98 protein-coding genes, 3 pseudogenes and 2 riboswitches (2 of these 103 only partly in view) are annotated in these 115,343 nt (G+C 61.4%); of the genes and pseudogenes, 51 read left to right on the forward strand and 50 right to left on the reverse strand.

What is annotated here, in order from left to right:
- The 3 genes from ELH03_RS10725 to ELH03_RS10735 all read left to right on the forward strand — a co-directional run.
- A protein-coding gene (locus tag ELH03_RS10725) for an NADP-dependent isocitrate dehydrogenase (RefSeq protein WP_018242215.1) crosses the window boundary here: on the forward strand, window positions 1–1,099 show its 3' portion. It extends 113 nt beyond the left edge of the window; 1,099 of the gene's 1,212 nt are visible here — the last part of the coding sequence; the start codon falls outside the window, past its left edge; the stop codon is at window positions 1,097–1,099.
- A gap of 71 nt (window positions 1,100–1,170) precedes the next feature.
- Window positions 1,171–1,617 carry a GNAT family N-acetyltransferase gene (locus tag ELH03_RS10730; protein WP_128402636.1) on the forward strand — a complete coding sequence of 149 codons (447 nt, stop codon included), beginning with the start codon at window positions 1,171–1,173 and terminating at the stop codon, window positions 1,615–1,617.
- Window positions 1,618–1,705: 88 nt separating this feature from the next.
- Window positions 1,706–2,332, forward strand: a complete 627-nt coding sequence (locus ELH03_RS10735; RefSeq protein WP_128412805.1) for a glutathione S-transferase family protein — start codon at window positions 1,706–1,708, stop codon at window positions 2,330–2,332.
- A gap of 47 nt (window positions 2,333–2,379) precedes the next feature.
- Here the strand turns inward: ELH03_RS10735 and ELH03_RS10740 are convergent, their stop codons facing one another.
- Window positions 2,380–3,231 (reverse strand): AraC family transcriptional regulator, encoded by an 852-nt coding sequence (locus tag ELH03_RS10740; RefSeq protein WP_128402638.1) that lies wholly within the window; start codon window positions 3,229–3,231, stop codon window positions 2,380–2,382.
- A gap of 128 nt (window positions 3,232–3,359) precedes the next feature.
- On the opposite strand from ELH03_RS10740, the gene ELH03_RS10745 reads away from it, so the two are divergent.
- Window positions 3,360–3,992, forward strand: a complete 633-nt coding sequence (locus ELH03_RS10745; protein ID WP_128402639.1) for a LysE family translocator — start codon at window positions 3,360–3,362, stop codon at window positions 3,990–3,992.
- Between the two features lie 94 nt (window positions 3,993–4,086).
- On the opposite strand, the gene alaS is transcribed toward ELH03_RS10745, so the two are convergent.
- Together alaS and recA are read right to left on the reverse strand one after the other, a co-directional pair.
- On the reverse strand, window positions 4,087–6,741 hold the full coding sequence (gene alaS / locus ELH03_RS10750; protein ID WP_128402640.1) for an alanine--tRNA ligase: 2,655 nt from the start codon (window positions 6,739–6,741) through the stop codon (window positions 4,087–4,089).
- Window positions 6,742–6,895: 154 nt separating this feature from the next.
- The gene (recA, locus tag ELH03_RS10755; RefSeq protein ID WP_003540131.1) at window positions 6,896–7,990 is read right to left on the reverse strand and encodes a recombinase RecA; all 1,095 of its coding nucleotides are present in this window, start codon (window positions 7,988–7,990) and stop codon (window positions 6,896–6,898) included.
- 229 nt (window positions 7,991–8,219) lie between these two features.
- On the opposite strand from recA, the gene ELH03_RS10760 reads away from it, so the two are divergent.
- A complete protein-coding gene (locus tag ELH03_RS10760; RefSeq protein ID WP_128402641.1) occupies window positions 8,220–9,164 on the forward strand; it encodes a carbohydrate kinase family protein in 945 nt (314 codons plus the stop codon).
- A gap of 88 nt (window positions 9,165–9,252) precedes the next feature.
- A complete protein-coding gene (locus ELH03_RS10765; protein ID WP_012757660.1) occupies window positions 9,253–10,179 on the forward strand; it encodes a pseudouridine-5'-phosphate glycosidase in 927 nt (308 codons plus the stop codon).
- 238 nt (window positions 10,180–10,417) lie between these two features.
- Here the strand turns inward: ELH03_RS10765 and cckA are convergent, their stop codons facing one another.
- Window positions 10,418–13,021, reverse strand: a complete 2,604-nt coding sequence (cckA, locus tag ELH03_RS10770; RefSeq protein WP_128402642.1) for a cell cycle histidine kinase CckA — start codon at window positions 13,019–13,021, stop codon at window positions 10,418–10,420.
- A 299-nt stretch (window positions 13,022–13,320) separates the two neighbouring features.
- Here cckA and ELH03_RS10775 point away from each other — a divergent pair, with 299 nt between their 5' ends.
- Together ELH03_RS10775 and ELH03_RS10780 are read left to right on the forward strand one after the other, a co-directional pair.
- Window positions 13,321–14,358 carry a flagellar biosynthetic protein FliO gene (locus tag ELH03_RS10775; RefSeq protein ID WP_128402643.1) on the forward strand — a complete coding sequence of 346 codons (1,038 nt, stop codon included), beginning with the start codon at window positions 13,321–13,323 and terminating at the stop codon, window positions 14,356–14,358.
- 412 nt (window positions 14,359–14,770) lie between these two features.
- A complete protein-coding gene (locus tag ELH03_RS10780; protein WP_128402644.1) occupies window positions 14,771–15,406 on the forward strand; it encodes a DUF1062 domain-containing protein in 636 nt (211 codons plus the stop codon).
- Window positions 15,407–15,546: 140 nt separating this feature from the next.
- Here ELH03_RS10780 and dksA read toward each other — a convergent pair whose 3' ends face one another.
- Window positions 15,547–15,966 carry an RNA polymerase-binding protein DksA gene (gene dksA / locus ELH03_RS10785; protein ID WP_017964517.1) on the reverse strand — a complete coding sequence of 140 codons (420 nt, stop codon included), beginning with the start codon at window positions 15,964–15,966 and terminating at the stop codon, window positions 15,547–15,549.
- Between the two features lie 276 nt (window positions 15,967–16,242).
- Here dksA and ELH03_RS10790 point away from each other — a divergent pair, with 276 nt between their 5' ends.
- The 3 genes from ELH03_RS10790 (at window position 16,243) to ELH03_RS10800 (ending at window position 19,365) form a co-directional block, all read left to right on the forward strand.
- A complete protein-coding gene (locus tag ELH03_RS10790; RefSeq protein WP_128402645.1) occupies window positions 16,243–16,737 on the forward strand; it encodes a SixA phosphatase family protein in 495 nt (164 codons plus the stop codon).
- A 76-nt stretch (window positions 16,738–16,813) separates the two neighbouring features.
- Entirely contained in the window at window positions 16,814–18,289 is a 1,476-nt protein-coding gene (locus ELH03_RS10795; RefSeq protein ID WP_128402646.1) for a YcjX family GTP-binding protein, read from the forward strand.
- Window positions 18,286–19,365, forward strand: a complete 1,080-nt coding sequence (locus tag ELH03_RS10800; protein ID WP_128412788.1) for a YcjF family protein — start codon at window positions 18,286–18,288, stop codon at window positions 19,363–19,365. The genes ELH03_RS10795 and ELH03_RS10800 overlap by 4 nt, the downstream gene beginning before the upstream one ends.
- Window positions 19,366–19,428: 63 nt before the next feature.
- On the opposite strand, the gene ELH03_RS37370 is transcribed toward ELH03_RS10800, so the two are convergent.
- Window positions 19,429–19,566 (reverse strand): hypothetical protein, encoded by a 138-nt coding sequence (locus ELH03_RS37370; protein ID WP_164902094.1) that lies wholly within the window; start codon window positions 19,564–19,566, stop codon window positions 19,429–19,431.
- A 9-nt stretch (window positions 19,567–19,575) separates the two neighbouring features.
- Between ELH03_RS37370 and ELH03_RS10805 the strand changes: the two genes are divergently transcribed.
- Window positions 19,576–20,127 carry a hypothetical protein gene (locus ELH03_RS10805; protein ID WP_128402648.1) on the forward strand — a complete coding sequence of 184 codons (552 nt, stop codon included), beginning with the start codon at window positions 19,576–19,578 and terminating at the stop codon, window positions 20,125–20,127.
- Window positions 20,128–20,195: 68 nt separating this feature from the next.
- Here the strand turns inward: ELH03_RS10805 and folK are convergent, their stop codons facing one another.
- Genes folK through folP form a run of 3 tightly spaced genes read right to left on the reverse strand, consistent with a single transcriptional unit; the run spans window position 20,196 to window position 21,938 of the window.
- Entirely contained in the window at window positions 20,196–20,714 is a 519-nt protein-coding gene (folK, locus tag ELH03_RS10810) for a 2-amino-4-hydroxy-6-hydroxymethyldihydropteridine diphosphokinase (RefSeq protein WP_128402716.1), read from the reverse strand.
- Complete coding sequence (gene folB / locus ELH03_RS10815; RefSeq protein WP_003540148.1) at window positions 20,707–21,072, reverse strand: dihydroneopterin aldolase; 366 nt, start codon at window positions 21,070–21,072, stop codon at window positions 20,707–20,709. Before folB ends, folK begins: the two co-directional genes overlap by 8 nt.
- Entirely contained in the window at window positions 21,069–21,938 is an 870-nt protein-coding gene (gene folP / locus ELH03_RS10820) for a dihydropteroate synthase (RefSeq protein WP_128402649.1), read from the reverse strand. Before folP ends, folB begins: the two co-directional genes overlap by 4 nt.
- 101 nt (window positions 21,939–22,039) lie before the next feature.
- On the opposite strand from folP, the gene ELH03_RS10825 reads away from it, so the two are divergent.
- On the forward strand, window positions 22,040–22,666 hold the full coding sequence (locus ELH03_RS10825) for a DUF922 domain-containing Zn-dependent protease (RefSeq protein ID WP_128402650.1): 627 nt from the start codon (window positions 22,040–22,042) through the stop codon (window positions 22,664–22,666).
- A 317-nt stretch (window positions 22,667–22,983) separates the two neighbouring features.
- Here the strand turns inward: ELH03_RS10825 and ELH03_RS10830 are convergent, their stop codons facing one another.
- Both ELH03_RS10830 and ELH03_RS10835 read right to left on the reverse strand, forming a co-directional pair.
- Complete coding sequence (locus ELH03_RS10830) at window positions 22,984–23,304, reverse strand: 2Fe-2S iron-sulfur cluster-binding protein (RefSeq protein ID WP_003540151.1); 321 nt, start codon at window positions 23,302–23,304, stop codon at window positions 22,984–22,986.
- A 262-nt stretch (window positions 23,305–23,566) separates the two neighbouring features.
- The gene (locus ELH03_RS10835) at window positions 23,567–23,950 is read right to left on the reverse strand and encodes an Hpt domain-containing protein (RefSeq protein ID WP_017964526.1); all 384 of its coding nucleotides are present in this window, start codon (window positions 23,948–23,950) and stop codon (window positions 23,567–23,569) included.
- Between the two features lie 461 nt (window positions 23,951–24,411).
- On the opposite strand from ELH03_RS10835, the gene ELH03_RS10840 reads away from it, so the two are divergent.
- Together ELH03_RS10840 and ELH03_RS10845 are read left to right on the forward strand one after the other, a co-directional pair.
- Entirely contained in the window at window positions 24,412–31,341 is a 6,930-nt protein-coding gene (locus ELH03_RS10840; RefSeq protein ID WP_128402651.1) for an apolipoprotein A-IV repeat region-like domain-containing protein, read from the forward strand.
- A gap of 91 nt (window positions 31,342–31,432) precedes the next feature.
- Complete coding sequence (locus tag ELH03_RS10845) at window positions 31,433–31,993, forward strand: cysteine hydrolase family protein (RefSeq protein ID WP_128402652.1); 561 nt, start codon at window positions 31,433–31,435, stop codon at window positions 31,991–31,993.
- Window positions 31,994–32,043: 50 nt separating this feature from the next.
- Here the strand turns inward: ELH03_RS10845 and ELH03_RS10850 are convergent.
- Window positions 32,044–32,794, reverse strand: a pseudogene (locus ELH03_RS10850) (aminoacyl--tRNA ligase-related protein).
- Between the two features lie 371 nt (window positions 32,795–33,165).
- Between ELH03_RS10850 and ELH03_RS10855 the strand changes: the two are divergent.
- Window positions 33,166–34,041, forward strand: a complete 876-nt coding sequence (locus ELH03_RS10855; protein ID WP_128402653.1) for a D-alanyl-D-alanine carboxypeptidase family protein — start codon at window positions 33,166–33,168, stop codon at window positions 34,039–34,041.
- A gap of 145 nt (window positions 34,042–34,186) precedes the next feature.
- Here the strand turns inward: ELH03_RS10855 and ELH03_RS10860 are convergent, their stop codons facing one another.
- The 5 genes from ELH03_RS10860 to ELH03_RS10880 all read right to left on the reverse strand — a co-directional run bounded on the left by ELH03_RS10860 (window position 34,187) and on the right by ELH03_RS10880 (window position 39,620).
- Window positions 34,187–35,440: a sensor domain-containing diguanylate cyclase gene (locus ELH03_RS10860; RefSeq protein ID WP_130766288.1), complete on the reverse strand. Its 1,254-nt coding sequence runs from the start codon at window positions 35,438–35,440 to the stop codon at window positions 34,187–34,189.
- Between the two features lie 147 nt (window positions 35,441–35,587).
- Window positions 35,588–36,199, reverse strand: coding sequence for an ABC-type transport auxiliary lipoprotein family protein (locus ELH03_RS10865; RefSeq protein WP_018072307.1), 612 nt, complete (start codon window positions 36,197–36,199; stop codon window positions 35,588–35,590).
- Between the two features lie 24 nt (window positions 36,200–36,223).
- The gene (locus ELH03_RS10870; protein WP_128402655.1) at window positions 36,224–37,594 is read right to left on the reverse strand and encodes an MlaD family protein; all 1,371 of its coding nucleotides are present in this window, start codon (window positions 37,592–37,594) and stop codon (window positions 36,224–36,226) included.
- A 9-nt stretch (window positions 37,595–37,603) separates the two neighbouring features.
- Complete coding sequence (locus ELH03_RS10875) at window positions 37,604–38,449, reverse strand: ABC transporter ATP-binding protein (RefSeq protein ID WP_018445167.1); 846 nt, start codon at window positions 38,447–38,449, stop codon at window positions 37,604–37,606.
- A 1-nt stretch (window position 38,450) separates the two neighbouring features.
- Entirely contained in the window at window positions 38,451–39,620 is a 1,170-nt protein-coding gene (locus tag ELH03_RS10880; RefSeq protein WP_196764708.1) for an MlaE family lipid ABC transporter permease subunit, read from the reverse strand.
- Between the two features lie 102 nt (window positions 39,621–39,722).
- Here ELH03_RS10880 and dgcA point away from each other — a divergent pair, with 102 nt between their 5' ends.
- Window positions 39,723–40,706, forward strand: coding sequence for an N-acetyl-D-Glu racemase DgcA (dgcA, locus tag ELH03_RS10885; protein WP_130766289.1), 984 nt, complete (start codon window positions 39,723–39,725; stop codon window positions 40,704–40,706).
- Here the strand turns inward: dgcA and ELH03_RS10890 are convergent.
- Window positions 40,658–41,878, reverse strand: a complete 1,221-nt coding sequence (locus ELH03_RS10890) for an MFS transporter (RefSeq protein ID WP_130766290.1) — start codon at window positions 41,876–41,878, stop codon at window positions 40,658–40,660. The two genes, dgcA and ELH03_RS10890, sit on opposite strands and share 49 nt — an antisense overlap.
- Window positions 41,879–42,043: 165 nt before the next feature.
- On the reverse strand, window positions 42,044–42,883 hold the full coding sequence (locus ELH03_RS10895; protein WP_130766291.1) for a UDP-2,3-diacylglucosamine diphosphatase: 840 nt from the start codon (window positions 42,881–42,883) through the stop codon (window positions 42,044–42,046).
- Window positions 42,884–43,071: 188 nt separating this feature from the next.
- On the opposite strand from ELH03_RS10895, the gene ELH03_RS10900 reads away from it, so the two are divergent.
- Complete coding sequence (locus ELH03_RS10900) at window positions 43,072–43,821, forward strand: histidine phosphatase family protein (RefSeq protein WP_075225828.1); 750 nt, start codon at window positions 43,072–43,074, stop codon at window positions 43,819–43,821.
- 58 nt (window positions 43,822–43,879) lie between these two features.
- Here ELH03_RS10900 and ELH03_RS10905 read toward each other — a convergent pair whose 3' ends face one another.
- Complete coding sequence (locus ELH03_RS10905) at window positions 43,880–47,032, reverse strand: multidrug efflux RND transporter permease subunit (RefSeq protein ID WP_018072315.1); 3,153 nt, start codon at window positions 47,030–47,032, stop codon at window positions 43,880–43,882.
- Window positions 47,033–47,037: 5 nt separating this feature from the next.
- On the reverse strand, window positions 47,038–48,210 hold the full coding sequence (locus ELH03_RS10910; RefSeq protein ID WP_128402662.1) for an efflux RND transporter periplasmic adaptor subunit: 1,173 nt from the start codon (window positions 48,208–48,210) through the stop codon (window positions 47,038–47,040).
- Between the two features lie 238 nt (window positions 48,211–48,448).
- Between ELH03_RS10910 and ELH03_RS10915 the strand changes: the two genes are divergently transcribed.
- Complete coding sequence (locus ELH03_RS10915) at window positions 48,449–49,009, forward strand: TetR/AcrR family transcriptional regulator (protein ID WP_018072316.1); 561 nt, start codon at window positions 48,449–48,451, stop codon at window positions 49,007–49,009.
- 60 nt (window positions 49,010–49,069) lie between these two features.
- Here ELH03_RS10915 and ELH03_RS10920 read toward each other — a convergent pair whose 3' ends face one another.
- Window positions 49,070–50,509 (reverse strand): FAD-binding oxidoreductase, encoded by a 1,440-nt coding sequence (locus ELH03_RS10920; RefSeq protein ID WP_128412167.1) that lies wholly within the window; start codon window positions 50,507–50,509, stop codon window positions 49,070–49,072.
- A gap of 186 nt (window positions 50,510–50,695) precedes the next feature.
- Window positions 50,696–51,583, reverse strand: coding sequence for a LysR family transcriptional regulator (locus ELH03_RS10925; RefSeq protein ID WP_130766292.1), 888 nt, complete (start codon window positions 51,581–51,583; stop codon window positions 50,696–50,698).
- Between the two features lie 103 nt (window positions 51,584–51,686).
- Here ELH03_RS10925 and ELH03_RS10930 point away from each other — a divergent pair, with 103 nt between their 5' ends.
- Both ELH03_RS10930 and ELH03_RS10935 read left to right on the forward strand, forming a co-directional pair.
- Window positions 51,687–52,307 carry an NADPH-dependent F420 reductase gene (locus ELH03_RS10930; RefSeq protein WP_130675201.1) on the forward strand — a complete coding sequence of 207 codons (621 nt, stop codon included), beginning with the start codon at window positions 51,687–51,689 and terminating at the stop codon, window positions 52,305–52,307.
- A gap of 154 nt (window positions 52,308–52,461) precedes the next feature.
- Window positions 52,462–54,774, forward strand: a complete 2,313-nt coding sequence (locus ELH03_RS10935; RefSeq protein ID WP_130766293.1) for an NADP-dependent malic enzyme — start codon at window positions 52,462–52,464, stop codon at window positions 54,772–54,774.
- Between the two features lie 144 nt (window positions 54,775–54,918).
- Here the strand turns inward: ELH03_RS10935 and ELH03_RS10940 are convergent, their stop codons facing one another.
- Window positions 54,919–55,452, reverse strand: a complete 534-nt coding sequence (locus tag ELH03_RS10940) for a ribonuclease H family protein (RefSeq protein WP_128402666.1) — start codon at window positions 55,450–55,452, stop codon at window positions 54,919–54,921.
- 494 nt (window positions 55,453–55,946) lie between these two features.
- Between ELH03_RS10940 and ELH03_RS10945 the strand changes: the two genes are divergently transcribed.
- On the forward strand, window positions 55,947–57,047 hold the full coding sequence (locus tag ELH03_RS10945; protein ID WP_128402667.1) for a DUF2865 domain-containing protein: 1,101 nt from the start codon (window positions 55,947–55,949) through the stop codon (window positions 57,045–57,047).
- A gap of 117 nt (window positions 57,048–57,164) precedes the next feature.
- On the opposite strand, the gene ELH03_RS10950 is transcribed toward ELH03_RS10945, so the two are convergent.
- The 3 genes from ELH03_RS10950 to bluB form a co-directional block, all read right to left on the reverse strand.
- Window positions 57,165–57,911, reverse strand: coding sequence for an SDR family NAD(P)-dependent oxidoreductase (locus ELH03_RS10950; protein WP_128402668.1), 747 nt, complete (start codon window positions 57,909–57,911; stop codon window positions 57,165–57,167).
- A gap of 240 nt (window positions 57,912–58,151) precedes the next feature.
- Entirely contained in the window at window positions 58,152–59,945 is a 1,794-nt protein-coding gene (locus ELH03_RS10955) for an adenylate/guanylate cyclase domain-containing protein (protein WP_128402669.1), read from the reverse strand.
- 391 nt (window positions 59,946–60,336) lie between these two features.
- Window positions 60,337–61,023, reverse strand: coding sequence for a 5,6-dimethylbenzimidazole synthase (bluB, locus tag ELH03_RS10960; protein ID WP_128402670.1), 687 nt, complete (start codon window positions 61,021–61,023; stop codon window positions 60,337–60,339).
- Between the two features lie 42 nt (window positions 61,024–61,065).
- Window positions 61,066–61,253: riboswitch (cobalamin riboswitch) on the reverse strand.
- A gap of 174 nt (window positions 61,254–61,427) precedes the next feature.
- Here bluB and ELH03_RS10965 point away from each other — a divergent pair.
- The 3 genes from ELH03_RS10965 to ELH03_RS10975 all read left to right on the forward strand — a co-directional run bounded on the left by ELH03_RS10965 (window position 61,428) and on the right by ELH03_RS10975 (window position 65,617).
- Complete coding sequence (locus ELH03_RS10965; RefSeq protein ID WP_128412162.1) at window positions 61,428–62,831, forward strand: MFS transporter; 1,404 nt, start codon at window positions 61,428–61,430, stop codon at window positions 62,829–62,831.
- A gap of 270 nt (window positions 62,832–63,101) precedes the next feature.
- Window positions 63,102–64,976: a methyl-accepting chemotaxis protein gene (locus ELH03_RS10970; RefSeq protein ID WP_128402672.1), complete on the forward strand. Its 1,875-nt coding sequence runs from the start codon at window positions 63,102–63,104 to the stop codon at window positions 64,974–64,976.
- Between the two features lie 59 nt (window positions 64,977–65,035).
- Window positions 65,036–65,617 (forward strand): hypothetical protein, encoded by a 582-nt coding sequence (locus ELH03_RS10975; protein WP_128402673.1) that lies wholly within the window; start codon window positions 65,036–65,038, stop codon window positions 65,615–65,617.
- Window positions 65,618–65,757: 140 nt separating this feature from the next.
- On the opposite strand, the gene ELH03_RS10980 is transcribed toward ELH03_RS10975, so the two are convergent.
- Window positions 65,758–66,069, reverse strand: a complete 312-nt coding sequence (locus ELH03_RS10980; protein ID WP_128402674.1) for a putative quinol monooxygenase — start codon at window positions 66,067–66,069, stop codon at window positions 65,758–65,760.
- 330 nt (window positions 66,070–66,399) lie between these two features.
- Between ELH03_RS10980 and ELH03_RS10985 the strand changes: the two genes are divergently transcribed.
- Window positions 66,400–67,461 (forward strand): 3-deoxy-7-phosphoheptulonate synthase, encoded by a 1,062-nt coding sequence (locus tag ELH03_RS10985; RefSeq protein WP_128402675.1) that lies wholly within the window; start codon window positions 66,400–66,402, stop codon window positions 67,459–67,461.
- Here the strand turns inward: ELH03_RS10985 and ELH03_RS10990 are convergent.
- Complete coding sequence (locus ELH03_RS10990; RefSeq protein WP_130658925.1) at window positions 67,458–68,285, reverse strand: TolB family protein; 828 nt, start codon at window positions 68,283–68,285, stop codon at window positions 67,458–67,460. The two genes, ELH03_RS10985 and ELH03_RS10990, sit on opposite strands and share 4 nt — an antisense overlap.
- A gap of 97 nt (window positions 68,286–68,382) precedes the next feature.
- Window positions 68,383–70,062 carry an NAD+ synthase gene (locus ELH03_RS10995; protein ID WP_130658926.1) on the reverse strand — a complete coding sequence of 560 codons (1,680 nt, stop codon included), beginning with the start codon at window positions 70,060–70,062 and terminating at the stop codon, window positions 68,383–68,385.
- Window positions 70,063–70,253: 191 nt separating this feature from the next.
- Here ELH03_RS10995 and ELH03_RS11000 point away from each other — a divergent pair, with 191 nt between their 5' ends.
- Window positions 70,254–70,784: a DUF1003 domain-containing protein gene (locus tag ELH03_RS11000; RefSeq protein ID WP_130658927.1), complete on the forward strand. Its 531-nt coding sequence runs from the start codon at window positions 70,254–70,256 to the stop codon at window positions 70,782–70,784.
- A 92-nt stretch (window positions 70,785–70,876) separates the two neighbouring features.
- Here the strand turns inward: ELH03_RS11000 and ELH03_RS11005 are convergent, their stop codons facing one another.
- Complete coding sequence (locus ELH03_RS11005) at window positions 70,877–71,275, reverse strand: GFA family protein (protein WP_130658928.1); 399 nt, start codon at window positions 71,273–71,275, stop codon at window positions 70,877–70,879.
- A gap of 366 nt (window positions 71,276–71,641) precedes the next feature.
- Between ELH03_RS11005 and ELH03_RS11010 the strand changes: the two genes are divergently transcribed.
- The 3 genes from ELH03_RS11010 to ELH03_RS11025 all read left to right on the forward strand — a co-directional run bounded on the left by ELH03_RS11010 (window position 71,642) and on the right by ELH03_RS11025 (window position 75,897).
- The gene (locus ELH03_RS11010; protein WP_128402680.1) at window positions 71,642–72,064 is read left to right on the forward strand and encodes a TadE/TadG family type IV pilus assembly protein; all 423 of its coding nucleotides are present in this window, start codon (window positions 71,642–71,644) and stop codon (window positions 72,062–72,064) included.
- Between the two features lies 1 nt (window position 72,065).
- Entirely contained in the window at window positions 72,066–73,802 is a 1,737-nt protein-coding gene (locus ELH03_RS11015; protein WP_130766294.1) for a pilus assembly protein TadG-related protein, read from the forward strand.
- Between the two features lie 256 nt (window positions 73,803–74,058).
- Complete coding sequence (locus tag ELH03_RS11025; protein ID WP_130806675.1) at window positions 74,059–75,897, forward strand: ABC transporter ATP-binding protein; 1,839 nt, start codon at window positions 74,059–74,061, stop codon at window positions 75,895–75,897.
- A 175-nt stretch (window positions 75,898–76,072) separates the two neighbouring features.
- Here ELH03_RS11025 and ELH03_RS11030 read toward each other — a convergent pair whose 3' ends face one another.
- Window positions 76,073–77,446: a class II 3-deoxy-7-phosphoheptulonate synthase gene (locus ELH03_RS11030; protein WP_003540243.1), complete on the reverse strand. Its 1,374-nt coding sequence runs from the start codon at window positions 77,444–77,446 to the stop codon at window positions 76,073–76,075.
- Between the two features lie 216 nt (window positions 77,447–77,662).
- Here ELH03_RS11030 and ELH03_RS11035 point away from each other — a divergent pair, with 216 nt between their 5' ends.
- Entirely contained in the window at window positions 77,663–78,946 is a 1,284-nt protein-coding gene (locus ELH03_RS11035) for a pilus assembly protein TadG-related protein (protein WP_130658932.1), read from the forward strand.
- 176 nt (window positions 78,947–79,122) lie between these two features.
- A pseudogene (locus tag ELH03_RS11040) lies at window positions 79,123–79,886 on the forward strand (IS5 family transposase).
- 93 nt (window positions 79,887–79,979) lie between these two features.
- Here ELH03_RS11040 and gor read toward each other — a convergent pair.
- Window positions 79,980–81,365 carry a glutathione-disulfide reductase gene (gor, locus tag ELH03_RS11045; RefSeq protein WP_128402685.1) on the reverse strand — a complete coding sequence of 462 codons (1,386 nt, stop codon included), beginning with the start codon at window positions 81,363–81,365 and terminating at the stop codon, window positions 79,980–79,982.
- Between the two features lie 188 nt (window positions 81,366–81,553).
- On the opposite strand from gor, the gene ELH03_RS11050 reads away from it, so the two are divergent.
- Window positions 81,554–81,766 carry a hypothetical protein gene (locus ELH03_RS11050; protein WP_026236957.1) on the forward strand — a complete coding sequence of 71 codons (213 nt, stop codon included), beginning with the start codon at window positions 81,554–81,556 and terminating at the stop codon, window positions 81,764–81,766.
- Between the two features lie 57 nt (window positions 81,767–81,823).
- Here the strand turns inward: ELH03_RS11050 and ELH03_RS11055 are convergent, their stop codons facing one another.
- The 3 genes from ELH03_RS11055 to rpiA form a co-directional block, all read right to left on the reverse strand.
- On the reverse strand, window positions 81,824–82,108 hold the full coding sequence (locus ELH03_RS11055) for an acylphosphatase (protein ID WP_128402686.1): 285 nt from the start codon (window positions 82,106–82,108) through the stop codon (window positions 81,824–81,826).
- Between the two features lie 94 nt (window positions 82,109–82,202).
- A complete protein-coding gene (locus tag ELH03_RS11060; RefSeq protein WP_128402687.1) occupies window positions 82,203–82,766 on the reverse strand; it encodes a DUF2059 domain-containing protein in 564 nt (187 codons plus the stop codon).
- A 15-nt stretch (window positions 82,767–82,781) separates the two neighbouring features.
- A complete protein-coding gene (rpiA, locus tag ELH03_RS11065; protein ID WP_027684459.1) occupies window positions 82,782–83,480 on the reverse strand; it encodes a ribose-5-phosphate isomerase RpiA in 699 nt (232 codons plus the stop codon).
- A 204-nt stretch (window positions 83,481–83,684) separates the two neighbouring features.
- Between rpiA and ELH03_RS11070 the strand changes: the two genes are divergently transcribed.
- Complete coding sequence (locus ELH03_RS11070; RefSeq protein WP_197729991.1) at window positions 83,685–84,401, forward strand: HAD family hydrolase; 717 nt, start codon at window positions 83,685–83,687, stop codon at window positions 84,399–84,401.
- 121 nt (window positions 84,402–84,522) lie between these two features.
- On the opposite strand, the gene ELH03_RS11075 is transcribed toward ELH03_RS11070, so the two are convergent.
- Both ELH03_RS11075 and ELH03_RS11080 read right to left on the reverse strand, forming a co-directional pair.
- Entirely contained in the window at window positions 84,523–86,436 is a 1,914-nt protein-coding gene (locus tag ELH03_RS11075) for a L,D-transpeptidase family protein (protein ID WP_130658934.1), read from the reverse strand.
- Window positions 86,437–86,530: 94 nt separating this feature from the next.
- Window positions 86,531–86,767 carry a hypothetical protein gene (locus ELH03_RS11080; RefSeq protein WP_130658935.1) on the reverse strand — a complete coding sequence of 79 codons (237 nt, stop codon included), beginning with the start codon at window positions 86,765–86,767 and terminating at the stop codon, window positions 86,531–86,533.
- A gap of 91 nt (window positions 86,768–86,858) precedes the next feature.
- Between ELH03_RS11080 and fumC the strand changes: the two genes are divergently transcribed.
- Window positions 86,859–88,250, forward strand: a complete 1,392-nt coding sequence (gene fumC / locus ELH03_RS11085; RefSeq protein ID WP_130658936.1) for a class II fumarate hydratase — start codon at window positions 86,859–86,861, stop codon at window positions 88,248–88,250.
- Window positions 88,251–88,378: 128 nt separating this feature from the next.
- Here fumC and ELH03_RS11090 read toward each other — a convergent pair whose 3' ends face one another.
- The gene (locus tag ELH03_RS11090) at window positions 88,379–89,212 is read right to left on the reverse strand and encodes a VCBS domain-containing protein (RefSeq protein ID WP_018480695.1); all 834 of its coding nucleotides are present in this window, start codon (window positions 89,210–89,212) and stop codon (window positions 88,379–88,381) included.
- Window positions 89,213–89,405: 193 nt separating this feature from the next.
- Here ELH03_RS11090 and ELH03_RS11095 point away from each other — a divergent pair, with 193 nt between their 5' ends.
- Window positions 89,406–91,013 (forward strand): fumarate hydratase, encoded by a 1,608-nt coding sequence (locus ELH03_RS11095; RefSeq protein WP_130766299.1) that lies wholly within the window; start codon window positions 89,406–89,408, stop codon window positions 91,011–91,013.
- Between the two features lie 26 nt (window positions 91,014–91,039).
- Here the strand turns inward: ELH03_RS11095 and ELH03_RS11100 are convergent, their stop codons facing one another.
- Window positions 91,040–91,246, reverse strand: a complete 207-nt coding sequence (locus tag ELH03_RS11100; protein WP_130659581.1) for a hypothetical protein — start codon at window positions 91,244–91,246, stop codon at window positions 91,040–91,042.
- A 347-nt stretch (window positions 91,247–91,593) separates the two neighbouring features.
- Between ELH03_RS11100 and ELH03_RS11105 the strand changes: the two genes are divergently transcribed.
- On the forward strand, window positions 91,594–92,661 hold the full coding sequence (locus ELH03_RS11105) for a GGDEF domain-containing protein (protein WP_018242281.1): 1,068 nt from the start codon (window positions 91,594–91,596) through the stop codon (window positions 92,659–92,661).
- A gap of 153 nt (window positions 92,662–92,814) precedes the next feature.
- Here ELH03_RS11105 and ELH03_RS11110 read toward each other — a convergent pair whose 3' ends face one another.
- Window positions 92,815–93,426, reverse strand: coding sequence for a pyridoxamine 5'-phosphate oxidase family protein (locus ELH03_RS11110; RefSeq protein ID WP_130658939.1), 612 nt, complete (start codon window positions 93,424–93,426; stop codon window positions 92,815–92,817).
- A gap of 37 nt (window positions 93,427–93,463) precedes the next feature.
- Entirely contained in the window at window positions 93,464–94,444 is a 981-nt protein-coding gene (locus ELH03_RS11115) for an alpha/beta hydrolase (RefSeq protein WP_130658940.1), read from the reverse strand.
- Between the two features lie 47 nt (window positions 94,445–94,491).
- Here ELH03_RS11115 and ELH03_RS11120 point away from each other — a divergent pair, with 47 nt between their 5' ends.
- Window positions 94,492–94,959, forward strand: a complete 468-nt coding sequence (locus ELH03_RS11120; protein ID WP_130658941.1) for a MarR family winged helix-turn-helix transcriptional regulator — start codon at window positions 94,492–94,494, stop codon at window positions 94,957–94,959.
- A 3-nt stretch (window positions 94,960–94,962) separates the two neighbouring features.
- Here ELH03_RS11120 and ELH03_RS11125 read toward each other — a convergent pair whose 3' ends face one another.
- Complete coding sequence (locus ELH03_RS11125; RefSeq protein WP_130658942.1) at window positions 94,963–96,153, reverse strand: low temperature requirement protein A; 1,191 nt, start codon at window positions 96,151–96,153, stop codon at window positions 94,963–94,965.
- Window positions 96,154–96,215: 62 nt separating this feature from the next.
- Window positions 96,216–96,590, reverse strand: coding sequence for a gamma-butyrobetaine hydroxylase family protein (locus tag ELH03_RS11130; RefSeq protein WP_032980674.1), 375 nt, complete (start codon window positions 96,588–96,590; stop codon window positions 96,216–96,218).
- 136 nt (window positions 96,591–96,726) lie between these two features.
- Here ELH03_RS11130 and moaA point away from each other — a divergent pair, with 136 nt between their 5' ends.
- On the forward strand, window positions 96,727–97,773 hold the full coding sequence (moaA, locus tag ELH03_RS11135; protein WP_130658943.1) for a GTP 3',8-cyclase MoaA: 1,047 nt from the start codon (window positions 96,727–96,729) through the stop codon (window positions 97,771–97,773).
- Window positions 97,774–98,055: 282 nt separating this feature from the next.
- Here moaA and ELH03_RS11140 read toward each other — a convergent pair whose 3' ends face one another.
- Entirely contained in the window at window positions 98,056–98,841 is a 786-nt protein-coding gene (locus ELH03_RS11140; protein WP_130766300.1) for a class I SAM-dependent methyltransferase, read from the reverse strand.
- Between the two features lie 115 nt (window positions 98,842–98,956).
- Between ELH03_RS11140 and ELH03_RS11145 the strand changes: the two genes are divergently transcribed.
- The 3 genes and pseudogenes from ELH03_RS11145 (at window position 98,957) to ELH03_RS11155 (ending at window position 101,915) form a co-directional block, all read left to right on the forward strand.
- Window positions 98,957–100,093, forward strand: coding sequence for an ABC transporter substrate-binding protein (locus ELH03_RS11145; protein WP_130766301.1), 1,137 nt, complete (start codon window positions 98,957–98,959; stop codon window positions 100,091–100,093).
- A gap of 6 nt (window positions 100,094–100,099) precedes the next feature.
- Window positions 100,100–101,169, forward strand: a pseudogene (locus ELH03_RS11150) (FecCD family ABC transporter permease).
- Window positions 101,163–101,915 (forward strand): ABC transporter ATP-binding protein, encoded by a 753-nt coding sequence (locus ELH03_RS11155; RefSeq protein WP_130766302.1) that lies wholly within the window; start codon window positions 101,163–101,165, stop codon window positions 101,913–101,915. The pseudogene ELH03_RS11150 and the gene ELH03_RS11155 overlap by 7 nt, the downstream one beginning before the upstream one ends.
- 24 nt (window positions 101,916–101,939) lie before the next feature.
- Here ELH03_RS11155 and ELH03_RS11160 read toward each other — a convergent pair whose 3' ends face one another.
- The 4 genes from ELH03_RS11160 to ELH03_RS11175 form a co-directional block, all read right to left on the reverse strand.
- Window positions 101,940–102,890, reverse strand: coding sequence for a sugar-binding transcriptional regulator (locus ELH03_RS11160; protein WP_130766303.1), 951 nt, complete (start codon window positions 102,888–102,890; stop codon window positions 101,940–101,942).
- A gap of 21 nt (window positions 102,891–102,911) precedes the next feature.
- Window positions 102,912–104,378, reverse strand: coding sequence for an FGGY family carbohydrate kinase (locus ELH03_RS11165; protein ID WP_130766304.1), 1,467 nt, complete (start codon window positions 104,376–104,378; stop codon window positions 102,912–102,914).
- Between the two features lie 68 nt (window positions 104,379–104,446).
- On the reverse strand, window positions 104,447–105,403 hold the full coding sequence (locus ELH03_RS11170; protein ID WP_130766305.1) for a transketolase family protein: 957 nt from the start codon (window positions 105,401–105,403) through the stop codon (window positions 104,447–104,449).
- On the reverse strand, window positions 105,403–106,212 hold the full coding sequence (locus ELH03_RS11175) for a transketolase (protein ID WP_128410730.1): 810 nt from the start codon (window positions 106,210–106,212) through the stop codon (window positions 105,403–105,405). The genes ELH03_RS11170 and ELH03_RS11175 overlap by 1 nt, the downstream gene beginning before the upstream one ends.
- 206 nt (window positions 106,213–106,418) lie before the next feature.
- Here ELH03_RS11175 and ELH03_RS11180 point away from each other — a divergent pair, with 206 nt between their 5' ends.
- The 7 genes from ELH03_RS11180 (at window position 106,419) to ribB (ending at window position 112,979) form a co-directional block, all read left to right on the forward strand.
- Window positions 106,419–107,399, forward strand: coding sequence for an ABC transporter permease (locus ELH03_RS11180; RefSeq protein ID WP_128402706.1), 981 nt, complete (start codon window positions 106,419–106,421; stop codon window positions 107,397–107,399).
- A gap of 117 nt (window positions 107,400–107,516) precedes the next feature.
- Window positions 107,517–108,446, forward strand: coding sequence for a sugar ABC transporter substrate-binding protein (locus ELH03_RS11185; protein ID WP_003569108.1), 930 nt, complete (start codon window positions 107,517–107,519; stop codon window positions 108,444–108,446).
- Window positions 108,447–108,474: 28 nt separating this feature from the next.
- Window positions 108,475–109,953, forward strand: coding sequence for a sugar ABC transporter ATP-binding protein (locus ELH03_RS11190; RefSeq protein WP_128402707.1), 1,479 nt, complete (start codon window positions 108,475–108,477; stop codon window positions 109,951–109,953).
- A gap of 22 nt (window positions 109,954–109,975) precedes the next feature.
- Window positions 109,976–110,764: an SDR family oxidoreductase gene (locus ELH03_RS11195; RefSeq protein ID WP_128402708.1), complete on the forward strand. Its 789-nt coding sequence runs from the start codon at window positions 109,976–109,978 to the stop codon at window positions 110,762–110,764.
- A gap of 33 nt (window positions 110,765–110,797) precedes the next feature.
- On the forward strand, window positions 110,798–110,989 hold the full coding sequence (locus tag ELH03_RS11200; protein ID WP_130766306.1) for a hypothetical protein: 192 nt from the start codon (window positions 110,798–110,800) through the stop codon (window positions 110,987–110,989).
- A 57-nt stretch (window positions 110,990–111,046) separates the two neighbouring features.
- The gene (locus ELH03_RS11205) at window positions 111,047–111,829 is read left to right on the forward strand and encodes a glucose 1-dehydrogenase (protein WP_128402710.1); all 783 of its coding nucleotides are present in this window, start codon (window positions 111,047–111,049) and stop codon (window positions 111,827–111,829) included.
- A gap of 189 nt (window positions 111,830–112,018) precedes the next feature.
- Window positions 112,019–112,217, forward strand: a riboswitch (FMN riboswitch).
- 126 nt (window positions 112,218–112,343) lie between these two features.
- Window positions 112,344–112,979: a 3,4-dihydroxy-2-butanone-4-phosphate synthase gene (gene ribB / locus ELH03_RS11210; RefSeq protein ID WP_130766307.1), complete on the forward strand. Its 636-nt coding sequence runs from the start codon at window positions 112,344–112,346 to the stop codon at window positions 112,977–112,979.
- Window positions 112,980–113,065: 86 nt separating this feature from the next.
- On the opposite strand, the gene ELH03_RS11215 is transcribed toward ribB, so the two are convergent.
- Complete coding sequence (locus tag ELH03_RS11215) at window positions 113,066–113,833, reverse strand: SDR family oxidoreductase (RefSeq protein WP_130766308.1); 768 nt, start codon at window positions 113,831–113,833, stop codon at window positions 113,066–113,068.
- 328 nt (window positions 113,834–114,161) lie between these two features.
- On the opposite strand from ELH03_RS11215, the gene ELH03_RS11220 reads away from it, so the two are divergent.
- Together ELH03_RS11220 and mobA are read left to right on the forward strand one after the other, a co-directional pair.
- A complete protein-coding gene (locus ELH03_RS11220) occupies window positions 114,162–115,070 on the forward strand; it encodes a DMT family transporter (protein ID WP_130760766.1) in 909 nt (302 codons plus the stop codon).
- Between the two features lie 9 nt (window positions 115,071–115,079).
- On the forward strand, window positions 115,080–115,343 hold the start of the coding sequence (gene mobA, locus ELH03_RS11225; RefSeq protein WP_128410749.1) for a molybdenum cofactor guanylyltransferase MobA. It continues 366 nt past the right edge of the window; only the first 264 of its 630 coding nucleotides appear in the window; the start codon lies at window positions 115,080–115,082; its stop codon lies off the right edge, out of view.

The raw sequence follows: 115,343 nt of genomic DNA on the forward strand, positions 1-115,343 counted from the left end.
CATCGACTATTTCGACCTCTCCGTCGAAAACCGCGACGCCACCAACGACCAGGTCACCGTCGATGCCGCCAACGCCATTAAGAAGTACGGCGTCGGCATCAAGTGCGCGACGATCACGCCGGATGAAGCCCGCGTCAAGGAATTCAACCTCAAGGAAATGTGGAAGAGCCCGAACGGTACGATCCGCAACATTCTCGGCGGCGTCATCTTCCGCGAGCCGATCATCTGCAAGAACGTGCCGCGCCTGGTTCCCGGCTGGACCAAGCCGATCGTCGTCGGCCGCCACGCCTTCGGCGACCAGTACCGCGCCACCGATTTCAAGTTCCCCGGCAAGGGCAAGCTGACGATCAAGTTCGTCGGCGAGGACGGCACCGTCATCGAGAAGGAAGTCTTCAACGCACCGGGCGCCGGCGTCGCCATGGCCATGTACAACCTCGACGAATCGATCCGCGAATTCGCTCGCGCCTCGATGATGTACGGCCTGATGCGCAAGTGGCCGGTCTATCTGTCGACCAAGAACACCATCCTCAAGGCCTATGACGGCCGCTTCAAGGACATCTTCGAGGAAGTCTACGAGACCGAATTCAAGGATCAGTTCAAGGAAGCCGGCATCACCTACGAACACCGCCTGATCGACGACATGGTCGCTTCGGCGCTCAAGTGGTCCGGCGGTTACGTCTGGGCCTGCAAGAACTATGACGGCGACGTCCAGTCCGACACGGTCGCCCAAGGCTTCGGCTCGCTCGGCCTGATGACCTCGGTTCTGCTGACGCCCGACGGCAAGACGGTCGAAGCCGAAGCCGCTCACGGCACGGTCACCCGTCACTACCGCCAGCATCAGAAGGGCCAGGAAACCTCGACGAACTCGATCGCCTCGATCTTCGCCTGGACCCGCGGCCTGGCGCACCGCGCCAAGCTCGACGACAATGCCGAGCTCGCCCGCTTCGCCTCGACGCTCGAAAAGGTCTGCGTCGACACTGTCGAATCCGGTTTCATGACCAAGGACCTGGCGCTGCTGATCGGCCCCGACCAGCCGTGGCTCTCGACCACCGCCTTCCTCGACAAGATCGATCAGAACCTGCAGAAGGCCATGGCGTAAGCTGGCCTTTCCAAGATAACATCGAAGCGGCGGGGATTTCCCCGCCGTTTTCATTTTGGGAGAATGAACCGATGACGGCCATCCTGCGACCGCTTGAATCCTCGGACCGCGCCGCTTGGGAACCCCTATGGGAGGCCTATCAGCGCTTCTACGAAGTGGTCATCCCGCCCGAAACCACGGATCTCACCTGGGCTCGCTTCCACGATCCTGACGAACCGATGCACGCGCTCGGCGCCTTTGACGAAGATGGCCGTCTCGTCGGCATCGTCCATGCCATTTTTCACCGTTCCTGCTGGCTGCCGCAATGGACCTGCTATCTGCAGGATCTCTATGTCGACAACAGCCAACGCGGGTTCGGCACCGGTGCCGCTTTGATCGAGGCCGTCGCTGACCTCGCCCGCGCCAACGGCGCAGGCAGGCTCTATTGGATGACACACGAAGCGAATGCAACGGCGCGGCGGCTCTACGACAGGATCGCCGAGCGCTCGGGTTTCATCCAATACCGCAAGGCGCTTTGAGGGCCTGGGGTTGCACAAAGGCCCCGCCGCACTATTGATTCCGGGGAACAGCAAGGCAGCAGAAAAACGGGAACACGAGGAGGATCTCATGACTGAAGAACTGGTATTCTATACGAACCCTATGTCGCGCGGCCGTATCGCGCGCTGGATGCTGGAGGAGATCGGCCAGCCCTATCGCACCGAAGTCCTGACCTTCGGCGAAACCATGAAAGCCCCCGAATATCTCTCGATCAATCCGATGGGCAAGGTGCCGGCAATCCGCCACGGCGATACCATCGTCACAGAATGCGCGGCGATCTGCGCCTATCTTGCCGAGACCTTCCCCGAAAAGGCGCTGGCCCCGAGGCCGGAGGAGCGTTCCCGCTATTACCGCTGGATGTTCTTTGCCGCCGGCCCCCTCGAATCGGCGGTGACGATGAAGGCGCTCGGCTTCGAAATTCCGAAGGAACGCCTGCGCATGGCCGGTTGCGGCGGTTTCGGCGACGTCATGAACACCCTCGAAATGGCGGTCTCCGGCTCCACCTACGTCACTGGCGAGCGCTTCACCGCCGCCGACGTCTATGTCGGCTCGCATATCGGCTGGGGCCTCGGTTTCGGCAGCATAGAGAAGCGCCAGGCCTTCGTCGATTATTTCGGCCGCATCAGCGAGCGTGAGGCCTACAAGCGCGCGAATGCGCTGGACAACGAGGCCGGCAAAACGATGCAGGCCGCCTGACCGTCAATCCCGGCGCGGCCAGACCGACGCGCCGGGAATATCAGCCGTCAGGCGAGCGGCATGTGAATGTTCGTCAGAAGCTCGGTCGGCGGCACCTCGCGCGGATTATTGAGATATTCCTCGAACATGACCCTGTCCTTCAACTGCCGACCGGATTTCGGCAGCCATTCGGCAAAGAGCCACTGATAGGATTTGGGCATATTGGCATAGGGGCCCTTGTGGCGCAGCACCGCATAATCACCGCCCTCGATCGTGCGCCGCTCGAACGGCGCATCGGCCGGCACGTCGGCAGCGCCGGTGACGCAGGCGATCGAGCGCAGCTTTTCGAGCGGCACAAGATCGGGATCGTCCAGATAGACGCCGATCATCCGCATGTCGGGCTTGGCGAGGCCGCGGGCGTAAAGCGTGCCGAACAGCGTCTCGAAGGCCTTGTCGATCTGCATGTAGGAACCGGTATGGGCAACGCCGATCAGCTCGATCGGCGCGATCTCGCGTATGGTAACGTCTAACATGACTTTGGTCTTTCCGTCAGGTGAGGGCTCATAGGCTGTGTGGCTTCCCTCTTTCCGGTAGCGGGCCGGCGGCATGCCGTAGACCGACTTGAAAATACGATTGAAGGATTGGAGATTGGGATAGCCTGATCGCTTCGCAATTTCACTGACGGCAAGTTCCGTGCGGACGATCTCGCCCGCCGCGTGATGCAGCCTGAGCCGCTTGACGGTTGCCGCCAGCGTCTCGCCGTAAATCGCCCGGTAGATCCTGTGCCAGTGATAGCTCGACATGCAGGCGATCTCGGCAAGGCGCTCCATATCCAGCTCCTCGTCCAGGTGGTCGTGAATATAGGCCGAAACCCGTCTCAGACGGTTTTCATAAAGTGCCCATGCCGTTTCGCCATTCATGTCGGAACCTCGTGCAAATCGATCGGCTTGAGAGAACCATAACCGGATTTGACAAATCCTGCGGACTTGAACCTTCGGCGAATCCTGCGTAGACCGGAATTCCGGCTCGAACCCAAAAGGAATGATAGATGCCGGATTTTTCAACATTAATGCTCTTTGCCGCCGCAGCGCTGGTGCTGACGGCCACGCCCGGCCCCGACATGCTGCTGATCGCCTCCCGCAGTGTCAGCCAGGGACGCGCTGCCGGTTTCCTGACCTATGCCGGAATCGCGCTCGGCACCTATTGCCACGCCCTTGCCGCAGCATTTGGGCTGTCACAGCTCTTCATGACCGTGCCTGCCGCCTATGAAACAGTGCGCTGGGCCGGCTGTTGCTATCTTCTCTGTCTCGCATACAAGACGGTCCGCTCGGAAGGCGCCGCCTTTCAGCCGGCATCGACGCTGAAGCGGCTGTCGGGCCGGCGTATCTTCTTTGCGGGCCTTGCCACCAATCTGCTCAATCCGAAGATGGCGCTCTTCGTCATTGCGCTCTTTCCGCAATTCGTGAATGCGTCAGCCGGATCGCTGACGATGCAGATGCTGATACTTGCAAGCGTCCTGAACAGTATCGGTCTCGTCGTGAATGGCGCCGTGATTTTCCTCGGAAGCACGATCCATTCGAGACTTCAATCGGCGAGCCGTTTCCCGAAGTTGCCGCAATATATCCTGGCAACGGTCTTCACCGGGCTCGGCTGCCGCCTTGCGTTGCAGCCGCGAAACTGAACATCGAGTGACCACCGTCGTTGAAAACAAAACCGGCTGCGAAATCCATGATCTCGCAGCCGGTTTGAATTTCAAACTGTTGTCGGGCGGCAGTTCAGCCGGCAAGTGCCACGGCAACCGCCTCGATCGCTTCATCGGCCTTCGATCCATCGGGGCCGCCGGCCTGCGCCATGTCGGGGCGGCCGCCGCCACCCTTGCCGCCGAGGGCGGCAGATGCGATGCGGACGAGATCGACGGCACTGTAGCGCTGCACGAGATCCGGTGTCACCGCCACGACAGCACTTGCCTTGCCGTCGTCAGACACGCCGACGAGGGCAACGACGCCGGAACCGATGCTGGTCTTGCCGTCATCGGCAAGCCCCTTCAAATCCTTGGGATCGACGCCCGAAATCGCCTTGCCGAGGAACTTGACGCCGGCAACTTCGCGCACGGCATCGACCGAGCCGCCCTGCCCGCCGCCCATGGCGAGTTTGCGCTTGGCGTCGGCCAATTCCTTTTCAAGCTTGCGGCGCTCGTCCATCAGCGCTTCGACACGCGACAGCACTTCGCCCGGCTGCACCTTCAGCGAGGCGGCAAGCGTCTTCACGCGTTCGTCCTGTTCGGCCAGATATTCGCGCGCCGATTCGCCGGTGACGGCCTCGATACGGCGAACGCCGGCGCCGACGGCGCTTTCGCCGAGAACGCGGATCAGTCCGATCTGGCCAGTGGCCCCGACATGCGTGCCGCCACAGAGTTCGATGGAATAAGGCTTGCCTGCCTTGGCGCCGCGCACGCCCTCGCCCATCGCCACGACGCGGACTTCATCGCCATATTTCTCGCCGAACAGCGCCATTGCGCCTTCAGCGATTGCATCGTCGACGCTCATCAGCCTCGTGGTAACCGGCGAATTCTGCAGCACGATCTCGTTCGCCATATCCTCGACGATCTTCAGCTCCTCGGCCGACATCGGCTTCGGATGCGAGACGTCGAAACGCAGGCGCTCGGGCGCGACCAGCGAACCCTTCTGCGCTACATGGGTGCCGAGCACTTCGCGCAGCGCCTCATGCAGCAGATGCGTTGCCGAGTGGTTGGCGCGCAGCCGCGAACGGCGGGCATGATCGACTGTCAGCACGACCGCATCGCCGTCCTTGATCACACCGTCGATGACAGTGCCCTGATGCACGAAGAGGCCCTCGCCCCTCTTCTGCGTATCTGAAATCTCGATCTTGCCGTGGTCGGACGAGATCACGCCGGTATCGCCCACCTGGCCGCCGGATTCGCCGTAGAACGGCGTCTGGCTGACGACGATCTGCACCTTGTCGCCGGCCTTGGCCTCGGCAGCGACAGCGCCGTCCTTGACGATCGCCTGCACCACGCCTTCAGCCGTTTCGGTGTCGTAGCCGAGGAATTCGGTGGCACCGTGTTTTTCCTTAAGCTCGAACCAGACGGTTTCCGTCGCCTTCTCGCCGGAACCGGCCCAGTGCGAGCGGGCTTCGGCCTTCTGGCGCTGCATCGCATCGGTGAAACCGGAGATGTCGACACCGATCTCACGGGCACGCAGTGCATCCTGCGTCAGATCGAGCGGGAAGCCATAGGTGTCGTAGAGCTTGAAGGCGGTCTCGCCATCCAGCATATCGCCCTTGGAAAGATCCGTCGTCGCGTCCGACAGAAGTGACAGGCCGCGTTCCAGCGTCTTGCGGAAGCGGTTTTCCTCCAGCTTCAGCGTTTCCGAGATCAGCGCCTCGGCGCGCACCAGTTCCGGATAGGCGCGGCCCATCTGCTGTACCAGTGTCGGCAACAGCTTGTAGACCAACGGTTCCCTAGCGCCGAGCAGCTGCGCATGGCGCATGGCGCGGCGCATGATGCGGCGCAGCACATAACCGCGACCCTCATTCGACGGAAGCACGCCGTCGGCGATCAGGAAGGCCGAGGAGCGCAGGTGGTCGGCGATGACGCGGTGGCTGGCGCTACCTTCCGCCTTGACGCCCATCGTGTCCTCGATGGTGCCGATCAGCTTGCGGAAGAGATCGGTGTCGAACACGCTCTGAACGCCCTGCAGAATGCAGGCCATGCGCTCCAGCCCCATGCCGGTATCGATCGATGGGCGGGGCAGCGGGTTGCGAACGCCAGGTTCGGTCTGCTCGAACTGCATGAAGACGAGGTTCCAGAATTCCAGGAACCGGTCGCCATCCTCCTCCGGTGAGCCCGGAGGGCCGCCCCAAACATTCTCACCCTGGTCGATGAAGATTTCCGAGCACGGGCCGCAGGGGCCGGTATCGCCCATCTGCCAGAAATTGTCAGAAGTCGGGATGCGGATGATCTTGTCGTCGGAAAAGCCGGCGATCTTCTTCCACAGCGTCGCAGCTTCTTCGTCCTCGGAATAGACGGTCACCAGCAGGCGGTTCTTCGGAAGGTCGAAGCCTTCGGTGACGAGCTTCCAGGCAAGCTCGATCGCATTCTCCTTGAAATAGTCGCCGAAGGAGAAGTTGCCGAGCATCTCGAAGAAGGTCAGATGGCGTGCAGTATAGCCGACATTGTCGAGGTCGTTGTGCTTGCCGCCGGCTCGCACGCATTTCTGCGAAGTCGTCGCCGTCGAATAGGGACGCTTTTCGAGGCCGGTGAAGACGTTCTTGAACTGCACCATGCCGGCATTGGTGAACATCAGCGTCGGGTCGTTGCGCGGCACGAGCGGGCTCGACGGAACGATCTCATGGCCGTTCTTCTTGAAATAGTCGAGGAAGGTCGACCGGATATCGTTCACACCGCTCATGCTATGCCCTTCAATGCTGCCGGAGGCAGGTAAATTTAAATTCATCGGCTTTTAACGTTCACCCCCGCCACTGTCCAGCAGACAAACAAAACCGGCCGCATTCTCATCAGGAATGCGGCCGGTTGGAACTGTCCGATGAGTTTAAGCGCGAAAATTACATTTCCGCAGTGGCATCGCCATCGCCGTCATCGGGGTCCGGTCCGCCGTTCTGCAGGAAGCGGTCGGCGATCAGGCCGGCATTCTGGCGCAGCGACAGTTCGATCTCGCGGGCGAGATCCGGATTGTCGCGCAGGAAAGTCTTGGCGTTTTCACGGCCCTGGCCGAGACGCTGGCTGTTATAGGAGAACCAGGCGCCCGACTTTTCGACGATGCCGGCCTTGACGCCGAGATCGACCAGTTCGCCGGTCTTGGAAACACCCTCGCCATACATGATGTCGAACTCGACCTGCTTGAAGGGCGGCGCCATCTTGTTTTTGACGACCTTGACGCGGGTCTGGTTGCCGATCACCTCTTCGCGCTCCTTGACCGCGCCGATGCGGCGGATGTCGAGGCGCACGGAGGCATAGAATTTCAGCGCATTGCCGCCCGTCGTCGTTTCCGGCGAACCGAACATAACGCCGATCTTCATGCGGATCTGGTTGATGAAGATTACCATGGTGTTCGACTTGGAAATCGAAGCGGTGAGCTTGCGCAGCGCCTGGCTCATCAGTCGTGCCTGCAGGCCGGGAAGGCTGTCGCCCATCTCGCCTTCGATTTCGGCGCGCGGCGTCAGTGCGGCGACCGAGTCGACGACCAGAACGTCGACGGCGCCGGAGCGCACCAGCGTATCGGTGATTTCGAGCGCCTGCTCACCGGTATCGGGCTGCGAGATCAGAAGGTTCTGCAGGTCGACGCCGAGCTTGCGGGCATAGACGGGATCGAGCGCATGTTCGGCATCGACGAAGGCGCAGATGCCGCCCTTCTTCTGTGCTTCGGCAATCGTCTGCAGTGCAAGCGTCGTCTTACCAGAGCTTTCCGGCCCGTAGATCTCGATGATGCGGCCCCTCGGCAGGCCACCAACGCCGAGTGCAATATCGAGGCCAAGCGAGCCGGTCGAGATCGTCTCGATCTCGACAACATTCTCGTTGGAGCCGAGTTTCATGATCGAGCCCTTGCCGAACGACCGCTCTATCTGTGAGAGTGCCGCTTCAAGCGCCTTGCTTTTGTCCACCGATTTGTCCTCTACCAGCCGCAATGAATTCTGAGACATCCGATCCACCTTTAGGTTATTGAAGCCGCTCAAGCAATGTCGAGTTTGTACCCTATTTGTTCCATTTTCGCAATAGGCGATCAAATAATTGAAAGAAAAAGGTAAAACGGCCCGTGTTCTGTATTTGTTTTATCGATGAAAAGCAACGGCTTAGGTCTGAAGTGCTGGCGCGAGCGGTGCAATGCGCATCGCATCGATTCGCACTCCGGGCGTCGGGAGAGCGGCTCAGATGACAAAAAGAATTCTCGTTCTCGGCGGTGCCCATATCGACCGGCGTGGCCGCATCTCGGGCGAGACGGCGCCTGGCGCCAGCAATCCCGGCACTTGGTTCGAGGAGCCGGGCGGCGGTGGCTTCAATGCGGCGCGCAACCTCGCAAGGCTTGGTTTTCAGGTGACGATGATCTCGCCGCGCGGCGGCGATCCGATGGGCGAGATGGTCGGAGAAGCTGCCGATTTCGCCGGCATTGACGACCGGCCTTTCGTCTTCCTCGACCGCAAGACGCCGAGCTATACGGCAATCATCGAGAAGGACGGCAATCTGGTGATCGCCCTTGCCGACATGGATCTCTACCGCTTCTTCGTGCCGCGGCGTCTCTCCATCCGCTGGGTGCGGGAGGCCTTCGCCGCCCATGATTTCATCCTCTTCGACGCCAACCTGCCGGAAGAGACGATCGCGGCGATCGTCGCGAAGGCTCGTTCACTCGCCAAGCCCGTTGCGGCAATCGCCATCTCGCCGGCCAAGGTCGTCAGGCTGAAACCCTGCATCGGGGAAATCGACTACCTGTTTCTGAATGAGGCTGAAGCCGCCGCCCTTGCCGGTGAGCGGTCGGAAGAGGCTGCCGGCTGGCCGCCATTGCTGAATGAGATCGGCATCAGGAACGCCGTCGTCACCCGCGGCCGGCGCGAGCTCGTCGCGCTTTGCGATGGCCGCGCCGTGACGTTGCAGCCGCCGATCGCCGACACCGTCGCCGATGTTACGGGTGCAGGCGATTCTCTTGCGGCCGGTACACTCGCCGCATTGATATCAGGCCTGCCGCTCGAAGAAGCCGTCCGCCACGGCACTGCGGCCGCCATACTGACCGTGCAGTCGCGGCACGCCGTCAACGAAAATCTGACGCCCGATCTGCTGAATGAGGCGCTTGCCCTTGTTCCCCAGGTCAGAATTCTGCATTGAAGCGGCTAATTAAATAGTTGAGCATGATGTCGTCCGAAAACCGCTCACACTTTTCGGCATCATGCTCTGTCGATCACAGGACAAGACCATGACCAAGCCCATCTCCCCTCTTCTGCCGATCGCCTATTCGAAGGAAGTCGCCAGCGCCAAGCAGCGCGGCGCGCCGCTGGTGGCGCTGGAATCGACCATCATCACCCACGGCATGCCCTATCCCGGCAATATCGAAATGGCCCGCAGCGTCGAGGCGATCATCCGCGAACAGGGTGCTGTGCCGGCAACGATCGCCGTCATTCACGGCACGCTGCATATCGGTCTTGAAGCCGCGGAACTGGAGCAACTCGCCAAGGCGACCGAAGTGATGAAGGTGTCGCGCGCCGATCTCGCCTTCGCCATCGCCGAGCGCCGCACCGGTGCCACCACCGTCGCGGCGACGATGATCGCGGCGGCGCGCGCTGGCATCCGTGTCTTTGCCACAGGCGGCATCGGCGGCGTGCATCGCGGCGCCGAGGAAAGCTTCGACATATCAGCCGATCTCGAGGAACTGGCGCGCACCGGCGTCATCGTCGTCTGCGCCGGCGCCAAGGCGATCCTCGACATTCCAAAGACGCTGGAAGTGCTGGAAACCCGCGGCGTGCCTGTCGTCACCTATGAGAGCGAGGAATTTCCCGCCTTCTGGTCGCGCTCCTCGGGCATCCGCAGCCCGCTGTCGTTGAACAGCCCGGCCGCCATCGCCAATTTCCAGACGGTGCGCGAGCAGCTCGGCGTCGACGGCGGCATGCTCGTCGCCAATCCGGTACCGGAGGCCGACGAGATCGCGCGCGAGGAGATGGAAATCTATATCGAGCGGGCGCTCGACAGCGCCGAGCGCGACGAAGTCACCGGCAAGGCGGTTACGCCCTATCTTCTGTCGACCATCTTCGACCTGACGGACGGCCAGAGCCTCAAGACCAATATCGCGCTCGTCGAAAACAACGCACGGCTTGCTGCTGAGATCGCGGTGGCGCTGGGGGAATGAGGACTACCGGCTGTCGACGATGCCCGGCAAGCCCCCTCTGCCCTGCCGGGCATCTCCCCCACGGGTGGGGAGATTAGCTGGAAGCACCGGCTTTCTGAACAAATGTCCTTTTCAACTCGGTGAAGCATTGATGTGATGGCAAGCGTTCGCCCCTTGTGATCTCCCACCTGTAGGGGAGATGCCCGGCAGGGCAGAGGGGGCCTGCACGGCACAGCGTCCCCGACGACCATCCCTTCCCTCAGCCGTCCAGCGTCTCCTTGACGACGACGGCGAGCTGCTTCAGCGAGAAGGGCTTCGGCAGGAAGCCGAATTTCGACTCCGGCGGCAGATTTCGGGCAAAGGCATCTTCGGCATAACCGGAGACGAAGATGAATTTCATGTCGGGATAGGTCTTGCGCAGCTCACGCAGCAGCGTCGGACCGTCCATTTCGGGCATCACGACGTCGGAGACGACGATGTCGACCTTGCCGTCGAGCTCTTCCATGATGCTGAGCGCCTCGACGCCTGAGCCAGCCTCGTGCACGGTATAGCCGCGCGTTTCCAGCATGCGCTTGCCGCCGCGGCGCACCGCCTCCTCATCTTCAACGAGAAGGATGACGGCCGATCCCGTCAGGTCCTCCGGCTGCTGCGGCGATACCGGCAGCGGCACCACTTCGGCCCCGGCGATGGCGCCGTCGATCGAGCCTGCTTCGGCGGCCACCGCCGGCTCCGGGATGTGGCGCGGCAGGAAGACGCGGAAGGTCGTGCCTTTGCCGACTTCGGATTCCGGCTGAATGTAGCCGCCCGACTGTTTGACGATGCCGTAGACCATGGCGAGACCGAGGCCGGTGCCCTTGCCGACATCCTTCGTGGTGAAGAACGGTTCGAAGATCTTGTCCATGATCTCGGGCGCGATACCGGTGCCGTTATCCGCGACTTCGATCAACACCATGTCCTCGGCCGGCATGTAGGTGTAGTTGAAGGCGGAGACCTCGGCGGCGGTCAGATTGCGGGTGCGCAGCGTCAGCGTGCCACCCTCGGGCATCGCGTCGCGGGCATTGACGCAGAGGTTGATCAGCACCTGCTCGAACTGCGAAAGGTCTGTTTTGACAGGCCAGAGGTCGCGGCCATATTGCACGTCGAGCCTGACATTGGTGCCGGAAAGCAGCCGGTCGACCAGCATGCGCAGGTCGCCGACGACATCGGTCAGGTTCAGCACCGAGGGCCGCATCGTCTGCTTGCGCGAGAAGGCGAGCAGCTGGCGCACCAGCACGGCGGCGCGGTTGGCGTTGCGCTTGATCTCTATCAGGTCGGCGAAGCTGGCATCGGCCGGCCGCGCCTGCAGCAGCAGATGGTCGGAGGAAAGCAGAATCGCCGTCAGCACGTTGTTGAAATCATGCGCGATGCCGCCGGCGAGTGTTCCCACAGCATTCATCTTTTGCGTCTGCGCCATCTGCGCTTCCAGCGCCTTCTGCTCGGTCACCTCGACGGCGTAGACGATCGCGGCCTCCTCGGGCGCCTCGTCGCTCTGGTCGATGACGGCATTGACATAGAAGCGGAAATAGCGCGCCTCGTCGGTCGGTGTGCGGGTGTCGAGCGGCGCAATGTCGCCCTGCCGGTCCTTGGCCGCCGCCAGCGCCGCGGCGAGATGCGGCCGATCGCTCTCCTGCACGATGGTTTCGAGGCGCGGTGCCTTTTCGAGGTCATCGCGCGAGACGACACCGGAGAACATCTTCAGGAATGGTGCATTGGTGCGCAGGATGCGCCCGTCGCCGTCAACCGAGGCGATGGCCATCGGCGTGTTGTTGAAGAAGCGAGTGAAGCGCATTGCGGCGGCCGAAGCGGACTGGCCGCCGGCATCGCTCTTTTCACGCGCCAGCACGATCGTCCGGCTTTCGCCGGGTGCGCCGTCGCGCATCGAGGTGACACTGTGGATGATCTGCACCGGCAGGCTCTGGCCATTGCTCTTGCGCAGGTCGAGATCGAGCGTCACGGTCTTCTTCAGGCCGGGTTCGGCCTGCACCGACTGAATCAGTGCCAGCCCCTCGCCCGCCACGACGTCGCCGATCGTCATCGAGCCCGGCACGAACTTGGTCAGGTCGAGACCCAGCCACTCGGCAAGCGTCGCATTCAGGTAGAAGATCTCGCCCTTCCTGCCGGCGGAAAAGAAGCCGGCCGGCGCATGGTCGAGATAGTCGATCGCGTTCTGCAATTCCTTAAAGAAGCGCTCCTGGTCGTCGCGCTCAGTGGTGATGTCGGTAATCTGCCAGATTTGCAGCGGCTTGCCGCCATTCTCCTCTGGCTGCAGCAGTCGTGCCTTCAGCCGGTACCAATGGGCGCCGGAACTGTTGCTGCCAGGCCCGACGGCACGCAGCAGCCGGAATTCCTCGCGGCCTTCCTTGCCCTCGCGCAAACCGTTGACCAGCCTGTAGAGCGCCTCGTTGGATTCGCGATGGCGCGACAGTAGCGTTTCCAGCGTCTGCACCTCGGTCGCCTTGCGTGCGCCGGTCAGCGCACCATAGGCGGCATTGGCATAGATGATCCGGCCCTTTTCGTCGGTGATCAGCGTTCCGTCGGGATGGCTGTTGAGGAAGGCGCGCGCCAGGCTGTCGGACTGGCGCTGCGGCATCACCTCGATGAAGCCGATGACCGAGGATACCAGGAAGAAGATGCCGACCATGGCGAGCACGCCGAGACCGCCAAGCACGACCTCGTTGTCGAGCGACTTTTTGAAGAAGACGAAGGCGCCGGCGGCAGCGATCAGCACGAGCGCCAGCAGAAGAATGCGCAAGACCGTGCCAGAACGCCCCCCACGATCCACAAGCGGTGCGTTATAGTCGTCGGCCTGACGCGGTTTCGTCATATATTCCTCACATAAGCCCTCCTGCTTCGTAGCACGAACACGAAGCAGGAATCAGGCACTCTTTCCTTCTTAGCAATTTGCCGCGTCGGCAAAAACACCGCTGGCCGGCAAGACTGCTTGAATTCACAGGCAACAGCGCCATCTGCCCCAGAAGCCCAACGCTGCTGCCCGTGCGCAAGGTCGCCGAGCGCCTGGCAGCGGAACACGAAATCGCGTTCTCCCGTGACTGGACAGCATCGGCGGCCCTTGCCTAAGGAACGGAAAAGTCGTCAATATGTGCCGAATGCGAAATGGAGTGAGTGACTATGTTGGATGATGTTGTCGGAGAGTATGGCAGCCGTTTCCTGCTTGCCGCCGGTGGCGTCGGTCTGGCGCTTCTCCTGCTCATCATCGTGCTCTGGGTGATCCGCAGCCGGGCGCCCTCGCCCTTCGTGCGCGGCGGCCGCAACCGGCAGCCCCGGCTGCAGGTGCTGGATGCCGCAGCCGTCGATGCCCGTCGCCGGCTGGTGCTGGTGCGCCGCGACGACGTCGAGCACCTGATCATGATCGGCGGCCCGAGCGATATCGTCATCGAAAGCCGTATCCTGCCCGTAGCGGCCGAACAGCCGGAAAGCGCCGACCGCCCGCAGCCCGTCGAGCAGCGTCCGATATCTGTCGTGCGGCCGGAAACACCGCCGGTCTCGCCACCGCGCCCACCGGTCGCAGCCCGTGTCGAGCCGGCCGCAGAGCCCACTTTCTCTGCGCCGGTTTCGCCAGAGCCGCGCCCGCGCCCAGAACCGTCGGCCGTGGCACCGCCGGTGGTCACGAGCCCTCTTCCGGCAGAGCCCGTAACAGCTCCGCTGTCGGCCGAACGCGACAATCCTCTGCGCGCCGTCCCGCCCCAGCCACGCCCGCAGGAGCGCCCCGCCGCTCCCCCAGCCGCGCAGCCCGCACCGTTTCACGATGCCTCAAGCGCCGCCGAGATCCTCGATGCCGCCCGCCAGCGCGTGCTGCCGCAACAGCGAATCGAACCTGAGGTTTCCGCCCCGTCCGTCCAGAACATGCCGGCGGCCGCGCGCGTCGCACCTGGAACGGCCGAAGACGATGCGGCTGCGCAGTCGGCAGCGGCGACCCGTCATGATTTCCAGCGGGTGCTGGAAGAGGAAATGTCAAACAATCTGACGGCCGAACGCATCGTGCCGGCGCCGGCAAACCAGGCGCCTCGCCAAGCCGTGCCGCAGCCGGCCAACCTGCCACGCCGTGATCCCGAGCTTGCCCCGATCACCGGCGCCGATACCGAACTGCAGAAGGAAGTCGCCCGCATCTTCGGCGAAATGAGTGTCAATCGCGACAAGTGACGGCGCCTGCCTGACATCGGATTGCGAGAGCGCGCCCTCCTTCATCATCACGTTGCACAAAAGCCGCATTGCCCTGGTTTTCATCACCCGAACGGCTTGGGGGCTCCCTTTCATGCCGATCATTTGTTATCCCTAGGGTTGAAGAGCGTTGGCGCATTCGAGGTTGCACTTTGCCTAAGTAAATACCGGTCTCACTCCAGTTTCACCCGTACTGCCGCAGAGCGACACGCTGGCGGCATGCGAACGTGTTCATCGGGTGGTGGCGAGAGACCGGTTTGGCATTGTTACAATGTGCCATGTGCAGCTCCGCTGTCTCAGCTCTTCAGCCGCCCACAACATCGCCAAACCGCGCCCGCAAGGGGTTTTCTCATGCACCATCTTGTTGGACTTCCGAACGGAAGACCAAGACGGTATGTGCAATACGCTTCAGGTCCGATGGACCATTATTCCCAAGACAGCTCCCCAGCCTTGGATTGCATGCGGTGGATGCGGGGGCCCGAGAGCTTTCCAATCCAGCGGCAGGATCCGGCTCAACGCCAACGGTCGCAAACTTGACGCTTGGCTTATCTACAAATGCCTGACCTGTGAAAGGACGTGGAACCGGCCAATCATCGAGCGCCGCAATGTTCGCGACATCGACCCTGCAATCCTTGACGCGTTACAATCCAACGATCCGGACTGGATCCGGGCGGAAACCTTCAACCTGGATGCTCTCCGGCACAAGTCGCAGCGTGTGGACGAATTTGCTGAATTTGAAATCGCAAAAGAAATCCAGCGCGAAACTGCAAATTGGACGAAATTGGCAATCGAACTGATGGTCCCGTTTCCAACGAGCATACGGCTTGACCGCTTGCTGGCGTCCGAGCTGAAGGTTTCACGCTCGCGGCTGCAGGCTCTTCATGAAGAAGGCATGGTTCGGACAGATCCTGACCGATCAGACGTCATGCGGCGGCGAATCAGGAACGGCACCCTGATTGTGATTGACCTCACCATACAGACCGATCGAGAGCAATCGTGGAAACCTCTGGCATCAGGAGATCGGCTGTAATCACGGAAATCCGCGGCCACAACAGCTCGATCCCTGGCCTTTGTGGCTTGTTCCCCAACACACCGGGACAATCGATAAACAAAAAAACGCCGCGATCGGATCGCGGCGCTTATTCTGCTCTCATGCCTGCATGAAAACTCTCATTCGTCGCGATAGACCTTTTCGCGGCGTTCGTGACGCTCCTGCGCCTCAATAGACAGCGTCGCAATCGGGCGGGCGTCGAGGCGCTTGAGGCCGATCGGTTCGCCGGTTTCCTCGCAATATCCGTAGGTGCCGTCTTCGATGCGCTGCAGTGCCGCGTCGATCTTCGAAATCAGCTTTCTCTGTCTGTCACGGGCGCGAAGTTCGATCGCCCGGTCTGTTTCCGACGACGCCCGGTCGGCGAGGTCGGGATGGTTTGCGCTTTCCTCGGCCAGATGGTCGAGTGTCTCGCGCGCTTCTCTAAGGATATCATTTCTCCATGCAACCAGCTTCGCCCTGAAGTAGGCACGCTGGTTTACGTTCATGAATTCTTCCTCTTCCGAGGGAACGTAATTGCTAAGATCGATCTTCTCACTCAACGCGATTCTCCTGAAGAACATCTCATCTGGCCGGGTGTATATCCCAAGCGCTAGTCGCGATTCAAGCCAAATACGACAGGTAAACAGATTTTTAAATCTGTCACAGTTTTCGGCTAACAGACTATTTTCTCATCATTATTCCGGCTTGCGTTTTTTGCTTCGCCTTCAAAACGCCGTGTTGTCAGCCGCGTTTTGGGCAGCTGGAGCATCGCTGACGGTTGACGCCGGCCGATTGCAACCGCTACTGAAAAGGCCCGCTGGATCCTGGATTTGCCCATGACCGTACCCCTGCCTCCGCCCAACCGCATCTATCTCCTGCGCCATGCCGAGGCCGCCTGGGCCGAACCCGGACAGCGCGATTTCGACCGGCCGCTGAACGAAAAGGGCTTTGGCGATGCCGAAATCATCGCCGACAAGGCCGCCGACAAGGGCTACCGTCCCGATCTTCTGATCAGTTCTACGGCGCTGCGCTGCCGCGATACCGCCGATGCGGTGTACCGGGCGATGGGCCTCACGCTCGAGGTTCGTTATGTTGACGCGCTCTATAATGCCACGGTCGACACCTATCTCGAGATCATCGATGCGCAGGACGAATCTGCCGTCATGCTGGTCGGCCACAATCCAACCATGGAGCAGGCGCTGGAGGCGCTGATCGGTCACGAGGCGATGGTAAGCGCCCTTCCCGGCGGCTTCCCGACAGCAGGCCTTGCCGTGCTCGATTTCGATGCTTCGGCCACCGCCTGGCGCCTCACCGATTTCGTGGTCGTCTGAAGACTTTCGCGCCGCTTCTTTTGCGGGCGGCGCGCCCTCCCTATATTGCGGGGCAGTCACCAACCGGAATCGCGCCTTGCCGCCACGCCTGACATCTTTTGCCGATGACGCCCGCATCGCCTTCGACAATCTCGCCGATCGGGCGAGCGGCCTCGTCAATCCGACCGTGCGGCTCGGCGTCACTGGCCTCTCCCGCTCCGGCAAGACGGTCTTCATCTCCTCGCTGGTCCACAATCTGTTGAATGGCGGCCGCCTGCCGCTGTTCGAGCCGGTCCAATCCGGCCGCGTCTCGGCGGTGCGGCTGGAGCCGCAGCCCGACGATGCCGTGCCGCGCTTTCAATACGAGGACCATATCCGCGCACTGGTGAAGGACCGTATCTGGCCGGATTCGACCCGCGCCATATCCGAACTGCGCATCACGCTGGATTATCAGAGCGCCAGCGGCTGGAACCGGCTGTTTTCGCCCGGCCGTCTGTCGATCGATATCGTCGATTATCCCGGCGAATGGCTGCTCGACCTGCCGCTGCTCGGCAAGGATTATCGTACTTTCAGCGAGGAGACGATCGCACTCGCCGAAACCGGCGTCCGCTCCGAGCTGTCACGGGAATGGCTGGCGCTGACGCGCACCGCCGATATCCATGCCGGCGCCGACGAGATGGCCGCCCGCGATCTCGCCACCGCCTTTGCCGATTATCTCAAGGCCTGCAAAGCCGACGAACGCTCGCTCTCCACCCTGCCGCCCGGCCGCCTGCTTCTGCCCGGCGATCTCGACGGGTCGCCGGCATTGACCTTCGCGCCGCTGGCGCTGCCGCCGGACGGACGACCCGGCCGCGGCTCGCTCTGGACGATGATGGAGCGGCGCTACGAGGCCTACAAATCGGTCGTCGTCAAACCTTTCTTCCGCGAGCATTTCGCCCGGCTCGACCGCCAGATCGTCCTGGTCGATGCGCTGCAGGCGATGAACCGCGGCCCCGAAGCCGTGCAGGATCTGGAACGCGCGCTGACCGATGTGCTCGCCTGTTTCCGCCCCGGCACCAATTCGCTGCTCTCCTCCCTGCTCGGGCGCCGCATCGACCGCGTGCTGGTCGCCGCCACCAAGGCCGATCATCTCCACCATGAAAGCCACGACCGGCTCGATGCACTGACCCGCCGCCTGGTGGATCGCGCCATCGACCGCATCGGCATTGCAGGCGCCGGCATCGACGTCATGGCGCTTGCCTCCGTGCGCGCCACCCGCGAGGCGACCGTCAAACGTGATGGCCATGAACTGCCGGTCATCGTCGGCACGCCGATGGAGGGCGAAACCATCGCCGGCGAGCGCTTCGACGGCCAGAGAAAGACTGCAATTTTCCCCGGCGACCTGCCGGAGGATCCGGAAAGCCTGTTCGATCGCCTCGCCGCGGGCGATACCGACCTGCAATTGCCCGATGTCAACGTCGTCAGGTTCCGCCCGCCGCAACTCGAGGAAACCGGCGGCGGCATCAAGCTGTCGGTGCCGCATATCCGCCTCGACCGCGCTATGCAGTTCCTGTTCGGAGACCGTCTCGCATGAGCAAGCCCCCATCCGATCCGCCGCGCCGCGCACCCGCCGCCTTCACCTATGAGGACGAGGCTGCCGAGCTGCGCGACAAAGGCCGGCAAGGAGAGCAGCGGCGCAAGCCGGAAAGCTTTTCCGAAAATATCTTCGTGACACCTGATGAGGACGACCCCTTCCTCAATCCCGAGAAGGATCTGAGCGCGGTCCCCGTCGCAACCCCGCTGAGACGTCGGACCTCCTTCGGCAAGATCGCCGCCGGCGCCTTCGGCATCCTGCTGTCGCTCGCCATCGGCCTCTGGACCGATAGCCTGATCCGCGATCTCTTCACCCGCGCCGACTGGCTGGGTTATGCAGCCCTTGCCGTGCTAGCAATCGGCATCCTTGCCGTGCTGGCCCTCGTCATCCGCGAAACCGTCGGCATGATGCACCTTGCCGCCGTCCAGAAGATCAAGGCCGAAGCCGAGGCGGCGATACTCGAGACTCGGCCAGCCAAGGCCCGCGCCGTCGTCGCCCAGCTGACCGCGCTGCTGTCGGCAAATCCTGAGACATCGAAGGGCCGCGCGACGCTGAAGGCGACCGAAGGCGAGGTCATCGATCCCCCGCATCTGATTGCACTAGCCGAACGCGAGCTGCTCGCTCCCCTCGATCGCAAGGCCAGGGCGCTCATCGTCAACGCCTCCAAGCGTGTCTCGATCGTCACCGCCGTCAGCCCACGCGCCGTCGTCGATCTGCTCTATGTGCTCTACGAGGCGGTACGCCTCATCCGCGCTATGGCCGAGCTGTACGGCGGCCGTCCCGGCACGCTCGGCATGTTCCGCCTGCTGCGCGACGTGCTGGCGCATCTGGCCGTCACCGGCTCGATCGCCGTTGGTGACAGCCTGGTCCAGCAGGTGCTCGGCCATGGGCTGGCCTCGAAGCTCTCGGCCCGACTCGGCGAAGGTGTCATCAACGGCCTGATGACCGCTCGCATCGGAATCGCGGCGATGGATCTCTGCCGCCCGCTTGCCTTCCACGCCCTGAAGCGGCCGGGAATCGGTGATTTCATCGGCGATCTCACCCCCTCCATGTCGCCGCGCGGCAACAATCTTTGAACGGCGAGCGCTTTGCGGGACTTTCGCCTTCCCCAGCGTAAGGCAAGGAAAATATAAGCCGATTCAACGCAATAGTGGCGGAATCTTGAAATCAATGCCGCGCAAAAACCCTGCATTGCCCTGCATTTCGGCACAATCGAAAGGAAGGATTAACCATTCTTCGGCAAAACTTGCAGCCAGTTCGTGAGTGGTGTTTGCCAAGGAAAATCCATGTATTCGCGCAAGTTTCTCATCGTATGCGGCTTGGCCGCCGCGGCATTGTCTCCCGTTGCAGATGTCGCTCCGGCAGCCACCGCTGCAACCCGTGACAAGGCCTTCTTCGATTCCGTCGCCGGCTCCTGGAAGGGCCCCGGCGAAATCGTCGCCGGCAAGTACAAGGGCACGAAATTCACCTGCAACCTGATCGGTGAGCCCACCGGCGACAGCAGCGCCGGCATCAAGCTCGACGGCACCTGCCGCGTCGGCGTCTTCAAGCAGCCGATGACCGCCGTCATCTCACAGTCGGGCGCTAGCTATAAGGGCAAGTTCCTCGACGGCGCCGCCGGCAAGGGCCTTGACGTCGTCTCCGGCGCCGTCAGCGAGGATACCGTCGTTGTCGGCATCAACCGCGCCAAGCTGAATGGTGCGATGATCGCCCGCGTGCGCGACGACAAGACGATGAACGTCACCGTTTCGGTCAAGGTCGAAAGCCAGATGATCCCGGTGATCGGCCTGACGCTGACCCGCCAGGTCGACGAGATGGCCGTCGGTTCTATTCAGTAGACAAACCGCACAGCGGATTTTCCTGAAGCGGCGGGTTTCCCGCCGTTTTCCGTTTCAGCTTCCCTGCTTCAGGCGCTCCGCCACCAATCGCGACTGTCGTCGGCAACCTCGATGCCGGCCACCTCGGCATCCGACAGCCAGTCACTCACCGCCCTGCCCCTGACGAGAAGATCCGGCGCGATATCGGCAAGCGGCATCAGCACGAAACCGCGATCGGTCATCCGCGGATGCGGCAGTTCCAGCCGCGGCGCGTCCTGGATCACGTCGCCATAGGTCAGCACATCAATATCCAGCGTGCGTGGCCCCCAGCGCTCGATGCGTTCGCGTTTCATCTCACGTTCGATCGACAGGCAGACATCGAGCAACGCCTCCGGATGGAGCCGGGTCTTAACGGCGGCGCAAGCGTTGAAGAAGAAGGATTGGTCGGTTTTTCCCCAGGGTGGCGTGCGATAGAGCCGCGACACCGCCGTAACACGGCAGTCGTCCCGTCCATCCAGCCTCTGCAGTGCGGCCGCCATCGCCTTCACGGGATCGCCGATATTGCCGCCGAGACCGAGTGTGGCGGATTGCAATGCGGCCTCAGGCAAAGTGCTCAACGCTCACCTGCACGAAATCGAGCACGCCGGGCACCGGCGCGTTCGGTTTGCGCACCGTGATCTTCGCCCGCCGGATCTGCGGGAATGTCTCGCAAAGCCCCTTGGCGATATCGAGCGCCAGGGACTCGATCAGGTAGCGCCGCTTGCCGGTGACAATCTGCTCGATCACAGTGAACGCGATGCCGTAATTGACGGTATCGTTGATCGAATCGCTCTCTAGTGCCTCGCCGGCGACGACATCGAGCTCGGCATCGACGAAGAAGCGCTGGCCGAGGAATTCTTCCTCGTCATGCACGCCGTGGCGCGCGAAGAAGGCGCAGTTCTGCAGCGTGATCGTGTAGGTGGTCATGTCGGCCGCTTCCTCTCGAATTCCTGGCGCGCATTGAGCATAGCATCGGCGATATCGAGCGCATCCCTGTTGATTGCGACATTGTGCACCCGGAAAACTGCAGCCCCTTGAAGTCTGAGCAACGCACTGGTCACAGCCGTCGCCGCATCTCTGTCCTGTGCCTCACGCCCCGTCACTGCGCCGAGGAAGCGTTTGCGCGACGTGCCGGCGAGCAGCGGCAGGCCGAAGCGGGAAAGTTCGGAAAACCGCGCCATCAGCTCCAGGTTCTCCTCCGCCGTCTCCTTGGCGAAGCCGAAGCCCGGATCGAGTACGATGCGGTCGCGGTTGACGCCTGATGCAGCGGCGATCGCAAGCGATCGTTCGAGAAAATGCACCTGATCGGCAATCACATCGACGAGTTTTACCCTGTCGCGGCCGGTGTGCATGATGCAGAGCCCGGCTCCGGTCACCGCAGCAATATCGGCGATATCGGGCTCCTTCTGCAGCCCGAAGACGTCGTTGACGATATGGGCGCCGGCGCCGATCGCAAGCCGCGCCGTCTCGGCGCGATAGGTGTCGATCGAGATCAGCGCCTGGGTGCGCCCGCGCAGTGCTTCGATGACGGGCAGCACGCGCGCCTGTTCCTCGGAAGGGCTGACGGTTGCTGCGTTCGGCCGGGTCGATTCGCCGCCGATATCGACAATGCCGGCACCCTCGTTCACCGCCCGCAGCGCCTGTTCGACCGCCGCGTCGACGGTCTCAAAGCGTCCGCCGTCCGAAAAGGAGTCCGGCGTCACGTTGATGATCGCCATGATCGTCGAACGATGGCCGAGTTCGATCTCCCGGCCATGGCCGACACGCCAGATACTGCCTTCGAGCCCTGTCACCAGACTTATCCCATTGATGACGAAAAAAGCGCCATCCGATATTGCGCTTGCGGTGGCTATGCCCCAAGCTCCTGTCGATTTCAACACGGGTTGCGTTCAGAATGCCGCTTGCAGTGCGTTATATGGTCCTTCCTATCGCCTTTTCCATTGCTCTTTGCCTTTGCAGCCCCGTGGCAGCCGAAGTGATCGCATCGAAAAGCTATTCCTATTTCGACATTCGCGGCAAAACCGCGGATGAGCTCGATCGCGAACTCAGCCGGCGCGGCCCGACGGCGAGCGGTTCCTCGGCGCGCCATCCCGGCGCCACGAAGATCCGCTTCGGCGGCGAGGCAACCTATATCCAGGATAACGGGCGTTGCCGCGTCGGCAACGTCAAGGTCACGGTCCACACCCAGATCATCCTGCCGCGCTGGAGCAGCCGCAAGGGCGCCAGCAAGGAGCTGTCGATGATCTGGGACGCGCTGTCGAGCGATATCAAGCGCCACGAGGAACGCCATGCCGAGATCGCCCGAGATCAGGCCCGCGCCATGGAGCGTGCCATTCGGGCGCTGCGGCAGCAGCGCAGCTGCGAAGCCATGCAGGAACTCGTCTCCGACGAATCAGCTCGCGGTATAGAGGAGCACGACCGGCAGCAGGCGCGATTCGACCGGGTCGAGGCGGTCAATTTTCAGAAGCGAATGTTGAGGTTGCTGAATAATCGAATCAACGGTCGAGCCGGCGAAAAATAAGGCTTTTTCAATCTGCTTGCGAGCGGAAAACCTTAGCTGCACAACGAAACTTGTGCGAAACTTGCACCCTCCCCAGCGATTGAATGGTCATTTTTCATCCTGGCAGACTCAACCGGAACGCGTTAATATGAACACATTCGAAAGTTCAGGTACGGCATCTGCACTTTCATCGCTGGGTTCTCCTGGCGCGTTCCGAAGCCGCGGATGTTCCTCCCTCATCCGTAGGTAATGCGCCCGCCTCGCCTCGCTCGCTCAAGCGCGCGAGGCGTCTTTTTTTGATATCGAAATTTTCGGCGACGTTTGAAGCGTTGCGTGCTTCAGGCCTGGCGTTCCGGCACGTGGACCACGAGCCCGTCATAGACAGCCTTCATCCGGATCTGACAGGACAGCCGGGAAGTCGGGCGTACATCGAAGGCGAAGTCGAGCATGTCCTCTTCCATCGCTTCCGGCTGGCCGACCTTTTCCGTCCACTCCTCGTCGACATAGACATGACAGGTCGCGCAGGCGCAGGCGCCGCCGCATTCGGCCTCGATGCCGGGCACCGAATTGCGCACGGCATTCTCCATCACGGTGGAGCCTTGGTCGACGTCGAGGTCGAAGCGCGTGCCGTCGAAGGCGACGATGGTAAGTTTGGGCATCAGGACTATTTCCGGTCTTCAGGTGGGTGGGCGGATTTTCTTCCGACAATTTGACGCGTCAGTCAATATTGGCGAAATCCGCCATAGCCTCGCAGATCGGGCCTTCGCCCGCCGTCTTCAAAGCGTCATACGGGACGTCGCAAAAAGACCCGCGGTTCCGCAATGGAACAACGGGCCTCGTTAAAACAGTATCTCATGCATGTCGCCCAAAAATGTGCGGCGGTTTTGGAACAATGACATACGTTAAATAAAGACTTAGAGATCAGCCGCGGCAGAGCTTCAGGATGAAATTCTCGGCGTCGATGACGGCGGCGCCCAGCGCTGCCGTCGCGCCGGCATCGCCGCCGGTTTCCTCGACGGCTTCCGCCGTCTGCGACACGCGGAACGCGCCGACCGAGCTTGCCGCACCCTTCAGCCGATGCGCGGCTGCGCCAATACGGATGGTTTCACCGCTCGCGATATCCTGGAGACATGCGCGAGCCTGGCGCGCAAACATCTGAAGGACTTCGATTTCCAGCGTCTTGTCGCCCATCGTCTGCTTTGCAAGATGGACCAGATCGATCGGCCGAACCTTCGAGGGACACGGTCCCTTTGCATTATCCGGCGCCTCGAATACGATGTTCAATGCTGCCATCTGGGCTGCCATTGCCAATTCTCCCGTCTCTGTCGTCCGCAGTTGCAACAGTTCTGCGTCAGGAGGGTGGCCATCACGTTAAATTCCGGCACATTCAGGGCGGAAATCTCGCCATATGGTTAACGTCCGTTAAACATCCCTAAATTATTGGTTTTTAAGCGGTGTCTAGGATTCAAAGATGTTAACAACGGGTTAACGGGCCGTGAATCTCAAGCCTTCATTAATTGTGTGAAGAGCCCAGATGTGTCACTACGATACTAGTGGAGCGGGTTTATGGTACGCGCCTTTGCCGAGCGAGTGGATAATGGTAGTGTTTTGATACCTTCCGTTTGAAAAAGCGGCTATCTACTCTGAAATGACATGCTTATCCGTCCTTCGTTGGACGGGAGGCTGGAACGGCAAAGTTGTTCCCCGGTGAGGCGGAAGCCCGGGATGCGCGGTTGGGCCGGCTGACAGTAACGAGGCATACCCGAATGGCGAACAACAAATATAACGAGTCGATTGAGGATAAGGCGTTCAAGGCATTGGACGAGGCGCTCCAGATCGACTTCAGCAAGGATAACGTACCGTCTCGCCGCGGCGACGCGCCCCAGGCCCCGGAGGCTAATGTGTCTGATCCAGTAAATGCGCGTAATCAGCAGGCCCAGGAAGAAGCGCAGCGCCGCAGCCGCCGCGGTGCCGGCGGCGAGCAGACTTCCAGGGGTCCGACCTTCGCGCCCGCCAACGATGCCAGCCGCAATACGCCCGCCTCGATCCTGAAATCCTTTGACGGCGCCTCCAGCCGCTCGGCGGTGCGCACCGCCACCCTGTTTTCCGTGCTTTGGGTCATGGCCGGCCTCGGTCTGATGTCGCTGCTATACTCTCCACAGATCTGGCAGATCCGTTCGCTCGCCGATCTCGTCGCCCTGCCCGGCGTCATCGCCGGCCTCGTCGGCATCATCATTCCCGTGATGATGTTCTATGCCTTCGCCATTATGATCTCCCGCGCCCAGGACATGCGCAACGCCGCCCGCTCCATGGCAGAGGTGGCATTGCGCCTGGCAGAGCCGGAAACCATCGCCTCCGAGCGCATCATGACGGTCGGCCAGGCCGTGCGCCGTGAGGTCTCGGCCATGAATGAGGGCATCGAGCGCACCATCGCCCGTGCCTCCGAGCTGGAAACGCTCGTCCATTCCGAAGTCAATGCCCTTGAACGTTCCTATGCCGACAACGAGTTGCGCGTGCGCGGCCTCGTCCACGAACTCGGTTCCGAGCGCGAGGCGATCGTCAACCATGCCGATCGTATCCGCACCTCGATCGGCAGCGTGCACGACCAGTTGAAGGAAGAGCTGTCGCTTGCGACCGAAGAGATCGCGGTGCGGCTTGCCACATCGGGCGAAGCCTTCGCCTCGCTGATCGATACACGCGCCGCGACGATCCTGGAAAAGTCAGACAGCGCCCTGCAGTCGATGGGCAGCCTGCTCGCAGCCAAGACCGATACCCTGTTGCAGACACTGAACGCATCGGGTTTTGCGCTGGCCACCGAATTCGACAACCGCCTCGAAGCCCTCTCCGTCAATCTCAACGACCATGGCGAAAGGCTGCTCAGCCAGTTCGAGACGCGCGCCTCGACCATGGACAGCAGCACGGAAAAGCTGAACGCGGCGCTGAACGAGCGTACGCACCAGCTCAACGAGATCCTGATCGCTCGCACCCGCGAGATCAACGAGAGCCTGACCTCAGGCGAACGCACGATCGGCGGCACACTTGACGACGTGCTGTCGAAGCTGAACAGCGCGCTCGACGAAAAAGGTGCAAGCTTCCGCCAGAGCCTGCAGACCACGGCCGACGACGCCGTCATGGATCTCGACGTGCGCTCCGGCTTCTTCGAGGAGCGGCTGCAGACGACCGTCGCCCACCTGTCGACCGCCTTCGACGAACGCGTCGCCGAATTCACCAGCGCCTTCGATAAACGCACAGGCTCGCTCGACACCAAGCTGATGGAGAGCCTCGCCCGTATCAACGAGACGCTGACCGGCGGCTCGGATTCGATCGACGGCATCCTGAACTCCGGCATCGACCGCCTTGGTTCGTCGATGACCGACCAGTCGCTGGCGCTCGCCACCGCGCTCGCCACCGGCCACGAAGTACTGGAAAGCACGCTCGGCAGCCGCGCCGACGAAATCACCACAGCACTCACCAGCCGCACCGGCGAACTGACCTCGGCGCTGCAGAGCGCTACGTCTGACATCGCGCTGACGCTTGCGACCGGCACCTCCGAGCTGCAGAACAACCTTCAGACACGCTCGGCCGAATTGCGCGACACGCTGCGCACCACCACCACCGATCTGACGACTGCCGTGGCCGCCGGCACCGAGCAGGTGACCGCTGCCTTCGGCGGTCGCGCCGAGGAGCTAAGCGGCGTGCTTGCCGCGCGAGCGGCCGAAATCAGCGAAGCGCTCGGCACGGCACACGGCCGTATTGACAGCGTCATGGCAGAGCGCGGTGGCGCGCTGGTCGAGGCGCTGACCACCCATCACGGCCGCTTCGAGGAAGCGCTGGCAACTCGCTCCGACGCCATCATCAATGCCGTCTCCGGTACCCATGACCGTCTTGCCGAGACGCTCGACGAAAAAGCGATGGCGCTGGCCATCTCTCTGAACGAGGGCCAGGCCCGCATCGAGGACACGCTCGAGACCCGCTCCGAAGCGCTGCTGAATGCGGTATCAAGCACGCATGACCGCCTCTCCGAAACGCTCGACGAGAAGGCGATGGCTCTCGCCATTTCGCTCAACGAAAACCAGGCCCGCATTGAGGATACGCTCGAGACCCGCTCGGAGGCCTTCCTCAACGCCGTGTCCGGCACTCATGATCGCCTGTCAGCAACGCTAGACAGCAAGGCGGCCGCCCTTACGACCTCGCTCGACGAGCGCCATTCCCGCATCGAGGATGCGCTTGGAACGCGCGCCGAGGCGCTGCTGAACACCGTGTCCGGCACGCGCGATCGCCTTGCCGAGACGCTCGACGAGAAGGCCATGGCGCTGGCCATTTCCTTGAACGAGAGCCAGGCCCGCATTGAGGATACGCTCGAAACCCGTTCCGCGGCCCTGCTGAACGCCGTCTCCGGCACCCATGATCGCCTCTCCGAGACGCTGGACGGCAAGGCGGCAGCGTTTGCCACCTCGCTGAGCGAAGGCCAGGCCCGTATCGAGAATACGCTCGAAACCCGCTCTGCAGCTCTGCTGAACGCCGTCTCCGGCACCCATGATCGCCTCTCCGAGACGCTGGACGAAAAGGCGATGACGCTCGCCATTTCGCTCAACGAAACTCAGACGCGTATCGAGGAAACGCTCGACGAAAAAGCGACGGCGCTCGCCGCCTCCCTGAACCAGGGCCAGAGCCGCCTGCAGGACACGCTGGAGAGCCGCTCGGAATCCTTCCTCAATGCGGTCTCTGCCACCCACGACCGCCTGTCCGAGACACTCGACGATCGGGCGATGGCGCTTGCCATCTCGCTGAACGAGAGCCAGAGCCGTCTCGAGGAGACGCTGACAACAGGCGCCGAAGCGATCACCAATGCGGTCTCCGGCACGCACGAAGGCCTGAACGGTGTGCTCGACCAGAAGGCCGCCGCCCTTGCCGCCTCGCTGAACGAAGGCCAGACCCGCCTCGAGGAAGCCTTGGGGCACCGCACCGCCGCGATCATCGGCGCCGTGACGGCAACCCACGACCGGCTCACCGATACGCTCGATGAAAAGACCATGGCGCTCGCCATTTCGCTCGACGATAACCAGAGCCGCTTCGACAGTGTGCTCGAAGCTCGCAGCAACGCCATCATGGAGGCCGTCTCCGGTGCCGAGGCCCGAGTCGCCGGCGCCTTCTCCGACAAGACCGATGCGATCCGTACCGCCTATACCGACAATCAGCAGCGGCTCGAAAATGCGCTTTCCGAACATAGCGCCGCCCTCTCGGGCGTTCTCGATGCCGGCGGCGCCCGCTTCGAGGATCTCGTCGGCGGCTTGACCGGCCGCATTGAAGGCCGTCTGACCGATGCACATACACGGCTCGGAGGCCTCGCCGACGAGGCTGCAGCGCGCATCGAGGGTGGGCTCGCCTCTGCCCATGAGCGCATCCGCACGACGCTCGAAGACCGCGCCAACGCCATCGACCTATCGCTGAACCAGGCCCATGCGCTGATCAGCGATACGCTGGCCGAACAGGCGACCAGCATCGGCACATCGGTGGCGACGAGCGTCGGCATGCTCGAATTGTCGCTGGAGCACCGTGAAGCCGCGATCCGCCAGGCGATCGATGCCGGCGCCCAGACATTGGAAGATCGCATGCATGCCGGCGCCGGCCAGATCGCCAGCCGCTTCCAGGAGGCGGCAAATGCGATTTCGAGCTCCACCCAGAATTTCTCCGCCCATCTCGATCGGTCGGTCGAAAGCCTGACGGGCCGTTTTGAAGAAACCGGATCACGTGTGGAAACCGGTCTCGCAGCGATCGAGACCCGTATCCGCGACGGCGTCGGCGGCGTTGCCGAAAAGGTCGAAGCGGCCACCGGCCAGCTGTCCGGCGTGCTTGCCGACGGCGTCTCCCGTCTCGGCGCGCTCAGCAACGATACCACTCAGCGCATCTCGGCGACGCTCGAAGGCAGTGCTGCAAACCTCACCCAGGCGATCGACAGCCGCACCGCCAATCTGGCCGAGACGCTGGACAGCCGCGCCACCAGCCTGACCGGCGCCATCGACGGCCGCACCGCGAGCCTCGGCGAAACGCTCGACCGCGGCAATGAACGCATCGAGGAACGCCTCTCCACCATGGACCGTGCGTTGACCGTCGGCCTCGAGGCCGTCAACCGCACCATCGAAGGCAAGGCCGCCGGTCTCGCCTCGACGCTGCGCAGCGCGGTTGCCGACGCGGCCCAGGGAATGGAAGGCGAAGCGACGAGAACCACCGAACTGCTTGGCAAGACCGGCCAGCAATTCGCCGAGGATCTCAATGCGAAAAGCGACGAATTCACCCGCACCATGGATGAGCGCTCGTCGCAGATCGTCACCCGTGTCGCTGAAGCTCAGAACCGGTTGGCAAGCCAGGCCGCTGCCGTCGCCCAGACCTTCTCGGAAGCAGGTAACGCCATCGTCAACAAGGTCGCCGAGGCAGAGACCATCGTCGGCACGCAGGTCAATGCCATCTCCAAGGTGCTGTCGGATGCCGGCCAGTCTCTGGAGACACGCGGCAATGCCATCCGCTCGACACTGTCGGGCGCCGGCAGCGAGATTTCCGCCACCATGGCGGATGTCGACCGGGCGCTCGAAGCCCGCAGCAGCGCCATTCGCACCAACCTCGAGGAACGTGCCCGCGAGATCGATACGACGTTCTCCGACATCGACCGGGCGCTCGAAGCACGCGGCAACTCGATCCGCTCGACGCTCGAAGAGCGCACCCGCGACCTCAACTCGATGCTATCAGGCCGTTCGGTCGAATTGACGCGCATCCTCGACGAAACGGCCCGCCCGATCATCGACCGGTACACCGATGCCGGCGAGCAGGCCGCCGCCCGCATCACCGCCGCGGCCAACCTCAGCGCCGACCGTCTGCGCGCCGAAAACGAAGCGCTCGCCAGCGCCGTTGCCGCCCGCACCGAGAATGTCGCCAATGCCGTCAGCGCCATTGAAAACAGCCTGGTCGGCAACGTCAACGGCCTCGTCCAGCGCATGTCGGAAAGCAGCGCGGCGATGGCGATGATGATGAACCGCGCCGCCGAGCAACTGGCCAGCGTCGACGGCCGTCTCGGCGATACCACCACGCGCTTTGCCGACTCCGCCACCAAGGCCGCTGAAATGGTCTCCGCCTCGACCAGGCTTCTCGAAGGCAAGGTCGACCGCCTCTCCGACATCTCGGGCCAAACGCTGGCACAGGTCGGCGGCATCATCGGCCGCTTCGACGAACACTCCAAGGTTCTGACCCAGGCTTCGCAGCTTCTCGGCGCCGCCCAGTCCAACCTCGCCTCGACGCTCGAAGAGCGCGAGAGCGCTCTGCAGACGCTCTCGGTCGGCCTCGTCTCGCGCTCCGCAGAGATCGAAAAGACCATGCAAGGCCTCGGCAGCATGATCGAGACCGTGTTCGAGCGGGCAGAGCAACGCTCCAGCCAGGTCACCGGCAATTTGCGCCAGGGCGTGCAATCCTCCTTCGCCGATATCGGCCGCATTCTCACCGAAACCGAGAAGCGCGCCCAGGAAGCGGCAGAGACGATGCGCGAGGCAATCACCCGCGCAGGCGACGAGGCCAATACGACGATCGACGGCACCTTTGCCAATGTCGAGCGCCGTTCCGGCGATCTCTCCAATCGCATTCGCGGCGGTCTCACCGCCTCGCTGTCGGACGTCGAGCGCATGCTCGGCGAAGCCGGCCGCGCCTCCGACGGCGCCGCCCAGCACATGCGCGAAGCGCTGCGCGAAGCGATCGATGATGCCGTCGGCCGTTTCTCCGGCGCCACCGAGGATATCCGCCGCTCCGCGGCCGACATCCGTAACGAGCTCGACGCCACCCGCGCCGAGCTGAAGCGTGGCGCCTTCGATCTTCCCGAGGAAGCCAAGGAAAGCGCCTCGGCCATGCGCCGGGCCGTTGCCGAGCAGATCAAGGCACTGCAGGATATCTCCCAGCTCGTCGGCCGCTCCAGCCAGCAGCTCGAGATCTCCGAGCCTGTCGCCCGCACGCTCGCTCAGGCGCAGCCTGCCCCGCGTCCCGCCCAGCCGGTCGCGGCCCAGCCGCCACAGCCGGCAGCCTCCCCGCCGATCGAAGCGACAGGTCTGCGCGGAACGATCGCACCGTCCGCGCCGGCTGCCGCCCCCCAGCGCGCCGCCCCGCAGCCTGCGCCCACTCGCCAGGAAACAGGCCGCCCGGAAACAGGTCGCCAGGAGCCGGCTCGACCGGAAAGCGGCGGCTGGATCAGCGATCTCCTGCGTGGCGCATCGCGTGAGGAGGCCGCCGACGAGGCCGCGGCCGCCCGTGTTCCCGCCCGTCCGGCGGAAACTGCCGCGCCGGCCGCGCGCAGCAACGACAGCCGCAATCCACGCCACGTCGTCGAATCGCTGAACTCGCTCTCGGTCGATATCGCCCGCGCCATCGACCATGACGCCTCGGTCGATCTCTGGCGCCGTTACCAGCGCGGCGAGCGCGACGTCTTCACCCGCCGCCTCTACACGCTGAAGGGCCAGCAGACCTTCGACGAGATCAAGCGCAAATACGACCGCGAACCGGAGTTCCGCACCGCCGTCGACCGCTACATCGGTGATTTCGAAAAGCTGCTCGCCGACGTCGCCCGCACCGACCCGAACCGGACGGTGACGCAGTCCTACCTCACCTCGGATACGGGCAAGGTCTACACCATGCTCGCCCACGCCGCAGGCAGGCTCGGCTGAGCCTGGCTGATCTGAACTGGAATTACCCGGGAAAGCCGCTTGAACATGTGTCAGGCGGCTTTCGCCATCCAGTCACGGAAACCTCGCCCGAATGACCAAGGCCCTTCTGATCATCGACGTCCAGAATGCGATCCTCTCCGGCAAAGCCTCGCCAGAGCGGCAGCCTCAAGTCGATGCCGCGCTCGACGAGACCGTCGCACGGCTGGCCGCGCTACAGGAAAAAGCTCGGCAGGCGGGCGCGCCGATCGTACTCGTTCAGCATGACGGCGACAGCAGCCATCGATTGGCTGTCGGCACGCCGGGTTGGGCGCTGCGCGACGAGATCACGCCGAGGCAGGCCGAGGTCGTTGTGCGCAAGAAAAGCGCCGACTCCTTCTTCGAGACCGATCTTGGAGAACGCTTGGGCGAACGATCGGTCACTCACCTCGTCGTCGGTGGATGCATGTCCCAATTCTGCATCGACACGACAGTCAGGCGAGCCGTGTCGCTCGGATATGATGTGACGTTGATTGCCGATGGTCACACGACCGGCGACACGGCGACCTTCACCTTCTCCGAGATCATCGCTCATCACAATGAAACGCTCGATGGTTTCGATGCGGGCAAGGCGACGGTAGAAATCCGCCCCGCCGCCGAGATCGAGTTTTCTTAAATTTTCGGGCTGCAGGAGAACCCGGACCGCCTGGCGGTCCGGTTTCCGTCTCATCGATCCGCGGCTATGCTCCAGTTATAAATGCACCGATCGAGGCCGATGGCGATCTCAAGCACCAGCACGTCGTGGTCGACGGCCGCTCCCTTCCTCGGCTGCGACCGGTAGTGCTGCGGAAAATCCGTGCGTCGCGAGATCGAGCAGACCTCCATCCACTTGTCGCCATTGTCGACCTCGATATCCATCGTCGCCTCGGAATAGGCAGGCAGCCGGTCGGAGGGTACGATCCGCGTCGGCAGATGGATCAGCGATGCAATCATGCGGCGGACCGGCTCGAGGCAGGCGGCGTGATAGTCGTTGCCGCTATCGGCCGTGAAGGCGCATTGGAATTCGAGCTGCCAGAATTCCTTCAGCCGCATGTGCTTGGTCGGCTGCTCCTGCTCACGACGATAGGATTTGCCGGCCTGCCAGACGCAGAGCGGCAGCCGTGTCTTCGAGTGATTGCCGAGAATATGCTGCATGTAGATGTAGGTCGACGGCGTGGTCTCCGGTCTCAGCACCAAGCATAGCATCGCTGGCGGAGAGCTGTTCCTGAACCCAGATATCGGCGTTCGAATAGGCGCTTGAAACCAGCGACCGCGGCATCAGCGCCGGCGCCTCGACCCTCCTGACTTCCCAGGCCGGATTGACGGATCTGAGAAAACTGCGGACCTCTTGCGAGAAGAAGCCGATCATATGATCGCGCAGATGGATCTCGCGCTCCTCCCAATGGACGAGCGAATTGACATGATAAATATTGAGCACGGCGCCTGTCTCCCTGGCAGCCTTGATTGACGTGGTGAGGGGCTTTACGTCCAGCAGCACGCCGGACGCCTGAGCGCCCTGACGTCACAGCAGGACGCGAAGACCTCGTCCGCCAAAAGCGCGCGCCATCGCGACCTGCAGGCAGGTGCTGATATGACGGGAGAAAAGCGCGCGCTTCATGCTCATGACGAGTTTTCTACGAGCCGAGCACATCATTGTCAAAACCGAAGAGGCTGAGACAAAAGGAATCAGCTGTGGATGACCCTTTTTTATTGCCCCCTGTCCTTCATTCCGTCACAAACTTTTCTGATCCGCTCACATTAGAGCGAATGGCTCACTCCACCATCCAAACGATAGAGACAGCAACATTGATGACCAAGACGACATCCCGGCTCCTTGCCACCGCGCTCTCTTCCGTTTTCCTGATGGGCGCTTTCACTCTGGCTCAGGCAGGCCAGGCAAGCTTCGTCGTTGATGTGCAGTCCGGTCAGGTCCTCGAGGGCTCCAATCAGGACGATTTGAACTATCCGGCCTCACTGACCAAAATGATGACGCTCTATCTCGCCTTCGAGGCCCTGCATGACGGACGCCTCAACTGGGATCAGAAGCTCACCATGTCGGAAAATGCCGAGAGCAAGGAGCCCTTCAAGCTCGCCGTCGGCGCCGGCCGCAAGGTGACGCTGCGCGAAGCGGTCGAAGGGATTGTCGTGCTGTCCGCCAACGATGCGGCCGTGGCGATCTCCGAGCAGCTTGGCGGCTCCGAACAGGCTTTCGCCAAGGCGATGACCGACAAGGCACGTCAGCTCGGCATGAAGGATACGGTCTTCAAGAATCCATCGGGCCTTCCCGATCCTGAGCAGGTCACCACGGCGCGCGATATGGCGACACTCGGCGTTTCGCTGATGCGCGACTTTCCAGAGGAGTTCAAGCTCTTCTCCATGCGCGGCTTCCAGTTCCGCGGCATGAAGCTGCGCGGCCATAACAACCTCATGTATCGCTATGACGGCGTCGACGGCATCAAGACCGGCTACACCGACGCATCGGGCTACAATGTCGTGACGTCGGCGCTGAAGGATGGCCGCCGCGTGGTCGGCGTCGTCATGGGCGAAAAGACCGCGAGCATACGCGACGACAAGATGGCAAGCCTGCTGGACAGCACTCTGTCGTCGTCATCGACCGCCACAGCTTCCACGACACCGGCCAGCCAGCCGGGAGCGATGATGACGGATTCGCAGCCGACCAAATAGGCCCGATGAGCAGAGACCTGCCGGCAGGATTTTGCTAGCGCATCGGCCCGAAAATCGGAAGCGATTTTCGGAAAGCACGATGTGTAGAATCAAAGAGTTAGAGCGTCCTTTGTGCGTCCCAAAGGACGCACGGCGCTCTAACGGGTTATCTAAAAGCCACTTCCAGGTGCTGCCGGTCTTGCGCGATCACCCTGCAATTCGTTTCGAATCCTTCGCCTTTGATGGCCAGAATGAATTCCGAAGGAATGCCTGATGAATTGGAGACCGAAATGCCGGCGCTCTCCGAGCCAATGGATTTGACGGTGCAGTCGATGGTCGAGCGCCGATCGTTGAACAGGATCGAACCCGCCTTCAGCACCCGCCGTCGAGCGCCAATGGCGTGATCGGCGTGGATGGAACTCCACGACACGCAACGATTCCGTCCGCCATGCTTGGCCTGATACATCGCCGCATCCGCCTGAGCCAGCAGGGTCTCGATCTCTTTGCCGACGATGGAGAGTGCCGAAGTTCCGAAGCTGGCTGTAACGGTCAGAGCGCCATGATCGCCGCGAATAGTCTCAGAGGCGATGGCGGCTCTGAGTTTCTCGGCGACTGCGACGGCACCTTCCCGATCGACATGCGGCAGGATGACGGCAAATTCCTCGCCGCCAAGACGGCCGAACAGATCACCGGCTCGAAGGGTCGCCTTGCAGGTCGATGCCACCGCCTTGAGGACCTCGTCTCCGGCGGCATGTCCATGCGTATCGTTCACCTTCTTGAAATGGTCGATATCGAAGACGATGCACGACAGGTCGTGCTTGTGCCGCAGAGCGAGCGAAATGAGCTGATCGGCCTCCTGCTTGAAGGCACGCCGAGTCATCGCCTCGGTGAGGCTGTCGATCGCGGCCGATTGCATGAGCTCGATGCGGTCCATCGCGGCCCCTGCCAGCTCCTCGAGAATGCCGAGATCTCTGTTGCCGAACGATCGTGGCCTGCGGTCAATCGCGCATACCGTTCCGATCATGTGCCCGGCTTTTGTTCTCAACGGTACACCGGCATAAAAACGAATATTGTCCTCGCCCGTCACCGAAGGATGCTGTGAAAACCGCGAGTCCTTGGTAGCGTCCTGCACGACAACAGGCCTTTCACAGTCCACGACGTAGCGGCAGAACGTGTCTTCGCGCGACACCTCGTCGGCCGAAAGGCCGGAGCAAGCCGCGTACCATTGCCGATGCGCATCGATCAGTGAGACGATGCCGATGTCGATGGAAAAGATCTCCTTTATCAGGCGTACGATCCGCTCGAAGCCCTCGTCCCTCGGCGTGTCGAGGAGATCGAGCTGCTGCAGCGCAGCCAGGCGATCATTTTCGCGTTGCATCGCCTCCAATGACGATTTCCCGAATACTCGTGCAGCCACCATGCAGCATTCCTCCTGAAAGGGATTGCATGATGCGTTCCATAAATTCATGAAGAAATTGAATACGATGACGGCCCCTATGCCATGGGGTCAAATATTTTTCAGAATTGACAACCCCCGATATTCACGGGGCGGCCTAAAAATTCCAATTCAGATTGAGCGCAGCGTCCAGCTGACGATCTCGGAGGCGACCGTGGAGAAGGCGCGGTCGAGGCCTTTGACGAAGCCGTCATTGTCGCCGCCGGACGGCGCCATGGCGCGGAACACCTTCTGGGCGCGCACCGAGCCGTTGCGGTCGTTGAGGATCTTGGCGGAGATCTCGACCACCGCCTGGTTGCCGTTCGAAGCGTCGATCTCGAAGGAGCGGATATCGGTGACGATCTGGTAGTCGATCGCCAGCCCCTGCCCCGGCATGCCGACGCCACCGAGCTTGCCCGAGTTCTCGAAGGCTTCCACCAGCTTCGACTGCACTATGCGCGGCAGCTTGTCGCCCCACTGCGCCTTGGAGAGATACTGGATTTCCGAAGGCGAAACACGGATGACGATCTGCTCGCTGTCGAGCGACCTTAGCGCCGTCGGGCTGGCGATCAGGATCTGGCGGGATTTGGCCGCGGGTCCGCTGCCGTCGACGGCGGCGGGCAGATCATAGGTGTCGTTCTTGGCCGCGGTGCCGCACCCGGAAAGGATCAGCGCCGTCAGCGGCAGCGCGATCACCGTTCCCCTGATCCAAGAACGGCGCGACAACAGATGCGATGCGACCATATTAGGCTACCCCTGATTTCCCAGTTAACGCCGCGTCCGGCCGTCATATTGCTTGACCGTGTCCCCGCCGAAGATCAGGCGTTGCGGATTGCGGTCGAAGTTGGTGATCGTATCGTTCAGATTGCTCACGGTTCCGCGCATGTCGTTGACGAGAGTCTGTACGTCGCGCAAGCCGCCACTCGAAAATTTCTGCAGATTGTCGGCGATCGGCCCGATGCGCGAATTCAGGTTGTCGGCCACCTTCTTGAAGGATTCCAGCGTATCGCGCGCTTCAGTGAACAGCGATTGCGTATTGTCGGTGCCGAGCAGCGCATCGACCTTGATGAGAATACCGTCGATGCGGGTCGAGGCCGAATTCAGCTTGTTGGAAAGCTGCGACACGTCCTGGATCGTCTGGTCGATATCTTTCTGACGCGCCGAAACCGTGTTGGCGACATCGCGGATCGAGGCGACGGCGGCGCGCGCATCCTTGGTCGCCTGCGCGATATCGTCGACGGAGCCCTTCACCTTCGCCGGATCGATCTGGGCAACGAGCGTATCGACACGGTCGAGTGTCGCCTGCGCCTGCTTGCCGAAATCATTGAAGGTGGTGGCAGTCTGGTCGAACTTCTGGATCGCGCCCTTGAGGTCGCCCGAGGCATCGGCGACATTGGCGGTAATCTTCTCGGCATTGGAAACGATGTTGTCGATCTTCTGCGCATCGACTGCCTTGACCAGCGATTCGACGGCTTGAAGCGTCGAGTCGACACGACCGGAAACCGCCTTCACCGTCTCCGAGAGCTGGCCGACGCTCTGCAGGAAGGAGTCGATATTGCCGGAATTCTTGGCAAGCGCATCCGAGAACGTCTCGGCATTCTTGAACGTCTCGGTCAACGGCCCGCGCGAATCCTCGATGAAACCTTGAAGTTCACCGACAGCGTCGTTGGCGCGATCGAGGATCTTGTCGGCCGTCGCCAGAAGATTGGTGACGCTCGACTGGTCGGCGACGATGACGGCGCGTTTGCCGTTGTCGATCGCATGCTGGAGGATGCTTTCCTCGCCCTTGCGGCCACCTGACAGTTCGATATAGGCAGCCCCGGTCAAACCCTGGATTTCCAGCGCGGCCTTGGTGGAGGGGTAGATCGGCGCATCGGTGCGCACCTGGGTGAAGGCCAGCGAATACTGCGGATCGTCGGCATCGATCGACAGCGTCTGCACCGAGCCGATCTGGATGCCGTTGAAGCGCACCGGCGAGCCGACGCTGAGGCCGTTGGCCGAGCCCGGAATACGAACGATCAGTTCCGTCATCGGACCGCCGCGGCCATACTCGGCCATCCAGTAGACGAAGCCGAAGGCAGCCGCGATCACCAGCACCGTGAAAAAACCGACAATCGTGTAATTGGCTTTGGTTTCCATCTTATCCGGTCACTTTCCGCTGCTGTCGTGCCGCGCGGCAGCATCGTTCTGCGGCACGATCGACCGTGCGCGTTTGCCCTTGAAATAGGCCTGCACCCACGGATCGTCATAGGCCAACATGTCGTCGATCGTGCCTTCCACCATTACTCGCTTCTTTCCGAGCACGGCAATACGGTCGCAGACCGAAAACAGGCTGTCGAGGTCGTGCGTGACCATATACACGGTCAATCCCAGGCTATCGCGCAGGTTGGCGATCAGTTCGTCGAATTCGGCTGCACCGATCGGGTCGAGGCCGGAGGTCGGCTCGTCCAGGAAGACGAGTTCCGGATCGAGTGACAGCGCGCGCGCAAGGGCTGCGCGCTTGATCATGCCGCCGGACAGTTCGGATGGATATTTGTCGGCGGCATCGGCCGCAAGCCCGACCATACGGATCTTCAGATGCGCCAGCTCGTCCATCAGCGAGGTCGGCAGGTCGAGATATTCGCGCATCGGCACCTGGATGTTTTCCTTGACCGTCAACGACGAGAACAGCGCCCCCTGCTGGAACAGCACGCCGAGCCGCATGTCGAGCGCGTTACGCTGCGGCTCGTCGAGTTCGTCGAAATCCTGGCCGAGGATCTTGATCGTGCCGGAGCGTCGCGGCAGCAGCCGGAGCACGGTGCGCATCAGCACCGATTTGCCGGTGCCGGACGCGCCGACGAAACCGAGGATCTCGCCGCGGTAGATATTGAGGTTCAGATTGTCGAGCACGACCTTGGAGCCGAAGCCGACGGTGACGTCGCGCGCCGACAGCACGATGTCCCGTTCGTCCTTGTCTTCCGTATCGATCGGTTTCTCGTCCACGCGGTCCGCCATCCTAGAAATCGATCGCTGCATAGAACATCGCAAAAAGCCCGTCCATCAGGATGACGACGAAAATCGCCTTCACCACCGCGGCCGTCACATGCTGGCCGAGCGATTCCGCGCTGCCACCGACCTTCAGCCCCTCGACGGCGGCGACGATGCCGATGACCAGCGCCATGAACGGCGCCTTGATCATGCCTGAGAGCACCGTCGACAACGTCACCGCTTCGTGCAGGCGCGACAGGAAGTTGGCGAAGGTGATGCCGGAATAGCCCCAGGCGACGGCGGCAGCACCCCCGAGCGAGGCGAAATTTGCGAGCACCGTCAAGAGCGGCAGCGCGATGGTCAGCGCCACCAGCCGCGGGAAGATCAGCACGCCGATCGGGTTCAGGCCCATCACCTTCAGCGCATCGATCTCTTCGCGCATCTTCATCGAGCCGATTTCGGCGGTGATCGCGCTGCCCGAGCGGCCGGCGATCATGATCGAGGTCAGAAGCACGCCGATTTCGCGCAATTGCAGGATGCCAACGAGATCGACGACGAAGACCTCAGCGCCGAAGTAACGCAGCTGGAAGGCGCCCTGCTGGGCGATGATCGCCCCGATCAGGAAAGACATCAGCAAGATGATCGGAACGGCGCGAACGCCCATATGGTCGATCTGGTTGACGATCGAGGCCGGCGAAACACCACTACCGCGGCCGAACTTCATCTGCGCGCCGCGCACCGCCGAGCCGAGAATATACATGGCGGCGGCGAAATTGTCCCAGACCTCGTAGGTCATTTTGCCGATCGGCGCGAAGATGCGCGCGGCAAGCGAGACTTTCTCCGTCTGCTCCGGCTCGGGCTTGGCCGGCTCCTCGGAAAACATCTCCAGCATTTCGTCGATATGCGGGTTGGTGCCTTCGAAGCGAACCGTCCGCCCGCCCGCCTCTTCTTGCTTTTTCAGCCGGCACAACAGCCAGATGCCGGCGGTGTCGATCTCCGAAATCTCCGAGAGATCTACCGTCAGGTCGCCAGTCTTCTTCTGCAGGAGCTTTTCGAAATCGCGCAGCACCAGATGGATATAGGCGCTGCGCCAATTTCCCTGAAGACGCACACGCTGTCCCGAGCCATCAGCCTGGTCGTCCACTTGCAGTGAGGCGGCGTTGCGATTCTCGGCGTTCAAGATACTTGTGTCTTTCAAGGCTTACAGCGACATTGCCGAATCGCGAAACGGATCCTTCGTGGCCCGGTGCGTTAATATACAGAAGCACCGTGCAATTTCCATGCTTGCAGGAAAGCAATAATGCCGCGCACCCTCGATATCCAGATGAATTCCTTTCCGATTGCCGGGACCTTCACCATCTCGCGCGGGGCAAAGACCGAAGCCGAGGTCATCACCTGCACGCTTGTCGAAGCGGGTGCGCAGGGGCTCGGCGAATGCGTGCCCTACCGCCGCTACGGCGAGACCGTGGAGAGTGTTTTCGCCCAGATCGAGGCGGCTCGACCGCTGATCGAGGCCGGCATTTCGTGCAGCGACCTGCTGTCGGCCATGCCGCCGGGTGCGGCCCGCAACGCCGTCGATTGTGCCCTCTGGGACCTCGAGGCGAAGCAGACGGGAGACAGCGTCGCCGCCCGCCTCGGCCTTTCCGCTCCGCAGCCGCTCACCACCGCCTACACCATCTCGCTCGGCGAACCGGAGGTGATGGCCGCCCAGGCGCGCGAGCATGCCGGCCGCGCCCTGCTCAAGGTCAAGGTCGGCACCGGCGACGATGAAAGCCGCATCCGCGCCGTCCGCGCAGCAGCACCCGATGCCAAAATCATCCTTGATGCCAATGAGGGCTGGCCGGAAGCAGTGCTGGAACGCCACCTCAATATCGCGGCGCAAGCGGGTGTGGCCCTCGTCGAGCAGCCGCTGCCGGCCGGCCGCGATGGGCTCCTCGCCGAAATCCGCCGCCCGCTCCTCGTCTGCGCCGACGAGAGCGTCCACCACACCGGCGATCTCGCGAGCCTTGCCGACCGCTACGACGCGATCAACATCAAGCTCGACAAGGCGGGCGGCCTGACGGAGGCGCTGTCGATGAAGGCCGAGGCCGAACGGCTTGGATTCAGCATCATGATCGGCTGCATGGTCGGCACCTCGCTTGCCATGGCGCCCGCCGTATTGCTCGCCCAGAACGCCGATTTCGTCGATCTCGACGGCCCGCTGCTGCTTGCCCGCGACCGCGAACCCGGCCTGCGTTACGCCGCTTCCCTGGTCTTTCCGCCCGAAAGCACCCTCTGGGGCTGAAGATAATAGGCGAAGATGACGATGCCGAGGCCGGAGAACGCGACCACGGCCATGACGTAGTAGCTGACGACGCCGAGCCAGGCATAGAGATAACCCGACGCCAGGGTCATCAGCGCCATCGCCATGCCGACATAGAAGAAATACGCGCCCTGCGCCGATGATTCCTGCGTTTCCTGCACGGTCGCCACGATCCGCCGCTGCACGCCGGTATGCACGAAGGCGTAGGTAAAGCCATGGAAACATTGCAGCAGGAAGAAACCGGCAAAGCCTGTATTCATCGGAAACAGGATCCAGCGGCAGACACTGATGGCGCAGCCGAAGCGGATCAGCGTCCAGGCGTCGAAGCGACGGTTGAGACGCTTCGACAGGAAGAACACCGTCACTTCCGAAGCGACGCCCGCGCTCCAGAGCAGGCCAACTTGCGTGCCGGAGAAGCCGAGTTGATGCCAGTAGATCGAGGAAAAAGCGTTGAGCACCGCATGGCTCGACTGCTGGATGGCGACGCCGATCAGAAGCAGCAGAAGGTGCGGTTCGCGCAGGCCACTGCCGGTGGCTGCCGGAATGTTGATCGGCTGGCCGCGCCGTCGCGTCGGTCCGATGCGCGGACAGAAGATCGCCATGACCACGGTCATGACAAAGCCGAAGACCATGACCGGCAGCACCATTTCGCCGCCCCACCGACTGATCAGCTGGCCGCCGACCAGCGTCGAGACGATGAAGGCGATCGAGCCCCATACGCGCATCGATCCGTAATCGAGCCCCCAGCGGCGCACGCCCGAGATGACGATCGATTCAACGACGGGCACATAGGGCGCAAAGGTGGCGCCCTGCAGCGCATAGACGATCGTCACGGGCCAGAAGGTCGTCGTCCAGAACAGCGCGATCGCCGTCAGCAGCGACAGGCAACCCGACCAGAGCAGCACGTCGGCACGCTCCTTCAATCGATCGGCGATCATGGCCACGACAGGCGCTACCAGCACCCGAACCACCATCGGTATGGCAAGGATGATGCCGATCTCATGGTCGCTGAAGCTATGGGTTGCGAGCCACACGGGAAAAAACGGCAGGACGATACCGTTGACGAGCAGCGGCGCGCAGTAGGAAAGCGCGCTGAGCAGCCGGAAGCGCGGCGGCGCTCCCTCACCCGTCGGGGAATTTTGAGCGGGAATCATTGGTGGACCTGAAGGAAACTGGACGTTGTCCTAACACACCACCCTGGAGGCGACTATTGCGAGAAATAGCCGTTCTGAAACGTTTTAGAAAATAAATAGGGCCTGTCGCCTGACGGTAACGGCTAAATTCGAGGGAGCGCAGGCGCGGATGCGCCGGCGCCAAAATCAGGCGGCCTGTGGAGCCAGTTCTGCATCTTCCCGATCGACGGTGGCAAGTGCTGTCACACTGCTGGCGAGCGCCCGCCAGGTGATCAGTTCGAACGTGCCGTCCTCATGCTCGGCGACCGCCGTGCAGCTTTCCACCCAATCACCGGTGTTGATGTAACGGATACCGTCCATATCCTGGATAATGGCATGATGGATATGTCCGCAGATCACCCCGTCGGCGCCGTTTTTGCGGGCTTCCTCGGCCACGACGCGCTCGAACTCGCCGATGAAATTGACGGCATGCTTGACCTGCAGCTTCGCCCAGGCCGAGAACGACCAGTAGGGCATGCCAAGTCGGCGCCGCACCGCCGCCAGAATGATATTGATGCGGATCGCCGTGTCATAGGCCCAGTCGCCGAGATAGGCGAGCAGTCGGGCGTTGCGGACGACGACGTCGAACTCGTCGCCGTGCAGGATCAGATATTTTCTGCCGTCGGCGCCGTCATGCATCATGCGCTCGACGACCTCAATGCCGCCGAAATGCATGCCCGGGAAGGCCCGCAGGAATTCGTCGTGATTGCCGGGAATATAGACGACGCGCGTGCCCTTGCGCGCCTTGCGCAACAGCTTCTGGACGACGTCGTTGCAGACCTGCGGCCAGTACCAGCTGCGCTTGAGACGCCAGCCGTCGACGATGTCGCCAACGAGCACGATCGTATCGGCCTCGTGGTGGCGCAGGAAATCCAGCAGGAAGTCGGCCTTCGCGGCCTTCGAGCCGAGATGGACATCGGAAATGAAGAGCGTGCGGAAATGTCTGGGTTCCATCGTGTCTTTCACGAGCTGCCGCTCATGTCCCATCTTTCATCTAGCCTTCCAAAATCAGACTCGTGTTTCAGGAAGATGACAAGGTGTGGAAAAGCGCTGCAAACCAGTTCATCTCACGCGGGCAGGATGCCCGTCGCCGCCAGGCCTGCCGGCCATGTTGCCCTGCGCATTCAGGGCGTTCATGATAGCGGCGATTCATATCCGACAATGCGGGATGGCTGATGCGTCTTTTTCTCGTTCGCCACGGCGAATCCCTCGGCAACATCAACGAACAGGCTTACCGCCAATTCGGCGATCACAACGTGCCGCTGACGCAGTGGGGCCATCGGCAGGCACTTGAGGCAGGCGGCGTGATCGCCTCCTATCTCAAGGCATTGCCGAGCGCCGGTTTCGGCAAGCTGCAGATCTGGTATTCGCCATTTTTGAGGACGCGGCAGAGCAAGGATGCGCTGCTCGAAGCCCTGCCGGAAAGCGTCGTCGGCGATATCAGGGAAGATTATCTGCTGCGCGAGCAGGATTTCGGTCTCTTCACCGAAATCTATGACCACGCCGAACAGAAGCAGAAGTTTCCCGAGGAGTTCGAAAAATGGGCGAGGCTGCGCAGCAACAGCGGCAAGTTCTACGCACGGCCGCCGGATGGCGAAAGCCGGGCGGACGTGGCCCAGCGGGTGCGCCTGTTCCTGCAGACCGTTATGCACGATGACGAAAATAGCGACCACAACGTTGTGATCGTTGGTCATGGCGTCACCAACCGGGCGGTCGAAATGAATTTTCTGCACCGCCCTGTCGAGTGGTTCGAGCGCTCCGACAATCCTGGAAACGCCGATATCACGCTGATCGAGGGGACGCGCTCGCAAGGATACGAGTCGATCCTACTGCATCAGGCCGCCGACCGGCAGCCGGGACAGGAAGGCGAACTGCGCGATGCCTATGGCGCCGACGTGACGCTTACACCGAAGCCGACTGCATAACTCCTCCGCCGCAAAGGTCTGTGGTGGGTTGCGTAAGGCAACCCGCCAACTCTTCACCTCAGCTCGGCGACGTCACCGGCGCAGCTTCCTGCCCGGCCGGAGCCTCCTCATTCACAGTCTCCGGCCGCTTCGTCCTCAAGAGACGCAGCACGAAGACGAAGAAGACGGGAACGAAGAAGATCGCCAGCACCGTCGCCGAAATCATGCCGCCAAGCACGCCCGTGCCGATCGCATTCTGGCTCGCCGCACTTGGCCCGGTGGCGATCGCCAGAGGCACCACGCCCAAGGTGAAGGCAAGCGAGGTCATGATGATCGGCCGGAAGCGCAGACGGGCGCCTTCGATCGCGGCATCCATCAGCGATTTCCCCTCGGCAAAACCGTCCTTGGCGAATTCGACGATCAGGATGGCGTTCTTCGCCGACAGCCCGATGATCGCGATCAGGCCGACCTTGAAGTAGATGTCGTTGGACATGTCGCGGCTCATCACCGCGAGCACGCAGCCAATGACGCCGAGCGGCACGACCAGCATCACCGACAACGGGATGGACCAGCTCTCGTAAAGCCCCGACAGCAGCAGGAAGACGAAGAGAATGCTGAGGCCGAACAGGAACGGCGCCTGCGATCCCGATCTGAGCTCCTCCAGCGACTGGCCGGTCCATTCGAAGCCGAAGCCGTCGGGAAGTTCCGAGGCCAACCGCTCCATTTCGACAATTGCCGCGCCCGATGAATATCCAGGCGCCGGAGCGCCCGAAATGCGCACTGAGGGGTAGCCGTTATAACCGACGATCTGCGCCGGCCCTTTCTGCCATTCGGCGACGGCAAAGGACGACAGCGGCACCATGCCACCGCTCGCATTGCGGACATTGAGCTTCATCAGGTCTTCCGCCTGAAGCCTGCTCTTGTCCTGCGCCTGCACGATGACGCGCTGCATGCGGCCCGAATTCGGGAAGTCGTTGACATAGCTCGAACCGAGATTGGCGGTGATCGTGCTGTTGATGTCGGCGAAGGCAACGCCGAAGGTATTTGCCTTTTCGCGATCGATGACCAGCACGAGCTGGGCCGAGTCAGGCATGCCCTCTGGGCGGATACCAGCGATGATGGGGTTCTGCGATGCCTTGCCGAGCAGCATTCCCGCCGCCTCGGTCAGTGCCGCCTGCCCCTTCGCCCCGCGATCCTGGAGGCGGAAGGTGAAGCCGTTGGTCGTGCCGAAACCTTCGATCGGCGGCGGCGACAGCGCGAAGGACGTTGCATCCTTCAGGCCGAACAGCTGCATATTGGCGCGGTTGGAAATCTCCTGGACCGAATTGCCGGGGCCGCGTTCGGCCCAGTCCTTGAGCGTGACGAACACCAGGGCGGCGTTCGGTCCCTGCCCGGAGAAGCTGAAGCCCTGGATCGCGACGACGTTGGCAACGGCCGGCTCCTTCTTGAAGATCGCTTCGATGCTTTCGAGCGAGGCCACCGTGCGGTTGCGGCTCGCCTCCGGCGGTCCCTGCACGTCGACGATCAGGAAGCCCTGATCCTCATCCGGCACGAAGCTGCTCGGCAGGTTGACGAAGAGATAGCCAAGGCCGACGAGCAGCGCGACATAGACGGCCATGACCCGCCAGGAGCGCTTGGTCAGTCCCCCGACGGTGCGGGCATAACGGCCGGTCAGGCGGTCGAAGTTGCGGTTGAACCAGCCGGCGATGCCCTTCCTCTCATGATGTCCTTTGATCGGCTTCAGGAAGGTGGCGCAGAGCGCCGGCGTCAGTGACAGCGCCAGGAAAGCCGAAAACAGGATTGAAACAACCATGGTCAGGCTGAACTGGCGATAGATGATGCCGGTTGAACCCGGGAAGAACGCCATCGGCACGAAAACGCAGGAGAGAACCAGCGTAATCCCGAGGATCGCGCCGGTGATCTGCCGCATCGCCTTCTTGGTCGCGTCCTTCGGTGACAGCCCTTCCACCGCCATCAGCCGCTCGACGTTTTCCACCACGACGATGGCGTCGTCGACGAGAATGCCGATGGCAAGCACCATCGCGAACATCGTCAGCACGTTGATCGAGAAGCCGGCGGCATACATGACAGCAAGCGTCCCGAGCAGCGCGACGGGAACGACGAGCGTCGGAATGATCGTGTAGCGGAAGCTCTGCAGGAAAATGAGCATGACGACGAAGACGAGCGCGACGGCTTCTGCGAGCGTATGCGCCACCTTCTCGATCGATGCCGAGACGAACGGGCTGGTATCATAGGGAACGGAATATTCGACCCCCGCCGGAAAGAAGCGTGAGAGCTCTTCCATCTTCGCCTTGACCAGGTTGGACGTATTGACGGCATTGCCTGTCGACGACAGCTGGATGGCGATGGCGGCACTCGGCTGCCCGTTCAAGCGGGTGGAGAAGCTGTAGCTCTCGCTGCCCTCTTCGATGCGCGCGACATCCCGCAGCCTGACATTCGATCCGTCGGCATTGGCGCGCAGCACGATGTCTCCGAACTCCTTGATGTCGGTCAGTTGCCCCTTCACCAGCACCGTCGCCGTCAGGTCCTGCGAGATCGGATTGGGCGCCGCGCCGATCTGGCCAGCTGCGACCTGGGCGTTCTGCGCCGATATCGCCGCGCTGATGTCGGATGCGGTGAGGTTCAGGCCGACCATCTTGTCGGGATCGATCCAGATGCGCATCGCCCGCTGCGACGCAAACAGCTGCGCGCGGCCGACGCCATCGAGACGGCGCAGCTCGCCGATGACGTTCCGGTTGAGATAGTCGCCGAGCGCCACCTCATCGGTCTTTCCGTCCGTCGAGGTCAGCGAGATGAACATCAGGAAGCCGGACGATGCCTCCTCGACCGTGATGCCCTGATCCTTGACGGATTGCGGCAGCCGCGGTTCGACGCGGCGTATCGCGTTCTGAACGTCGACGGAGGCCTGGTCTATATCGGTGCCGGCCGCAAAGGTCGCGGTGATCGTCATTGCGCCCGATGTATCCGACGTCGACTCGAAATAGGAAAGGTGCTCGACCCCGTTCAGCTCTTCTTCGATCTGGCGGGTGACGCCCTGATAGATATCCTGCGGCGATGCACCGGGATAGCTGGTGGTGATGCTGAGCTGCGGCGGCGCGACCTTGGGATATTGCGCGACCGGCAGAAACGGCAGCGCGATCAGGCCGGCGATGGAGATGAAGATCGCAAAGACCCAGGCTAGGATCGGGCGATCGATAAAGAAACGTGCCATCGACCTTACTCCGGCTTCTTGGCGTCACCGGACGCGAGCTGACCATCCCGCCACTCTTCCGGCGCGACCTTTGCGCCCGGCTGCAGCTTCTGGCCGCCGTCGACGACGAGACGCTCGCCTGCCGACAGGCCGCTTTCGATCACCCACTCATTGCCGGCGGATTGACCAAGCTCGACGTCGCGCGGTTGCGCCACATCTCCCTCCTGGACGACATAGACCTGCGCCTTGCCGTCGGCCGTGCGGATGACGGCGCGCTGCGGGATGAGGATTGCTTTCTCCCGGACGGCCTGCTCGATGCGGACGCGGACGTAAAGGCCCGGCAGCAGGTCGCCCTTCGGATTGGGGAATTCACCGCGAAGGGTGACCTGACCCGTCGTCGCATCGACGCTGGCGCTGCTGAAGAGAAGCTTACCGGCTTCGCCATAGACCGTGCCGTCGTCGAAGACGAGTTTGATGTCGGCCTTGCCTGGCTCGGTCGATGTGAGGCTGCCGTTCTCGACTGCCCGCTTCAGCGCCAGCAGGTCCCCGGAGGATTGCATGAAGTCGGCATAAACGGGGTCGATCTGCTGGATCATCGCCAGTGCATCGCCGCCATCGGCCGTCACCAGCGCGCCTTCCGTCACCAGCGCGCCGCCGATGATGCCTGATATAGGCGCACGAACTTCGGTATAGCCGAGATTGATCTTCGCTTCGTCGAGTGCGGCCTGCGCCAGCGCGACATCGGCATCGGCCTGGGCAAGGGCGACGGCTGCCGCATCGTATTCGATACCGCTTGCAACATCGCGGTCGCGCAGCGACTTCTGCCGGTCCAACTGCAGGCGGGCATTCAGCTGCGTCGCCTTGGCACGCGCGACGCTTGCCTCGGCACTTGCCACCCGGACCCGAAATAGCGCCGGATCGATCCGGTAGAGCACATCGCCTTGCTGAACGAGGCTGCCCTGCTCGAAGATCCGCTGCTGCAGGATGCCGGAAACCCTGGCCCGCACTTCCGAGACGCGCGTTGCGGCAATGCGGCCGGGCAGTTCGCTAACCACGGGAAGCGGGCGGGCACTAAGCGTCAGGACGCTGACGGCAGCGGGCGGCATCGCGCCGCCTTCCTGTGCGTGAGCCGGAAGGCCTGCGCCGAGGAAAAGTGCCAGCGTCAGCGCGTAACACAATGATTTCGTGTGAAGAAGCATGTTCAAAAGCCTTCCCGATGGTCGCACTGGGATCCAAAAAAGCACAGCCCGCCGAAATGACGTTCGGCGGGCCTCCTCAGCCGACAGATAGTCGATCTTTTTTCTCTTTGCAAGATACCTACCGGTCGGTATGATAGCATTATCATATTTGGAGTTCCCATGGCCCGGCGATCCCGGGAGTGATACTGATCCTCTCCGGCGCCTCGGCGCGAAGCTTATCTCGAACACAGGTCATGCATTGGTAGATAGCCCCCGCAACAGAAAGAAACAGCCGGATGTCGTGCGGCAAGCTCTTCTCGATTGCGCCACCAAGCTGGCGCTCGAACATGGTCTGGCCGCCGTCAGCCTGCAGGCGGTCGCCAGCGCAGCCGGCGTGACCAAGGGAGGGTTGTTTCACCACTTCCCGAACAAGCAGGCGCTTATAGAGGCCGTGTTCGACGGCATGATGGAAAGCCTCGACCGCGAGATCGACCAGGAACTGGAAAAGGATAAGGGTGGCCGCGGCACATTCACCCGCGCCTATGTCCGCACCCTGTTTGCTGACCGCGCCCTCAACAACAGCCCGTGGTCGGCGCAGACGATGACCGTGCTTGCCGACCCCTACTCCAAGTCTCTGTGGCATAGATGGATGAATGACCGGCTTGTCAGGCACGCCGAAACAGACGTGGGAATGCGGCTCGAGATCGTTCGCCTGGCGGCGGACGGAGCATGGCTTGCCCATGTTCTGAAGCCTGACGACCATGCCGGTTCGGACGACACGGCGCTGTTGCAGGAATTAATCGAACTCACCGAAGGGTGACAAGAAATTGGCGCCTCATCCCGCGCCCGAGTATATCACCCGAGCGCGGGCATGGTCGGGCTAGGCAGCTCGCACCGCCGCCATCGGTTTCACGTTCTGGTTCATGCGGAACAGATTGTTCGGATCGTAGCGCCGCTTGGCTTCGGCAAGACGAGCGTAATTGGCGCCGTAAGCTTCTTCGACGCGATCACCTTCATCATCAGGCATGAAGTTGATGTAGGCGGTGCCGACCGCATGCGGCTTGGTTGCTTCGAAAAGCTCCCGCGCCCAACCGATACAGCTTCCATCCATCCCGGCTTCCCGCCAGCGCGCATGCACATTCATGACGAAATGCGAGCTTCGTTGTGGAAATGCGGTCGCCTGGGTGGGCACGCGGCCAGCGGCACCACCGACATGGCCAATGAAGATCTCGCATTCCGGTCCGGGCAGCTTGCGCACGGCCTTGAGCAGGACCTCGATCGCCGCGTCCGAGAGGGAGGCGAAATCCTGGCTCTTCCAGTAATTGCGCGCCCCTGGCGTGAGCAGCGGGTCAAATGCCTGTTGCCAGCCGGTGAACGGCACCGGGCCGACGACGTCGGCAATCGGATTTCCGATCGCGCGCAATCTGGCCGTCGCCTTTTCTCCCGCCGCGATGTCTCCGCAATAGCACATGGCCAGCACCACGATCTCCTTGCCGTGCCATTCGGCCGGAAGGAACGGCAACGGCGGCGCCTGGCGCATCACCACCCAGCAGGTCAGTTCGTCAGGCGCCGCCTCCAGCGCCTGTCGGTATTCCTTGAGCACCTTTTCCGCATCGGCGAAGGGATGCACGACGAGCCCAGCGAGAACCTCTGTGTTGAGAGGGTTGAGCTGGAATTCGAAAGAAGTGACGACGCCGAAATTGCCGCCGCCGCCGCGCAGCGCCCAGAAGAGGTCCGGCATTTCCTTTTCGCTCGCCTTGACCAGTTCGCCGTCGGCCGTCACCACATCAACCGAAAGCAGATTATCGAGCGTCAACCCGAATTTGCGGGTCAGCCAGCCGAAACCGCCGCCGAGCGTCAGGCCGGCGATCCCGGTCGTGGAATTGATGCCGGTCGGCAGCACCAGCCCGAAGGCCAGCGTTTCCTGGTCGACATCGGCAAGCGTTGCACCCGGCTCGATCCTGGCGCGCCGCGTTTGCGGATCGACCCGCACCGATTTCACCGCTGACAGGTCGATGACGACACCGCCCTCGCAGACCGCATTGCCGGCAATACCGTGGCCGCCGCCACGCACCGAAACGAGCAAATTATTGTCGCGTGCAAACCGCACCGCCCGCACGACATCGGCAGCACCGGCGCAACGCGCGATAAGCCCGGGCCGGCGGTCGATCATCGCATTCCAGATTGTCCGCGCTTCGTTGTAATCCATGTCTTTACTGGTTAGGAGACTGCCGCGAAATCCGGCCGCAAAAGCATCGATGGCCACGTCATTGACCATCGTCTGCCCCCTTTGCAGGGTCGTGAGGTTCAAATTGTCCATGATTTCCTCCATGCGACCGGCGCCCCGCACCGTCGCGGCCGGCATTTTGCGCTTGCTGCGGTCCTCAAACAAGTTTCGAAAAGGATTAGCCCTCGGCGGCCGCGACGAAAGGAAGCGACTTCCTATTGAATTTTCATGGGAAATCGATGCCGGCGGCGGCAATCCCCGCACGCGGCGGAACAGTCCCTAATCCCGCAGCCCCCGCGCAATGGCATCAATGATCGCGCCAATCCTGCCGGGCACGAACCGGCGTGACGGATGAATGGCGTGGATCGGCAGCACCAGTTTCCGCCAGTCGGCGAGAACTTCCACGAGCCTGCCATTCGCTATGTCTTCCGCTACGAGATCCACCGGGACGTAGATGACGCCTGCCCCGGCAAGTGCTGCCGTCCGCAACGCCTCTCCATTGTCGATCTCGATGTTGCCGCGAACACCCACCGTGAAACTCTCTCTGCCCTCTGTCTCGAATGGCCATTCGTCGCGGGGAACGAGATTGAGGTTGAGGATGCAGCGGCCGAGGCGAAGATCCTCGGGCCTCTCCGGCCCGGCAAATCTATCGAGATATGCCGGAGACGCGCAGCAGACGAAATGATAGCTGCCGACGCGCCGCGCGATAAGCGACGAGGGCTTCAATTCGCCGATCCGGATCGCCAGATCATAGCCTTCGGCCACCAAGTCGACATTGCGGTCGCTGAGATTGAGCTCGACCGAAAGTGCATGATGCCGCTCCGCGAGTTCGGCCATCACGGGCGCAAGCCGCTTGATTCCCAATGTCGTCGGTGCGCTTAGACGTAGGCGTCCCGACATGGCCTCTGCATCAGGGCGAGAGATATCGTTGAGTTCCTCCAGCTCGTCGATGATTCTGTTTGCCTTGACGAGGAAGCGGGACCCGACCTCGGTCAGCCGCTGCGTGCGCGTCGTGCGTTCGATCAGCTTGACCCCATACTCCTGCTCCAGCGCCTGAATACGCCTGCCGACCATAGCAGGCGAAATGCCGAGCCGCTTCGCCGCTCCGGCAAAGCTTCCCGATGTCGCGGCGGCAATGAGGGTCTGCAAGTTCAAGAGATCGGGCATTCGATACTTTTATGCAACTCTGTTATTGGAAGCAATGCAATTAACGATGGAATGTTTCGGATGTATCCCTGTGACCATCGCATCGGAAACAGGAGACAGAACGATGAAGACTGCAATTATCGGCATCGGAAACATGGGCAAGGGCCTGGCCACACGCCTTGCCGGGAAGACTGAGCTGATCGTCGCGGCACGCAACGATCAGGCCGCGCGCGGCCTTGCCGAAAGCCTTGGCGTTGAAAGCGCCACCATCGCAGAGGCGATCGCCGCTGCGGGGATCGTCATCCTCGCCGTTCCCTATGCCAGTGCTCTTGAGATCGCCGCCTCGCCATCGCTCTCGGGCAAGATCGTCGTTGACATCAGCAATCCTCTGAAGCCCGATTTCTCCGGTCTGCTCTTCGGTCACGAGACTTCCGCCGCCGACAAAATCCAGAATGCCGCGGCCGGCGCCAAGGTGGTCAAGGCCTTCAACACCATCTTCGCCGAGCTCTTCAACGCGTCCCGCGATGCCACGGCCAACGTGCCGGTATTTGTCGCCGGAAATGACGAAGATGCGGTGGAAAAGGTTTCCAGACTGGTCGTCGACGCAGGATTTGCCGTCGAAAAGACCGGGGGCCTGGACGCTGCCAAGCTCCTGGAACCGCTGGGCATGCTCAATATCCGCCTCGGCTACGGGCTCGGCCGCGGAACCGCCATCGCCCCGGCCTGGATGAACATCGCCGCCTGAGGTCTCTCATCGACCGGCAGGACCGACATCCCGTCCGTGAGGGCGGGATGTTTTATTGCCCAGACAAAAACTCGCCAACTCCGCCATTTCCATACTGTCGCCCGTATCCGATTGATGTATGGAGGGAGCTCAAAAGACGTGCACGGAGGCGGCGATGGATCACCCGGAAAAATCGAAGACAGAAAAGAACCTGACGAGCGGCGATCTCGACGAGCAGGCGCTTTTCTTCCACCGCTATCCCCGCCCCGGCAAGCTGGAGATCCAGGCGACCAAGCCGCTCGGCAACCAGCGCGACCTGGCGCTCGCCTATTCGCCCGGCGTTGCCGCCCCTTGCCTTGCCATCCGCGACAATCCCGAAATGGCGGCCGAATATACCTCGCGCGCCAATCTCGTCGCCGTTATCTCCAACGGCACCGCCGTGCTTGGCCTCGGCAATATCGGCCCGCTTGCCTCCAAACCTGTTATGGAGGGCAAGGCGGTGCTCTTCAAGAAATTCGCCGGCATCGACGTCTTCGATATCGAGATCGACGCCGCAGCCGTCGACCAGATGGTCTCGACCATCGCCTCGCTGGAGCCGACCTTCGGCGGCATCAACCTCGAGGACATCAAGGCGCCGGAATGTTTCGAGGTCGAGCGGCGCCTGCGCGAGAAGATGAAGATCCCCGTCTTCCACGACGATCAGCACGGCACGGCGATCATCGTCGCCGCCGCGATCCTGAACGGGCTGGAACTCGCCGGTAAGAACATCGCCGACATCAAGATCGTCGCCTCCGGCGCGGGTGCCGCCGCCCTTGCCTGCCTCAACCTGCTTGTCATTCTCGGGGCAAAACGCGAAAACATCTGGGTCCACGATCTCGAAGGCCTCGTCTATGAGGGCCGCATCGAGCTGATGGACGAATGGAAGTCCATCTATGCCCAGAAGAGCGAGACGCGTACGCTCGCCGAAAATATCGGCGGCGCCGACGTCTTCCTCGGCCTTTCCGCCGCCGGCGTACTGAAGCCGGAGCTGCTGGCGCAGATGGCCGACAAGCCGTTGATCATGGCGCTTGCCAATCCGACTCCGGAGATCATGCCGGATCTCGCCCGTGCTGCCCGCCCCGATGCGATGATCTGCACCGGCCGCTCGGATTTCGCCAACCAGGTCAACAACGTCCTCTGCTTCCCTTATATCTTCCGCGGCGCGCTCGATTGCGGCGCCGAGACGATCAATGAGGAGATGAAGATGGCGGCCGTGCGCGCCATCGCAGCCCTTGCCCGCGAAGAGCCGTCGGATGTCGCCGCCCGCGCCTATTCCGGCGAGACCCCGGTCTTCGGCCCCGATTACCTGATCCCCTCGCCCTTCGATCCGCGCCTGATCCTGCGCATCGCGCCTGCGGTCGCCAAGGCCGCTGAACAGAGCGGCGTGGCGCGCCGCCCGATCCAGGATTTCGACGCCTATCTCGACCAGCTGAACCGCTTCGTCTTCCGTTCCGGCTTCGTCATGAAACCGATCTTCACCGCCGCCAAGGCCGCAGAGCGCAAGCGCGTCATCTTCTCCGAAGGCGAGGACGAGCGCGTGCTGCGCGCCGCCCAGGTGCTGCTCGAGGAAGGCCTTGCCGAACCGATCCTGATCGGCCGCCCGCAAGTCATCGAGACACGCCTGAAGCGCTACGGCCTGCGCATCCGGCCGCTGCAGGATTTCGAGGTCATCAACCCGGAAGACGATCCGCGCTTCCGCGAATATGTCGATCTCTATTTCTCCCTCGTCGGCCGCCGCGGCGTTATCCCGGAAGCCGCCCGCACGATCGTGCGCACCAACACCACCGTCATCGGCGCGCTGGCGCTGAGGCGCGGCGAGGCCGATGCGCTGATCTGCGGCCTCGAAGGCCGTTACGAGAAGCATCTGCGCGACGTCCGCCTGATCATCGGCAAGCGCAAGGATGTCCGCGACTTCTCAGCCCTCAGCCTGATGATCTCGCAGCGCGGCGCCACCTTCTTCACCGACACCTATGTCACCTTCAATCCGACCGCCGAGGAGGTCGCCGAGGCGACGGTGCTGGCGGCCGAGGAAATCCGCCGTTTCGGCCTCACCCCGCGCGCCGCCCTGGTCTCGCATTCCAATTTCGGCTCGCGTGAATCCGAAAGCGCCACGAAGATGCGCAACGCCCTGCAGCTCGTGCGCGAAGCCGCGCCCGACCTCGAGGTCGACGGTGAGATGCACGGCGAAAGCGCCATCACTGAAGCGTTGCGCAAGCGCGTCATGCCGGACACGACCCTGCACGACGAGGCGAACCTCCTGGTCTTCCCGAACCTCGATGCCGCCAACATCACGCTCGGTGTGGTGAAGTCGATGACGGACGGCCTGCATGTCGGCCCGATCCTGCTCGGCACCGCCCTGCCCGCCCACATTCTCGCCCCCTCGGTCACCTCCCGCGGCGTCGTCAACATGGCGGCACTCGCCGTCGTCGAGGCATCGCAACCGGCCTGAGCCGGCTCAGACTGCTGACAAAGTCGGCCAACTCCTCGTCATGCTCGGGCTTGTCCCGAGCATCTGCAGCCGGTTGATATGCAGCAGATATCAGGCCGGGGCCTGGGATAAAATCCTCTGGTCGGAGCGGCTCTTGATGCCGTCTCAGGCACTCCGCATTGACAGGCGTCCCCTATCCGCAAGCGCATCCGCGCGTTCGTTGCCGGCAATGCCGGAATGGCCTTTGCACCAGGCAATGGTCACCAGCGTATTCTGGGATAGTTGAAGATCGACTGCTTTCCAGAGTTCCGCATTGGCGATCGTTCGGCTTCGGGCATTCCCGTTCGGGTTGCTTTTCTTCCAGCCGTTGTTCTTCCAGATATGTCGCCGGCTGTTGCAGCCTGTGACGGCATAGATGGAATCGGACCAGATGGTCGCCGGCTCGCCACTTGCTTCGCTGTTGATCCAGATTGCCGCCTTAAGGACGGCGGTCAATTCCATCGAATTATTGGCGGAATCTTTGACGCCACCGAAGCCGGAGGCGATTTCCGCGGCATCGCGATAGGCGACAAAAGCCCAGCCCCCATGCCCGGAACCGGGTTCATAACAACCGTCCACGAAGACGTGGAGGCCGTGTTGGGCTTCGGGTAGCCCGACTGTCGCTGCAGGGGAGCGGAGTTCGTTGGAAATGCCTGACATTTTCGCCGTCCTTCTCGCCTTCGCCGCGCCCGCCGCAAGACCACAGCGGCTTGCGACCACCTGTCCCCCATATCTCGCCCCTTGATCACCTCCCGCACCGGCGTCACCATGGAAGCGCTGGCCGTCATCGAGACGTCGCAGGTGCGGTATCGTAAAGAATGCAACGTCTGTAAACCTACCCGGCGCCAAGTGGCATTGCAGCGACCGGAATTCTCCCTATCCTTCGTTGAGGGTTAGTGGCGGAGGTAGCTATGAAAGCTGGTCTGGCGAGCGAGAAGAAGAATCGAGTCCCGGAAAATTGAGAGAAGGAAGTCCCGCTTTTGGCGGCACAGCAGATTCCCCGACAGATGGGCCTCCGGCATTTGCTGGATAAGATCGCGAAAATGCGCTAGGAATTTCTCCAAGCTTATTAAGAGAAACACGTTAAGAGACAACGCGCGGCGATCGAGGCCGCAATCGACCGATCGATTCTTTGCTCATTCCGAGACGACGCCGTGAAACGCCGAAACCTGTCTCTTGCTCTTGCCCTTCTCCTTGCCTTTGCGGCGCCTGCCGCCGCGCAAAGCAGCGCCGTTTGTGAGGACCTGCGCGGCCGCCTCGCCGACCTGCCGCGATCGATCGGCAATGGCATCGGTCCAGAAGCCCGCCAATATTCCAGCGCCATGGCCGAACAGAACCTCGAGCTGCGCAAGGTTCGCAACGAGCTGCGCAGCAATGACTGCACCTCGGGCAGCATGGTCGTGATCGGCGGCGAGAATGCCGATTATTGCGCCGAACTTTCGCAGGCCGAAGCCCGCATGATCGACAATATCCGCTATCTCCAGGACCGCCGCAACGAGCTGGCCGGCCAGACTGGCGCCGATGACGACGCGCGTCGCGAACTGGTCGCGGCTCTCGACCGCAATGGCTGCAACAGCGAAAACTTCTATGCCCCGAGCGATCGCAGCGCCAATGAACCGGCTCCGAGCGTCGAAGAACAGGCGATGCGCACCGATACCTTCATTCCGCTCGGCGGCGGTGAAGAGATCGATCCGCGTTACGGCGTGCCGCGGGCAGAGATGCTCTCGCCGGTCAGCACCATGTGCGTACGTAGCTGCGACGGCGGCTTCTTCCCAATCAGCTCGAACACCACGTCGGTCGATTTCGGCCGCGACGCCCAGACCTGCGCCAAGATGTGCCCGGGCATCGAGACCGAACTGTTCTATCGTGAGGTGACGAGCACCGAAGCCTCGAACATGATCTCGGTCGCAACAGGCACGCCCTACAGCGCCATGAAAAATGCCTTTGCCTACAAGAACCGCACGCCCGGGGAAAAATCCTCCTGCGCCTGCAATCTCACAGCCTATTATGAGGAGATGCGCGGCAAGCAGGCGGTGAGCGAACCGCCGCAGCAGGGTTCGATCACCACCATCCGCACCAGTCCCCCGAAAGATGCCGCAGCCGCCGCGCCGCAACCATCCGTTCCCGAGCGTCCCTACGATCCGACGCAGAACCGCGTCCGTCAGGTCGGCCCGCAGTTTCTGGCCGGCGATCAGGGCTCGATCGACCTCGCCAATCCGGCAACACCGGGCCCGCAGCCACAACAGCAGCAGTGATTGAACAGCTTAAAGTGCGATGGCGGAGCCATAGCGGCGTTGTGCCAGGGTGCATGAGATCACGGCGATGTCACGTGAACGTGCGGCGGGATGTGAATGCGGGTCGCTTGAGCATGGTCAGTAGGTCGTACGACCGCCGCTCAGGTCGAACGTCGATGCGGTCGTGAAGGAGTTCTCCTCGGAGAGCAGCCAGACGACCATCGAAGCGATCTCATGAAGTTCAACAAAACGGTCGCGCGGAATGCGGACGCGCATATATTCGATAAACTCGGGTGTCAGCCCATCCAATATAGGTGTCTTTGCTGTGGTCGGCGTTACCGCGTTCACGGCGATTCCTGTCTTTGCGAGTTCCTTGCCAAGCGACTTGGTGAAGCCCAGCACACCAGCTTTCGCCGCGCTGTAGGCGGCGATGTTCGGATTTCCTTCCTTGCCCGCAACCGAGGAGATGTTCACAATCCGCCCGTAGTCGCGCTTTAACATGACAGGAACGACGTGCCGGCAACAATTGAAGGTTCCCGTGAGGCAGGCATCGACGACGTCTTTCCACTCACTGACATCGTATTCGATCGTGGGCTTTACCGGACCGGTAATCCCGGCGGAATTGACTAGGCCGTCGATACGGCCAAAAATCTCCTCGGTCGTCGCAGCCGCGTTTTTCACTGATACGGGATCTGCGACGTTGACGCCGAAAGCGACAGTGCCAGATCCGAGAGCGGAAGCGCTGTCCTTCGCCATGTTTTCGTTCAGGTCCCAGATGGCCACCTTGCCACCAGACTGGATGACGCGCTCTGCGATAGCGTAGCCGATGCCGCGCGCACCGCCTGTGATCACGATGATGCGTTCCTTCAAGTCGATCATGTTCATTGGGCCGTTATCCTCCGATTGAGCCGCCGATAGCCGAATATCTATTGGAAATTCCGGGATTCGCCTTCAGCGTATCGATATGAAGGCCAGGAATTTATCCCGAGCCCGCGATTATGCCGAGCCAGTTCCCCAAAGCTCGAGATTTCCGATAGTTCAGGAATGGCGAGCTCGGCATAGTTATGCAGCCTGGCGACAGTTCCATGTTCAGATCTCTCTAGGTGTTCGGCAGCCCGCACTGCTTCAGGCCGGCAACCCGGCAAGACGTAGACCAGCGCGCAGGCGCTCCACATCCCTCGGCTCGCGCAGATATGACACATCAACAAGCCAGTCGACGTATTCCGCTGGCCCTGCGGCGGGGTCACCAATCCACAGCGTGCGCACTGCCTGGACAAATACGTCCCCACATTCGTTCGCCTCTTCGATCCTGCCTAGATGACCATAGGCCGCCGCCCGCCAAGCCATGTCTCGCGGATGCCTTATCGGGGAATCGAAGGTTCGTTGCTCGAGAAGCACAGCGGCCTCACTGTAACGTCCGAGTTGGAACAGGATGCGCGAGAGATAGTAGTTATACCAACTCGGGTGACGCGGGTTGATCCTCAAGGCAATTTGAGCGGCAGCCAGCCCACGTTCCGGTCTGCCCAAGGCCCCCTGCATCCAAGCCCAGAAGATCTGGATTATCGGATCGTTCGGGTTCATGGTTCGAGCTAGATCCAGGTGACGTTCGGCTCGATCAAAATCCCGCCAGGTCAGACACATGAATCCAAGTGTGCAATGCACCTTCGGATCATTTGGATCCAGCACAAGCGCTTGCTCGGCAAAACGAAGTGCCTTTATCCTGTTCTCGTCCTTTTCCCTCGGCGCACCGATGCCGTTGTCGATCGCACGATTGAAATATGCATATGCGAGGCCTGTGTAGGCCCGCGCAAAAGTCGGGTCTATTTTGACCGCACGCTCGAGCAGGGAAAGAGCTCGTTCCTGGCTCCCAGGTGTAAAGTCGTCGGAGAGGCGGTTGGCCTGCAGGAAGAGGTCATATGCGTGCATGTCCTCGGGCCGGCGTCGCCGCGCCGACACCTCTCTATCGTCCCTGACACGCTGGGCGACCGTCGCAACGATGTTCTGCGACATCTCCTCTTGAATAGCGAATACGTCCTCCATCGCTCGGTCGTAACGCTCGGCCCACAGATGTGTCCCGCTCGTGGCCTCAATAAGCTGCACGGTGATGCGCACCCGATCTCCCAGCCGCCGAACGCTTCCTTCCACGACATACTCCGCTCCCAGCATGCGTCCGATTTGACGCAGGTCCATGCTCTGTCCGCGAAAGGCGAATGAGGAATTGCGGGCAATCACCGTGAGCTCTCTGAATCTCGAAAGCTCGGTGATGACGTCTTCAGTAATACCGTCGCTGAAATAAGCCTGATCAGGATCTGCGCTCATATTGTCAAAAGGCAGAACAGCGACCGCCGGTTTGTCGGATCGTGAGCTGGCTGGGAGCATTGGCGTCAAGCCGCCGACGTCCATGCAGTAGGTCCTCACCGGCCGTGCGATATTCTTTAGGTGCTGCTCGCCCACATACTCGAAGTGGAGATCGAGTTTTCCCGACAGTTGTTCGTGAGCTGAGCCGGATATGAGCACGGTGCCTGGCGGACATAGTTGCTCCAGGCGCGCAGCGACATTGACCCCGTCGCCAAGAAGATCATCACCGTCGATCACGACGTCTCCGAGGTTTATGCCGATCCGGAGCACGATACGGCGTTCAACTGCAACCTGTTGCTGTTGAGCGGCAAGCTTTTCTTGTACTGCCGCCGCACAGGCAACTGCTCCGACAACAGATCCGAACTCCGCGATGAGGCCGTCACCCATCAATTTTACGATCCGCCCACGGTACTCAGCTATTAACGGTCGGAACACAGCACCCCAGAGCTCTTTAATTGCCACGAGCGCCCTTTCCTCGTTAGTCTCAACGAGTCGGCAGTACCCAACGACATCGGCAACCAACACGGCCGTGGTCCTACGTTCGACCTGAGGCGTTGTCATTTCGTCCTCCGCTGACGCGAGGCAGTCATCGACAGTATTCTGGAAAGCTGCTGCGATGATACCTCATCCAAGCATCCAAGACGATCTCAATCCGCTCGGTGTCACTCGTCCACCGACGGCAATCGCTTAGTCCGCTGCGGGCGCATTCCGGCCGAGGGGCGATCGGTGGAATATGCCGAGCTTGCAATCGGGAACTATCGGAAATCGCGGGCTTTAGGGAACTGGCTCGGCATAGTCTCGGGCTCGGGATAAATTCCGTTATGCCGCGTTCGGCATAACGGAATAAAGATATCTCGGCCTCGCCCGGCGTCGGCGATACCGACATCGGTTTGCTCACCTTGACTGTCAATGGCGTGACTGTGCGATTGAGGCCATGCTCCACCGCACTGCCCTAGGTGTTCAGCCCCCATCCATCATGAAAGACGAGTTCATCGAGCGGTAGCCGCTGCCGCCAGCCTTTGACGGACAGTTCCGGCTCGTCATAGAGCCGGTCGACGAAACCGGCACAGAGCCAGGCGATCACCTCGATATGCTGGGGTATGCCGAGAATGCTCTTCAGGTCGCCCTCATGAAAGATGCTGACCCAGCCGATGCCCACCCCTTCCGCCCGCGCCGCAAGCCAGAGATTCTGGATGGCGCAGACTGTGGAATAGCTATCCATCCTGGGATTGTGCGTGCGCCCCAGTACCACGCTGCCGCTGCGAGTAGGATCGCAAGTCACGCATATGCCGAGCGGCGCCTCGACGATGCCTTCAAGCTTGAGCGAGCGGTAAGCCTGCCGCCGTTCGCCTTCGAACATCAGCGCCGCCTCCTCATTGGCCCTCGCAAAAGCATCCCGGACGCGCGCCCGCACGGTTGCGCTTTTCACCAGAATGAAATTCCACGGCTGCATGAAGCCGACGGAGGGTGCATGATGGGCAGCCGTCAGCAGCCTCTGCACAAGGTCACCCGGCAAGGGATCGGGCAGGAACTGGCTGCGAACGTCGCGCCGCGTCATGATCGCATGATAGACGGCCTCGCGTTCAGCCGCGGAAAAACCGGACGCCGCCGAAAGGGCATCCTCATCAAAAGGTCGCATCGTCAAATCCCCAACAACGCAACCGCCCCGCCGTCCGCGCGGATCGGTCTATCTTGCCAGGCCGGTCTTCTGACTCAGCGTCATCCGTCTGCCGCAGCCTTCCCGGCGAGAAGCCAGTGGCGTAATGAAGCGGCAAGCGTCGGCCTTACAGCGTTGGGCACGTTCCGGCCTTGCACCGGATTCCCGATTCTCCCGCCTAGACGGCGGGCACCTGACGGGGCATCTATTTCAGGAAAGCGCGGCGGCGGCAAGCCAGCCCTCATGCCGCCGACACGCCGCATGCGACATCGACTTCATGGACAGTGGCGCATCGCTGCCTTAGAAACAAACCGATCCTGACCGACGCCCATGGCGCCGCACTTTTTCTCTTTGCATTTTGGTTGCCCGTGCCCCGCCTCACGCCCATGATCCTTGCGGTCGCCCTGTTCATGGAACAGATGGATTCGACCGTGATCGCCACCAGCCTGCCGGCGATCGCAGCCGATATCGGCACCTCGCCGATCGCGCTGAAGCTCGCCGTCACCAGCTATCTCGTGGCGCTGGCGATCTTCATCCCGATCAGCGGCTGGATGTCCGATCGGTTCGGCGCGCGCAACATTTTCCGCATGGCGATCTTCGTTTTCATGATCGGCTCGATCGCCTGCGCCTTTTCCAACTCGATCACGGCCTTCGTCATCTCACGCCTGATCCAGGGCGCCGGCGGCTCGATGATGACGCCGGTCAGCCGCTTGCTGCTGGTCCGGGGAACGCCGCGCCACGAACTCGTCGATGCCATGGCCTGGCTTACCATTCCAGCTTTGATCGGTCCGATCATGGGGCCGCCGATCGGCGGCTTCCTCACCACCTACCTCACCTGGCACTGGATCTTCTGGATCAACGTCCCGATCGGCGTGCTCGGCATCATCCTCGTCACCCGTTTCCTGCCGGCGGTCGAGCCACGCAGCCCGCGGCCGATGGATTTCCCGGGCTTCTTCCTGTGCGGCCTCGGCTTCTCCGGCTTCGTCTTCGGCCTGTCGGTGATCAGCCTGCCGGCCGTGCCCGTTATCTACGGTTATGTCACGGTTGCGATCGGCATCCTTGCCGGCCTCCTCTACCTCCTGCATGCCCGCCGCGTGCCCTATCCGCTTCTCGATCCGAAGATGTTCCGTTACCCGATGTTCCGGGCGGCGATCCTCGGCGCCTCGAATTTCCGCATGGGGCTTGGCGCCCTGCCTTTCCTGATGCCACTGATGCTGCAGCTCGGCTTCGGCCTGACGCCGTTGCAATCGGGCTCGGTCACCTTCGTCAGTGCGCTCGGCTCCATGGGCTCGAAATTCGCCGCCTCGCGCACTTTCAATGCCTTCGGCTTCCGCACGGTGATCTCGCTCACCACCTTGCTGGCGGCGATCTTCCTCGGCATCAACGGCCTGTTCACCGCTGAAACGCCACTGTTCCTGATCATGGCCTGCCTGCTGATCGGCGGCCTGTTCCGCTCCATGGCTTTCTCCGGCGTCAACGCCATGGCCTTCGGCGATGTCGACGAGGCCGACAGCAGCCAGGCAACCGCGATCAATGCCGTTGCCCAGCGTATCTCCATGGCGATGGGTGTGGCGATCGCCGGCGGCATCCTCGAAATTTCCAGCAGCTTCCACGACGGCAGGCTGCTGGTCTCGGATTTCCACATCGCCTTCTTCAGCGTCTCGGCGATTTCGGCACTCGCCTGCATTACCTTCCTGCGCCTGCCCCACGATGCCGGCGCGGAACTGACGGCGCGCGGCCGCAAGCGCCGGCACGCCGAGCCCGAAGAGGCCGTAGCGGAAAATAGCTGATCTCCCTGGCGCCATGGAAGCCCTCCTACACCCACCGGTTCGCAAGGCTCGGCGCCGGCGGGAGCAGAGGCGAATGGCACGCGTGTGCTCAGCATTCCTTTCTACTTTATGATTTATTCACACATCAAATACACACTGCGTTTGCGCGTTTTGGGTTGCTATCAGGACATGGGCATGAGCGCTCGTGATGTGACCGTCAGCGTCGATGCCCGTATTGATATGCCGGTCGGGAACATATCCGACTGAGCCGCAATTCTAGGCCGCCGCGGAATGTTCCAATTTTTGAAAACGATGCCTCTGACAGCCAAGCTGGCGGCGATTATCGTTGCCGTAAACCTCTGCGGCATTTCCGCTTTCGCCACCTATACCTGGATGTACGAAACCCGGGCGTTGATCGATGGCGCCAAGGCGAACTGGTCCAAGGATGCGGAGCAGTTTGCCTCTCTGGCCGCGGGCGGCGTGAAATGGGGGAAGGCGAATGCCGTTCGCGAAGCTTATTCGCTCTACCGCGACGACCCCTCGCTCGATCTTGTACAGTTTTCCGCATTCAACGCGGAACCAGCCTCCGTCGATACGTGGACACGCGACGGCATCAACGGTTTGCCTGCACCCGCCGATCTGGCGAAGCGCCTGAGTGCGAAACCGGAAAAAACTACGATCGACGACGGCGGAATATCCGCTGGCGTGGTCACAATCATCGCGCCGCTTCCGCTGGATAAGGCAGGCAAGGCCACCGGCTACATCGTCACGAACTGGTCTGTCGAAAAAATCGCTGCCGAAGTCAGACAGAAGGTTCTCGTTTCGCTGCTCACGCAGTCCGCGATCACCGCTTTGGCCGTCATCGCCTTCCTTCTCGCCATGCGCAGCCTCGTTGGCCGGCCCATCAGGATCCTCAGCGAGAGAATCAGCGCGTTGCAGAAAGGCGATCTGGCATCTCCCGTCACCTACAAGGAAAATGGTGACGAGATCGGCTTTCTGGCCCGCGCGTTGGAAGTTTTCCGCCATGAAGCGATTGCGAAGGTCGAAAGAGAGCAGGCCGCTGCCGAGCAGAGCGCTTCGCTCGACGCCGAACGGGCGCGCAACGCATTGTTCACGGAGGAAGCCAGCAACACCCAGCGGCTGGTCATGACCGCTCTTGCAAATTCATTGGAAAAGCTTGCCGCAGGCGACTTCTCGATACACTTGGCCGATCTCGGTCCTGAATTCGACAAATTGCGGCAGGATTTCAACAACATGGTCGAAGCAGTCGCGGCCGCGCTGACAGAGATCAAGACCGCCTCCGTCGCGGTTGAAGGCGGGTCAAGCGAGTTGGCATCCTCCGCAGATCAGCTCGCCAGGCGGACAGAGCAACAGGCGGCAGCATTGGAACAGACCGCCGCCGCGCTGGATGAGGTGACCACCACGGTCCGAACATCGTCGCAGCGGGCCGAAAATGCCGGGAAGCTGGTCGAGGAAACCAAGCGAAGCGCCCATGTCTCGGCGACGGTGGTGCGCGATGCAATCGGGGCGATGGACCGGATTCAGACCTCGTCGAGCCAGATCGGCCGGATCATCGGCGTCATCGACGAAATCGCGTTCCAGACCAATCTGCTGGCGCTGAATGCCGGCGTCGAGGCGGCACGCGCCGGCGAAGCCGGCAAGGGTTTTGCGGTTGTCGCGCAGGAAGTGCGTGAACTTGCCCAGCGATCTGCAAATGCAGCAAAGGAAATCAAGAACCTGATCAATGTGTCCGGTCAGGAGGTTGCCGCGGGCGTCGGGCTGGTGAACGAAACCGGCGACGCCCTGCTGAAGATCGAGGAGCAGATCAACCGCATCAGCGACAGTATCGCTTCTATCGTCCAGTCCTATCGCGAACAGGCGACGGGTCTGCAGGAAATCAACGGCGCGATCAACCAGATGGATCAGGCGACACAGCAGAATGCGGCAATGGTCGAGGAAACCAACGCGGCCTGCCAGGAACTGCTGCAGCAAGGACGCCTTCTGCAGGATTCGGCCGGCAGGTTCGTCGTCGGCGCGTCTGCCGCCAGCCAGCCCAGACCAGTTCAAGTCGCCCGCCAATCTCGTCCCGAGCCCAGAGCCTTCGTGCAGCGGCATGCAGGAAATGCCGCCGTTGCCGCTGCTCCCGGTGCCTGGGAGGAGTTCTAACGTCATCCTCGTTCGATAAGCCTTATGCCGCAGCAACCCATAATCAGGAAGGAAACACTATGAAGAAAATCGTGCCCGCATTTCTTTTGGCCTGCACCGCATTTGCCATGCCCATGCGCGTATCCATGGCACAGGATGCCAAGCTTGCCCCGATCTTCGACTACGTGAAGAGCGATGTGACGCCCTGGCTCAACGACCCCGCCATCATCGAGGCCGTCAAGGCGCAGGACGCTACGAACGCCAATCTGAGCGCGGCCGATATCGACGCCCTCGACAAGAAGTGGCGTGCCGAAGTCGATGGCTCCGACCACTCGATGATCGACGGCGTGCTCAACAACGCCCTGTCGAAATTCCTTCAGGCAAAGAAGGAGGCCTCCGGCGGCAAGATCACCGAGATCTTCGTCATGGATGCAAAGGGCCTGAATGTCGGCCAAAGCGACGTCACATCGGACTACTGGCAGGGCGACGAGGGCAAGTTCCAGAAGTCCTTCGGCGCCGGCAAGGACGCCGTCTTCGTCGATGAGATCGAAAAGGACGAATCGACCCAGACGCTGCAGTCGCAGGCAAGCGTCACGATATCAGACGACAAGGGAACCCCGATCGGCGCCATCACCGTCGGCGTCAACGTCGACGCCCTGTAATCTCAGGAGCTGCGTTGGTTCATTGAAGCAATGCAAATATCGCCCGGAAGCACGCGTGATTTCGGGCGATATACGTGGACAAGGGCTGGAGCACGTCACCTGAATAGACGCGAAGAGCCCTAAACGAACCTAAGATAGCTCTAGGAATCTGCCGAGATTTCGTATTCGCGGCGGATGGCGCTGGTTGTGGCTCCCCATGCCGAAGCCTTCGTGCGGACTTGATGTGCCTCAAACGCAAGCCTGTCAGCAAAGCGTTCTTCAACACACCAGATCATAGGGTCTTCGGTTTGTGTAACCTCAAACGAAAGGCAACCTGGCTCTGACTTGGTCAGCCGAATGTGTTCAGGAAGATATTTCTGAACGATATCAACCTCGTCCAAAGATGCACAAATGAGTTGTCCCGAAAGGCGGACTTTGCCCGTCTTATCGTTCGGTCTGTTGCTCTGATTCATTGAACACCGTGCTTCTTTGACTTGCTGGCCTTTATTGCACGGCACCGAACGACGGCAAAGTCCCGCGTCACTGCCCTTATCTCCTTTGCATCTCCCACAGGAGCACCAGCTTCCAGGCAGCAAATTCTGCGTGACAACGCCTGGGCGTGACGCTACATACGCGCCATGTCGATCACATCAATCAACGCCTCGCGATTTTATTGGTACCGCTGCTCTCAGCGGATGCGGGTCTATGCGTAACTGAATTCGACGCGACGACAACCCGAACAGCCGCTAGTCTACCTGGCGGCTTTTTTGTTCCGCACGGTATGACCAAACAGGAGCCATACCGTGTCTGATACCATTGATGATCTCCGCATCGTCGAGATCACTCCGCTGACCAAACCTGCCGATATCATCGCGGAAATTCACCGCAATGCTGCTGTCACCGACACCGTGACCAGCAACCGTGATGCGATCCATAAGATCCTCCAGGGCGAAGACGATCGTCTGATCGTCGTCATCGGCCCCTGCTCCATCCATGACCCGGTTGCCGCCCGAGAGTACGCCGCGCGGCTGGAAGAGCAGCGGCGTCGCTTCGCCGGCGATCTCGAGATCGTCATGCGCGTCTACTTCGAAAAACCCCGCACGACCGTCGGCTGGAAGGGCCTGATGAACGACCCGCATCTCGACGGCAGCTACCGCATCGAAGAAGGGTTGAGGATTGCGAGACGCCTGCTGCTCGATATCAACGCGATGGGCCTTCCGGCCGGCTGCGAATTCCTCGACACGATCACCCCGCAATATATTGCCGATCTCGTCAGTTGGGGCGCGATCGGTGCGCGCACGACCGAAAGCCAGGTGCACCGTCAGCTTGCCTCCGGCCTTTCCTGCCCGATCGGCTTCAAGAACGGCACAGACGGCGGCGCACGCGTGGCGCTGGATGCCATCCTCGCCGCCTCGCAGCCGCATCACTTCCCGGCGGTGACCAAGGACGGCCAGGCTGCAATCGCCTCGACAACGGGCAATGAGGATTGTCACATCATTCTGCGCGGCGGCAAGCGGCCGAACTATGAAGCAGCCGATGTCGAAGCGGTCACCGGAGAAGCCATCAAGCTCGGCGTCGCCCCGCGCATCCTCATCGATGCCAGCCATGCCAACAGTGGCAAGGACCCGATGAACCAGCCACTCGTCGTTAAATCCGTGGCCGCGCAGATTGCCGCCGGCAACAGCGACATCAAGGGCATGATGATCGAAAGCAACCTCGTCGCCGGCCGTCAGGATCTCATTCCCGGCAAGCCACTGGTCTATGGCCAGTCCATCACCGATGGCTGTATCGACTGGGACATGTCGGTCGCGGTGCTGGAAGATCTGGCAAAATCCGCCCAGGAAGGCCGCCGGACGCGCAGTTAAGCCGCTGGGAAATAGCGGACATAGGCGAATTCTTCGCCATCAGGAGACCAGTTGGGCACGTTGATCGTGCCCTGCCCGCCGAAGAGCTCGAACAGCGTCTTCAGGTTGCCGCCGTCCATATCCATCAGCCGCAGCCGCACGTCGAGATCGCGCGGATGGTCGAAAACCGAAGGGTCGTAGGAGAGGATCAACACCTTGTCATTGTTGGGCGACGGATGGGCGAACCAGTTGCCGTAATCGTCTGATGTCACCTGTTGGAGACCCGTGCCGTCGGGATGGACGCGCCAGATCTGCATCAGCCCGGTACGGCTGGAATTGAAATAGATCCACTGGCCGTCCGCAGACCAGTCCGGCCCGTCGTTACGGCCTTCGCCATGCGTCAGCCGCGTCTCCTCGCCGCCGTCGACGGAGATGGTGTAGATATCGAAGACGTCGTCGCGGATACCGCAATAGGCAAGCTGGCGCCCATCCGGCGACCAGCCGTGCCAGTAGGACGGCAGGATCTGAGTGACAAGCCGCGGCGTGCCGCCTTCGATCGGCAGGGTATAGATCGCCGACTTGCCGAATTCGGTCTTGTCGGAGATGACAATCTTCGTCCCGTCGGGCGAAATGCCGTGATCATTGTTGCAGTTGACGGCAAAGCCGGTATCGACCTTGACCACCTCGCCGCCATCGAGCGGCAGGCGGTAGAGCAGCCCGTCGCCATTCAGCAGCAGGTAGGAACCATCAGCCGAAAAGTTCGGCGCCTCCACCAGCTTGTCCGTCTGCCAGACCTCGCGGGCCCTGCCCGTCCTGACATTGTAGATCTCAACCGAGCTACGCATGTTGCCTCCCGAAAATCCTACAGCGCCGCGCGTCATTTCAGACGCGTAAAGGACGCTGTAGCACTTTGAATTAATGACGTCAGCGATCTCGATTGCGTCAGCGATCCCTGAAACGGTTGGTGATCGGATAGCGCCGGTCGCGGCCGAAATTCTTCTTGGTGATCTTCACGCCCGGCGCCGATTGCCGGCGCTTGTATTCGGCGAGATAGAGCAAATGCTCGACCCGGTGAACGGTCACGACATCATGGCCACGCGCAACGATCTCCTCGACCGCCATCTCCTTCTCAACCAGGCATTCAAGGATATCGTCGAGCACGGGATAGGGCGGCAGCGAATCCTGGTCCTTCTGGTCGGGACGCAGCTCGGCCGACGGCGCCTTGTCGATGATATTCTGCGGGATCACCTCGCCAGAGGGTCCCAGCGCACCCGGCGGCACGTTTTCATTGCGCCAGCGGGAAAGCGCATAGACCTGCATCTTGTAAAGGTCCTTGATAGGGTTAAAGCCGCCGTTCATGTCGCCGTAGAGGGTGGCGTAGCCGACCGACATTTCCGACTTGTTGCCTGTTGTCACCACCATCGAGCCGAACTTGTTGGAGATTGCCATCAGGATGACACCGCGCGCCCGGCTTTGCAGGTTCTCTTCGGTAATGCCGCTGTCCGTGCCTTCGAAAAGACTAGACAGCGCGCTGCTGAAACCCGTCACGGGCTGTTCGATCGGCACGATATCGTAACGGCAGCCGAGTGCCTTGGCGCAATCGGCCGCGTCCTTCAGCGAATCCTCGGAGGTGTAGCGGTAAGGCAGCATGACGGTGCGCACTCGTTCTTCGCCAAGTGCATCGACGGCGATCGCCGCGCAGATCGCCGAGTCGATGCCGCCGGAAAGGCCGAGCACGACGGTCTTGAAGCCGTTCTTGTTAACGTAGTCGCGGAAGCCGAGCAGGCAGGCGCGGTAGTCAGCTTCCTCGCGCTCTGGAATATGCGCCATCGGTCCCTCGGCGCAGTGCCAGCCGCCTCCGCCGCGCTTCCATGTCGTCACCGCCAGCGCGGTTTCGAACTGGCTCATCTGGAAGGCGAGCGACTTGTCGGCATTGAAGGCGAAGCTCGCCCCGTCGAAGACGAGTTCGTCCTGGCCGCCGAGCTGGGCAGCATAGATCAGCGGCAGCCCGGTCTCAATCACCTGCTTCAGCACCACCTGCTGGCGGATATCGACCTTGCCGCGATAATAGGGCGAACCATTCGGCGACAGCAGGATTTCAGCCCCGCTTTCGGCCAGCGTCTCGCAGACGCCGAGATCGCCCCAGATATCTTCGCAGATCGGAATGCCGATGCGCACGCCGCGGAAATTCACCGGCCCGGGCATGGCGCCCTGGTCGAAGACCCGCTTCTCGTCGAACTCGCCGTAATTCGGCAGGTCGATCTTGTCGCGCACCGCAATCACCTTGCCGCCGTCGAGCACGGCGACGGAATTGTAGCGCCCGGTCTCATCCTGCCGGGGAAAGCCGATGATGACGCCCGGTCCGCCATCGGCGGTGTCGGCAGCCAGGCTCTCGACCGCCTTCCAGCAGGCGCGGATGAAGGCGGGCTTCAGCACCAGGTCCTCCGGCGGATAGCCCGAGATGAAAAGTTCGGTCAGGACGAGCAGATGCGCGCCCTCCCGGCCCGCGTCAATACGCGCCTCGCGCGCCTTGGCGAGATTACCGGCGACATCGCCGACCGTCGGGTTGAGCTGGCCGATGGCGATGCGGAAGATATCAGAAAGAGCGTTTTCCTGTGTCATGTCATTTATTTAGCCTGCACCTTTCGCCACCGCAACATGTTCGCGCCGAAAGCGGCGCCTGGCGGTGACGAAATTTTTATGAACGAATCGCTGATAGCCCACGCGGCGCCGATACGCATTGCAATTTACCTCCGGAGCGGAATACTGGCGCCGAAAGCGACCGCATCGATAACGGGTATCGGAAACAAGCCATGTCTAATCTTTCGGACTTCGTGCACCATCATTTCGACAAACCGGCCGACGAACTCGGCGACGTCGAAAAGCGCGTGCTGGCGAAAGCGCACGCACGCAAGGTCATCTCGACCGACGTCAACGCCGCCTTCTCAGCCGACGCCTCCTTCGGCGAGCGTATCGCCGACAGCATCGCCCGTATCGGTGGCTCCTGGTCCTTCATCATCGCCTTTTTTGTCTTCCTCATCGCCTGGACGGTGATCAACACCATCATTCTGGTGAGCGGCGCCTTCGACCCCTATCCCTTCGTCTTCCTGAACCTGATCCTGTCGATGCTCGCCGCCATCCAGGCACCGATCATCATGATGTCGCAGAACCGCCAGGCCGAGCGCGACCGCTTCGAGGCCGCCAAGGATTACGAGGTCAATCTCAAGGCCGAGCTCGAAGTGCTCTCCCTGCACCAGAAGATCGACATGCACGTGCTGACCGAGCTGACGGGGCTGCGCGAGGACGTGGCCCGCCTCAGTGCCGCGCTCGCCGCCAAGGGCTAATGCATGTCGCCCAAAAGTGTGCAGCGGTGGGGATAACGACATGCATCAGATAAAGACCTAAAGGGCGTCGCATGAATCCAATACGACGCCCTTTAAGTTGGATTCACTGCATATTGCGGCAAGCCGTCCGATATCTCGTAGAAATCGCCCTTGTCGGCGCAGTAGATATGATGGCCGAAGGCAAGGCCGCTCGGCGTGTCAAAGGCGCCAGCCATGACCGAAATCTCCGCCGATCCGTCCGCCTGCCAGAACAGCGCAGAGCCGCAATTCGAGCAGAAGCCGCGCTGCGCCTCCTCGCTCGACCGGTACCAGCGGACCGCCTCAGTGCCTTCTACCGAAAGTGCCGCGCGCGCCACATTGACCGCGGCGTAATAAAGCCCCGTCTGCCGGCGGCATTGCGAGCAATGGCAGCCGACGACAGGTCCCGGCTTTGCCGTACTTGAAAATTTGACGGCGCCGCAAAGGCAGCCGCCTGTATATCGCTCGGTCATATCAGTCCCCTGTTCCTGAAGGGAAGGTTGCCGCCGATCGTCTCCAGCGTCAAATCCATTTCCCTGAACGAGCCATCAGGAATCTTGAAGGCGACAGGCCCCGTGCGTTTCACAGCAAGACATCGGCGCAGTGCAGGACGCGGCAACCCCTTATTCGCGCGCCTCCCTTACAGGCACATGAATTTACCATGGGTTGTACCAGAGAAATAACCCCACGGAAAAATTACGATTTTTCGATAACATAACGAATTTCATAACATTCCAATACATCCATTACGTTTATTAGATAATTCAAAATTAATATCTTTGGATCTAGAGTCGCAACCGATGATCGATATCCAGAACGGTCAGCATGCGAGGTGAAAAATGAGAATTTTCCAACGTTTCCCTTCGAACGAACGTGGCGCCGCAGCAATCGAATTCGCCATCGTCGCGCCGCTCTTCCTTCTGGTGGTACTGACGATGATCGCCTACGGCATCTATCTGAGCGCATCCCATGCAGTGCAGCAGCTGACCGCCGATGCCGCGCGCACCGCCGTTGCTGGCATGACCAGCCAGGAGCGATCGCAACTGGTCAATGACTTTATCAGCCAGTCGACCATCGACCATCCGCTGCTCGATAAGACCAAATTGCACGTCACCGTTACCACCGACCCCGGCAATGCCAACCAGTTCACCGTAACGGCAGAATACGACGCCAACAACCTGCCGATCTGGAACCTCTACACTTTTCCTCTGCCCGACCACATGATCCGACGCTTCGCGACCATCCGGATGGGAGGGCTTTGAGATGCGTACCTTCAAGGCCCGCCTGCGGCACCTCGCCACCAATGCGTCAGGCAATATCGCCATCATGGCAGCGATCTCAGCTCCCCTCATCCTCTATTCGCTTGGTCTCGGCGTCGACTACGGCATGATGACGCTGCAGCAGCGCCGCCTGCAGCAACTGAGCGATATCGGCGCGATCGTTGCCGCCGCCGACATCAACCACGCCACCGACAACCTCGTTGCCAATTTCGACCAAAACGGCCTCAACATTGCCGTCCGCACCGACACGGGTTATGCGACGAAGAAGGGCGCGCTGCCGCTGACATCAGACCTCACGCAATTCGACGCCGTCGCCGACTTCACCCCCGGCACCTATCTCGCCGACGCCTCAGTGCCGCTCGGCAGCCGTTTTGCCTCCGGCGCCCAGCCCTACGACGCGGTGAAGGTCGGCATCTCTCAGAAGGCGGAACTGATCTTCGCCACCGCCTTTGCCGCCGCTCCCAATCTCAGGGCAGTCGGCACCGCCTCGGCTTCCAAGCTTGCTGCCTTCTCGATCGGCTCGCGGCTGGCGAGCCTCAATGGCGGCGTGCTGAACTCGCTGCTCGGCAGCCTGCTCGGCACCAGCCTCTCGCTAAAGGTGGCCGACTACGAGGCGCTCACATCAGCCGATATCAAGCTGTTCCCCTTCCTTGACATGCTGGCGACCGATCTCAACCTTACCGCCGGCACCTATGACGAGCTGCTGGCGACCGACATCTCTTATCCCAGACTCTTGAAGACGCTCGGCAAGACAGGCGGCCTCACGCCCACCGTCACCAATGCGCTCAATACGATCCAAAAGGCGCTCGGCACGACGCAGGTCAAGATCAAGCTCGAGGATCTCTTCGACCTCGGCTCGACCGGCGAGCGCATGATCGGCAGCGGCTCACACCTCTCGGCCGAGGCGAGCGTGATGGATATCGTCTCGGCGGCAGCCGTTGCCGCAAACCAGAAGAAGCAGGTCGCCGCCAATCTGGGCGCCTCCGTGCCCGGGCTTGCCACGGTCAAGCTGACGCTTGCGATCGGCGAGATGCCGAAGAGTGCTGCCTCGAACGGGATCGGCGCCGTTGGCGCCACCGTCCGCACCGCGCAGGTGCGCCTGGCGCTCGAAGTGTCGGTGCTCGGCGCCAATTCCCTCGCCGGGCTGAAAGTACGCGTGCCCCTCTACCTCGAGGTCGCCCATGCCGAAGCCAGGCTCGCGAGCATCACCTGTCTCGGCGGCGGTGCCAGAAACGCGAGCGTTGGCGTCGACGTGGTGCCCGGCGTCGCCGAACTGTCGCTCGGCGACGTCGATCCCAAAGCCTTCGTCAATTTCGACAGCTCGCCACGCGTCACCCGCGCCACGCTGATCGACGCGTTGTTACTCAGCGTCTCCGGCATGGCGCATGTCAACCTGAGCAACCTCAGCAAAAGCAAGCTGACCTTCCAGCCGACCGACATCGCCGCCAAGACGATCAAGAACGTCTCGACCAAGGATACGCTGACTTCGGCCATGCAGTCGTTGATGAAGGAAACCGATATCCAGGTGAGCGTGCTCGGACTCGGCGTCGGTCTGTCGAAAACAGTGGTGCAGGGTGCCGTCGCCGATACGCTCTCGGGGCTGACCAAGCCACTCGACGAACTGCTCTTCAACCTCATGACCCTGCTCGGCGTCAAGATCGGCGAAGCAGACGTGCGCGTCACTGACGTACGCTGCCAGCAATCGGTGCTGGTGCAATAAGACCCATTCCATCGCCCGGGCCCTGTCTGAAATTGCAGCGGGAATCTGTTGCCTGTCGACAACACCCGCCAACCTCGTCCCATCGCTGCATTGAATCAGCGGCGGTTGTCGGCGATACTTACAGCGCCGCACGTCTTTTCAGACGCGCAAAGGACGCTGTAACACTTAGAATTTCTCAATCAACCTCAGGAGACTGACATGAGAGCCAACCTGTCCAAACAGAAAGGAAACATCCCCCACAAGGACACTCAGCTTCATGAACATTCGGTTCTCCCGCGCGAGGAAAAACTCGCGACGCCATAACCCCTTCGTAAACCTCCTCCGCGATCATCCGACCTCCGCCGACCGTGAGCGGCGCTGGTTGCGCATGCGCAAATTCCTCTCCTACTATCGCCCGCATCTGCCTCTGCTGCTGGCGGATCTGTTGTGCGCCATCCTTGTCGCTGGCACGGCCGTTGCCCTGCCGCTCTGTGCCAATGTCGTCACGAGCCGGCTTCTGGCTCTACCCGATGCGCCGCAGGCCTTCGGACAAATCCTTGCAATGGGCGGCATCATGCTCGCCGTTCTGGCCGTCCAGATCGTCGCGATCTTCTTCGTCGACTACCGCGGCCACGTCATGGGCGCCCGCATCGAGGCCACGGTGCGGCAGGAACTCTTCGAGCACTGCCAGAAGCTCTCGTTCAGCTTCTATGACCGCCAGCGCACCGGCCAGCTGATGAGCCGCATCACCAATGACAGCCTGTGGCTGGGTGAGCTCTTTCACCACGGCCCCGAGGATCTTTCCATCGCCGTGCTGAAATATGGCGGCGCCATGTTGGTGCTGTTCTTCATCGATCCGCCATTGGCAGCCCTGATCCTGCTGCTCACCCCGGTGGCGGTGGCCTATGCGCTTTATTTCAACCGGCGTATGAACCGCGCGCTCGAAGCCAGCAAGCGGCAGATCGCCGCCGTCAACGAGCGAGTCGAGGATGCTCTTGCCGGCATCCGCGTCGTCCAGTCCTTTGCCAACGAGGCGCTGGAGAAGGAACGTTTCGCCGAGCAGAACCGGCGCTTCCTGCAAAGCCGCGCCGAGGGCTACCGCAGCGAAGCCTGGTTTTCGGTCGGTACAGAAACCTTCGCCCAGCTCATCACGATAATTGTTATTGTCATCGGTGGCTTGCGCATCCTGACGGCGGAACTGACCGTCCCCGATATGCTGACCTTTCTGCTCTGCGTCGCTGTGCTGGTCGATCCGGTGCAGCGGCTCGCCAATTTCGTGCGCCTTTGGCAGGAGGGCTACACCGGCTTCAGCAGGGCCATGGAGATCCTGGAGATAGCCCCCGATATCACCGATCGACCGGCCGCGCGCCCCATGCCGGCGCCAAGGGGAGAGATCAGTTTTTCCGATGTCGCCTTCGGCTACGAGGCAGATGGCCCGCGGGTGCTCGAGCAGCTGTCGCTCACCATCGCGCCCGGTGAGTTCGTCGCCTTGGTCGGCCCATCGGGGGTCGGCAAGAGCACGCTTTGCGCGCTGATCCCGCGTTTCTACGATGTCGAAGCCGGGGCGATCTGCATCGATGGCACCGATATCCGCGAGGTGACACTGGCCTCGCTCCGGCGCCATGTCGGGGTGGTACAGCAGGATGTCTACCTCTTTGCCGGCACAGTGGCGGAAAACCTGCGCTACGGCCGGCCCGACGCCAGCGATGCCGAGCTGGAAGCGGCCGCGCGCGCCGCCAATGCGCACGACTTCATCATTGCCCTGCCCCATGGTTATGACACCGATATCGGCCAACGCGGCGTCAAGCTCTCGGGCGGCCAGCGCCAGCGCATCACCATCGCTCGGGCCTTCCTCAAGAATCCGGAGATCCTGATCTTCGACGAAGCGACCGGCGCGCTCGACAACGAGAGCGAACGGGCGGTACAGCAGGCACTGCTCAACCTGGCGAACGGCCGAACCACCCTGGTCATCGCCCACCGCCTGTCGACTGTCCGCCATGCCGACCGCATCCTGGTCCTGACGGCTGATGGCATCGTCGAACAGGGCACCCATGATGAGCTCATGGCGCAAGACGGCGTCTACGCCAACCTGCACAGCGTCCAGGCCAGCATCTGACTGCCTGTTCCACCTTCGCAGCATAAAAAAGCCCGGCATCGCCGGGCTTTTCTTCATCCATTTGGGGCTACTGCATAATTCCCTAAATCGGAATCGATTTAAGGGTAAAATTATGCAGAAATCCAAAGTGCTACAGCGTCCTTTGCGCGTCTAAAAGACGCGCGGCGCTGTAGTCTCAGCCGTTCGCGACCATGCGCTTTTCGTCGCGGCCGCCCTTCATGCGCTCGGCAAGCAGGAAGGCGAGTTCGAGCGCCTGGTCGGCATTGAGGCGCGGATCGCAATGGGTGTGGTAGCGGTCCTGCAGGTCTTCTGCGGAGACCGCGCGGGCGCCGCCCGTGCACTCGGTCACGTCCTTGCCGGTCATCTCGATATGGATGCCACCCGGATGCGAGCCTTCGGCGCGGTGGATCTGGAAGAAGCTTTCGACTTCCGACAGGATCCGCTCGAAGGGACGAGTCTTGTAATTGTTGAGCGTGATCGTATTGCCGTGCATCGGATCGCAGGACCAGACGACCTTGCGGCCCTCGCGTTCGACGGCGCGAATGAGCTTCGGCAGGCTGTCGGCGACCTTCTCATGGCCGAAGCGGCAGATCAGCGTCAGGCGCCCGGCTTCATTGGCCGGATTCAGGATGTCGATCAGCTGCAGCAGATCATCTGCCTGCAACGACGGGCCGCATTTCAGGCCGATCGGGTTCTTGATGCCGCGGCAATATTCGACATGCGCATGGTCGGCCTGGCGCGTGCGGTCGCCGATCCAGATCATGTGGCCGGAGGTCGCATACCAGTCGCCCGAAGTGGAATCGACGCGCGTCAGCGCCTCCTCATAACCGAGCAGCAGCGCCTCGTGGCTGGTGAAGAAATCGGTCTCACGTAGGGCCGGCTGGTTTTCCGAGGTGATGCCGATCGCCTTCATGAAATCCATGGTTTCGCTGATGCGGTCAGCGAGCTTGCGGTAGCGCTCGCCCTGCGGACTATCCTTGACGAAGCCGAGCATCCACTGATGGACGTTTTCGAGATTGGCGTAACCGCCCATCGCGAAGGCGCGCAGAAGGTTCAGCGTCGCGGCCGACTGGCGATAGGCCATGGCCTGGCGCTCCGGGTTCGGAATGCGCGACTCCTCGGTGAATTCGATGCCGTTGATGATGTCGCCGCGATAGGCTGGCAGCGTCACATCGCCCTGCTTCTCGACATTCGACGAACGCGGCTTGGCGAACTGGCCGGCGATGCGGCCGACCTTGACGACTGGAAGCTGAGCGCCGAAGGTCAGCACCACGGCCATCTGCAGGAAGGCGCGGAAGAAGTCGCGAATATTGTCGGCGCCGTGTTCGGCGAAGCTCTCGGCACAGTCGCCGCCCTGCAGCAGGAAGCCGTTGCCTTCGGCGACGTTGGCAAGGTGCTTCTTCAGGCGGCGCGCCTCGCCCGCGAAGACGAGGGGCGGATAGCTGGCGAGCGTGGCCTCCGTTGCCGCCAAAGCGGCTGCGTCGGGATATTCGGGAACCTGCAGGATCGGTTTTTGCCGCCAGCTGCTCGGGGTCCAATTGTCTGCCATCTCACTCACCCGTTCTCACATCCATACCTTAGGATGCCTCAATATGCGGCGGCTTATAGACCTTTAGGTCAGGCTTGCAAAGACCAATCGCCGACAGTTGTCGCCTCACCACCGCCGCCCGGCATTCTCTGATTAAATCCGCATATACCATGTCGATTTCCCCATATTTTAGACTTTCAATGTAGAACCGCAAAGAGTTCACATCGGGGAAATGGCATGGCGATCCTTCCGTCCGGTTTTATATCGGACCGCTCGGGCAATTTCGGCATCATGACGGCACTGCTGGTGGTGCCGCTCTTCGGTGCGGCCGGCATGGCCGTGGATCTCGCCCATGCGCTCAGCCTGAGGACACAGCTTTACGCCGCTGCCGATGCCGCCGCCGTCGGTTCGATCGCCGAAAAATCCGGCGCGGTCGCAGCCGCGATGACCATGAGCGGCAACGGCACGCTCTCGCTCGGCAAGGACGACGCCCGCAGTATCTTCATGTCTCAGATGTCCGGGGAACTCACCGATGTTCATGTCGACCTCGGCATCGACGTCACCAAGACTGCCAACAAGCTGAATTCGCAGGTTACCTTCAGTGCGACCGTGCCCACCACCTTCATGCGCATCCTTGGCCGGGACTCGATCACGATCTCGGGCTCCGCGACGGCCGAATATCAAACCGCCGCCTTCATGGATTTCTACATCCTGCTCGACAACACGCCTTCCATGGGCGTCGGCGCGACCGCGACCGATGTTTCCAAGCTGCAGGCTAAAACAGGCTGCGCCTTCGCCTGCCATCAAATGGACCAGAGCACCAACAACTATTCCATCGCCAAGAGTCTCGGCGTCGCCATGCGCATCGACGTCGTGCGCCAGGCAACCCAGGCGCTGACGGATACGGCCAAGACCGAACGCGTCAGCAGCGACCAGTTTCGCATGGGCGTCTATACTTTCGGCACCAAAGCCGAAGACGCCAAGCTGACGACGATCTCCAGCCCCACCTCCGACCTGACGAAGGTGAAGAATTACACCGACGCCGTCGACCTGATGACCATTCCCTACCAAAACTACAATCAGGACCAGCTCACGAGCTTCGATAGCGCCCTGACCCAGATGAATACCATCATCGACCCAGCCGGTGACGGCACGTCGAATATCAGCCCCGAAAAGATCCTGTTCTTCGTTTCCGATGGCGTCGGCGACAGCTACAAGCCGTCGACATGCACCAAGAAGACGACCGGCGGCCGCTGTCAGGAACCGATCGACACCTCCTTCTGCAAGCCGCTGAAGGATCGCGGTGTCAAGATCGCCGTGCTCTACACCACCTACCTGCCGTTGCCCAGCAACGATTGGTACAACAAATGGATCAGCCCCTTCCAGAGCGAGATTCCGACGAAGATGCAGGCATGCGCTTCGCCCGGCCTCTATTTCGAGGTGACGCCGACCCAAGGTATCGCCGATGCGATGAAAGCGCTTTTCCTCAAGGTCATCCGGGCGCCGCGCATCACCAGCTAGCGCATCGGCCCGAAAATCGGAATCGATTTTCGGAAAGCACGATGCGTAGATTCAAAGTGTTAGAGCGTCCGTCCGAAAGGACGCACGGCGCTCTAGGTCCAATCGACATTCAGGATTCACGTCAGGCTTAATGTGTGATTCATAGGTCTCCGGATTGATTGATCTGGAGACCTCAGATGGCCAAGCGATATGAACTGACTGCATCTCAATGGCGCCTTATCTGCGATCTTTTGCCGGGCAAGCCCGGAGATCCTGGCCGATGCGGGCAGGATAACCTTTTGTTTGTGAACGCGGTTTTGTGGGTGTTGCGGTCCGGAGCCCATTGGCATGACCTGCCTGAGCGCTACGGCAAGTACAAGACAGTCCACAAGCGCTTCACCCGGTGGGCCAAGGCGGGAGTCTGGGAGACGGTGTTCGATCATCTCGTCAAGGATCCCGACAACGACTATGTCGCCCTCGATTCTTCGCTGGTGCGCGCCCACCAGCAGGCGGCCACCGGAAAGGGTGGCGGCCAAAAAGGGGGGACCAGGCTTTGGGGCGCTCCCGAGGAGGACTGACCACCAAGATCCACATGGCCACCGATGGCAGAGGGCGGCCACTCAGGATCATCCTCACTCCTGGCCAGCGCGGCGATGTCACCCAGGCCCCAGCCTTGCTCGAAGGACTAGAAGCCCGCCGCGTTCTCGCCGATAAAGCCTATGATTCTAATGCATTGCGACAAGTCATCAGCAGTCTGGGTGCCGAAGCCGTCATCCCATGCAATCCGACGCGTAAGCACCTCATCCCATACGACTTCGACGCCTACAAAGCTCGAAACCTCATCGAGCGCTGCTTCAACAAGCTCAAACACTTCCGTCGCATCGCAACCCGTTACGACAGGCGCGCCGTCAACTTCCTAAGCTTCATCCACCTGGCCGCCGCCCTCGTCTGGATGCGATGAATGTCGATTCAGCCTAATGCATGTCGCCCGGAAGTGTGCAGCGGTTCCGGGTCAACGACATGCATAAAACAAAGAGCTAAAGCCCGTCGCGGCTCAAAGCCGCTTGCCGTCGCGGATCCGATAGCTCGGCGCATACATGGTGACGAGCTCTTCGGCGGCGGTCGGATGCAGCGCCATCGTCCGGTCGAAATCGTCCTTGGTGCAGCCGGCCTTCAGTGTGATGCCGAGCAACTGCGCCATCTCGCCGGCATCATGGCCGAGGATATGGGCGCCCACCACCTTGCGGCTCGCCGCATCGACGATCAGCTTCATGATCATCCGCTCGGCCCGGCCGGAAAGCGTGGCCTTCAGCGGCCGGAACTGGGCGCGGTAAACCTCGAGCTCGCCGTAACGTTTGCCCGCATCCTCTTCCGAGAGGCCGACAGTGCCGATCTCCGGCTGCGAGAAGACGGCGGTCGGGATCAGCTCGTAGTCCGGCCGGGTCGGATTGTTCTTGTATTCAGTCTCGATGAAACACATCGCCTCGTGGATCGCCACCGGCGTCAGCTGTACCCGGTTGGTGACATCGCCGAGCGCATAGATGTTTTCGACGTTGGTGCGGGAATATTCATCGACGATAACGGCGCCGCGCTCGTCGACCGCGACGCCGGCCGCCTCGAGGCCGAGGCCTTCGGTGTTCGGATCGCGCCCGAGCGCCAGCATGACGACGCCGGCTTGCAGCGTGCCGTTGTTCAGCGTCTCCAGAATGAGCCCGTCCTCACCCTTCGAAACTTTTTGCAGCGTGTCGTGGCAGAGGATGCGGATGCCCTTGGCGACCATCGCCTCGTGCAGCCCGCGTCTCAGATCCTCGTCGAAGCGCGACAGGATCTCGGCGCCGCGATAGATGAGCGTCGTCTCGACACCGAGGCCATGGAAGATATTGGCGAATTCGACGGCGATATAGCCGCCGCCGGCGATGACGATCGATTTCGGCAGCTCTTCAAGATGAAAGGCCTCGTTGGAGGAGATGCAGAGTTCGTGACCGGGAAGGGCTGCGTGCGGGTTCGGCCGTCCGCCGGTGGCGATCACAATCGTCTTGGCCGTCACCGTCTGTCCAGTCTTCAGCAGCCGGACCGTATGGGCATCGACGAGCTCTGCGCGCGTTTCCAGGATCTCGGCATTGGCGCCGGCGAGACCTTTCTTGTAGAGGCCTTCCAGCCGGGTGATTTCGGCATCCTTGGCCGCCACCAGCTTTTTCCAGTCGAAGCTGCTTTCGCCAACCGTCCATCCGAAGCCCGCTGCATCTTCGAAATGCTCATGGAACTGCGAGGCGTAGACGAAGAGCTTCTTCGGCACGCAGCCGCGGATCACGCAAGTGCCGCCGTAGCGGTATTCCTCGGCGATCGCCACCTTCTTGCCGAGCGAGGCGGCGACACGCGCGCCGCGCACGCCTCCGGAACCGCCACCGATGACGAAGAGGTCGTAGTCGTAGGAAGACATGAGGAGCTCCGGAAGGGAATCGCAGGAAGAATGTTCCTGATATAGGGGCGATCATCACGAAAACAAAAGCCCGCTCCTGCGTCATCCCGTTCCCATCGCCGAATCTTCATTGTAAACGGCTGCGATTGACCCGGTCGCCGAAGGCTGGCAGGCAATCCAAGGGATGGAAAAGAATGCCGGAGCAAAAGATGGATCAAACTCTCTTCACCAACCTGTGCAGGGCTGGCAAATTCAAGGAAGCGCTCGGCCTCGCCATTCAGGGGCACGAGGACGAAAAATACACGCCGAGCCGTTTCTCGATCGACAAGAAGACGAGATTGCCGATCTTCTATCGCGGCAACAAGCGCGTGGAGCCGGATGAGGAGGGTGTGTGGCAACTTGCAAAGAACCCGAACCCATAGGGGCTGAGCACTGACGCATGCGCTATCCCAATTGCATCTGCATAGCTCTTGCTGCTGTCAGCGGGTAATGCGGAAATCCGTCGGGTTCTTCTCAAGCTGGGTTGCTTCCGTCTCGACGTCCGAAACCGACGCCCCTGAAGGCCCGCGCCTGAAACGCTCGATCATCGTCGAGATGGCGGTGTCGGGTCCTGCGATCACAGCGACGACGGCCCCGTCCTCTTCGTTGCGAACCCAGCCCGTCAAACCAAGTCGCACCGCCTCATCGCGCGTCCAATAGCGAAAACCGACACCCTGGACCTTGCCGGATATCCGCACTCGGACAGCCTTGTCATGATCGGACATCTGCAGTCACCTGAAACCTCGCCGGCGGCATTTGCCGCATCATAGCAAAAAAGCCCGGACAATGCCGGGCTTTCGCAAATTTTGATGGGCAAGCTTACTGCTGGGCAGCCGGTGCGGGAGCCGGAGCGGCCGGGCTGTCGGTTGCCGGCGGCGGCGCCTTGATGACCTTGGAAAGCTCGGCATTGCTTTGCTTTTCCAGGTCGCGGGAAATGCCCTGCGCCCAGATGTCGGCAGCCTTCGCCGTTTCGCGCGAGGCGACCGGACCGTCGCGCAGCAGCTTCTTGCCGACGTCGGAATTATAGAAGTCGGCGATCGCCTTCAGCTCATCGACGGTGAAGGTCTTGGCATAGGTGAGTGCTGCCTCCTTCTCCAGATCGCCGCGGCGCGGCGCCAGCGCCAGCGCCTGCGCGTCCACGGTCGACGAAATGATGTCCTGGTAGTTCGGCGAATCCTGGATCAGGCCAGCCTTCAGGCGCTCGGCGAGACCGGGCAGGATGTTGTCGAACTGGGCAGTGGCGCCGATGGCGTCGATCGCCGCGCGAGACGCCTTCAGTTGATCCTCGGAGACCTCCTGCGCCTTGACAGCGGAGCCGAAGGCAAGCCCGGAAAGAAGGACGGTCGCAGCGGCGAGACGGCCAAGACCTGCAATGTTCATCATGAGTATACGCTCCTGTTATCTGTTTGCCTGCAGTGTGCGCACACCCGCAGGACCGGCAATGATCGCAAGTGCCGCCATATTGATAAAGAGCCCGTGTTCGACGACGCCGGGTATGGAATTCAGCTCGCTCGAAAGCGCCTCTGCATCAGGAATGCGGCCAAAAGATGCATCGATGATGTGATGGCCGCCATCCGTGGTAAACTCTCCGTCACCCGACTGGCGCAGAGCGAGTTCACCCGAGAGGCCGAGCCGGGCCGCGACCTTTTCGATCGCGATGCGCGTCGAGACGAGCCCGAACGGATTGACCTCGATCGGCAGCGCGAAGGCGCCGAGCGTTTCGACCAGCTTGCTCTCGTCGGCAATGACGATCATTCGCTCGGAGGCGGCTGCAACGATCTTTTCGCGCAGCAGCGCACCGCCGCCGCCCTTGATCAGCCTGAGCCCCGTATCGACCTCGTCGGCGCCATCGATGGTCAGGTCGAGTGCCGGCAGTTCGTCAAGCGACTTCAGCGGCACGCCGAGTTCGACGCAGAGCCGCGCGGTTCTTTCGGACGTCGGAACGCCTTCGACCCTGAAGCCGCCCGCGACCTTCTCTGCCAGCAGGCGAACGAATTCTTCCGCCGTGCTGCCGGTGCCGATCCCGAGACGCATCCCGCCTTCGACATGGGCGAGTGCGGCCTCGGCGGCCTTGATCTTCATTTCGCGGGCATCCATGCGCCGCCAGCTCCGATTATTGCGTTGGATGTGCTGTTTACACGGCTCGCCTGGCAAACGAAAGTCAAAATCATCACGGAAAATGAAAAGCCGAAACAGAGGCCTGCGGCCTTCCCGGCCATCGCCGGACGTTGCTTTCCGCCGCGCGATCGCCTACCTCAGGACGATCCATCGCTCCTCAAGACGACCATCGCTCAAAGAGACATGCCCTTGACCCCTGCCCCCGCTCGCCCGGCGCTCGTCGTCTTCGATCTCGACGGCACCCTTCTCGATACCCATGTTGACCTGGTCAAGAGCCTGAACCACACGATCGCGGCCCTCGACCTCGAACCGGTCAGCTACGACGACCTCACCCATCTCGTCGGCCAGGGCGCGCGCGTGATGATCGAGCGCGCCTGCCGGCTGCGCGGCCATCCGCTGGAAGGCGACGCCCTGCCACTGCTGGTCGAGCGTTTCGTTGCCCATTATGCCGGCAACATGCCCGGCCGTACCGAACCCTATCCCGGCCTGGTCGCCGCCATGGACCGGCTCAGATCCGAAGGTTACCGCCTCGCCGTCTGCACCAACAAGATGGAAAGCCTGGCACTCGGCCTGCTCGACAAGCTCGACCTCGTCAGATATTTCGACGCGATATCAGGCGGCGACACCTTCCCCGTGCGCAAGCCCGACGCCCGCCACCTCACCGGCACCATCGAACGCGCCGGCGGCGACATCGCCCGCACAGTGATGATTGGCGACAGCATCAATGATATCGCCGTTGCAAAGAATGCCGGCGTGCCCTCGATTGCCGTGCCGTTCGGCTATTCTGACGTGCCGGTTTCTAGCCTCGATCCGGATGTTATCATTACCCATTTCGATGAGCTGACGCCGCAGCTGATAGAAAGGCTGCTACAGGAATATGCGGAGAAGGTTGCCGTCTGAGGCCGGAGCCGTCCCTCCGCTTTCTGCTCTGGGGTGCCACACGGTACGCCCTCTCCACTTTGTTTCCATTCCGTAATCGCCGCCAAAAACAAAAACGGGCGTCACTAATCAGATCCGACTATCAGATCTGCGCACCACGCGCCTTGGTCGTCGCATCGAACGCCTTGTCGACATAGGCGTCGCGGCCGTAGACGTCGTCGAAATATTCCACCACGCCGTCCTTGTTCGGCCAGGCAGTGAAGTAGGAGACGTAGACCGGGATCTTCTGCGGCACGCGTACCGCATGGTTCTGCCCGCTGGCGATCTGCTTGGCGACATCGTCGACGGTCGTGCCGAGAACGGCAGCCGCCATCGCACGCGGATTGGCAAGGCGCACGCAACCGTGGCTCAGCGCCCGCATGTCGCGCTTGAAGAAGCTCTTCGACGGCGTATCGTGCATGTAGATCGCGTGGCTGTTCGGGAACAGGATCTTCAGTTCGCCGAGCGCATTGTCGCTGCTCGGCGGCTGGCGCACCGAGACGTTATCGGTCGAACCATACCAGTCGACGCTCGAAGAGGCGACGGCATGGCCGTTCACCTCGACTTCATAACCGAGCTGGTCGAGATAGTTCGGATCCGAGCGCAGCTTCGGCAGCATCTCGTTGATGATGATCGACTGCGGCACGCCCCAGAAAGGGTTGAACTCCACTGTCTCGATCTCGTCATCGAAGAAATAGGTCTGGTTGTTCTTGCCGCCGACCACCACGCGCATCGACAGCTGTTCCTTGCCGTCATTATGGTAGTAGACCATGTAAGCGGGCTGGTTGATCATAACGTAGCGTGAACCGAGATCCTCCGGCAGCCAGCGCGCCTGTTCCATGGCGACGACCAGCTTGTCGATCTTCGAAGCATTGGTGTCGCCGCCGGTCATGGCGCGCACCGTCGCCTGGCCGATGACGCCATCGGACTTCAGCCCGCGCTCCTTCTGGAAGTCCTCGACCAGCGAAACGATGTCAGGCGAATAGTCGCTGCTGCCGGCATAGGCGGCAATCGTTGCCGCATGATCAGTCCTCAGCGTTTCGGAACCGTGCTTGCCGATTGCCTTGACGATATTGGCGATCTCGGGCGAGCTCTCGCCAGGTCTCAGCAGCTTGTCGAGCGAAACAACGATTCGCTCTTCGTTGCCACCGTCGGCGGCACGAAGCTTTGCAAGCTCTGCCTTCAACGCCTGGAATTGCGGGCTATCAGGCGAGCGGCTGCCGATATAGGCGCCGACATCGGGGCTCATGCGAGCAAGCTTCAGCACCGGGGCCAGATTGACCACCTTGCGCTGGAAATCGTGGTAGCCGGAGATCTTGTTCGGATCGATGCGGCCGCGCACCGTGTCCTGCACGAAAGCCAGCACCTTGGCGGAGAGTTCGAGTTCGAACTGCGTCAGCGCACGGTCGCGGAAGGCGGGATCGGGATTGGCCGGGTCGATATCAGGCGTCTGGACGGCGTAATCCGCCGGGTCGAGGCCGACGAAGGCCGCATCTGCAAGCGCCGACATCGCCGACTTCGCACGGTCGTTGATCTGGTTGCCATCGACCCAGACGAGCGGATTGCGGCTGTCGCCGTAATAGGCTTCGAGCGCCTTTGCGACGTCGGCATTGGCGCGCACCTTGGCCTGCGCCAGGAAGCGGCGCTGCACGGCGGGTTCGGCGCTTGCATCGCCGCTGCCCGATACATCGGCGACCGCGCCGGTGACGACGGGATCGGCAAACTTGCCGGTATCGACGAATTGCAGCGTCTCGGTTTTGTAGGTGTAATAACGCGGACCGCTCACCTTCGGCAGCGGCGCTTCCGGGTCGAGCCCGCCGAGCGATCCTCCAATGCCGCCGCGCTGGCCCACACGGCCGGGCGGCATCTGGTCCATGAAGATGGTGCTCTGGGTCCGCTGCCTGTCACCGCGCAGCATATCCATCAGTGTATAGGCTTGCGTGGGTGCGGCACTCATCATTGCCACGCCGCAGGAAATTGCCAATGCGGATGCCGCGCTTTTCAAAACGAACGTCATATATCTTCCAGTCCCGGTGTCATGCTGTTCTTGTCACGAGCGCAAGGCTCAAGCTCAAATCCCGCGAAACTCAAGCAGCGTAGGGCCTCATTGATCAGAAACCGGCCTGCGCCGCCAGCGCCGGCGGACTCAATTTTATGTGACGGAGATCCTGCGTGGCGCCGCCCAGCAGTTCACACAAAATTATGAAATTATTAGTTAATTTTTTACCGAATTTTCGCCGGCAGACCAGTAGGGTGAAAACGCCCGGATGCATAAAATTTCCAAAGTGGCCCAAAAGGCACGCCGAAAAACCTGCGTAAACATGACTTCCGATTTCAATATTTCGCACGGCGTCCAGTTTTCTTGTCGGACTTTCCAACCTATAAGACCTCATCTTTCGAAAATGCCCGAAAACAGCATGTAAAGGGAAGGCAAGGCTGATGACCGCAACCCGCACCGAAACCGATACTTTTGGCCCGATCGACGTCGCAGCAGACCGATATTGGGGCGCCCAGGCCGAGCGTTCGCTCGGCAATTTCAAGATCGGCTGGGAAAAGCAACCGCTGTCGATCGTGCGTGCGCTTGGCATCGTCAAGCAGGCGGCCGCCCGCGCCAACATGTCGCTCGACCAGCTCGATCCTGGCCTCGGCAAGGCGATCGTCGACGCCGCCCAGGAGGTGATCGAGGGCAAGCTGAACGACCACTTTCCGCTGGTGGTCTGGCAGACCGGTTCGGGCACGCAGTCCAATATGAATGCCAACGAGGTGATCTCCAATCGTGCAATAGAAATGCTCGGCGGCGTCATGGGTTCCAAGAAGCCGGTGCATCCGAACGATCACGTCAATATGAGCCAGTCGTCGAACGACACCTATCCGACGGCCATGCACATCGCCTGCGCAGAGCAAATCACCCATCACCTGCTCCCGGCCCTCAAGCACCTGCATGCCGCCCTTGACATGAAGGTCACCGAATTCAGCCACATCATCAAGATCGGCCGCACCCACACCCAGGATGCGACGCCGCTGACGCTCGGCCAGGAATTTTCGGGTTATGCCGCCCAGGTCGGCTCCGCCATCAAGCGTATCGAAATGACCCTGCCCGGTCTCTGCGAACTCGCCCAGGGCGGTACTGCCGTCGGCACCGGCCTCAACGCGCCGGTGGGTTTTGCCGAAAAGGTCGCCGAAGAGATCGCTGCCATAACAGGTATGCCGTTCGTCACAGCGCCGAACAAGTTCGAGGCGCTCGCCTCGCACGACAGCATGGTCTTCTCCCATGGCGCCATCAATGCCGCCGCCGCCGCCCTCTTCAAGATCGCCAACGACATCCGCCTGCTCGGCTCCGGTCCGCGCGCCGGCCTCGGCGAGCTGGCGCTGCCGGAAAACGAGCCAGGCTCCTCGATCATGCCCGGCAAGGTCAATCCGACCCAATGCGAGGCGCTGACGCAGGTCTGCATCCATATCTTCGGCAACAACGCGGCTCTGACCTTCGCAGACAGCCAGGGCCATTTCGAGCTCAACGTCTACAATCCGATGATGGCCTATAATTTCCTGCAGTCAGTGCAGCTGCTCGCCGACGCCGCCGTCTCCTTCACCGACAATTGCGTCGTCGGCATCGAGGCGCGCGAAGACAATATCAAGGCCGGCCTCGAACGCTCGCTGATGCTGGTGACTGCACTCGCCCCGAAGATCGGCTACGACGCAGCCGCCAAGATCGCCAAGACCGCGCACAAGAACGGCACGACGCTGAAGGAAGAGGCCCTCGCCAGCGGCCTGGTGACGCCGGAAGAATATGACGCCATCGTGCGTCCGGAGACGATGATCGGGCCGAAGTAGGGAGGTCGCGCTGCCCCTCATCCGGCTGCCGCCACCAACCGGGGTCGAGCCACAGGTCTCGACCCGTCCTTCGGACCCCCGCTCGCGGGGAGAAGGGGATATGCCGCAACGCCTCGACTCCCTCCAGCCTATAGCAAGGCAAACAGCGAAAAATTGTCCATCACGACAGAATTGCCCATGAAATCGAACCGGATTTCTTCGATGTCTTCGAGATTAACCTCGAGAGTGGGGCCGGTGACCTCGAGCTCCTGCTGATAGACGATCTGGCCGTCGTTCAGCGCGGTGAGCGTCAGGTGAAAGGGCGCTGCCGACAATTCGGCGATCGAAACGCTCTGAAAGGTGAATTCCCCGCCATCGAGCATTTTCAAGCTTACGGGCGCAGAACCCGGCGATAGAACGGTATCGCTGAAACCGTCCTCGGTGATGGCGTCGACACCCGGGATAGTATCATAGACATACCCGTTCAGAAGCGTGAATTCGTGACCGCCGTTCACCGAGAGCGCAAAGTTGCGATAGTCAGGCAGAGAGAAATTATCGGCCCTCGATGTGACGCCCATATCGTCGAAATCCAGGATTTCGTGGTATTTTTCGCCTTCGTTGACGCCGTCGATCGCAAGGGTCAGCACGCCGAGGTCCGTGCCCCCTGAGCCATCGGACATCTTGAAGCTCAGCTTCTCGATGAGCTGATCGTATTTCGTTAAATTTTTCACGACGTCGAGCGTGTAGTCCAGCTCGTACTCGAAGTGACCGTCAGGTTTCAGTTTGAAGGTTCCGTATTCGCCCCTTATGATCGTTTCGTGGTCAGGCCCATGTTTGGCGTCGATACGCACGCCATTGACGAAGCGAACATACATGTCCGCTCCCTCGGGATCGCTGGAGAGGCGCAGCAGATTCCCGCGGATCCAATTGTCTTCGAAAAAAACGAGAAGGTCGTCGACAGCAGTTGGCTTTGCATTTGTCATTTGAAGCCCCGGCAGGTTAACGCTGCCGGGAATATGTACTGGCCTCCAACAGAAGGCAACTTGAAGTCGTCTTTTTGTCGGACCGATTTCGACGGTTCGCCTTATCCGCCGCGCGTGGTCCTGATTGCTTTTGCCCCGCAGCGGATTTAGACCGGTTCCAATCTAGCGACGCCCTACCAGAAAGGTCACTTCGATGGCTGACGATCTCTTCCCGCTCGGCAAGGATGCCACCCCCTACCGCAAGATCAGTGGCGACCATGTCTCGGTCGATACGTTCAAGGGCCAGGAGATCCTGACCGTCGAGCCGGAAGGCATCCGCCTGCTGGCCGAAACCGCCTTCGCCGACATCAACCACCTGCTGCGCCCCGGCCACCTGAAACAGCTCGCCTCGATCCTCGACGATGCCGAAGCGACCGATAATGACCGTTTCGTCGCCTACGATCTCCTGAAGAACGCAAATATCGCCGCCGGCGGCGTGCTGCCCATGTGCCAGGACACCGGCACGGCGATCATCATGGGCAAGAAAGGCCGCAGGGTCTGGACCGAGGGCGAGGATACGGCGGCGCTCGCCCGCGGCGTCATGGATGCCTACGAGAAGAAGAACCTGCGTTATTCGCAGCTCGCGCCCATCAAGATGTTCGAGGAGAAGAATACCAAAAACAACCTGCCGGCCCAGATCGACATTTACGAGGAAGGCACCGACGCCTACGAATTCCTCTTCGTCGCCAAGGGCGGCGGCTCGGCCAACAAGACCTTCCTCTACCAGGGCACGCCCTCGCTCTTGACCCATGACCGGATGATCGACTTCCTTAAGGAGAAGATCCTGACGTTAGGGACGGCAGCCTGTCCTCCCTACCATCTGGCGATCGTCATCGGCGGCACCTCGGCCGAGATGAACCTGAAAACCGTCAAGCTCGCCTCCACCCGCTATCTCGACGAACTGCCGACCGAAGGGTCCGAGAGCGGCCAGGCTTTTCGCGACATCGAGATGGAGAAGGAAATCCACAAGCTGACGCAGCAGATGGGCGTCGGCGCCCAGTTCGGCGGCAAGTATTTCTGTCATGATGTGCGCGTCATCCGCCTGCCCCGCCATGGCGCCTCGCTGCCGATCGGCCTCGGCGTCTCCTGTTCCGCCGACCGTCAGGCCAAGGGCCGCATCACCCGCGACGGCATTTTCGTCGAGCAGCTCGAAACCGATCCGTCGAAATACATGCCCGAGATCGACGAGGCGAAACTGTCGGAATCGACGGTGCGCATTGATCTCAACCGGCCAATGGCCGAGGTGCTCGCCGAACTCTCCAGGCATCCCGTCAAGACCCGCCTGTCCTTGACCGGCACCATCATCGTTGCCCGCGACCTCGCCCATGCCAAGATCCGCGAACGGCTGGAAAAGGGCGAAGGCATGCCCGATTACCTGAAAAACCACCCGGTCTATTATGCCGGCCCCGCCAAGACGCCGGTCGGTTACGCCTCCGGTTCTTTCGGCCCGACGACGGCCGGGCGCATGGATAGTTACGTCGACCAGTTTCAGTCCTTCGGTGGCTCGATGGTGATGCTTGCCAAGGGCAACCGTTCGCGCGCGGTGCGCGAGGCCTGCAAGAAGCACGGCGGCTTCTATCTCGGCTCGATCGGCGGCCCCGCCGCCCGTCTTGCCCAGGACTGTATCCGCAAGGTTGAAGTATTTGAATATCCCGAACTCGGCATGGAAGCGGTCTGGAAGATCGAAGTCGAAGACTTCCCCGCCTTCATCGTCATCGACGACAAGGGCAATGATTTTTTCCAGGAACTGAATTTGGGGTGAGTGGGAGGGATGCGTTGCCGCCTGCTCTACCGCGGCGACGCCTTCTCCGACGCGCTGATGTTCCGCGCCGTGACTGCCTCGCCCACGCTCACCTCATCCCCGGCATCGACCCTTGCCAGGATCTCCGTGCGGAAAGCGCCGGCAAATAAGCCGGTGTGCTCCAGCAGCAAGGCGCCGGTGGCAAGGACGGTGAAGGTCAGGATGGCGAAAGAAATATGACGGGAGGTCTCCATGATCTCACGCCCTGATTTGCGGGCTACGAACGGGTCCATCGCAGAAAATACGATCCCCAAAATGTCGAGACTGCAATACGAAATGGCCAAAACCAACTGTCGACAAGATGAATACGGTCTCCGGCAGAGAAGAACTGTAAGTTTTTCAGACACTGTACCCGCTCAGCGAGTATGCATTGTCCCGCTAAAGATACGTTTTTCCATGGAGAATCATAGGCCTGATCGAAGTATTACCCCATGGGGCATTTGTCGTATGTAATCTTTGGTATATATCGCTTTAATCTTTTCCCAAGAAATTTAAGCTAACAAATAGAATATTGCCTTTGAATATATGAGGAGTTCGCCGGATGAATACGGCTGTCGCGCCCAAGGTGCCGGTTCCCGACGTTGCGGGTCAGATCACCTATGCCATGCGCTCCATGGGCGTCGCGCCGATACCGCGCAATTACCAACTCTTCTACGAGGCCTATATCGGCTCCAATCCAGCCCTCACCCGCGAGCTTGCGGCCCTCGGCGGCCAGGTGACCCAGGCCGAACTCGATGCGCTCGGCGCGCAGCACTTCACCCACAGCCCGGCCCGTGTCTTCGACGATGCCCATACGCGCATTGCCGGCGAACTCGATGGCCTGCTGCGCATTCTCAGGCAGGAGCAGAGTTCGCTCGAAAGTTACACCAGACTGCTCGGCGAGACCCACAAGCGCATCACCTCCAAGAGCAACGCCAGCGTCGAACTGATCGAAAACGCCATCGATCTCCTGAGCCAGGCGACCGGCGACACCATGGCGCATGGCGAACGCACCGTCGAGGACGTCGTCCAGCGCTCGCAGGAGATGGATCAGGTCCGCAAGGAACTCGACGAATACAAGCGCATCGCCAACACCGACTCGCTGACGCGCCTTTCCAACCGCCGCGCCTTCGACGACCGCCTTGCCGCCATTTTCGACAATTCGAGCATGCGGCCGGTGACGGCGCTGCTGCTCTGCGACATCGACAATTTCAAGAAGATCAACGACACCTACGGCCATCCGGTCGGCGACAAGGTGCTTGCCACGGTCGCCTCCGTCATCCGCAGCAATGTCCGCCGTGACATCTTCGTTGCCCGCACCGGCGGCGAGGAGTTCGCCCTCATCATCGATGGCAACACGCCCGAGGAAGTGACCGCGATCGCCGAGCGCATTCGTCGCACGCTGGAGACGACGCCCTTCAAGAACTCCCGTACGCGGGTGAATTACGGTCCGGTCACCGTCTCGATCGGCATCTGCATGGCCTCCAGCGCCGGGGATGCCGGCGAACTCTATAGCAAGACCGACATCGCGCTTTATGGCGCCAAGAATGCCGGCCGCAACTGCACCATCCTCTATCAGGACGGCATGCAGAAGGATTTCACCAAGAGCTGGCTGATCTACAAGACCTGACGGCCCCACGCTGTCACCGGTAGATGACGGGTGACGGTTTAGTTTGTCGGCAAACCCCGTTCTTTACTCGGCGTCATTCTCGGCCCTGTGCCGAGCATGACGAAAGAGAAGTTGGCCGACTTGTCAGCAGTCTGAGCCGTGGGTGACGATGCTTTACCACATCGTCTTTGCAGCCCGCCCCGGCCATTCCCGGTCGTAGGTTTCCTGGTCGAAATCGCCGGTCGCTGCCTTCAGCATCTGTCCTGGCGTCGGCAGCTTCGCCGGATCGGCGAAGTGTTCTCCATTCCAGAGCTCGGCCCGCATCACGGCGCGCGCGCACTGGAAATAGACCTCGTCGATCGAAATGACGACGACGGTGCGCGGATGTTTGCCGTCCATCTCGAAGCTTGAAAGCAGCGCCTCATCGTCTGAGACGACGCCGCGGCCGTTGATGCGCATCGTCGTGTTCGAGCCGGGGATCAGGAACATCAGCGCCAGCCGCGGATCGCGCACGATGTTGGAAAGCGAATCGACACGGTTGTTGCCGCGCCAATCCGGCAGATGCAGCGTCTCGTCGTCGATGACGCGCACCACGCCGCCAAGATCGCCGCGCGGCGAACAGTCGAGCCCTTCCGGCCCGACAGTCGCAAGCGCCGCGAAAGGTGAGATCTCGATCATCTCACGATAGAGCGGGGTCAATTGCTTCGTCACCTTGGTAACGGAGGCCGGCGAAAGTCCGGCGCCATAGATCGTGTTGAGCTCTTCGATGCTGCTGATGATTTTCATGAGGCGTCCCGCCGCGGCTTGATCTTCGCGACGGACGCTACAATGCCGCGCGCCTTGCCGGAAGCTCAAAAAACGGAATGATCTCCGCATCTTTTTTGATGCTTTCATCAGGAGCTTCACCCACTCCCCGATCGCCTTCGAGAAACGCCGCGATCGCGGCAAGAACCGGTGCGGCGCCGATGATGCGACGGTGGCCGAAGCCGTTCGCCCAGAGAAGCCGAACGCCCTTTCCTGCCGCGCCGTAGCGCCTGGCATGGAGAGACGACACCTCCTTGTCGTCCTCGGCATGGATGACGAGCACCGGCCGGCCGATCTCGCCCGCCGCTTCGCCGGCGTCGAAGTCCTCAAGTCTCCGTCCGGTGACGCGATGGACCTCATTCTCCAACGCCGCTTGCGCTGCAGGGCGAAGGCCGATCATCCGGCCGAAATCGGTAAACAGCCAGCCCATCTCGCTCGGCGCGCCGATCAGCACCAGTCGCTCGCCGGTGACAGGCGCCACACCAGGCAGCAGCCCCGCCGCCGAGACCATCAGCGCCGCACCGCCGAAGGAATGGCCGATTGCCGCATCGAAGGCGCCGAAGCGCGCCTCGACCGCCGCAATCGTCTCGACGGCAAGCCCCATATGCAGGAAGCGTCCGCCCGAACATCCGTGGCCGGGAAAATCGAGCGCCACGACCTCCGCCCCCGTTGCCGAAAGCATCGAGACGAGCTCGGCCATATATGCGGCGCTGGAGCCCCAGCCATGCGTCACCAGGTAGCGCTTGCGTTTGCCCCTCGCCCCGCCGTTCAGCCGATAGGCATGCGCTTGGCGCCCGCCGGCAAGCCTGAGGGTGAAGCGTTCGGCGCTGGCAAGCCGGGCCGCGCCCACTGCATGCGCCGCCCTCGCCTTGGCTCCCTTCGGCCTTGTCGACGGTGTCCGGCAGAACAGCTGGAACGCTGCTCTGCCTGCCAGATCAGGCGAAACCGCCTGTAGAGCCGAAAACCCGAGGCGGGTGACGTCGAGCGCAAAGTTTGCCATAGTGGGATTCCAAAAGACTGTTCAACACTGAACAATAAAGTACAACGATGAACAAAAATCAATCCCTTCCCTGGGATCATCCGCGTTTTCGCAGCTGGATCGCGGTGGCTCGCGCCTGCCAGCTGATGCAACAATCCCTCGCCCGCTCGCTTGCCGATCTCGACATCAAGCCGCCGCACCTCGATATCTTGGTCAATCTCTACCGTTTTGAGGGCATCTCGCAGCAGGAGCTGGCGCGCAAGCTGCTGGTCGGCCGCTCCAATATGAGCATGCTCTTGCCGCAGATGGAGAAGCGCGGTCTGATCCTTCGCCGCGATGACGAGCGCGACAAGCGCGTGCTGCGCCTCTATTTGACGCCAGAGGGTCGAAAGCTCAGTGAGCAAGCCATGGCCATCCAGACCGGCCTCATCGACCGCGTGCTGTCAGACGAGCCGATCGAGCAATGCATGGCGACCGCCGATTCGATGGAGCGCATCATCACCGTTCTGCTGAAAGATCTGCGCGACGAGGACTGATGTTCAATGCAGCGTCGGCGCGGCCGTCGTGCCGGTCAGCGAGTGATATTCCCAGGCGGCGACGATGATCAGCACCAGCGTCGCCAGAATGCCCATCAAATAGACCTCGATGAAGGGTGCGGCGAAGGCGAGCAGGATCAGAAACACGAGGCCGGCAAGATGCGATAGCGGCAGCTGGCCGCCGGTCGCGCCCTTGAACCAGAGATTGCCGATCAGGAACAGGCCGGAGCCGCCGAGCACGGCCGCGGCGATGCCGAGATTGCCGGTCTCGTGCGGATGCGAGAACATGAATTCGACCGCGACCGCATGGACGATGATGCCGGCAAGGATAGGGATATGCCCATAGGTGAAGGCCTGCCGCGCCAAGCTGCCCGGTGTCTCTTCATGCTCGATGCGGTGGGCCGCGCGCCCGTGGCCGAAGCGGAAATAGAGCCACCACATGGCGACCGTGCCGATAAAGCCGGTGACGAAGACGATGCTGGTCAGCCCGGAGAACGGCAGCTCCGAAAAGGTGCGGCCGGAAACGAGGATCGCTTCGCCGAGGCAGATGATGACGAAGAGCGCACAGCGCTCGGCCATATGCGCGCCGGAAACATCCCAGTCGCGCGCCGTCGAGCGCCCGAGCCCAGGTACGGCAAAGCCCGCAGCCGGCCCGGCATATTCGATCGCAAGCGCAATCACCCAGGCGATCAGCCGGGCTTCATGCTCGAGCAGCCCGCCGGCAATCCAGAAGACCCCGGCAACCACGAGCCAAGTGGTGATGCGAACGAAATTAAGCGTGTTGGGGCGGTCAACACGCGTCATCGCATAGGTCGTAAACAGCGAGCGCCCGACCTGCATCGCCACATAGGCGCCGGCAAACAGCAGCCCCTTGTCGCCGAACGCCTCGGGGATAGAGGCAGACAGCAGCAGCCCGAGCATCATCAGCGCCACCAGCATGCCGCGCACCGGCATTTTCTCGGGATCGAGCCAGTTCGTCACCCAGGCGGTGAAGATCCATACCCACCAGACGGCGAAGGTCATCAGCGCCGCTTCGGCGGCACCGAGCGGCGTGTAGTGGGCGGCGAGCGCATGCGAGAGCTGCGAGATCGAAAAGACGAAGACCAGGTCGAAGAACAGTTCGAGGAAGGTCACCTTGCTGCCGCTGGCGCTACCCTTGGCGCGCAGCCAGTTCTTTCCGTTCGTTTTCGCCATATGGCCCCCCGATGGCTGGAATTATGTGTGGATTGAAAGCGATAGCGGCGCTCTCGTGACCCTCAGCGCGGCTTCTCCGCCGTGTCGCGGTTCATGCCCTTTTCGCTGAGCTCGTCCTCGTAGGCGGAAAACAGCTCAGCGCCCCGTTCGCCGAGCTCGCGCAGATAGGTCCAGGTGTAGATGCCGGTATCGTGCATGTCGTCAAAACCGATCCGGACGGCGTAATTGCCGGTCGGCATCATCGAGATGATCGCGACATTGCGCTTGCCGGGCACCGTCACCTTCTGCCCCGGCCCGTGGCCCTGCACCTCGGCCGAGGGCGACAGCACGCGCAAGAGCTCTGCCGACAGGTCGAAGCTCTGGCCGTCGTTGAAGGTCACCACCAGCCGCTGCCTGTCTTTCGAGACGCGAAGTTCGCTCGGCCAGATATCGCTCATCATTTTGTCCTCTTCTCATGCGAGGAGTAGGCGCTGATCTTTTTCAGCGCAAGCTGAAATTGGCATGCTCGCGAGGGCAGTTTCCCTTGACGCGACAATAGCATATGCCCACATTGATGAGAGTACGGAGATACAGGTGAACACCAGAGTTGGAACGATAGGCAATGCATCGCCGCTGGTGGCAGGTGCGGACCCGATGATCGACCCCTTCGGGCGGGCGGTCACCTATCTCCGCGTCTCCGTCACCGACCGCTGCGATTTCCGCTGCACCTATTGCATGGCGGAGAACATGACCTTCCTGCCGAAGAAGGATCTCTTGACGCTGGAGGAGCTCGACCGGCTCTGTTCCGCCTTCATCGCCAAGGGTGTCAGCAAGATCAGGCTGACCGGCGGCGAGCCATTGGTGCGCAAGAACATCATGTATCTGGTTCGCCAGCTCGGCCAGAAGATCGGTTCCGGCCTCGACGAGCTGACGCTGACGACCAATGGCTCGCAGCTTTCCCGCCATGCCGAGGAGCTCTATGATTGCGGCGTGCGTCGCATCAACGTTTCACTCGATACGCTCGATCCCGACAAGTTCCGCAAGATCACCCGCTGGGGCGATTTCGCCAAAGTCATGGAAGGCATCGATGCGGCTCAGAAAGCCGGGTTGAAGATCAAGCTCAACGCCGTGGCGCTGAAGGATTTCAACGATGCCGAGATGCCGGAGCTCCTGCGCTTCGCCCATGGCCGCGGCATGGATTTGACCGTTATCGAAACCATGCCGATGGGCGAGATCGAAGAAGACCGCACCGACCGGTACCTACCGCTTTCGAAACTGCGCGCTGATCTTGAAGACCAGTTCACCCTTGCCGACATCGATTACCAGACCGGTGGCCCGGCGCGTTACGTCAGGGTCGAGGAAACCGGCGGCCGCCTCGGCTTCATCACGCCGATGACGCATAATTTCTGCGAGAGCTGCAACCGCGTGCGCCTCACCTGCACCGGCACGCTCTACATGTGCCTCGGCCAGAACGACGCCGCAGATCTCCGCGCCGCACTCCGCGCCACCGAAGACGACGCCCTCCTCCATGCCGCCATCGACGAGGCCATCACCCGCAAACCCAAAGGCCACGACTTCATCATCGACCGCACGCACAATCGCCCGGCCGTCGCCCGGCATATGAGTGTCACCGGAGGGTGAGACGCGGTCCCGCAAAGCGGGAGCGATCGATCCAGTGAATCGATCGCAGCGCCGAACGCCCTGAGCCACGCGAAGGGCCGGGATACGGTGCGGCAGTCTCCCTCTTCTCTTCTCCCCAGCGGGGAGAAGGTGGCCCGAAGGGTCGGATGAGGGGGCCACACGGCACGCCATTCATTGCCCTTCGCTTAAGCGCAGCGCATTCGCTCCTGACGTCGCTCACCCCCTCATCTGCCCTGACGGGCATCTTCTCCCCGCTGGGGAGAAGAGGGAGCCGCATCCCCATCACCCAGGCTTGCGCGCACAGATCGCAAACCGGTCCTGCACCATGCGCTCGAGCCCGCGCAGGAACGGCATCTTGCGGGCCTGCGCCCAATGGATATCGGCAAGCTTGCGGTCGACGACAATATCCGTAAATCCGGCTTGGCGCAGAAGATCGACGACTGCTTCGGCCGGCATCTGGGTAGAGAAATGCACGCGTGAGCGGATCTTCTGGTGCCGCGCCATCATCTCCGGCGTCATGTGGCTCGCCGCCGGCTTGCCGGTCACCTTCGTCCAGAACTTCTGCAGGCCCTTGACCCAGTTTTCCTTGCCCATATTGCCGTCGAGGATCAGCACCTTGCCGCCCGGCTTCAGCACTGCGAACCATTCCTTAAAGGCAGAAGCCGGGTCCACCAGCGTCCAGACGAGATGCCGATTGGTGATAACGTCGTAGCTTTCCCGTGGCTCCATCGTGTTTTCGGCGTCGCCGGACACGAAGCGGATATCGGTGCCGCGCTTCTTCGCCTTGGCGCGCGCCTGCGCCAGCATCGCATCCGACCAGTCGAGGCCGGTGACTGCAAAGCCGGCACCATGCATCAGATGCGAGATGACGGCGGTGCCGCAGGCAAGATCGAGTGCCGCGCGCCCTTGGCCCTCACCCAGATGTTTTCTGATCAGCCGCTGCCAGCCTTTCCGCTCCGCTTCCGAAAAGATTTCATGACCGACGCTCTGGTCGAAGGTCGCCGCCCGTTCCGACCAGAAATCGCGGATTTCATCGCGGATGGAGTAGTTCGTATTCATGGAATTCATCTGAGGCACCCCGGCATCGGATCAGTTTGGAAACGCTCTAAAACATATAACTTGATTCATAAAGTCATATTTCTTATGCCTGCGGACATTATTCAGACCTCGGGGGAATTTCCAGATGAATTTCGTGAAAATGCTCGCAGTCTCCGCAGCGGCGATTGCGAGCCTGATGCCGCTTTCGGCCTGGGCGCAGTCCTTCACCGTCAAGGATGTGGCGGGTCGCGAAGTGACCTTCGACAAGCCGGTCGAGCGTGTGATCCTTGGGGAAGGCCGCATGCTCTACGCGGTCGCGCCGATCGAGAAGGAAGATCCCTTCGCCAAGATCGTCGGCTGGCGCAACGATCTCTGGACCACCGACAAGGACGGCTTCAACGCCTATGTCGAAAAGTTTCCGAAGGGCAAGGACCTGCCCTTCCTCGGTAACCTCACAGACGGCACGCTGCAGACCGAAACGGTCGTCAAGCTTCATCCCGATGTACTGCTGCTGCCGATCGGCAACAAGGCGGCCGCCGACGAGGTGAAGCTCGAGGACATGCTGAACGGCATCGGCGTCAAGATCGTCTATATCGATTTCCGCGAGCATATCCTCGCCAACACCGAGCCGAGCCTGAAGATCCTCGGCCAGATCTTCGGCCATGAGGACCGCGCCGAAGCCGTGGCCAGCTTCTGGAAAGAGCAGCTGGCCCGCGTGACGGACAGACTGAAGGCCGCCAATCCGCCGAAGCCGAATGTCTTCATGTATCGCGCCGCCGGCCTGGTGGAGTGCTGCGGCACCTTCGGTCCTGACAATTTCGGCTTGATGGTCGATTGGGCCGGCGGCCACAATCTCGGCTCCGATTTTCTGCCTGGCTATACCGGCTCGATCAATGCCGAGCAGGTCGTCGCCTCCAATCCTGACGTCATCGTCGTCACCGGCTCCAACTGGAGCCAGACCAAGAATGCCAAGGACTTTGTGAATGTCGGCCCGAATGCGGCAGCCACCTTCGACGACAGCCGCAAGGCTCTGAACACGCTGATGGAAAACCCTGCCTTCACCGGCTCCAGGGCGGTTGCCGGCGGCAATGTCCACGCGATCTGGCACCAGTTCTATACCAGCCCCTACCAGTTCGTCGCCGTCCAGCAACTGGCCAAGTGGTTCCATCCGAACCTCTTTGCCGATCTCGATCCAGATGCCACCTTCAAGGAATTCCACGAAAAATTCCTGCCGGTCGCCTATCAGCCGGGTTACTGGGTCGACGCCAAGGCGGGTCACTAATCCGACATGGCCGAGATCGCCGCCATATCGATCGAAGCGGAAGCCGGGAGGGAGCGCTACCGCGCCCTCGCCCGGCGCAAGCTGCTGATCCTTGCCGCCATGACGGCTGCGCTCTGCCTGTCCTTTGCCGTCGATCTCGCCTGGGGCCCGGCCCGCTACAGCCTTAGTGAAGTCGTCGCCGCCCTTCTCGACCCCTCCTCCGTTTCGGATCAGGTGCGCGCCGTCGTCTGGGGCATCCGCATGCCGGTTGCCGTGATGGCGATCGTCGTCGGCGCATCGCTCTCCGTCGCCGGCGCCCAGATGCAGACGATCCTCGCCAATCCGCTCGCCAGCCCCTTCACCCTCGGCATTTCGGCGGCGGCAAGCTTCGGTGCCGCCTTGCCATCGTCACCAGCGTTCCGCTTCTGCCTGTTGCAGCCGGACTGCTGGTGCCGGTCAACGCCTTCATCATGGCGCTGATCGCCACGCTCTTCATCCATTTCGTCTCGCAGGCCCGGGGCGTCTCGGTGCAGACGGTGGTGCTGCTCGGCATCGCGTTGGTCTTCACCTTCAATGCGGCTCTCGCCTTCCTGCAATATCTCGCCTCCGAACAGGCACTGTCGGCCGTCGTCTTCTGGACGATGGGCAGCCTCACCAAGGCCACCTGGCCAAAGATCTGGGTGACGCTCGCCGTTCTGCTGATCGCCCTGCCGCTCTTTGCCCGCAACGCCTGGGCGCTGACCGCGATCCGCCTCGGCGAGGACAAGGCCGCAAGCTTCGGCGTCAATGTCCGCCGCATCCGGCTGGAAACCATGCTGATCGTCTCGCTGCTTGCCGCAGCGCCTGTGAGCTTCGTCGGCACGATCGGCTTCGTCGGCCTCGTCGGACCGCATATCGCGCGCATGATCCTCGGCGAGGATCAGCGCTTCTTCCTGCCGGGCTCGATCCTGTCGGGCGCGCTGCTGCTCTCGCTGACCTCGATCGTCTCGAAGTCGATCATCCCCGGCGTCGTCTTCCCGATCGGCATCATCACGGCGCTGGTCGGCGTGCCCTTCTTTTTCTCGCTCATCCTCTCGAACAGGAGCCGGTCGTGGTAGCACTACAGTTGCAGTCGGTCGGCGCCTATCACGGCCGCAAGCTCTTCGTCGAGGACGTGACGACGCCAGTGATGACATCGGGCGAGGTCGTGGCCGTGATCGGCCCGAACGCCGCCGGCAAGTCGACGCTGTTCAAACGCATCACCGGCCTGCTCAAGGGGCCGGGCCATGTCGTCGTCGAAGGGTCGAAGACGAAAAACGCCATCAGCTACATGCCGCAGGATACCTCGGCAAACGCGGTGCTAACCGTCTACGAATCCATCCTTCTCGCCCGCAAGCAGGGCCAGTCCTGGGCCGTCAGCGACAGTGATCTCCGCTTCATCGACGAGATCATGACGGCGCTTGATATGTCAGCCATCGCCTTCCGCGATCTCGGCGCACTCTCCGGCGGCCAGCGCCAGCTCGTCTCGATCGCCCAGGCGCTCGTCCGCGAGCCCGAGATCATGCTGATGGACGAACCAACAAGCGCGCTCGACCTCCATCGCCAGGTCGAGGTTCTCGACTTCATGCGCCGCCAGGCTCGCGCCAAGGGCATGATCGTCCTGATCGCCATCCACGACCTCAACCAGGCGCTCCGCTTCGCCGACAAGGTCCTCGTCATCGCCAACGGCCGCATGCACGCCTGCGGCAATCCCCGCGACGTCGTCACCACCGAGATGCTGCGGGAGATCTACAGGGTCGAGGCCCGGGTAGAGAAATGCTCGATGGAGTACGACCACGTGATCGTGGATGGGACAGCGCATTGAGGCTGCCAAAATCAGTCTGCCTCATCAGTTGATCAATCGCTGCGCGGTAAACTTGTCCGTAACAAGCATGTCGATGACCCCCACCCGGAGCGCGCCTGCGATAGCCTCAGTCTTTTTGGATCCGCCGGCAAGAGCAATGACCCGGTCCACCCGTTCGAGATCCTCGAGTGGAAGCCCTATGACCCGGTCGTCCAGGGGTGTCTTGACCGGCTTGCCGTTTTTATCGAAGAAGCGAAGTGAGATATCGCCGACGGCTCCCGCTTCCGCGAGATCCGACAGTTCGCGAGACGAAAAGATGTTGCCGGACCGTGCGAGAAGTTCGGACGGCTCGACTGCTCCGATTCCGACAATCGCAAGCGTTATGCTGCCGAACAAGTCCATCGTCTCCCGAACGTATGGATCGGCCTGCATAAGAAATTTTGCCTCTCTGGACGTCGTAACGCCCTGCACAGCGAGCAGTTTTGGCTCAGCGCCGGTCAGCCGAGCAAGCCGCGTGGTAAGCTGCGTCGCATGCGTCTGCACTGAAGGATCGCCCATGCCTCCAAGGGTTTGGACGATGTACTTCGCCTGAGCGCTCTTCAGGGGATGAATGTTCTCGACCATCTTGGAGATGGTCTGGCTCCAACTCGAGACCCCGATGATTTCCCCTGGCGCAAGCGTCACTTCCAAGAGATGAGCCGCTGCCTCTCCGATACGGGCCATGATGGCTCCGTCCCGATCTTCCGTGCACTCAACGACGATCGCCTCCGGCAAATCATATTTCTCGCGAAGCGCGCCCTCCAGCTCGCTGTAGGTGCCAACGGGGGGAGTCACGCTGGTTCGCACAATATCTTCAGCCTCGGCGCGTTTAAGCATGCGCGACACTGTCGCCTGCGACAGGCGAAGGTGCTCTGCGATCTCCGCCTGTCGCCGTCCCTCCAAGTGGTACATCTGGGCGACCCTTGAGATGAGGCGGAGTTCATTGAGGCGAGTCATCGCTGATCCTAGGGTGAATTTTTATTCATCATTAGCCGTTGTTTCGCGGGACGTCGAGCGGGCAAGTGCATCATTCCATGTATTCAGAAGCACCGCTCGATCCATGGGTTCCGGGTCAATGATATGTGAGCTCCGGGGCAGCTCTGCGATAACATGAAGATCGCTCCACAAGCCAAGTGAGAGACCCGCGAGATATGCGGCCCCCAAAGCCGAGGCCTCGGGTGCTTCGCATTGGATCACGGGATGTTCGATGAGGTTTGAGACACACTGCATCAGGAAGCGGTTTTGGCTCGGTCCGCCATCCACATAGAGCGCCCCGAGCTCGCCGCCGCTTTGTGCTCGCATGGCGGCGATCACGTCGTGCACCTGGAGGGCGATCGAGTCGGTTACCGACCGCGCCATTTGCGCACGTGTCGTATTGAAGTTGATCTGGGAGAACAGGGCACGGGCGTCGGAGTTCCAATAGGGTGCGCCCAATCCCACGAATGCTGGCACGAAGCCCGGTCCGCCCGGTTCGGCGCTCGCCGCAAGTTCGACAAGGGCCGCCACGTCCGAAAGGCCGAGAATGCCTGCCATCCAGGGGAGACTGGCGGCGCAAACGAGAATATTGCCTTCGAAAGCGAAAGTCGGCTTTCCATTGAGACGCCATGCGACGGTCGTTGTGACGCCATTGCGTGGGGGAATAAATCGCGGAAGCGTCGTCATCACCGAAGAGCCGGTTCCGAAGGTTACCTTGCCATCACCCGGCTTGAATGCACCATGACCGAACAGCGCAGCATGACTGTCTCCGATCACGGCCATTATCGGAGTTCCATCCGGCACGCCTGGCAACCCTTGCGTCCTGCCGAAGTCGGCAGAGCTGTCGAGTACCTCGGGGAGGAGCGCGATATCCACGCCGAAAATCTCGCCAAGTTCCTCGCTCCATCTCTGCTCCTGGAGATCGAACAACTGGCTCCTGGCGGCATTGGAAGCATCGCAGGCATGCCGGCGCCCGCCCGTCAGGCAGTGGACGAGCCAACTGTCGACCGTTCCCAGCCGCACCGATCGCCCGGCCGGAATACGGTCGAGCAGCCATCGGAATTTCGAACCGGGGAACATCGGATCCAGTGGTAGGCCTGTGAGCGCCTGCACACGGTGAAGGTGGCCTTCGACAATGAGACGTTCGCAATCTTGTGCCGTTCGACGGCACTGCCAGCTCACCACCGGTCCAAGTGCTTCTCCCGTTTCGGCGTCCCAAGCAGTGACTGACTCGCGCTGATTGGAAATCGCCACGGCCTCGACAGCCACGTCCGGGGCGGCGTTCAGGCAGGCGTCGATTGCCTCGCAGACGGATGCATAGAGCCTGCGTGGGTCTTGTTCGACCCAGCCTGGTTTCGGATAGGTGATGCCGACCGGAGCCGAACCTCTCCCAACAATTTCTCCCTTTTCGGAAACGAGAACTGCCTTTGAATTGGTCGTGCCCTGGTCAACTGCCAGAATTGCCCGCATTCTATCCTCCCCAGATCAGACGGCAGCCGGGGCGACAAAAAGCGTCCGGGCTGATCACGTGATCCCAGTTATTTGCGCCTGATCAGCGACTGCGCCGCGTCGGCGATTGCGGACGGCGCCATCCCGAATTCATCGAGCAGGAATTCTGCCGAACCGGTCGGAGCGTAGACGCCGGGAACTCCGAGACGTTTCATCGGGACTGGAGCATTGTCGACCACCACTTCGGCTACCGCGGAACCGAGCCCGCCGAAGATCGAATGCTCTTCGGCTGTGACGATCGCTCCGGTTTCCTTCGCCGCGGCGATGATGGCATCCTCGTCGATCGGACGAACCGTTGCAAGGTTGAGCACCCTGGCGTTGATACCGCGTTCTGCGAGGATCTCGGCAGCCTTTAGGATTCGATGAGTCAAAGTGCCGTTTGCGATAAGGGTGACGTCAGAACCCTGGCGAAGGAGGTTTGCCTTGCCAAGTTCGAACTTGTGACCCTCCGGAAGGAGGTCAGGCACACCTACGCGAGACAGACGCAGGAAGCAGGGGCCTTTGTAGGCCGCGGCCCACTCAACCGCAGCAGCTGTTTCGATGCGGTCACAAGGCGCAATGACCGGAAGATTGGGCAGAACCCGCGTCCAGGCAAAGTCCTCGATCGAGTGATGGGTCGGGCCGAGTTCGCCATACGCCATTCCAGAAGAAATGCCGACCAGCTTGACGTTGGCATTCGAATACGAAATATCGGCCTTGATCTGCTCCAGCGACCGTCCCGTTAGAAACGGAGCGGCGGCGCACACGAACGGAAGGCGTCCGCCATTGGCGAGGCCCGCTCCAACCCCCACCATGTTCTGCTCGGCGATACCGACATTTACCAGGCGCTCTCCGAACTTCGCCTTGAAGCCGCCGAGCTTGGAGGAACCCACGGAGTCGTTGCAGACGGCAACGATCGTTTCGTTTTCGGCTGCCAGCCGCTCAAGCGTAGTGGCGAATGCGTCGCGGCAATCGTAGAGCTTGGGTGCGTTTATTGGCGCGTTCATTACAATGCCTCCGACAATTCTGCCAATGCGATTTCGTATTGTTCCTTGCTCGGTACCTTGTGGTGCCAGTCGACTCGGTCTTGCATGAACGAGATTCCATGCCCCTTGTTGGTGTGGGCCACGATGCAATGCGGTCTCGATCCCCGGTATTCGAGGGCTGAAACGACTTCGCTCATAGTGTTCCCGTTGATCTCGGTGACTTCCCAATCGAAAGCTTCAAGCTTCGGACGAAGCGGGGCGAGATCGTTGGTTTCCGCCAGGGCGGCGCCCTGCTGGAACCTGTTGTGGTCGATGACCAGCGTCAAGTTATCGAGCTTGAACTGCGCGGCCGCCATGATCGCTTCCCAGTTGGAGCCCTCCTGCATCTCACCGTCGCCCGTGACGACGTAGGTGTGATATTTTGCGCCTGAGAGCTTGGCGGCTTTTGCCATCCCTATTGCGACTGGAAGGCCGTGGCCGAGCGGCCCGGTATTCGTTTCGACGCCAGGGACCTTATTGCAATTTGGATGCCCGTTCAGCCTCGAGTGCGGCTGCAAAAAGGTGGAAATCTCTTCCTCCGGGATGAAGCCGCGTTTTGCGAGCGTCACATACAGAGCGCATGCCGTATGTCCCTTCGAAAGAACGAACCTGTCGCGGTCGGGGTGCTTCGGCTGATCGGGCCAAACATTCAGCACACGAAAATAGAGGGCAGTCAAAATGTCGATGACCGACATCTCCCCGCCAATATGGCCGGCGCCCGCTTCAAAGACCGCCTGGAGATCGCGCAATCGGATCTCGCGAGCGACCCGCTCGAGTTCTGTCGTATTCATGGATTCCTCTCATGCATAAATATTCAGTTATCAATATTTTTGCACAAGACACCGATTAGTCAAGCCCTTTAAGCAATGCTCCGGCAGATGCAAGTCTAGAAAATCCTATTGACAGCTCGGAGGCAACTTGTTAATGAATTTTCCAGCATCAGTGAATATTTATTCGTCGAGTGAATTAGCGAATAGCCTAGGCATAGGGAGGAACAATGGTGGCGCTCGATATCAATGAACACGGGCTTTCGTCCGGCGCCTGGTTGAGCAAGCTCAAGGGCGCCACCGGCCCACTCGTGGGGCTGCTCGCGCTTTGCGTCTTTCTGAGCCTTAGCACCGACACGTTTCTTTCGGTTCGCAACGGCCTCAACATCCTCGATCAGATCACTGTCCTCGGCATCATGGCCGTCGGTATGACCTTTGTCATTCTGATCGGCGGCATCGATCTCTCCGTCGGCTCGGCGCTCGCTCTTGCGATGATGGTCATGGGCTGGACTGCGAATGTCGCCGGCCTACCGCTGCCGGTCGGGATCGCTTTTGCTCTGGTCGCAGCGGGCGTTTCGGGGCTGATCGTCGGACTTCTGGTGACGCAGTTCAGGGTTCCAGCCTTTATTGCCACTCTTGCGATGATGTCCGCGGCGCGCGGCGTCGCAAATATGATCACGGACGGCCAACAGATCGTCGGATTCCCCGACTGGTTCATGATGCTGGCAATCGATCGCCATTTCGGCGTGTTGACAGCCACTGTGTTTCTCATGCTTGCGGTTGTTCTTGCCGCGTGGCTTTTCCTGCACTTCCGGTCCGAAGGTCGCATGCTCTACGCGGTGGGAGGAAATCCGGAAGTCGCTCGGCTGGCGGGTATCAACGTCCCGCTCGTGACGATTGGCGTCTACGTCGCAAGTTCAGTCCTTGCGGGGCTCGCAGGCATCGTGCTCGCCGCGCGGCTGGATTCCGTTCAGCCGTCCAGTGGTCTGGGCTATGAGTTGGACACCATTGCCGCGGTCGTCATCGGCGGGACTTCGCTCTCTGGCGGTGCGGGCGGCATCGGTGGAACGCTGATCGGCGTTCTTATCATCGGCGTCCTTCGCAACGGTCTCAACCTTCTCAACGTCTCACCGTTCCTGCAGCAGGTGATCATCGGCATCGTCATCGTGCTCGCGGTCGGCGCGGAGACCATTCGTCGGCGTCGCGCCTGACGAGCGGGGTTCGCCGGGTTGGCGCACCCAGAATTCCGCTCCAAAAATTTGGGTCGGATCAATACCCCGAGGGGGAGGACACACCCGAGGGTTCCATCTAACAACGGAGGAAATACAATGAAAATTGCGCGCACCATGCTCGCGTCTGCTGCACTGCTCGGTCTCATGCTCGGCCCAGTACACGCGGCGGAACTGAAGAAGCTCGGCTTGGCCGTTGCCAACCTTCAGGCAAACTTCTTCAACCAGATCAAACAATCCGTCGAAGCCGAAGCCAAGAAGCGCGGCATCGAAGTCATCACAGTCGACGCAAAGGGCGACGGGCCGACACAGGTCAATCAGATCCAGGATCTCCTGACCCAGAAAATCGACGCGCTGATCTACATTCCGGCAGGTGCGGCGGCTGCGACCGTTCCGGTCAAGCTCGCAAAGAGCGCTGGTATTCCGGTCGTGAACGTTGACCGCAACGCCGAGGGAGCACCCGGCGATACCTTCCTTGCAACGGATTCCGTCGCGTCTGCCAAGGCCGTGTGCGACTACATCCTGAAGGAAGCCGGCGGCAAGGGGAAGATGGTCATCATCCACGGCCAGAAGGGCACGACGCCGGAAGTCGATCGTTCGAAGGGCTGCGCTGAATCTCTCAAGGCATATCCGGACGTCAAGGTTGTCGCCGAACAGTTCTCGAACATCTGGAGCCAGGACGAAGGATTCCAGATCATGCAGAATATGCTGCAGGCAAATCCGGACGTTTCGATCGTGTTCGCCCAGGCCGACGGTCTCGCCCTTGGCGCCGCGCAGGCGATCAAGGTCGCCAATCCTTCCCAGAAGATCGTGGTTGGCGGCTTCGATGGTGACACCGCAGCTCTCGAAGCGCTCAGCAAGGGCGTCTTCAACGTAACTGCGACCCAGCAGACGCAGAAGATGGGCCGCGACGCGGTTGAAAACGCCGCCAAGCTTGTCGCCGGGGAGAAGGTGCCGCCGGTCCAGCTCATGGATGCCACGCTGACAACCAAGGAAAACGTCGCAGGCTTCATCGCCAACCATCCGTAATGAAGTCGAGGTCTTGAGGAGGTGTGCCGTGACTGATCCAGTTCTTTCCCTGAGGGGCATATCCAAATGGTATGGGCCGCTCCAGGTTCTGAAGAATGTCAGCTTGGACGTCTATCCGGGCGAGGTAGTTGCACTTCTCGGTGAAAACGGAGCGGGCAAGTCAACACTATCCGGCATCATCGCCGGGTCCCGCACACCGTCCGAAGGATCAATGACATGGCTGGGGCAGCCTTATGCCCCGGCCACCCCAAGGGAAGCGATCGACAAGGGCGTTGTCCTGATCCACCAGGAGCTGCAGCTTCTGCCGCAGCTGTCGATCGCGGAAAACGTCTTCATCGGACGCTGGCCGATGAAGAACGGCGTCGTCGACCGTCCCCAAATGGTTCGCCGGGCCCAGGATCAGCTCGCTCGCTTGAACCTTCACATACCCGCAACGCGGAAGGTCGCCGGCCTTTCTACAGCAAATCAACAACTCATCGAAATCGCCAAGGCGTTGGCTCTCAATGCAAAGCTCCTGATCCTGGACGAGCCGACCGCGGCCCTTGGTGGCGCGGAGACGGAAGCTCTCTTCGAACAGGTTAGAAAGCTTCGTTCAGAGGGCGTCGGCATCGTCTACATTTCCCACCGCATGGAAGAGATCAAGCGAATAACCGACCGGATCGTCGTTCTTCGCGATGGCGAGCGCGTGCAGGAATTCTCAGACAGCGCGACCCCGGTGCGAACGATTGTCGAGAGCATGGTCGGACGCCCGCTTGACCGCTTGTTCCCTGCCCTGCCGGTTCCGACAGACCATCCGGTACTCCAGGTGTCCGGGCTGAGCTCGCCGGACAACTCGTTCCGTGACGTTACCTTCGATGTGCGCGCCGGGGAAATTCTCGGGATCGCCGGACTGGTTGGCGCCGGCCGCACGGAACTTGTCCGCGCCATTTCGGGCGCGGACCCAATCAGTGCAGGTTCGATCAAGCTGGAAGGCGAGGAACTCAGGCTGCGCGATCCGGCGGACGCGATCGCCAAGGGCATCGTGATGGTCCCGGAAGACCGTAAGGAGCAAGGCCTGGTTGTCGGGCACCGGATCGGCGAGAACATTATCTACGCCAATCTCGACAAGCTGGGCGGGCGTTGGATTACGCCGAGCGTCAAGCGCTCGTTTGCAGAGAAGGCAGTTGCCAAGTTCGGCGTAAAGGGCCGTGCGGAGCAATATGCCTCGGACCTGTCCGGCGGCAACCAGCAGAAGGTCGTCATCGCGAAATGGCTGATGCGCGATCCTAAGGTCGTCGTACTCGACGAACCGACGAGAGGCATCGACGTCGGCGCCCGAGCCGGCATCTACGACATCATCGTCAATCTTGCCAAACGGGGCGTGGCGGTCATCGTCGTAAGCTCGGACCTCGAGGAAGTTCTCGGAGTCTCCAATCGCATTCTCGTGCTTGCGCAAGGCAAGCAGGCGGGGATTCTCAATCGTGACCAGGCAAATGACGTTTCGGTCATGGAGCTAGCCACCATCTAAACAGACAGAGAAAGGAAGAGCGGTGTCCGACATCACTCTGAACGCCCCAAAGCTTTTCGATCTCAGCGGCCAGGTTGCCATCGTTACCGGAGCCGGCAGTGGCATTGGTCAGCGCATTGCCATCGGCCTTGCGCAATGCGGCGCCGACGTGGCGCTGCTCGACCGCCGAACCGACGACGGACTGGTCAAGACAGCTGAACATATTCGCGCCGCCGGCCGCCGCTCGATCCAGATCGCGGCGGATGTCACGAGCAAGTCTTCCCTTGGAGAGGCAATAGCACGTACTGAGGCAGACCTCGGCCCATTGACACTTGCAGTCAACGCGGCGGGCATCGCTAACGCGAACGCAGCGGAAGAAATGGAGGAGGATCAATATCAGACGTTGATGGATATCAACCTGAAAGGCGTCTTTCTTTCCTGCCAGGCAGAGGCTCGCGCCATGCTGAAGAATGGACGCGGCTCCATCGTCAACATCGCTTCCATGTCGGGTGTGATCGTAAACCGCGGGCTGAGCCAAGCGCACTATAACGCCTCCAAGGCCGGCGTGATCCATATGTCGAAGTCCATGGCGATGGAATGGGTCGACCGCGGCATTCGCGTCAACACCATCTCCCCCGGATACACGGCAACGCCCATGAACACCCGTCCGGAGATGGTCCACCAGACCAAGCTCTTCGAAGAGCAGACGCCGATGCAGCGCATGGCAGCGGTGGACGAGATGGTAGGCCCGGCGGTGTTCCTGCTGTCGAATGCGGCAAGTTTCGTGACCGGCGTCGATCTTCTCGTCGACGGCGGTTTCTGCTGCTGGTGATGCGATGAGAAAGCTCATTGCCGCCGCTGGAAAGTGACCGGTCTCGCTTCCTCCCTGGCTGAGATCGAGGCGCTGAAGGGACTAACGGGCATGACGGCGTGCGATATCGTCGTCTGCCCGCCCTTCACGCCGATCGAACGGGCTGTCGAACGGGCGGCGGGCTCGGACGTCGTCATCGGCGCTAAAGACTGCTTGAATTCGCGACAACCGGTTGAGATCCAATAATGATCGCATGGTAGGTCGCACCCAGATTTGCTGTTTATCGACGGACAAGGAAAGAGCATGAAACGCTTTGAGCAGAAGACTGTCGTCATTACTGGGGGTAGCCGCGGCATCGGCGCCGCCATCGCAAAACGTTTTGCGCGCGAGGGCGCCAATCTCGTCGTCTCGGCCAATGAGGACCTGGTCCATAGCGTTGCCGAACAGATCCGGGCCGAAGGCGGCAAGGCGATCTCATTCGTGGGCGATGTCACCGACAAGGCAAGCGTCATTGCACTCTATGATGCCGCCGAGAAAGAATTCGGCGCGGTCGACGTCTCGATCCAGAATGCCGGCGTCATCACCATCGCCCGGGTCGAGGACTTGACCGAAAACGAGTGGGACAAAGTCATGGCCGTCAACACCAAGGGCGTCTTCCTCTGCGCCCAGGAGGCGATATCAAGAATGCGCAAGCACAAGCGCGGCGGCCGCATCATCAACACCGCCTCCGGCCAAGCCCGCGACGGCTTCATCTTCACGCCGCATTATGCCGCCTCGAAAATGGGCGTCGTCGGCATCACCCAGAGCCTGGCCAAGGAAGTCGCAACCGAGAAAATCACCGTCAACGCCTTCTGCCCCGGCATCATCGAGACCGACATGTGGGCCTATAACGACCAGGCCTGGGGCAAGCTGCTCGGCAACTACGCCCCCGGCGAGCTGATGAAGGAATGGGTCGAGGGCATCCCGATGAAACGGGCCGGCTCCGGCGAAGACGTCGCCGGCCTGGTCACCTTCCTCGCCAGCGATGACGCCGCCTATATCACCGGCCAGACGATCAATGTCGACGGCGGCCTGATCATGTCCTGATGCAGGTCGCCCAACAGTGCGCAGTGGTTTTGGGCGACCTGCATGGAAGGATCAAACCACCAACCAAGCGCGGAAGGCGACCCGGTCGTCGCCTCCGTGTGAACAGTGTGTCCATCGGCGTTAGGGCAGCTTTGCATTTTTGCCCGGTCGACTGACCTTGCCATCCGCCTGTTTTTGATCCTATCTTTGAAATGTTCTCAGGGCGGGGTGTAATTCCCCACCGGCGGTATCAGGAGCAATCCTGGAGCCCGCGAGCGCTTCCGGCACTACAGCGCCGCGCGTCTTTCAGACGCGCAAAAGACGCTGTAGCACTTTGAATTGCTGGAAGGTCAGCAGATCCGGTGAGATGCCGGAGCCGACGGTATAGTCCGGATGGAAGAGGACAACACGGGCAGTCGCACTCCATCCTGGAGTCGGCTGACGTTTGTTCGCCCAAGGGCAGAAGGCTCGCTCACGGATTGAGCCGAGCAGACCATGTCAGCCCGCTGACATAACCCTTGAAAGGCCAGACAGCATGACTATCGCAACAATTGAAGATGCCATAACAGCCATTGCCAGCGGCAAGATGGTCGTCGTCGTCGACGACCAGAACCGGGAAAATGAAGGCGATATCGTGGTCGCGGCCGATGCCGTCACTCCGGAGACAATCGCTTTCATGATGACCCACGCCCGCGGTCTCGTTTGCATCGCCATGGAAGGCGAGCGTCTCGATGCGCTCGATATTCCGCTGATGGTACCCAACAACACGGAATCGCACAAAACTGCCTTCACGGTCTCGGTCGATTATCTCAAGGGCACGACGACGGGCATTTCTGCGGCGGACCGTGCCGCCACCGTCCGCGCCCTCGTCGACGATCGCGCAAAGCCTGACGAATTCGCCCGCCCCGGCCACATCTTTCCGCTCCGCGCCAACCCCCGCGGCGTGCTTGGCCGCCCCGGCCACACCGAAGCCGCCGTCGATCTCGCCCGCCTCGCCGGAAGGATCCCCGCCGGCGTCATCTGCGAAGTCGCCAACGACGACGGAACCATGTCCCGCCTGCCCGAACTCACGCTCTTCGCCGAACGCCACAACCTCCCCCTCGTCACCATCGAGGATCTGGTCGCCTACCTCGACCGCCAGGCCGAAAGAGACATACGCGAAGTCGCCTGATCGATGCTTTTGTTGCGGCGGCATAGCCCGCCGCAACAAAGAGCGTACCACAGTGATGACCCTGACGGCGCCTTCCCTTGCCCGCCCTATGTCCGGCTGATCGAAACCCCACCATCCGCCAGCATCGCCGTGCCGGTCACGAAGCTCGACATGTCGGAGGCGAGGAAAAGCGCCGCATTGGCGATCTCTTCGGGTTGCGCCATGCGTTTTAGCGCATGCAATCCCTCGACGAAGGCGAGCACTTCCGGCGTGGCATCAGGCGCGTTGGTGATGCTGGCGGGTGTGTCGGTGCCGCCGGGAAGCAGTGCGTTGACGCGGATCTTCTGCGCTCCGAGTTCAGCGGCGAGTACCTGCACGAAGCCGATCAGCCCCGCCTTGCTCGCCGCATAGGCGGCCATGCCAGGCATGCCGACGGTGTGGCCGACGAAAGTCGAGGTGAAGATCAGCGATCCGCCGCCTTTTCCCATCGCCGCCGACTGGTGCTTGGCGCCGAGGAAGGCGGCGGTGAGATTGGTCTCGATCGTCTCGCGCCAGCCCTCCACCGACAGCCCGGCGACCGGCCCCATCTCACCGAGGATGCCGGCATTGTTGAAGGCGATGTCGAGCCGGCCGAAACGCGAGACTGCCGTCTCGACGAGCCTTGCCTGCAGCGCCTCGTCCCTGACATCGCCTGATATGGCGACGGCCTGACCACCCTCCGCCTCAATTTCCGCGATGACCGCATCGAGCGCGTCCTGTCGCCGGCCGGTGACCACAAGCTTGGCGCCTTGCCGCGCAAAGAGTTTCGCCGCCGCGCGGCCGATGCCGGAGCTTGCGCCGGTGATGATTGCGATCTTGTCGTTGAGAAGTGTCATTTCGGTCTCTCCTGGGTTGTTGCGAGATCTGAGATGCTCAAACATCAGGCGATGCGGCCACCCGTTTCCCGCGCATGAAGAGAAAAACGCCTATGGCCGAACCGGCAGCGCGACGGCGCGTCCTCATCGACGCCTTGATTGCGGCATCGGAAATATCGGAATTCACTTTATAAAACGGGGATTTGTCGGGACTTCCACCCACACGCCTGCGTTGACATCAGCGCCATTGTGCACCGCATCATCGATTTATGGCTGGTGTGACATTCATCCGATTCCCTTCATGCATCTTCGCGACTAAAAGGGGCGCACAGGTAACGGGAATCTCTTCATGCCGCGGTCACGCAATACTGAGGGCGCCATCTATATGAGCATGGCGATGGCCGGCTTTTCTGCAAGCGACGCTCTATCCAAATCGGTGATCGCCTATATGAACGCCGGCGAGATCATGTTCCTGCGCGGCCTCTTCACCAGCCTGCTTGTCTATCTGATCGCCTGGAAAATGGGCGCGCTGCGTTCCTGGCGCATCATGCTGCAGCCGATGATCATCTTCAGGATCATCTGCGAAACACTCTCCGCCGTCACCTATATTACCGCGCTCGGCATGATGCCGATCGCCAATGCTTCGGCGATCCTGCAGTCGCTGCCGCTGGTCGTTACCTTCGGGGCTGCGCTGTTCTTCGGCGAGCCGGTCGGCTGGCGGCGCTGGTCGGCAATCCTCGTCGGCCTCGTCGGCGTGATGATCATTATCCGTCCCGGCCCCGATGGATTCACCGCCGCTGCCCTGCTCTGCGTCGCCGCGGTGCTGACGACGGCCGGCCGCGATCTCGCCACCCGGAGCATTAGCCCGGAGATTCCCTCGCTGATGATAACCGTCATCACCGCCATATCTGCCTCCTTCTTCGGCGCGCTGCTCATCCCGGTGCTCGGCGGCTGGCAGCCGGTCAGCGCTAACGCGCTTGGGCATCTCGTGCTCGCATCGGTGCTGGTGCTCGTCGGCTACCAGTCGGTCATCCTCGCCATGCGCACCGGCGAAATCTCCTTCGTCGCACCGTTCCGCTATACCAGCCTGATCTTTTCTTCCCTGCTCGGCTTCCTCTTCTTCGCCGAAGTGCCTGACAGCTGGACGCTCGTCGGGGCTGCGATCGTCATCGCCTCAGGGCTCTATACATTCTATCGTGAGGCCAAGCGCCGTGTGTCGCCGATCGCGCAGGAATCCGCCCCGCGCGCGCCGGTCTGAGGAAGGATGATGGCTGAATTCTCGCTCGACAGATCTGATATAGCAGGCGTTGTATTGGCCGGCGGCCGCTCGCAACGCATGGGCCGCGACAAGGCAGGCGTGATGCTCGGGGCCGAGAGCCTGCTCCATCATGTGCTGACCCGCCTCTCGCAGCAGACCCCGCTCGTTGCCGTCAATGCCGATGCCGCCGCCGAGGGCGTGCCTGTCGTTCCCGACCGATTTCGCGGCAAGGCCGGACCGATGGCCGGCATCCATGCCGCCATGGTCTATGCC

The organism is Rhizobium beringeri (assembly GCF_004306515.1).
GTDB lineage: Bacteria > Pseudomonadota > Alphaproteobacteria > Rhizobiales > Rhizobiaceae > Rhizobium > Rhizobium beringeri.

Bases quoted from the DNA above. Each gene is read 5' to 3' on its own strand.
- ELH03_RS11055 (WP_128402686.1), bottom strand. From the start codon at position 82,108: ATGTCCGATCATGACAAGGCTGTCCGAGTGCGGATATCCGGCAAGGTC.
- ELH03_RS10990 (WP_130658925.1), bottom strand. From the start codon at position 68,285: ATGCGTAGCTCGGTTGAGATCTACAATGTCAGGACGGGCAGGGCCCGC.
- rpiA (WP_027684459.1), bottom strand. From the start codon at position 83,480: ATGGATGCCCGCGAAATGAAGATCAAGGCCGCCGAGGCCGCACTCGCC.
- ELH03_RS10845 (WP_128402652.1), top strand. From the start codon at position 31,433: ATGACCAAGGCCCTTCTGATCATCGACGTCCAGAATGCGATCCTCTCC.
- ELH03_RS11160 (WP_130766303.1), bottom strand. From the start codon at position 102,890: ATGACTCGCCTCAATGAACTCCGCCTCATCTCAAGGGTCGCCCAGATG.
- ELH03_RS11110 (WP_130658939.1), bottom strand. From the start codon at position 93,426: ATGAAAATCATCAGCAGCATCGAAGAGCTCAACACGATCTATGGCGCC.
- bluB (WP_128402670.1), bottom strand. From the start codon at position 61,023: ATGCGACCTTTTGATGAGGATGCCCTTTCGGCGGCGTCCGGTTTTTCC.
- ELH03_RS10745 (WP_128402639.1), top strand. From the start codon at position 3,360: ATGCCGGATTTTTCAACATTAATGCTCTTTGCCGCCGCAGCGCTGGTG.
- alaS (WP_128402640.1), bottom strand. From the start codon at position 6,741: ATGAGCGGTGTGAACGATATCCGGTCGACCTTCCTCGACTATTTCAAG.
- ELH03_RS11220 (WP_130760766.1), top strand. From the start codon at position 114,162: ATGCCGCGGTCACGCAATACTGAGGGCGCCATCTATATGAGCATGGCG.
- ELH03_RS10825 (WP_128402650.1), top strand. From the start codon at position 22,040: ATGCCGCTTGCAGTGCGTTATATGGTCCTTCCTATCGCCTTTTCCATT.
- ELH03_RS11175 (WP_128410730.1), bottom strand. From the start codon at position 106,212: ATGAATACGACAGAACTCGAGCGGGTCGCTCGCGAGATCCGATTGCGC.
- ELH03_RS10940 (WP_128402666.1), bottom strand. From the start codon at position 55,452: ATGTCAGGCATTTCCAACGAACTCCGCTCCCCTGCAGCGACAGTCGGG.
- ELH03_RS11115 (WP_130658940.1), bottom strand. From the start codon at position 94,444: ATGGCAAACTTTGCGCTCGACGTCACCCGCCTCGGGTTTTCGGCTCTA.
- ELH03_RS11100 (WP_130659581.1), bottom strand. From the start codon at position 91,246: ATGGAGACCTCCCGTCATATTTCTTTCGCCATCCTGACCTTCACCGTC.
- ELH03_RS11095 (WP_130766299.1), top strand. From the start codon at position 89,406: ATGGCTGACGATCTCTTCCCGCTCGGCAAGGATGCCACCCCCTACCGC.
- ELH03_RS10965 (WP_128412162.1), top strand. From the start codon at position 61,428: ATGATCCTTGCGGTCGCCCTGTTCATGGAACAGATGGATTCGACCGTG.
- ELH03_RS10910 (WP_128402662.1), bottom strand. From the start codon at position 48,210: ATGCTTCTTCACACGAAATCATTGTGTTACGCGCTGACGCTGGCACTT.
- cckA (WP_128402642.1), bottom strand. From the start codon at position 13,021: ATGACGAAACCGCGTCAGGCCGACGACTATAACGCACCGCTTGTGGAT.
- dgcA (WP_130766289.1), top strand. From the start codon at position 39,723: ATGCCGCGCACCCTCGATATCCAGATGAATTCCTTTCCGATTGCCGGG.
- ELH03_RS10805 (WP_128402648.1), top strand. From the start codon at position 19,576: ATGTATTCGCGCAAGTTTCTCATCGTATGCGGCTTGGCCGCCGCGGCA.
- ELH03_RS10790 (WP_128402645.1), top strand. From the start codon at position 16,243: ATGACCGTACCCCTGCCTCCGCCCAACCGCATCTATCTCCTGCGCCAT.
- fumC (WP_130658936.1), top strand. From the start codon at position 86,859: ATGACCGCAACCCGCACCGAAACCGATACTTTTGGCCCGATCGACGTC.
- ELH03_RS11185 (WP_003569108.1), top strand. From the start codon at position 107,517: ATGAAAATTGCGCGCACCATGCTCGCGTCTGCTGCACTGCTCGGTCTC.
- ELH03_RS11130 (WP_032980674.1), bottom strand. From the start codon at position 96,590: ATGAGCGATATCTGGCCGAGCGAACTTCGCGTCTCGAAAGACAGGCAG.
- ELH03_RS10935 (WP_130766293.1), top strand. From the start codon at position 52,462: ATGGATCACCCGGAAAAATCGAAGACAGAAAAGAACCTGACGAGCGGC.
- ELH03_RS11165 (WP_130766304.1), bottom strand. From the start codon at position 104,378: ATGCGGGCAATTCTGGCAGTTGACCAGGGCACGACCAATTCAAAGGCA.
- ELH03_RS10740 (WP_128402638.1), bottom strand. From the start codon at position 3,231: ATGAATGGCGAAACGGCATGGGCACTTTATGAAAACCGTCTGAGACGG.
- ELH03_RS10950 (WP_128402668.1), bottom strand. From the start codon at position 57,911: ATGAACATGATCGACTTGAAGGAACGCATCATCGTGATCACAGGCGGT.
- ELH03_RS10730 (WP_128402636.1), top strand. From the start codon at position 1,171: ATGACGGCCATCCTGCGACCGCTTGAATCCTCGGACCGCGCCGCTTGG.
- recA (WP_003540131.1), bottom strand. From the start codon at position 7,990: ATGTCTCAGAATTCATTGCGGCTGGTAGAGGACAAATCGGTGGACAAA.
- ELH03_RS10890 (WP_130766290.1), bottom strand. From the start codon at position 41,878: ATGATTCCCGCTCAAAATTCCCCGACGGGTGAGGGAGCGCCGCCGCGC.
- ELH03_RS10870 (WP_128402655.1), bottom strand. From the start codon at position 37,594: ATGGAAACCAAAGCCAATTACACGATTGTCGGTTTTTTCACGGTGCTG.
- ELH03_RS10735 (WP_128412805.1), top strand. From the start codon at position 1,706: ATGACTGAAGAACTGGTATTCTATACGAACCCTATGTCGCGCGGCCGT.
- ELH03_RS10970 (WP_128402672.1), top strand. From the start codon at position 63,102: ATGTTCCAATTTTTGAAAACGATGCCTCTGACAGCCAAGCTGGCGGCG.
- ribB (WP_130766307.1), top strand. From the start codon at position 112,344: ATGACTATCGCAACAATTGAAGATGCCATAACAGCCATTGCCAGCGGC.
- folB (WP_003540148.1), bottom strand. From the start codon at position 21,072: ATGACCACCTACACGATCACGCTGCAGAACTGCGCCTTCTTCGCGCGC.
- ELH03_RS11120 (WP_130658941.1), top strand. From the start codon at position 94,492: ATGAACAAAAATCAATCCCTTCCCTGGGATCATCCGCGTTTTCGCAGC.
- ELH03_RS11035 (WP_130658932.1), top strand. From the start codon at position 77,663: ATGGCGATCCTTCCGTCCGGTTTTATATCGGACCGCTCGGGCAATTTC.
- ELH03_RS10900 (WP_075225828.1), top strand. From the start codon at position 43,072: ATGCGTCTTTTTCTCGTTCGCCACGGCGAATCCCTCGGCAACATCAAC.
- ELH03_RS11125 (WP_130658942.1), bottom strand. From the start codon at position 96,153: ATGGCGAAAACGAACGGAAAGAACTGGCTGCGCGCCAAGGGTAGCGCC.
- ELH03_RS10865 (WP_018072307.1), bottom strand. From the start codon at position 36,199: ATGGTCGCATCGCATCTGTTGTCGCGCCGTTCTTGGATCAGGGGAACG.
- ELH03_RS10980 (WP_128402674.1), bottom strand. From the start codon at position 66,069: ATGAATCAGAGCAACAGACCGAACGATAAGACGGGCAAAGTCCGCCTT.
- ELH03_RS10780 (WP_128402644.1), top strand. From the start codon at position 14,771: ATGTGCAATACGCTTCAGGTCCGATGGACCATTATTCCCAAGACAGCT.
- ELH03_RS11030 (WP_003540243.1), bottom strand. From the start codon at position 77,446: ATGGCAGACAATTGGACCCCGAGCAGCTGGCGGCAAAAACCGATCCTG.
- ELH03_RS10765 (WP_012757660.1), top strand. From the start codon at position 9,253: ATGACCAAGCCCATCTCCCCTCTTCTGCCGATCGCCTATTCGAAGGAA.
- ELH03_RS10855 (WP_128402653.1), top strand. From the start codon at position 33,166: ATGACCAAGACGACATCCCGGCTCCTTGCCACCGCGCTCTCTTCCGTT.
- ELH03_RS10930 (WP_130675201.1), top strand. From the start codon at position 51,687: ATGAAGACTGCAATTATCGGCATCGGAAACATGGGCAAGGGCCTGGCC.
- ELH03_RS11050 (WP_026236957.1), top strand. From the start codon at position 81,554: ATGGATCAAACTCTCTTCACCAACCTGTGCAGGGCTGGCAAATTCAAG.
- ELH03_RS10840 (WP_128402651.1), top strand. From the start codon at position 24,412: ATGGCGAACAACAAATATAACGAGTCGATTGAGGATAAGGCGTTCAAG.
- ELH03_RS10905 (WP_018072315.1), bottom strand. From the start codon at position 47,032: ATGGCACGTTTCTTTATCGATCGCCCGATCCTAGCCTGGGTCTTTGCG.
- ELH03_RS11015 (WP_130766294.1), top strand. From the start codon at position 72,066: ATGCGTACCTTCAAGGCCCGCCTGCGGCACCTCGCCACCAATGCGTCA.
- ELH03_RS10920 (WP_128412167.1), bottom strand. From the start codon at position 50,509: ATGGACAATTTGAACCTCACGACCCTGCAAAGGGGGCAGACGATGGTC.
- ELH03_RS10800 (WP_128412788.1), top strand. From the start codon at position 18,286: ATGAGCAAGCCCCCATCCGATCCGCCGCGCCGCGCACCCGCCGCCTTC.
- ELH03_RS11025 (WP_130806675.1), top strand. From the start codon at position 74,059: ATGAACATTCGGTTCTCCCGCGCGAGGAAAAACTCGCGACGCCATAAC.
- ELH03_RS10975 (WP_128402673.1), top strand. From the start codon at position 65,036: ATGAAGAAAATCGTGCCCGCATTTCTTTTGGCCTGCACCGCATTTGCC.
- ELH03_RS11140 (WP_130766300.1), bottom strand. From the start codon at position 98,841: ATGAATTCCATGAATACGAACTACTCCATCCGCGATGAAATCCGCGAT.
- ELH03_RS11000 (WP_130658927.1), top strand. From the start codon at position 70,254: ATGTCTAATCTTTCGGACTTCGTGCACCATCATTTCGACAAACCGGCC.
- ELH03_RS10955 (WP_128402669.1), bottom strand. From the start codon at position 59,945: ATGACAACGCCTCAGGTCGAACGTAGGACCACGGCCGTGTTGGTTGCC.
- ELH03_RS11090 (WP_018480695.1), bottom strand. From the start codon at position 89,212: ATGACAAATGCAAAGCCAACTGCTGTCGACGACCTTCTCGTTTTTTTC.
- ELH03_RS10895 (WP_130766291.1), bottom strand. From the start codon at position 42,883: ATGGGACATGAGCGGCAGCTCGTGAAAGACACGATGGAACCCAGACAT.
- ELH03_RS10760 (WP_128402641.1), top strand. From the start codon at position 8,220: ATGACAAAAAGAATTCTCGTTCTCGGCGGTGCCCATATCGACCGGCGT.
- ELH03_RS11205 (WP_128402710.1), top strand. From the start codon at position 111,047: ATGAAACGCTTTGAGCAGAAGACTGTCGTCATTACTGGGGGTAGCCGC.
- ELH03_RS11010 (WP_128402680.1), top strand. From the start codon at position 71,642: ATGAGAATTTTCCAACGTTTCCCTTCGAACGAACGTGGCGCCGCAGCA.
- ELH03_RS11005 (WP_130658928.1), bottom strand. From the start codon at position 71,275: ATGACCGAGCGATATACAGGCGGCTGCCTTTGCGGCGCCGTCAAATTT.
- ELH03_RS10835 (WP_017964526.1), bottom strand. From the start codon at position 23,950: ATGGCAGCCCAGATGGCAGCATTGAACATCGTATTCGAGGCGCCGGAT.
- ELH03_RS11145 (WP_130766301.1), top strand. From the start codon at position 98,957: ATGAATTTCGTGAAAATGCTCGCAGTCTCCGCAGCGGCGATTGCGAGC.
- ELH03_RS11180 (WP_128402706.1), top strand. From the start codon at position 106,419: ATGGTGGCGCTCGATATCAATGAACACGGGCTTTCGTCCGGCGCCTGG.
- ELH03_RS10860 (WP_130766288.1), bottom strand. From the start codon at position 35,440: ATGGTGGCTGCACGAGTATTCGGGAAATCGTCATTGGAGGCGATGCAA.
- ELH03_RS10925 (WP_130766292.1), bottom strand. From the start codon at position 51,583: ATGCCCGATCTCTTGAACTTGCAGACCCTCATTGCCGCCGCGACATCG.
- ELH03_RS10875 (WP_018445167.1), bottom strand. From the start codon at position 38,449: ATGGCGGACCGCGTGGACGAGAAACCGATCGATACGGAAGACAAGGAC.
- ELH03_RS11105 (WP_018242281.1), top strand. From the start codon at position 91,594: ATGAATACGGCTGTCGCGCCCAAGGTGCCGGTTCCCGACGTTGCGGGT.
- ELH03_RS10830 (WP_003540151.1), bottom strand. From the start codon at position 23,304: ATGCCCAAACTTACCATCGTCGCCTTCGACGGCACGCGCTTCGACCTC.
- ELH03_RS10995 (WP_130658926.1), bottom strand. From the start codon at position 70,062: ATGACACAGGAAAACGCTCTTTCTGATATCTTCCGCATCGCCATCGGC.
- ELH03_RS11170 (WP_130766305.1), bottom strand. From the start codon at position 105,403: ATGAACGCGCCAATAAACGCACCCAAGCTCTACGATTGCCGCGACGCA.
- ELH03_RS11070 (WP_197729991.1), top strand. From the start codon at position 83,685: ATGCCCTTGACCCCTGCCCCCGCTCGCCCGGCGCTCGTCGTCTTCGAT.
- ELH03_RS11215 (WP_130766308.1), bottom strand. From the start codon at position 113,833: ATGACACTTCTCAACGACAAGATCGCAATCATCACCGGCGCAAGCTCC.
- gor (WP_128402685.1), bottom strand. From the start codon at position 81,365: ATGTCTTCCTACGACTACGACCTCTTCGTCATCGGTGGCGGTTCCGGA.
- ELH03_RS11075 (WP_130658934.1), bottom strand. From the start codon at position 86,436: ATGACGTTCGTTTTGAAAAGCGCGGCATCCGCATTGGCAATTTCCTGC.
- ELH03_RS11060 (WP_128402687.1), bottom strand. From the start codon at position 82,766: ATGATGAACATTGCAGGTCTTGGCCGTCTCGCCGCTGCGACCGTCCTT.